Origin of the sequence: Streptomyces sp. NPDC102274, from assembly GCF_044766385.1 — a bacterium.
Lineage (GTDB): Bacteria > Actinomycetota > Actinomycetes > Streptomycetales > Streptomycetaceae > Streptomyces.
In genome coordinates this window covers 1-115,343 of record NZ_JBIWLW010000030.1, presented here as the reverse complement: position 1 = coordinate 115,343, position 115,343 = coordinate 1, and the positions used below count along the sequence as shown (strand labels likewise).

The following is a 115,343-nucleotide window of genomic DNA, read 5'->3' as shown; positions in this document are numbered from 1 at the left end:
GGCCATCATGCGCGCCTGCGGGCTGAGCCTGTTCGCTCTCATGCGCTTCCTCAAGACGGAACTGCTCGTGGCCCTCAGCACCTGCTCCAGCGAAGCCGTACTGCCACAACTGGTGAGCAAGTTGGAGACCCTCGGCATCGGACGCCCTGTGGTCGGCATCGTCATCCCCTCCGGGTTCTCCTTCAACCTCGACGGCTCCGCCGTCTATCTGACGATGGCCTCCCTGTTCCTGGCCCAGGCCGTCGGCATCGACCTCTCCTGGCAGCAGCAACTGATCATGGTGGGCGTCATGATGCTGACGAGCAAGGGAACCGCGGGCATCGCCGGCGGCGCGTTCATCGTCCTGGCCAGCACCGTCACCGCGGTCGGTCATATCCCCCTCGCGGCCCTGTCGCTGATCGTCGGCATCGACCGCATCCTCAACGAGGGCCGCGTCTTCATCAACGTCCTCGGCAACGCCGTCGCCACCATCGTGATCGGCAAGTGGGAGAACGACTTCGACACCGCCCGAGCACACTCCGTGCTCCACCCCTCCAAGACACCCCCGCGGCAGGCAGCGGCCGAAGACACCGAGGTCGCCAGGAGCCGATGAGTGGCCCCGCCGGCCCAGCCGGGCCGCGCGGTGCGGGCCACCTGCCGGCAGCAGCCCTGACCGGGCCCCCGCCAACACGTCGGCCGGCGGTCGAGCGTGCTTCACGCCCTACCGCCGGCCTCCGGTGACGCGTACCGACCCCCGGTGACGAGTACCGACCCGCCCGTCAGCTCTCGCCCTCGCGCTCGCCCAGGGTGACCTGGGTCGTGGCCTCCTTGCCGTCACGCTTGTAGGTCAGGGTGACCTTGTCGCCGGGCCGGTGGGTCCAGATCTGGCCGATGAGGGTGGGGCCGCTGTCGATCGGGGTGCCGTTGAACTTGGTGATGATGTCCCCGGCCTTCAGACCCGCCTTGGCGGCCGGGCCGTTCGCGACGACGGCCGGGCTGCCGCCCTCGCCCTGCGCCGAGATCGTGGCGCCTTCGCCGCCCTCGGCCATGGTGACCGTGGCGCCGATCACGGGGTAGACCGGCTTGCCCGTCTTGATGAGCTGATCGGCCACGTTCTTCGCCTGGTTGATCGGGATGGCGAAGCCCAGCCCGATGGAGCCCGCCTGGGACTGCCCCAGGCCGCCGCTGCCCGCCGACTGGATGGCCGAGTTGATACCGATGACCGCGCCCCGCGAATCCAGCAGCGGGCCACCGGAGTTGCCCGGGTTGATGGAGGCGTCGGTCTGGAGGGCACTCATGTACGAGTTGCTGGAGCCGGAGCCGTCACCCGACGCGACCGGGCGATTCTTGGCGCTGATGATGCCCGTGGTGACCGTGTTGGAGAGACCGAACGGGGCGCCGATCGCGATCGTCGAGTCCCCGACGGCGACCTGCTCCGAGTTGGCGAGCGGGAGCGGGGTCAGTCCGGAGGGCGCCTCCTTCAGCTTCACCACCGCCACGTCGTAGCCCTCGGCCCGGCCGACGACCTCGGCGTCGTACTTCTTGCCGTTGGAGAAGGTCGCCGTGAGGTCACCTCCGTTCGCCGCGGACGCCACCACGTGGTTGTTGGTGAGGATGTGGCCCTCCTTGTCGTAGACGAAGCCGGTGCCCGTACCGCCCTCGCCGTTACCGCCCTGCGCATCGATGGTGACCACGCTCGGCAGCGACCTGGCGGCCACCGAGGCGACCGTACCGGCGTCGCGCTTGACCTCCTTCGGGGCGTCCGCCGCGGAGACCGTCGTCGAACCGGCCGAGCCCTCGTCATTTCTCTCGGCGGCCCAGTAGCCGACTCCGCCGCCCACGCCGCCCGCGATCAGGGCGGCCACGAGCACGGCGGTGATCAGCCCGCTCGAACGCCTGCGCGGCGGCCGCGGCTCGTGTCCCGGCACCGGCGCGCCCCAGACCGGACCGCCGCCATCCCCTCCGCCGCCATCCCCTGCGCCGCTGCCGGCTCCGCCGTACGAGCCGTACGAGGGGAACTCGGGCGGCGGCGGGGGCCAGCCCGCGTCAGCCGCACGCGGCGGCTCCCCGGCGGGCTCCGGCGCGGGACCGTGCTGCGACTGCGACTGCGGATGGGGTTGCGACTGCGACGACGGGTACTGGGGGGCGGACTCGGCGAAACGGCCCGCCTGGTCGGCCGTCGGCGCCACCGGCTCACGCGGAGCCGGCTCGTGCGCCGCAGGCTCGCGCGCCCCGGGCTCACGCGCCGCAGGCGTCGGCTCGTACGGGCCCGGCTCGTACGGGCCCGGCCCCTGCGCGTTCGGCTCAGGCGCGGCCCCTCGCGGAGCGGACGCGGGTGTGCCCTCGGGAGCGGCATCCGGCACGGGAGGTACGGACGGGGCGGCGGGGACCGCGTTGCCCTCGTTCTCAGTGCTCACAGCTCTTTCTCCTCGGTTCCACGTCGTCTACGGCAAGAATCCGCTGTGCAAGTGTCCGCGGTCAGCTTTTCCCACAACACGTCAGGCCACTGTAAGCAGGACCTGTGCATCCGTCCGTCATCCTTTACTACGGGCAAAAAGGACACACCTGGACCGACCGGCCATGAGACACCAACCGTTCACTCACGTACCCCCTCACGATGACACCATGACGCGGTGACTCAAGCACGCCAGCACAGCATCCAGGTCGTCGCCCACCGCGGAGCCTCGGAGGACGCCCCCGAGCACACCCTGGCCGCGTACACGAAAGCCATCGAGGACGGTGCCGACGCGCTTGAGTGCGATGTACGGCTCACCGCCGACGGCCATCTCGTCTGCGTCCACGACCGCCGGGTGAACCGCACCTCCAATGGCCGCGGCGCCGTCTCCGCCCTGGAACTCGCCGATCTCGCGACCCTCGACTTCGGCTCCTGGAAGGACAGCGAGGAGAGCCCTGACTGGCGGGACCCGGAGTTCACCTCCGTACTGACACTGGAGCGCCTGCTCGAACTGGTCGCGGACGCCGGCCGCCCCATCCAGCTGGCCATCGAGACCAAACACCCCACCCGGTGGGCCGGGCAGGTGGAGGAACGGCTGCTGCACCTGCTGAAGCGGTTCGGACTGGACGACCCCACCCGCGATGGCCGGACCCCGGGTGCCCCCACGCGGGGCGCCCGCGTCCAGGGCGGCACGTCGCCCGGCGAGCCCTTCCGGGGCCGGTCCGTGCCGGGCGGACCCGTTCCCGGCGAGTCGGCCGTACGGATCATGAGCTTCTCGGCGCGCTCCCTGCACCGGATCGCCTCTGCCGCGCCCCAGTTGCCGACCGTCTATCTGATGCAGTTCGTCTCCCCCCGGCTGCGCGACGGACGGCTTCCCGCGGGGGCCAGGATCGCGGGTCCCGGGATGCGGATCGTCCGTAACCACCCGGGATATATCGCCCGACTGCACAGGGCGGGCCACCGTGTCCATGTCTGGACGGTGAATGAGCCGGAAGATGTCGATCTCTGCGTCCGCCTCGGAGTGGAGGCGATCATCACCAACCGCCCCAAACAGGTGCTGTCCCAGCTGGGCCGTCTCACCTGATATTTCCCCACTCCTGCTCACGGACAGTGACGAGGAGTGCACCGGCGCGTTCGTTCCGTGTTCGAACGTCAGGAGTGCGTCAATGGCGTCCCCCTGGCCGGTTTCCGGTCCGGGCCATTGGGGCATCCACACGGTGGCGTGGGGCAAAGGAGGTCTCGGGGGTGGCGTTTGTGGTGGCACAGAAAGTGCCCACGTCGTCGTGCATGGCCGTACCCCATGGCCCTGCGGGCGTGGGTGAAGCGCGACACCGGATGCGCGAGCAGTTGAGGCGCAGCGGGATGTCGGACTCGGTGGTGGACGACGCCGTACTGATCCTTTCCGAACTCCTCAGCAACGCCTGCCGACATGGCAGACCGCTGGGGCGTACGGAGATCGGTGACGGCGACATCCTTGCCGCCTGGCGCGTGGACAAGGCGGGCCGGCTGACCGTCGAGGTGACGGACGGCGGTGGCCCCACGCGGCCCATACCCGCCACGCCCTCGGTCACGGCACGCGGCGGGCGCGGGCTCAACATCATCACGGCCCTCGCCCAGGAGTGGGGGGTACGGGACAGCGCCACCGGAGAAGTCACGGTGTGGGTCATCGTTACGGAAGGGCACCTCCGCGACAACTTCGCTACGCGCGTCACATCTCTCCACCCGGGGCTGGAGAGGCGCGACGGACTGGAGGAACTCGACGGACTGGACGGACTGGACGCGCTGGAGGGCCTCAACGGACTGGACGGGCTGAACGGGCTGAACGGGCTGGGTTTCGCGGACGTCCTGGAGGACCGGGACTGACGGTCCCTCCGCCTCGTCAACGCATCGCCTGCCGACCCCGCGCCTCGCCCGTTCGCGCGCCGCTTCGCGCCCCCGGCAATCCCCGTACGGCTAGGCTCGCGCCGACACCGCATCGCCGCTACCGGGAGAAAGCCACACCATGGCCAAGAAGCGCCCCCAGACGAAGGCCGCGAAGGCTCAGCTCAAGGACGGACCTATTCCGGTGGTGGGAGCCCGCGAGCCCTGCCCGTGCGGTTCGGGCCGTCGCTACAAGGCCTGTCACGGCCGGGCCGCCGCCCACGCCGTGACCGAGTTGGTCCAGCGCCCCTTCGAGGGACTCGCCGGCGAGTGCGACTGGGTCGCACTGCGCGAGCTGGTGCCCGCCGCGACCGCCGAGCTGACCCTGAGGGACGGGCTGCCCGACGGAGTCCCGTCCGTGACCCTCGCGACAGTCCTGCCGATGGCCTGGCCTGCGCTGCGCCGCGACGACGGCTCCGTACTGCTCGCGCTCCAGAACGACACCTCGTCCGGCGATCTGAGCCGCGATCTCGCCGACACGCTCCGGCGTGCGCTGACCGCGGAGCCCGGTAACCCGGTGGCCGCCGAGCGGGTGCCCGCCGACGGTCCGCGCCTGCAGGACCTGCTCGACCCCGGCGCCGCTTTCACGCCGGTCGTCCACGCCGGATTCGAGTTCTGGGTGCCGGACGCGCAGAACGCCTCGGCGGAGGTGACCGCCTCCCTGGAGCGCGCCAACGCCGCCGCGATCCCCACCGCGCTGCTCTCGGGTACGGACGCCGCGTACTGGTGCGAGACGCCGGAGAAGAACCACCTCCGCTGGGTCATGCCGTACCCCGAGGAGAAGCTGCTCGACGCGCTCGCCCGGCTGCACGCCGCGGGCACATCAAGCCTTGGTGAGGGCACCCGGTTGGTCGGCTCCTTCCGGGCACACGGGCTCACGGTTCCGGTGTGGGACCTGCCGAGCGCGATGGGCGCGGAGGAGTGCGAGAAGCCCGCGGCGGAATTCGCCGAGCGGCTCACCGCGGCGCTCGCCGTCGACGGACCGCTGACCGGGGACGAACGCCGGGCGCGCGGTGGACTCACCAACCGCCAGGTGACGCTGAGCTGACAGTCCCGACGGACTGTGACGCGTTCCACTGAAGCCGGTGACACCTGTCACAACTTCGCCTACCGGCAGGTAATTCATTGTCCGAATACACCGGATCGAATTTGCTAACCGCCGATCTCTTGTTACGGTTCTAGAAGCCCGGTCGCTGGTGCATCCCCCGTCGCCAGCGACCGGGCGTCTGCGTTCCCGGATGCCCCGGCGTGTCAACCAGCCGCTGGGGCCGGGGAGTTGCTTCCCGACCTCAGCAGCAGCGGCTCGATCTCCGCACCATCGCCCTCGGTCTCCCCGCCGTCCCCGCCGTTCCCACTGTTCGCGGGAGCGGAGAACTCCACCACCGCCATGTAGGCGGTGTGTCCGCCCCGGGACGGCTCGCGCGGTGTCTCGCAGACCGCAGGTTCGTCGTCGGCGTCGATCGGGCAGCGGGTCTGTACGGTCCGTCCGTACGGCCCCATCAGGCTCAGTACGGCGAGCAGTTCGCCGCCCGTCTCATTGCGGTAGTAGGTACGCGCCCACGTGTCGAGCCCGCCGGACTCGCCGGACCTGCCGGACCTGCCGGACCGGGACCGACCGGACCTGTCGGATCTACCGGGCGGCTGGTCCGTCCTGTCGCGTTCCGCGGTCAGGACGTAGGTCTGCGCCTCGATTCCCTCGGGAGAGACGACTTCGGGCCCGCATCGCTCGGTCGGACGTCCCAGGGCGTCCGTACCACGCCTACCGGCAGTCCCGGCGTTCCCAGCGCTCTCAGCCGTGGCGGACCCTTTAATTCCGGACACAGACGAAAGTCCCGCCTTCGCATCCGCAAGGAGCCCGGCCGCGCCGCTCGTCCCGCCCGCGCCGGACGGCGGGCCGTCCGCGGGGCCGGCGAAGGCGGCGAGCGGCAGCAGTGCGGTGAACACCACGACGGCCGCGAGCCCGATCATGCGGAGATTCATGGTGGGGCCCACCTGTCACTGCCGGGGAATTGCTGACGGTGGGCCGAAGATATCGACGGTATGCGGCGCCCACGGACCCCGCGCGCCCAATTCCCCCGCAACTCGGCCCTACTCGCACCCGTACGAGTGACAGAGCGTGAACGCGCCCCGGTCCGGATCAGACCGGGGCGCGGAGAGCCGTCAACCAACGCCGGGCAGCAAACGCACTGCCGTCAGTACGCGAGCCGACTGCCGCCGTCCGGCGCGCTCGTGCTCGCCTCGACGAGCGCGTCCACGACCGCCTCCACATCCGGCAGCCAGGGCGCCGCTGAGCCCTCCAGAGGCGCCCGCTCCCAGCGCACCTGTCCACCGGCCGCCTCGGACGGCGGCAGCACCAGATAGCCGCCCTCACCATGGAACCGCAGCGAACTGGGCACCCAGTCCTTGCTGTAGAGCAGCTCACCGAGCTGTTCGAGGCTGTACGGGGCCACCAGCAGCGACCAGCGGGTCGGGGTCGCGACAACCGGCCCCAGCCGCATGCCCATCCGGTCCAGCTCCACCAGCGCACGCGCGCCGGCGACGGCGGGCAGGCTCACCGCGCACGGGGCGCTGCCGCCCGTGGCCAGCACGATCGGGGCCGTGGGGCGGTTGCCCCACCACCAGCGCACCATTCGCTCGTCGGTGGTCGCCGCGAGCAGCCCGGGATCGAAGGGGTGCGCGCCGGGCACGACGCATTCGAGGTCGGGGCAGGCGCAGCCGTGGCCGCGCGTCCCGCGTCCGCCGGCCGACTTGAGTCCGGCGCCCGGCAGTACGGGCCATCTCCACGCGGTGGCGCAGGTGAGCGCCGCGTCGAGCTGGGCAGCCCTCCCCTTGCGCCGGAACCGGAGCCTGCGTCGCCTTCCGAGGATCTCGCGCATGAGCGCTCGTTCCTTTCCGTTGAACGCCGAGGTCCACATGACACTGACACCATGTGTGTGCATCACTTCACCGTGCGTACATTTCGACGCGTGGCCGCCCCTTGCCCGAGGCATGGACAGACCGTCTCGGTCCGTGGTGCGTCGCACCGTCCCTGAACCGAACTCGGACTGTCTTCATTAAACGCGTGGCGAGGGGTGGCGTGCGCATGGCGCTTACTGTCCCGCTGCCGTACCGCTGTGCTCTTCCCGCCACTCCGGGGGATGGGCGCGAACTACGGCGGTTAAGACGCCGAAGCCCGTCGGCAGGTTCCGAGGCGGTCCCAACTGCCCCTGTCCGTCACCGTTTACGTACCCATCACGTTCGGAATGACGCTCCACCCGGGTCGTACTCGAACTCAGCCCTGAAGGAATCCCAGTTGAGCGCCCTCAGTCGACAGCAAAACCACATCACCAGGGTCATTTTTTAGCCAAGTTCACCGACTCACAGACACCCATCGTTCCTCTAGGACAATGCTGGACATCACATCAGCTGTACGTGTAGATGTGGATCTATTAATAGCTGCGCAGAATGACATGGGGGTTTGCGATGCTATTGAGTGAAATGCAACGTCTCGGAAGTCGGCTGCTATGAGCGCTCCGCACATGCCGAAAGTGGCTGGAATCGACTCCACGGTCCCTGCCCCCACGCAAACTTCTTCGCCCCTCGACGCCCTTCCGGCCGCGCCGGGGGCACTGATCCAGGACCGGCTGGCGGCCTGGGTCTCCGATCTCACCACCCTCCATGAACTCACCGAACGCCTGGCCAGGACCCGTTCCCTGGACCGCGCGCTCCATGAACTGCTGCGCGCCGGCGCCGCCCTGGCCGACGCGCGGCGGGGTCTGGTCCTGTTCGAACCGGCCGACGGACTGGGTCCCGTCACCACCCTCGGGCTCGGACTCACCCACGCCGATCTCGGCCACCTGGAGACCGTGCCACGCCGCGCCACCTCGTACGGCAGGCTCCTCGACGCCGCCGGCGGACCCGCCGAACCGGTGGCCGTTCCCGAACCGGTGGCCGTCCCCGAAGCGGTCGCTGTCTCCGATCTGCTCGCCGACACCGATGCGGATACGGGACCGGATCCGCGCCAGCGCGAGGTGGCGGCGCGGCTCGGTCTGGGCGCCAGTTACGCCGTACCGCTCCTGGTCGGGTGCGCGGCTGGCCTGCCCACAGAGGCCCCTCAGGCCCCTCAGCCCACGCAGCCCCCTCAGCCCCTTCCGCCCTCACAGCCCGCAAAGCTCGGCGCCGCCGTCTGGTGGTACGACGAACCCACCGAGCCGACGGAACGGCAGCGCCATCTGATCGGTCTCTACGTCCGTTACGCCGGCGAACACCTCGCCCGTCTGCGCGAGCTGGAACAGGCCCGCGCCCATGTGACCGCCCTCACCCACGAGCTGCTGCCCGGCCGGCTGCCCCGGATGCCCGGCGTACGACTCGCCGTGCGCCACCGCACCGCGACGGGCGCCGGGGGTGACTGGTACGACGCGCTGCCGCTCCCCGAGGGCGCCCTCAGCCTCGCCGTCGGCTCGGTCAGCGGCTCCGGGCCCGGCGCGACGGCCGCGACGGGACGGCTGCGCGCCGCCCTGCGGGCGTACGCCGTGATGGAGGGCGAGGACCCCATCGCCGTCCTGTCCGATCTGGAGATGCTGCTGCGGCTGACCGAGCCCGCGCGTACGGCCACCGCGCTCTTCGCATACGCCGAACCCGCCCGGCGCACGCTCGTACTGGCCGGAGCCGGGCACGCGCCCCCGCTGGTCGTCGGGGAACGGCGCACCGAGTTCGTCGAGACATCACTGTCCGCGCCCCTCGGAATGCTCTCCTGCTGGCAGGCGCCGAGCGTGGAGCTGGTGACGGCGCCCGGAGAAACGGTGCTGCTCTATACGGACGGGCTGCTGCGCCGTACAGGCGAGCCCATGGACCGGGGCTTCGCCCGGCTGCACACGGCGGCCGCGAGTGTCCCCGCGACCGCCAGGGACGATCCGGCAGCGGTCGCCGACCACGTACTGCGGGCCCTGGTGCCGGCCGGACCGGGGCCGGCCGGTCCCCCGGAACCTCACGAGGACTTCGTACTCCTCGCCGCCCGCTTTGAGTGATCATGACGGATTTCTCACAGGGAGCCGGAGCCCTCCTCCCCTCGCACATACGATGGAAAAGATGGCCCAGATCCGCAGATGGTCCAGATCCGTAGTCGGTATCGGTAGTCGTATGAGGAGAAGAAGTGGCTGAGGAGCTCACCCCGGAGACCCCGGAGCCGGAGACCCCTGAGACAGAAGAAGCCCCCATCAAGCCGAGGAAGAACGGTCTGTACCCGGGCGTGTCCGACGAGCTCGCGGAGAACATGAAGTCAGGCTGGGCCGACACCGAATTGCACGGCCAGGAGCCGATCGCACAGGCGCCCGAGACCGCCGCCCGCCGAGCCGCGCTCTCCGCGCGCTTCCCCGGCGAGCGCCTGGTGATCCCCGCGGGCAACCTCAAGACCCGCTCCAACGACACCGAGTACGCCTTCCGCGCCTCCACCGAGTACACGTATCTCACCGGCGACCAGACCCAGGACGGCGTCCTCGTACTGGAGCCGAAGGCCGGCCAGGACGGGCACGACGCGACCGTCTATCTGTTGCCGCGCTCCAACCGCGAGAACGGCGAGTTCTGGCTCGACGGCCAGGGTGAGCTGTGGGTCGGCCGCCGGTACTCCCTCACCGAGGCCGAGCAGTTGCTCGGCATCCCCGCCAAGGACGTTCGGGAACTGCCCGCCGCCCTCAAGGACGCCACGGGCCCCGTCCGCAACGTCCGGGGACACGACGCCGGCATCGAGGCCGCGCTGACCGACAAGGTCACCGCCGAGCGCGACGAGGAACTGCGCGTCCACCTCTCCGAGGCACGCGCCGTGAAGGACGCGTTCGAGATCGGCGAGCTGCAGAAGGCCGTGGACTCCACCGTCCGCGGCTTCGAGGACGTCGTGAAGATCCTCGACAAGGCCGAGGCCACCAGCGAGCGCTACATCGAGGGCACGTTCTTCCTGCGCGCCCGCGTCGAGGGCAACGACATCGGCTACGGCTCGATCTGCGCGGCGGGACCGCACGCCACCACCCTGCACTGGGTGCGCAACGACGGTGACGTACGCCCCGGCGATCTGCTGCTGCTCGACGCCGGTGTGGAGACCCACACCCTCTACACCGCGGATGTCACGCGCACCCTGCCGATCGGCGGCCGCTACAGCGAGATCCAGCGGAAGATCTACGACGCGGTGTACGAGTCCCAGGAGGCCGGCATCGCGGCGGTGCGGCCGGGCGCGAAGTACCGCGACTTCCACGACGCCTCACAGCGGGTCCTCGCCGAGAAGCTCGTCGAGTGGGGGCTGGTCGAGGGGCCGGTCGAGAAGGTCCTGGAGCTGGGCCTCCAGCGTCGCTGGACCCTGCACGGCACCGGTCACATGCTCGGCCTGGACGTCCACGACTGCGCGGCCGCGCGCCGCGAGGCATACGCGGACGGGACGCTGGAGCCGGGGATGTGCCTCACCGTGGAGCCGGGTCTCTACTTCCAGGCCGACGATCTGACCGTGCCCGAGGAGTACCGCGGCATCGGCGTCCGGATCGAGGACGACATCCTCGTCACGGAGGACGGGAACCGGAACCTGTCGGCCGCGCTGCCGCGCCGGGCCGACGAGGTCGAGGCATGGATGGCGGCGCTCAAGCAGGCCTGAGGCCGATCCCTGGGCGTGGTCCGCGAGCCCCTGGGCGCGGTCCCCGGGCCAGGTCCCTGAGGCCGGTCCCCCGGGCACGTTCCCTGGTGGAGGGCGTCCCGTTCGGAGTTCACATGGCTCTGAGCAGGGCGCCCTCGCGCCATTTCAGGATCTTGTCGAAGCTGACCACCGCGCCGTGCCCCGGCCGGTTCCCGAACTGCACATGATCGGCGAGCTGTTCGATCAGCCCCAGCCCCCGGCCGTTCTCGGCCATGAGCGCGGGCACGGGGGCCGTACGCTGCACCACCCGCCGGGCCGGAAAGCCGGGGCCCGAGTCGGCCACTTCGATACGGCATCTCTCCCCGTCCAGATAGGCGGTCACCCGGTACGCCCCAGGGGGCTCGCCGGACCCTTCGTCCCCGCCGTGCTCAACGGCGTTCGCACAGGCTTCGCTGAGCGCGACCGACAGATCGAAGGAGATGTCCGGGTCGACACCCGCGGTGTCCATGGCGCCGAGCAGAAGGCGGCGGGCGAGCGGAACGCTCGCGGCTTCGCGCCGCAAGTGGACAGACCACCAGATGCTCATGCTCCAGCCTCCAGGCTGCGGCTCGACATACCGGCGCTCGACATACCGAGGCTCGACATACCGATACGTATTGCCCCGCACCTCAGGTCGTAAGCACGAGGTTGACGTGATAACCCTCATTCGGCGGACGCGTCCGTGGCGCATCGCGGTGTATGGAACAGGGCCTGGCGGTGTGAGGAACAGACCATCGCGGTCCGCGGACAGAGACCGGCAGAGACCGGCAGAGACACAGTAGAAAGACGGCACAGACACGACACAGACACGGGGGAGACGGGACAGATACGGGACAAAGATCGGGCAGAGGGTGATCTTCCGGACCTGCCCTACGGAGCCCTGGGTCGCAGTGCGATGATGACCCGGCCATGTCCAGACCCGCCCGCATGTACGCCGGAGCCGCCCCGCGGCTGCTGAGGGCCGCGGTGTTCACCGCGGTCTGCGTCGTGCTGTCGGCGACGGGACATGTACTGGCCGCCTGCGCGCCGGTCCCCTGGTGGACCCTGGTCCTCGGCTTCCTGGGAGTGTTCGCGATCGCCGCTCCGCTCGCCGGACGCGCGCGCTCGACCGGCTCGATCATCATGGCCCTGATGGGTGGTCAGCTCGGCCTGCACAGCCTGTTCGGCATCGGTCAGCAGCACCTCACGGTGCCGGTGGGCGCGGACGACGCTCTGATCAGAATGGCCGCCAAGCTGGTCTGCGGAGCGGGCCCCGCCTCGCTCAGCGCGGTCGACGCACAGCGGATCGTCGCCAACGCGGGTATCAACCCGGTGGGTTCGACAACGGGCACTCATCAGCACATGACGTCCGCCTTCGGACCTGCTGCCTCCACCGCCATGTCGGCCACCGCCACAGCTGAAGGGCTGCTGCCCTCCCTCCCCATGGTGCTCGGGCATCTGCTCGCCGCTCTCGCGACGGGCTGGCTGCTGCGCCGCGGGGATCTCGCGCTTCTCCGGCTCACCCAGCTGTCGACGCAGGGCATCGGTGAAGTCACCGACAGTGCCGCGTTGCGTGCGCTGCGCGCGGCCCTCGCCCTCGTACGGGCGTTGCGCGCCGGGCTGCTTGGCGTACCCGCACCGCGGCCATGCGCCCCGCACGGCTCCTACCGCACTCCGCCACCACCGGCCGGGGAATCTCTCCAGCACACGGTGATCAGACGCGGCCCTCCGGCCGTATTCGCTCTCGCAGCCTGACGCGACACCCTCCGCGCTTCCGCGCGCCGATGGACATCGGACACGGACCGGGGTGAGGTCGCGATGCCGTCGCGCACCGCCGCCGCGGCAGCCTTGTCCGATCACCTCATTCCCCTTTCTCTCGCACCGTGGAGTGTTCTGTGTTCTCAGCCAAGAACGTCACCCGCGCCTCCGTCGCCGGCGGTATCGCCGCGACCGCCCTTCTGCTGCTGGCCGGTCCCGCCTCCGCGCATGTCAGCGTGCAGCCGCAGGGCGAGGCCGCCAAGGGCGGTTACGCGACGATCAACTTCAAGGTCCCCAACGAGCGCGACGACGCCTCCACCACCAAGGTCGAAGTGAACTTCCCGACCGACCACCCGCTGGCATCCGTGATGCCGCAGCCCGTGCCGGGCTGGAAGATCGACGTCGCCAAGACCAAGCTCGCCAAGCCGCTGGAGATGCACGGCAACACCATCACCGAGGCCGTGTCCAAGGTCACCTGGACCGCGGACGGCGGCAAGATCGGGCCGGGCCAGTTCCAGCAGTTCCCGCTCTCCGTCGGACAACTCCCCGAGGACGCCGACCAGCTGGTGTTCAAGGCGATCCAGACGTACGACAACAGGGATATCGTCCGCTGGATCGAGGAGCCCAAGGAGAGCGGGCCGGAGCCCCTGAGCCCCGCGCCCGTGCTGAAGCTCACGGCGGCCGCCGGGGACGAGCACGGCACCTCGGCCGCGAAGGACACCGCCGGCGCCGACGCGAAGGCCGCGACGGCCTCCGCCGACACCAGTGACACCACCGCCCGTGCCCTCGGCCTCATCGGCATCCTCGTCGGCATCGCCGGGGTGACCTTCGCCGTGCTGGCCGGCCGTCGCCGTACGGCCTGACGCTCCCTCCCCTCCTCACGCCCTACGGCACCGCGCACCGCGGCGCCGCGCACGACGTACCCGAGGCACCCGGGACGTGCGGAGCCGGAAACCGACCCCGGCCCGCGCGCCCGGTGCCCGTACTCCACGACCAGGAAATATCCCCATGCGCAAGAAAACTGTGACCTCCCGCAAGAAGGCGGTGGCCTCCGCCGCCGCTGTCGTCGCGGCCCTGGCACTCACCCTGACCGCCTGCGGCAGTGGCAGCGACGACTCCGCGAAGCCCATCGCCGATATCTCCGCCCAGCCGAAGAATCAAGCCGCGACCGTGCTCGACACACCGTTCAAGAAGCCGAACCTCGTCCTGAAGGACACCAAGGGGGAGTCGTACGACTTCCGCGAGGCGACCAAGGGAAAGCCGACGCTCATCTACTTCGGCTACACCAACTGCCCTGACGTCTGCCCGACAACGATCAGCAATATCGCCATCGCCCGTAAATCGCTGCCCCAGGCCGACCAGGACAAGCTCCAGGTCGTCTTCGTCACCACCGACCCGGAGCGCGACACCTCCGCCGAACTCGGCAAGTGGCTGGCCAGCGCAGGCGATCCGTCCTTCGTCGGACTCACCGGCGACTTCCCCACCATCCAGGCGGGCGCGCGTCAGCTCGGCATCGGCATCGACGCGCCCAAGAAGGAGAAGGACGGCACCGTCGTCTCGATGCACGGCGCGCAGGTCATCGCGTTCTCACCGAAGACCGACGCCGGATATGTCCTCTACGGCGAGGACGCCTCCTCGGACGACTACGCCAAGGACCTGCCGAAGCTCATCAAGGGTGAGAACCCGTGAGCCGCCGTACCCCTCCCGCTCTCGCCCTCGGCCTGACCGCCGCGCTGGCGCTGGCGGGCTGTTCCTCGGCGTCATCCGCTTCCTCCTCCTCTTCCTCGTCCACTTCCGGCTCTTCGTCCAACTCCTCCACCAACCCCTCGGGAAACACGCCCCGGTTGAAGGTCAGCGGGGGCTATATGCCGCGCCCCGTCGGCGATCTCGCGGCGGGCTTCCTCGTCGTCACCAACAGCGGTGGCGCCGCCGACAAGCTCACCTCCGTCATCAGCGACATCTCCGACGACATCACGATCCACAGCACCGAGAACCAGAAAATGCGGAAGGTGAAGTCCTTCGACATCCCGGCCGGCGGCCAACTGAACCTCGCACGTGGTGGCAACCACATCATGTTCATGGGTCTCAAACAGCAGCCGAAGCAGGGCCAGAAGGTCGGCATTGAACTGCGCTTCGAGAAGGCCGACCCCATCAAGGTCGAGCTTCCCGTGAAGGAGATCAACTACAACCCGGCCCAGCGATGAGGGACTGACACACCATGACAGCTACCGCCCCGCGCTTCGGATCCGCACCTTTGGTGCGGCTACTGCTCGTTGCCACGGTGCTTCTCGGCAGCGTCTTCACCGTGCTCTCCGGCACGGCTTCGGCGCATGCCGCTCTGACCGGGAGCACCCCCGAGGACGGGGCGGTGGTCGCCACCGCTCCCAAGGACATCAGCCTCACCTTCTCCGAACAGGTCGCCATGGGCGACAACTCGATCCGTGTGCTCGATCCGAGCAGCAAGCGCGCCGACACCGGGAGGATCCGCGATCTGGGCAGCGGCGGCACCGTCGCCTACGGCATCGACCTCCACGCGGGGCTGCCCGACGGCACCTACACCGTCGCCTGGCAGGCGGTCTCCGCCGACGGCCATCCCGTCTCCGGCGCCTTCGCCTTCTCCATCGGAGCGCCCTCGAAGACCACGGCCGACGTGCCGGACGAAGCAGCCGGCGGGGGACTCGTCGGCACCCTCTACGACATCGCGCGCTATGCCTCGTACGCGGGCTTCATCCTCCTTATCGGCGGCGCGGCCTTCGTCCTCGGCTGCTGGCCGCGCGGCGCGTCCGTACGTCCCCTGCAACGGCTCGTCGTGCAGGGCTGGCTCACCCTCGCCGCCGCCACGCTCGTCCTGCTGCTCCTGCGCAGCCCGTACACCGGCTCGGGCAAGCTGGGCGACGCCTTCGACCTCGGCGGACTCCAGGACGTCCTGGCCACCAAGACCGGAGCGGCACTCGTCTCCCGGCTGCTGCTGCTCGGCGCCGCCGCCCTGTTCGTCGCCGTCCTCTTCGGCGCGTACGCCAAGCGGGAGACTCCACAGGACGAGCAGGAGAACAAGGAGAGGAAGGACCTCACCTTCGGACTCGCCGTGGGCGGCACAGTCGTCGCGGCCGGGATCGCCGGAACGTGGGCGCTCGCGGAGCACGCCTCGACCGGGATCCAGACCGGTCTCGCCATGCCGGTGGACGTCCTGCATCTGCTGACGGTGGCGACCTGGCTCGGCGGGCTCACGGCTCTGCTCGTCGCCCTCTACCGGGCGCCCTCCATCGAGAACGCGGCGGTGCTGCGCTTCTCGCGCATCGCCTTCGTCAGCGTCGTGGTCCTCGCCGCGACCGGTCTCTACCAGTCCTGGCGTCAGGTCGGATCGTGGTCGGCGCTCTGGGGCACGTCATATGGGCAGCTCCTTCTGGTCAAGGTCGGGCTCGTCGCTGTGCTGGTCGTGATCGCTTGGTTCTCCCGGAGGTGGACGGGACGGCTGGGGCAGCGGGCGGAGGGCGGGACAGGCAAAGAGGCAGGGGCGGAAATCGAGGCGGAGGCCGAGGGCGAGGCCGCGACGGGATCGGAGACTGGGAGTGGGACCGAGACCGCCGCGGCGACGACCGTCGTTGCTGACAGTGAGAGAGCTACCCAGCTCGAACGGCAGAAAGCGGCACTGGCGACTGCTCGCCAGAAGCGGATCCGCGATGCCGATCCGGGGCGGATCGGACTGCGCCGTTCCGTACTCGCCGAAGCCGGAGTCGCGGTGGTGCTCCTCGCCGTCACGACCGTACTGACCTCCACCGAGCCGGGCCGTACGGCCGAGCAGGAAGCCGGCGCGACCGGTGGCACGGCCGCCGCCGCGCCCGCGACCGAGGGCCCCCTCGCACTCACCCTGCCCTTCGACACCGGCGGCGAGAACGGCAAGGGCACCGTACAGCTCACCCTCGACCCCGGCCGCTCCGGCGCCAACGTGATGCACATCTACGTCGACGGTCCGGACGGACAGCCGCTGGACGTGCCCGAGGTGAAGGCCGCCTTCACTCTCACGGCTCAGAAGATCGGTCCGCTGCCGATCGTCCCCGAGCGCTTCGCTCCCGGACACTGGAGCGCGGACGCCGTGCAGATCCCGATGCCGGGCGAGTGGCAGCTCCAGCTGACCATTCGTACCTCCGACATCGACCAGACGACCGTCGACAAGAACGTGAAGATCGGCTGACCCATCGTGAGCGAGACGACCCGGCAGGACCACGACAACCGGAACGGCCACGACAACGGCCGCGACGACGGCCGCTCCCGGCCCCTCCCCGGCGATCCCGAGGACGGGACCCCCGAGGGCGGATCCGGCCGCGCCCCGCTCACCCGTATCTCCAGGCGGCGGCTGCTCGGCACCGCGGGCGCCGCCGGCGCCACCGGACTCGCACTCGGAGCGGTGGGCGGAGCCGGCGCGTACGCGGCGAGCCGCCCCGCGCCGGCGACCGCGCTGACCAGCGTCGGCACGGACTCCGTCCCCTTCCACGGCGCACACCAGCCCGGTATCACCACCCCCCTGCACGCCCGTGGCCATCTGATCGCCTTCGACCTGGCCCCCGGCGCGGGACGGAAGGAAGCCGCCGCACTGCTGCGGCGCTGGTCGGAGACGGCACGGACACTGATGGCCGGGGAACCGGCCGCGGGTGGCGGCGCGGGAACGGCAGGAGCGGACGGCGGCCATGACACCGGTATCGCCCTGGACGCGGGGCCTTCCGCCCTCACCGTGACTATCGGATTCGGCCGCACCTTCTTCGACCGTACGGGCCTGGCCGCCCTGCGCCCGGCCGCCCTGGATCCGCTGCCCCCCTTCTCCTCCGACCATCTCGACGCCGGACGCAGCAACGGCGATCTCTGGATCCAGATCGGCTCCAACGACGCGCTCGTCGCCTTCCACGCACTGCGGGCGCTCCAGAAGGACGCGGGCGCGGCGGCCCGGGTGCGCTGGCAGATGAACGGCTTCAACCGTTCTCCCGGCGCCACCCCCCACCCCATGACCAGCCGGAATCTGATGGGCCAGATAGACGGGACCGGCAACCCCAAGCCGTCGGAGCCGGACTTCGACCGGCGGATCTTCGTCCCGGCGGCACCGGCGGCCGGCACCCCGTCCTGGATGGCGGGTGGCTCCTACGCGGTCGTACGGCGTATCCGCATGCTCCTGGACGACTGGGAGAAGCTCACGCTCGCCAAGCAGGAGCAGGTCATCGGCCGGCGCAAGTCCGACGGGGCCCCGCTCACGGGCGGTACGGAGATGACCGATCCGGACCTGGACCGGCTGGGACCGGACGGCAAGCCCGTCATCCCCGGCAACGCGCACGCCCGGATCTCGACGCCGGAGGCCAATGGCGGGGCCGCGATGCTGCGCCGTCCCTTCTCCTTCCACGACGGAATCGGGCCGGACGGGACACCGGACGCGGGACTGCTCTTCATCTGCTGGCAGGCCGATCCGCTCAAGGGTTTCGTACCGGTGCAGCGCAAACTCGACCGGGGGGACGCGCTCTCGGCGTTCATCCGCCACGAGGCGAGCGGTCTCTTCGCGGTGCCCGGGGGCGCGCGGGAGGGGGAGTACGTGGGTCAGCGGCTCCTGGAGTCCTGAGCCCGCACGCCCCCCACCTCGGGGTTTTACCAGGCCGGATTCATGAGCCCCGTCGGCCCATTAGGGTGACCGTATGTCGGCCACGCGCTACACGTATCTCGGCCCCGAGGGCACCTTCACGGAAGCGGCCCTCCGTACGCTCCCGGAATCCGCCACGCGGGAACTCGTCCCCATGGTGTCCGTACCGACGGCCCTCGATGCCGTACGGAACGGGGAGGCCGCGGCCGCACTGGTCCCGATCGAGAACTCGGTGGAGGGCGGGGTCACCGCGACCCTCGACGAGCTCGCCTCCGGCGAGCCGCTGATGATCTACCGCGAGGTACTGCTGCCGATCACCTTCGCCCTGCTCGTACGGCCGGGGACGGAGCTGTCGGGTGTGAAGACGGTGACCGGTCATCCGGTCGCCCAGCCGCAGGTGAGGAACTGGCTGCGGGCCCATCTGCCGGACGCGCTGTGGGAATCGGCCGCGTCGAACGCGGACGGGGCGCGGCTGGTGCAGGAAGGGCGGTTCGACGCGGCCTTCGCCGGTGAGTTCGCGGCGGCGACGTACGGCCTTGAGGCTCTGGTCACCGAGATCCACGACGCGGAGAACGCGGAGACGCGCTTCGTCCTGGTGGGCCGGCCCGCCCGCCCGGCGGCGCCGACGGGTGCGGACAAGACGTCGGTGGTCATCTGGCTGGGCGACGACCACCCGGGCGCGCTGCTCGAACTGCTCCAGGAGTTCGCGGTGCGCGGGGTCAACCTGATGCTGATCCAGTCCCGTCCGACGGGCGCGGGAATCGGTAATTACTGCTTCGCGGTGGACGCCGAGGGTCATATCTCGGACCGGCGGGTGGGTGAGGCGCTGATGGGGCTGAAGCGGATCTGCCCCAAGGTGCGGTTCCTCGGCTCGTACCCGCGGGCGGGGATGTCCGCGGCCGATGTGCGGTCGCTGCGGCCCGGGACCTCGGATACGGCGTTCATCGAGGCGTCGGACTGGCTGGCGCGCAGCCAGGACGGCCGCGCCTGAGGCCCGGTCCCGGTTGGGGTGGTCCCTGGCCTGTGGTCCCCGTCTTTGGTCCCTGCCCTTGGTTCCCGTCCCCGTGCTCCCTGTCCTGTGTGTCGACCCCTGGTCCGGCCGTGGAGCCTGTGGATGTATCGCAGAGTTATCCACAGGCTCACCCATCACCCTGGGGACAAGTCGACAACGTCGGCCCGCACAGTCGACAAATCACTCCTGTCACCCCCCGCCCGTCCACAGGGCACCCAGGGTCCCCGCGTCACCCCAATTCCCGTGATCAACTCGTTGGAGCGAGCAATTCCCACCCGAATGAGCGTGTAACGCGGGTTTGAGAAGAGAATTCCCCAGACCGGCCGTGACTTTCGAGACCACCACTCCGGCGATCCACAGATCCCCCACACAGCCTGTGGATAACTCTGGAACCCTGTGCATTTCTGTGGACAACGCGCGCCTCGCACGACCCAAGTCCCGTGCCCCACAAGGGAAGTGAGTCAAGGCAGCAACATAGGAATGCCTCGTTCCGGGGAATTGCATCCCCTTTATTGACGAACGCCGAGCAACCGTTGAGGGTTTTCCCGACAGGTTTATCAATTCCGGCAATTAGGACAAAGAGGCACGCCTGTCGATATCGAGTGGGGCGGTGTCGGTGCGCACCGGTAGCCTGGTGGGGTGATTGACCTTCGCCTGCTCCGTGAGGACCCCGACCGTGTTCGCGCCTCCCAGCGCGCCCGTGGAGAGGACGTCGCCCTGGTCGACGCCCTGCTCTCCGCCGATGAGCGGCGCCGGTCGTCCGGCCTGCGCTTCGATGAGCTGCGCTCCGAGCAGAAGTCGCTCGGCAAGCTGATCCCCAAGGCGTCTCCGGAGGAGAAGACGGAGCTTCTCAGGAAGGCGGAGCAGCTGAAGGCGGACGTCAAGGCCGCCGACGCCGAGCAGCACGAAGCCGACGAGGACGCCAAGCGGCTGCTCCTCCAGATCGGCAATATCGTCCACCCCGACGTCCCGGTGGGCGGCGAGGAGGACTTCGTCGTCACGGAGACGCACGGCACGATCCGTGACTTCGCGGCGGAGGGCTTCGAGCCCAAGGACCACCTGGAGCTGGGCGAGGCGCTGGGCGCCATCGACGTCGAGCGGGGCGCCAAGGTGTCCGGCTCGCGCTTCTACTACCTGACGGGTGTCGGCGCGCTGCTGGAGCTCGCTCTCGTCAACGCGGCGATCGCGCAGGCCACCGAGGCCGGCTTCGTCCCCATGTTGACGCCCGCGCTGGTCCGCCCGCGCGCCATGGAGGGCACGGGCTTCCTCGGCCAGGCCGCGGAGAACGTGTACCACCTGGAGAAGGACGACTACTACCTGGTCGGTACGTCGGAGGTGCCGCTCGCCGCGTACCACATGGACGAGATCATCGAGGCCGACAAGCTGCCCCTACGGTACGCGGGCTTCTCGCCGTGCTTCCGCCGTGAGGCCGGGACGTACGGCAAGGACACCCGGGGCATCTTCCGGGTCCACCAGTTCGACAAGGTCGAGATGTTCTCGTACGTCGACCCGGCCGAGGCGCAGTCGGAGCACCAGCGGCTGCTGGACTGGGAGAAGCAGTGGCTGACCGGCCTCGGGCTGCCCTTCCAGGTGATCGATGTGGCCACGGGCGATCTGGGTGCCTCGGCCTCGCGCAAGTTCGACTGCGAGGCGTGGATCCCGACCCAGGGCAAGTACCGCGAGCTGACCTCGGCGTCCAACTGCGACGGCTTCCAGGCCCGCCGGCTCTCCATCCGGATGAGGGACGGCAAGCAGGTCAAGCCGCTGTCGACGCTGAACGGCACGCTGTGCGCCGTCCCGCGCACGATCGTGGCGCTTCTGGAGAACCACCAGCAGCCGGACGGTTCGGTCCGGGTGCCCGAGGTGCTCCGCCCGTATCTGGGCGGCCGTGAGGCACTGGAACCGATCGCCAAGTGAGCACGGACCCCTCGGCAGCGCCCTCGCCGTCCTCCGCGCCCTCCTCGGCGCCGTCGTTCCCGTACAGACTGGTCGCGACCGATCTGGACGGCACGCTGCTGCGTGAGGACGGCACGGTCTCCGGGCGTACGCGCGAAGCGCTCGCCGCCGTCACCGCGGCGGGCGCGGCGCACATCATCGTCACCGGACGTGCCGTGCCATGGACCCGGCACATACTCGACGACCTCGGGTACGAGGGTCTCGCGGTGTGCGGCCAGGGTGCGCAGGTCTATCACGCCGGTGAGCACAAGCTGCTGACGTCGCTGACGCTGGACCGTCAACTGGCCGGGCTGGCGATCGCCAAGATCGAGGGAGAGGTCGGCCCGCTGGCGCTGGCCGCGAGTCGGGACGGACTCGACGGCGATGTGCTGGTCGGCCCCGGCTACCGGGTGCAGGAAGGACCGCTTCCGGCAGTCCTGGTCGACGATCCGGCGGAGCTGTGGTCGGCGCCGCTCAACAAGGTGTACATCCAGCATCCGGAGCTGGACGACGACGCGCTGGCACACGCCGCGCGTGCGACCGTCGGCAGCCTCGTGGACGTGGTGATGGCGGGCGCCGGTGTCGTGGAGATCCTGCCGCTGGGCCTGAGCAAGGCCACCGGACTCTCGCTGGCGGCGCGCCGGCTGGGTGTCAAAGCGGCGGACACGATCGCCTTCGGCGACATGCCGAACGACATCCCGATGTTCGGCTGGGCGCGGCACGGCGTGGCGATGGCCAACGCGCACGAGGAGCTGAAAGCCGTGGCGGACGAGGTCACGGCGTCGAACGAGGACGACGGCATCGCGCTGGTGCTGGAGAGGCTGCTGGGCTAGGGCCTGATCCGGAGAACCGGCCAAGGGTCTCTCGGTCCTGTGGGACGAGGACGAGGACGAGGACGAGGACGAGGACGGGGACGGGGCGGGGACGAGAACAGGGACGGGGACGGGACTTCGGCGGAGGATGCGCGGATCGAACGCGCGCGGGCTCGCACCCGACCGCGGCTCAGCAAGCCGTTGCCTTACCACTCGGCCAATCCTCCGGGGAGGGGCGGCCCGCGCGGATGCGCGCTCGAAGCGGCCGCCCCTGGGCAGCGCCCCGGCGGCTGCGCGGAGTGGTGATGAGTACTCCGATGCCTACACGGTGCTGCCCCGCTGGGAACTCGACGGACTCGGCCTCCCGGTCATCGCCGCGTTCCGCTCCCGGTCTGTGGTGTGTCCTGACACAACTACTCTGACCGGCAGGGCGGTTCGGCGCCACCGAATATTCGCGGCACGGCCCACGCCCGCCCAAGGAGTGGCTCTTGGACGGACGCGGGCCGGCCTCAGAGGATCAGCGGCGCTTACGCCCGCGACGAAGATCCCTCAGCTGGTGGACGACGTCGTCCACCCTGGCGTCCACGCGGTGGATGTCCGCGGACATCTCGCACAGCCGGTTGCTGATGGCGGTGACAAACCGATTGGTCGCGTCGAGCCGCCGGTCCAGACTGTCGAGCCGGTACGACATCCGGTTCAGAACCGGCCCCAACTCCCGCAGCGCGACCCCGACCCCACCGAGGCAGGCCTCGAGTCGGTGACCCGCCGGTCGAGGTCCACGTACCCCTTCCGCAGATCGTCCTCGGCATCGAGGAGGTACGTCCGGACGCACCGCGCGATGTCGCTGTCGCGAAGAAGCATCGCGATGTTGAGGACGGCGCGACGGGTGTAGAGCGTGAGCTGCGTGACCGCCTGTGGATAACTTTCCCCCCTGTCCGGGTTACATAGTGACAGCATGTCACTATGAAATCGCCGCAGGTCAGAGCCTCGCAGCACTCGCATCCCATTCTCTGCGAGTTCCGCTCGGTGCCGTGCGGTCAACTGCCTGATGACGTCTGTGGATACTTCGAAGTACCGGGACACGTCCTCTGTACGGAGGTGAATGCCGTCCGGGAGCATGACCAGAGCCTTGATCTTGTCGAGCGCCTCGACCCGCCCCACAACGCTGTCGCGCATCGTGCGCGATTCGAGCAGAGCACCTTCAGGTGGCATGGAAATGCCTTCCCCTTGTAGAACCGATGATGGTCGGCCCTGTCCCCGGGCTTCAGGGGCGGAGGTCGGCTCACGGTGGCTACTCACTCAATGACCGGTGCGGCTTTCGATCCGGCACCGGCAATCCCCAGTTTCACAAAGGCTCGACGCTACGAATCCCAGTTGCCTCCACGCACATCGAACAACGAGCCGATAACCGTACAGTTACGCCGCAACCCCTGCCCATCGGGCAGGGGTTGCGGCGTTACGACGGCGTACGTCGGAGGATGTGGAGGGCGGAGCCTTCGGCTCACTCCTCGCCGGCGAGCGTCAACGTCCGCAGTTTCTGTCCCGCGTACCAGGTCGCGACCACCGAGACCCCCACCAACAGGACCACCGCCAGCGGCAGTCCGACGTCCGACGTGATCGTCGTACCGTCGCCGATCTTCTGGGCGAGGGCCAGGGACCACTGCTGGACGCTGAGCGTGCGCGCGCCCGCCACCAGGCTGCCGAAGAGGGTCTCCCAGACCAGCGCGTAGACGAGTCCTATGACCACCGCGTGCCGGCTGACCGTGCCGAGCAGCAGGAACAGCGCGCTGTAGGCGATCGAGGCGACGAGCGCCGCGACCGTATAGGCGACGGCGATCTGCTGGCCGTTGCCGTTCAGGACGTATCCGGCGATGAAGGTGGGGATCGCGGAGAACGCCATGGTCACGGCTATCGCCACGATCAGCTTGGTGAAGATGATCGTCGACCGTTTCACCGGCTTGGACAGCAGATAGACGATCGAGCCGTCGTCGATCTCGGGCCCGATCGCGCCCGTCCCCGCGATCACGCCGATCAGCGGCACCATCGTGGCCAGGGCGAAGCCGCCCAGCACATCGGACGCGACCTGATCGTCCACTCCGTTGAAGCCGCGGACGGCCGCCGCGATGAGGATCAGCAGAGCGGGCAGTACGAAGAGGATCGCGGCCCGGCGCCTGCCGAGCAGGGCCCGGTAGGTGAGCCGGGCGACTGTGGGGTTGTACATGACGTCACAGCTCCTTTCAGGCCGCTCAGGCCGCTACGAGGTAGGAGAAGACCGATTCGAGTGACTCGTCCGAGGGCGAGACCGCGAGCAGCCGGATGGAGTGCTCACGGGCGACCCGTGGCAGCAGTTCGGTGAAGCGGCCGAAGTCGACCGCCTGGATGCGCAGTGCGCCCTCGGCGATGTCGACCTCGATACCGGCCGTCGACGGGTCGGCGATCAGCGCGGCGGCGAGCGCGCGGTCGTCGCTGGACCGTACGAGATAGCGGTGCGGCCGGTCGGTCATGAGGCGGCGGATCTTGCGGAAGTCGCCGGAGGCGGCATGGCGGCCGGCCACGATCACCTCGATGTGCGAGGCGAGTTGCTCGACCTCCTCCAGGATATGGGAGGAGAACAGCACTGTCCGGCCCGTGGCGCCCATACGCCGCAGCAGATCCATCAGCTGCATCCGCTGGCGCGGGTCCATCCCGTTGAACGGCTCGTCCAGGAGCAGCACCGACGGGTCGTGCACCAGCGCGGACGCCATCTTCACGCGCTGGCGCATGCCCTTGCTGTACGTCGCGATCTTGCGGTCCTGCGCGTACTCCATCTCGACCGTGGCGAGCGCGGCGCGGGCCGCCTTCGCGCCCAGTCCGTGCAGTTCGGCGTTTGCCACGACGAAGTCGAGACCGGTGAGGAAGTCGTACATCGACTCCCGCTCCGGCACGATGCCGATCTGCCGGTAGACGGACTCGTTGCGCCAGATCTGCTCCCCGTCGAGGGTGACAGTGCCCGTGGAGGGGGCGAGGAAGCCCGCCATCATGTTGATGAGGGTGGACTTGCCCGCGCCGTTGGGGCCGAGCAGGCCGGTGACGCCGGGGCCGATCGTCATCGTGACGTCGTTGACGGCCACCACATTGCCGAACCAGCGCGAGGTGTGCTCGATATTGATGGTGGTCACAGCCCGACCTTCCGGTAACGGCGCATGAGAACGGCGTACGAGCCGAGGACGAGCGCGAGTACGACCAGCAGATAGATCACGCCCACGCCGGCCGAGGGACCCGCCTCGCCGGGGAAGGCGGAGGTGGCGCCCAGGAAAGCGGTCTGTACGCCGTCGATGAGCGTGACCGGCGAGAAGAGACCGAGCCACTTGACGGCGCCGAGCGCGTCCGTCTGCCAGGCGATCGCCTGGACGGTGGAGACCGCGCCGTAGGAGATGGTGAGGGTGGCGATGACCGCGGCGACACCGAAGCCGCGGCGCGGGGTGAGCGCGGCCATCACGAGGCCGATCCCGCCGAAGAGGAGCGAGAGCAGCGCGACCGAGGCCAGCCCCTGGCCGAACCCCTTGCTCTGGTCGACGAAGTCCATCTTGGCCAGCAGAGAACCCACATAGAGGATGACGAGCGGCGCCGCGGTCAGCACAAAGAGCGCGGAGGCCATCGCCCCGTACTTCGCGACGACGTAGTCGACCCGCTCGATCGGGCGGGAGAAGTACAGCGGCACGGTCTTGAAGCGCAGATCCCGCGAGACGGACTGCGGGGCCTGGGCGGCGAGATAGAGGCCGATGACGGCCTGGGTGACGATCGCGTAGCGCGTGTAGTCGAGCGGCAGGGTCTTGAGGTTGGTCGAGACGGCGACCGCGACGATGATCGCCGCGGGCAGGCACATCACCGCGAAGAGGATCATCGGCAGGACCTTGGACTTGGCCGAGCGGCCGAGTCCGTACGCGCCGCGCAGGGACTGCGAGTAGAGGGAGCGCCGGGCATAGGCGCGGCCGAGCCGCTGCCCGTCGTAGTTGCGGTACCCGATGTTGTGGATCCGGCTGGCTCCGGCACCTGCCCCGGTACCGGTCTCGGTCTCAGTGCTCATCGCGGGCGCCTCCCTTCTGCAGTGCGTACTCCGCCTCGTCGGCGCCCTGGCCCGGCTGGGCCTCTTCGGCGGACGGTTGCGGGCGGAAGACCTCCGCGATGTGGTGGCGGCGCTGTTCCATCCGTACGAGCCCCAGGCCGAGCCCGGCGACGGTGTCGCGGACGACGTCGTACGTCTCCTCGCCCTTGGCCTCGATCAGCAGGATGTGTCCCGCGCCGGGCAGCCCTTCCTCCATGCCCGCGTGGAGAGTGAGTCCGGCGGCGGTGAGGGCCTCGCGCAGGGACCGCGTGCCGTCGGGGTGCGCGTCCGTGTCGGTGACCTCGACCGCGAGGGTGGTGGTGGTCTGCGTGAAGTCGCTGGTGGAACTGGAGCGCAGAAGCGTTCCGCCGTCGATGACGACGACATGGTCACAGGTGCGTTCGAGCTCGCCCAGGAGGTGCGAGGTGACCAGGACGGAGATGCCGAAGTCGGTGTAGACGCGCCGGATGAGGCCGAGCATCTCGTCGCGGCCGACCGGGTCGAGACCGTTGGTCGGCTCGTCGAGAAGGACGAGTTGGGGGTCGTGGACCAGCGCCTGCGCGAGCTTGACGCGCTGCTTCATACCCGTGGAGTAGCCGCCGATGGGGCGGTAGCGCTCCTCGTACAGGCCGACATGGCGCAGCGTGTCGGCGGTCCGCTCACGGGCCGCGGTCGGTGGAAGTCCGGACATGCGCGCCATGTGGACGACGAACTCGGTGGCCGAGACGTCCGGCGGCAGGCAGTCGTGCTCGGGCATGTATCCGACGCGCTCACGGATGGCGCCGCCGCTGGTGGCGACATCGAGCCCGAGCACCGTGGCCCGGCCTTCCGTGGCGGGGGACAGACCCAGCAGGATCTTGATCATGGTGGACTTGCCGGCCCCGTTGGCGCCCACCAGGCCGGTCACACCCGGTCCGATGTCCAAGGAGAGCCGGTCAAGCGCGGTCACCCGGGGGAACCGCTTGCTCAGGCTTTCTGTCGCGATCACAGTCACGGTTCGACGGTAGTGGCGCGGGGCACGGTGAGCGTCAGACCAGGCGGCTGTATCCATGTCAGCCTCCAGATGTAGGGAACCCGTAGGGGCACCGGGCGCCCGCCGGTTATCCACAGGAATGCCCCAGCCCTTGACGTCGCCGCCAACCATTGTCACATTCGTCTGTGTCACGTTACGAACACGTACCGCACACGGAACGGGGTGGGGACGGGTGGGAGGCGACGCAGTGACGGACGCGGTGACGGACGCGCGGACCGCGGAGCTGCGGGGGTTCAGGGAGGTGCAGCGCCTGGCGTACGCGTGCGCGGAGGCGGTCGCCGCGCGGCTGCGGCCGGGGGTGACCGAGCGCGAGGCGGCGCGCATGCAGCGCGAGTGGCTCCGTGCCCGTGGCGTGCGCGACTGGTTCCATCTGCCCTTCGCGTGGTTCGGGGACCGTACGGCGTTCGCGGGCTTCCGGATACCACCGCAGTTCTTTCCCACCGGCCGGCGGCTGGAAGCGGGCATGCCGTTCATCCTCGATCTGGCGCCGGTCCACCGCGGCTTCGCAGCCGATGTCGGCTACTCGGGCTGTCTGGGGCCGAACCGACTGCACGGAAAGCTGCTCGCCGACCTTGAGGCGCACCGTGGGCTGATCCTGCGGGAGGTGCGCGAGCGGCGCCCGCTGCGGGAGATCTACGAGGACGTGGACCGGTTGATGGTGCGGCAGGGATACGCCAACCGGCATCGCGCGTACCCCTTCGGTGTCATCGCCCACAAGATCGACCGGGTGAAGGAGCGTCGCTGGTCGCCCCATGTGTTCGGCTTCGGCACCCAGTCGCTCAAGGGGCTGCTGGACGACGCCCTGCACGGCCACCGGGACGGCTGGTCGCCGCTGTGGAGCCCGTACAGATTCTCCGATCACCCGCCGAAGCCGGGGCTGTGGGCGGTCGAACCCCACCTCGGATTCCGGGGTACCGGCGCGAAGTTCGAGGAGATCCTGGTGGTCACCGACTCCAGGGACCCGGAGCAGGGCGCGTTCTGGCTGGACGACGATCTGCCGCATGTGCGGCGCTGGGCGGAGGCCGTATGAGTGGCGGAGGCCGTATGGGTAACAGTGCGGGCGGGAGCGGTGGTACGGACACGGGCCTGACGGGTGCGCGCGAGCGCCGGGTGCGTACGGGCGGGATCGAGCTGTGCGTCGCCGAGCTGGGCGATCCGGCGCGGCCGACCGTCCTGCTGGTGCATGGGTATCCGGACAGCAAAGAAGTCTGGTCGGAGGTCGCGGAACGGCTCGCGGACCGTTTCCATGTGGTGCTGTACGACGTACGGGGTCACGGCAGGTCGACGGCGCCGGTCCCGCTGCGCGGGGGCTTCACGCTGGAGAAGCTGACGGACGACTTCCTGGCGGTCGCCGACGCGGTGAGCCCGGACAGGCCGGTCCATCTGGTCGGCCACGACTGGGGCTCCGTGCAGTCCTGGGAGTTCGTCACGGTCGCGCGGACCGAGGGCCGGATCGCCTCCTTCACCTCGATGTCGGGACCCTCCCTCGACCATCTGGGGCACTGGATCAAGCAGCGGGTGGCCCGGCCCACTCCGCGCCGGGCCGGCCAGCTCCTCGGGCAGGGCGCCAAATCCTGGTACATCTATCTGCTGCATACGCCCGTGCTGCCGGAGCTGGCCTGGCGCGGGCCGCTCGGCAGGCGGTGGCCGAAGATCCTCCAGCGGATCGAGAAGATCCCCGGCGGTACGTACCCGACGTCCTCGCTGCCGCGGGACGCGGCGCACGGAGCGTGGCTCTACCGGGACAACGTCCGCGCCCGGCTGCGCCGGCCGCGCACCGACGCCTACGCGCACGCCCCGGTGCAGCTGATCACGCCCACCGGCGACGCCTACCTGTCGGAACGGCTCTACGACGATCTGGAGCAGTGGGCTCCGCACCTCGTGCGGCGCACGCTGCCCGCGAAGCACTGGGTGCCCCGCACCCGCCCCGACCAACTGGCCACCTGGATCGGTGACTTCGTCACGGCCCACGAGGACGGCGGGCTCCCGGACCGCGGTACGGCGCCGCGCGGTCCGTACGCCGAGCGCTTCGGCGGACAGCTGGTGCTGGTCACCGGCGCGGCCAGCGGCATCGGCCGGGCCATCGCCTTCGCGTTCGCCGAGGCGGGCGCGCGGATCGTCGCGGTCGACCGGGACGCGGAGGGGGCGGCCAGGACCGCGGAGCTGGCCCGGCTGATCGGCGCCCCGGAGGCCTGGGCCGAGCCGGCCGACGTCGGCGACGGGCAGGCGATGGAGAAGCTCGCCGAGAGGGTCGCCACGGAGTATGGCATCGTCGATGTGCTGGTCAACAACGCGGGGATCGGGCTGTCGGGAGCGTTCCTCGACACCACCGCCGAGGACTGGAAGAAGGTCCTGGACGTCAATCTGTGGGGCGTCATCCATGGCTGCCGGCTCTTCGGCAAGCAGATGGCCGAGCGTGGCCAGGGCGGTCATATCGTCAACACCGCTTCCGCGGCCGCGTATCAGCCCTCGAGGGCGCTGCCCGCGTACAGCACGTCCAAGGCGGCGGTGCTGATGCTGAGCGAGTGTCTCCGGGCCGAACTGGCCGGCCAGGGCATCGGGGTCTCCGCCATCTGCCCCGGCTTCGTCAACACCAACATCACGTCCACCGCGCGATTCACGGGTGTCTCCGCAGAGGAGGAGGAGCGGCGCAGGAAGAAGTCGTCCCGGCTGTACGGTCTGCGCAACTACCCGCCCGAGAAGGTCGCCGACGCCGTACTGCGCGCCGTCGTGCGCAACCAGGCCGTGGTGCCGGTCACTCCGGAGGCCCGCGGTGCGCGGCTGCTGTCCCGGATCGCGCCGGGCGCGCTGCGTGCCCTCGCACGGGTGGAGCCGCCACTGTGAGCGCCGAGTTGGACGAGCAACACCCCATCGTGCCACGCCGGGTCTCGTTCGACTGGCGCGAGACCCCTCTGCACTGGATACCGGACGAGCCCACCGCCACCCATGTCATCAATGTGCTGCATCTGCTGCTGCCCGCGGGCGAGCGGTGGTTCGTGAAGGTCTTCAAGGAGAGCCTTCCGCTGGTCACCGACGCGCGGCTGCTCAAGGACGTCAAGGGGTTCATGGGGCAGGAGGCCACGCACAGCGTGCAGCACTCCTCTGTGCTGAACCACCTGTCGGAGCAACGGCTGGGCACCGAGGCGTACACCCGGCACGTGAACTTCCTCTTCGAACGACTGCTCGGCGAGAAGCCGCCCTGGGGGATGCCCTTCCCTGCCGGGAAATGGCTCCTCTACCGGCTGGCCTTCATCGCCGCGATCGAGCAGTTCACGGCGGTCATCGGCGACTGGGTGCTGCGCGCGGAGGGGCTGGACCGCGCGGGCGCCGACGAGGTCATGCTCGATCTGCTGCGCTGGCACGGCGCGGAGGAGGTGGAGCACCGTGCGGTGGCGTTCGACGTGTACCAGCACTGCGGCGGCTCCGATCCGGCGCGGTACGCCCGGCGGATCGGGACGATGTGCGTCACCGCTCCCGTACTGCTGTGGCTGTGGGCCCGGGGCGCCGCGTATCTGATCCGGCACGACCCCCGGCTCGCGGGCCGGCTGCGCTATTCGCTGCGTGAGCACAACAAGGCGGTCGACAAGGGGCTGCTGCCCACCTGGCGGGAGCTCGGCTCCGCGATTCCCCGCTATTTCCGGCGCTCGTACCATCCCTCCCAGGAGGGCTCGCTGCGCAAGGCCGTCGACTATCTCGCGACCTCGCCGGCGGCGCGTGCGGCGGTGGACGCGGTGGACGCGGTGGGCCGCGCGGCCCTGGGACGAAGGAAGTGAGCGTGTCCGGGTCCGTTCCGGAGTCCGCGCCCGGCGCCGAGTACCGGATCGAGGGTCTCGCGCAGGCGAGCGGCGCCACGGTCCGTACGATCCGCGCCTACCAGGACCGCGGGCTGCTGCCCAGACCGGAGCGGCGTGGCCGGGCCAATGTGTACGACGGCGCCCATCTCGCCCGGCTGCGGCAGATCGCCGATCTGCTCGACCGGGGCTACACCCTCGCGTCCATCAAGGAGTTGCTGGAGGCGTGGGACGCCGGGCGGGGACTGGGCGGCGTGCTCGGGCTGGTCGCCGAGGTGCACGGACCGTGGGCCGACGAGGAGGCGGCCAGAATCTCCCGGGCGGAGCTGGACGAACGGTTCGGCGGCACGCGCAATGACGCGGCCATCGAGGAGGCTCTGGAGCTGGGCGTGCTGGAACGTATCCCGGGCCGGGATGACGTTTTCCTCGTCCCCAGCCCTCAGGAGCTCGCCGTGGCGGCGGAGTTGCACGCGGCGGGGGTTGCGCTGCCCGCGATCTCCGGACATCTGCGGGAGCTTCGCGGCCAAGTCGAACATATCGCCTCCCGTTTCCTGGAGTTCACCACCGAGCATGTCTTCGCCCGCTGTCTCGGCCACCGGACGCCGACGGACGCGGAAGCGGCCGAGGCCGCCGCACTGGTGCGCCGGATGCGGCCGCTGACGCGGCGGTCGGTCGATGCCGAACTGGCACGTGCGATGCGGCTGTTCGCCACCCGTCACCTCCAGCGGCAACTGGCGGTGGACACCCCGCCCGCGGCCCCGTCCGGGACCCGGTCCGTACCGTTGCCCGCTGACACGATCCAGGCTGTGGAAAGCCTGGTTGGCCAAGAGAGGGTCGCGGCCTTTGTCGCCGCGGCCACCGAACGCGAGGTTCAGACAAGGACCTTGGACGACCTCACCTCAACTCACGGACAAGACAGTCAAATTAACCAAATAGGTTAAAACGCCAGCCAGTTGTCCACAGAGTTACCAAATAGCCTGTGGATAAACCAAGTTGACTGTGGATCAAACCTACGGACCGTCAGCATTTTGATATGAGGTGGCGCGGGGACAGCACCACCCGTCACGCTGTTGCGATGACCGGAATATCCGATGAACGACGCATCGTGAAGGTGTCGAAGTACCTCTCCAAACATCTGCGCCACCAGCCCGAACGGATCGGCATCACCCTCGACGCGCACGGCTGGGTGCCGATCGACGAGCTGATGGCCGCCGCCGCCGCGCACGGCTTCCGGCTGAGCCGTACCGAACTCGACCATGTGGTCGCCGTCAACGACAAGCGGCGCTTCACGATCGACGGCGACCGGATCCGCGCCAACCAGGGCCACACCGTCACCGTCGATCTGGAGCTGGCCCCGGCACAACCGCCCGCGTACCTCTGCCACGGCACGGTCGCCCGCAACCTGGGGGCGATCCGCGCCGAGGGGCTGCGCCCCATGGACCGCCATCACGTCCATCTCTCGCCCGACCGCGAGACCGCGACGCGGGTGGGTGCGCGCCGCGGCCGGCCCGTCGTCCTCCCGGTGGACGCGGAGGCGATGCACCGCGACGGGCTGGTGTTCCACGTGAGCGCCAATGGCGTCTGGCTCACCGACTCCGTACCGCCGCGATACCTGCGTTTTCCCGGCTGACGGCTGACGGCTGACAACCGACATCTGCCCGGTCTCGGACGAGCCCTGCACGAGCCCCGCAGGAGCCCCTCAAGAGACCCGCAGAGAAGACCCGCAGGAGCCCGGAACGACCGCTACCGCCGGAGCTGGGCCGGAGCCTCGGTGGCGATCCGTTCGTAGACCCGCTGGTCGGCGGCGAATTCCGAGTCCGGGATCGGGGCGTGCATCACGATCTCGGTGATACCCAGCTCGAAGTGCCTGCCCGCGAAGTCCACGAACGCGTCGAGCGACTCCATCGGGCCACTACGGTCCGGGGTGAAGCCGGTGAGCAGGATCTTCTCCACCTCGGACACGTCCCGCCCGATCTCCGCGCAGGCCTTGCCCAGCCCGGCGATCTGCCCGCTGATGGCGGCACGCGACTGCTCCGGCGTACCCGTCTCGGACAGCTTCGGATCCCCCGTCGTCACCCATGCCTGACCGTGCCGGGCGGCGAGCTTCAGCCCGCGCGGCCCGGTGGCCGCCACCGCGAGGGGCAGCCGGGGCCGCTGCACACACCCCGGGATGCCGCGCGCTTCGACCGCCGAGTAGTACGTCCCGTCGTACGTCACGGAGTCCTCGGTCAGCAGCCGGTCGAGCAGTGGCACGAACTCGGCGAACCGGTCGGCCCGCTCCTTCGGCGTCCATGGCTCCTGCCCCAGCACCGTGGCGTCGAAGCCGGTGCCGCCCGATCCGATCCCGAGGGTGATCCGGCCGTCCGAGACATCGTCCAGCGAGATGAGGTCCTTGGCGAGCGTCACCGGATGTCTGAAGTTCGGCGAGGTGACGAGGGTGCCCAAACGCATGCTCCGTGTAGCCGTCGCCGCGGCGGTCAACGTGGGCACCGCTCCGAACCACGGCCTGTCCCGGAAGGTACGCCACGACAGGTGGTCGTATGTGTACGCGGCGTGGAAACCGAGCTCTTCGGCCCGCCGCCAGATCTTCTGTCCTTCACCCCACCGATGTATGGGGAGGATCACCGTACTCAGATGCATGCCCCAGACGATACGCGCGGGCTGCCGGCCACCACGGCCGTGCCGTCGGAGCAGGTGCAAGAAGCCCCACGGCGCCCCCGAAGGTCGCTAGGGTGACTCCGTGGGCACGACGAGCACGGCTGAACTCGAGGCCATGATCGAAGAGGCGACTGTCGACGCGTACAGCGAGGACGAGCAGCTGGCCGGTTTGTTCACCCTGCTTGAGGAGCACCTCGCCCTGCCCTTCACCACCGCGGTCCTCGGCGTCGAGGTAACAGTGCGCGGCATCGACCTCGCGCCGGACGGCGGGATCGTCGCCCTGTGCTCACGCGGTGGCACCCGGCAGTCGATCGGAATCCTGGAGCTGCCGTTGCCCGACCCGGCCCCGGAGGGCGCGGAATGGATCGACGCGTACCGTCACTGGGCCGGTTGAGGCCGGGCCCTCGCACTTCACGCGGAACTGGCTTGCATGGAGGGGCTGAACGTGGCTGATGCCGTGCAGGGCTCGAATCACAGCACCGATGAACCGTCGCTGACCGAACTCATCGAGCGCAGTTCCGAGCTGAAGGGGCAGCTGGTCGCCTTCGCGCAGAGCCCCCGCTTCGACCGGTGGTTGACCCCCGTCCAGCTGGAGGCCGCAGGGCCCGAGCGGCACTTGGACGAAGGCGAGGCCGTCAGGAGCATGGACCGCTTCATCCTGCGGCACCGCCTGCCGGACGGTTCGACCGTGGTCGACCGCTTCGTTGCCGGACGGAGAGACTTGACCGCAGTCGACCAGGAGATGCTGCTCGGCTGGCGTGAACCGGTTGAGGGCATCTTCGAGATGCAGCGCAAAGAGGGTGATGCCGTCGTCCTGCTGAACCTCGTCGACGACCTCGTGTACCGCGCGTACTCGAATGTCGGGCGGGCGGCCTTCCGTGGAGTGTCCAGGGGAGGATTCCTCCACACCTGCCTGGTACCCGTCCACTCGGCCGACGGAGCGTGGCTGGTCTCCGGGGCGATGGCGCGTTACCCCAGGTCCAGCGCCACCAAGATCGCCCGAGCCGCTCTCGGGCTGGCCACCAGCCGGCCCGAACTGGTCTTCCGCAACCCCGAGAAGATCGAGCAGGGATGGCAGCGGATGCGGGAGGACCGGGCCGCGTTCATCTAGTTCTTTGGCAGCGACGAGCTTGTTCTTCCGCCTGCCCAAGCCGAGGACCGTCTCAACGCCTACTACCGCCACCGCCAGGAGACCGCCGTCACCGGACAGCCCGACCGCGCCCGGGACAGCCGTCTCCCCGGCCCGGACCTGCCGTTCTTCGGACTGCCGCGAGATCTCGCGGACTCGGACACCGTCGGTGTCATCTACGACGAGGTCGACGGGCTCAACTTCTATGCGGAGTACGGGATGCTGCGGAACCTCTTCTCGGACGTGGCCCTCGCGGGCCGCAAGCGGTACCTGGACCTGCTGCGCACGTACCTGCGAGAGGAGCCGATCACGCCGCTGCCGATCCGCCGATTGGCCGCCGCCCACCCGGAGACCGCCGACGCGGTGTTCCGGAAGCTGTTGAAGAAGCCCGGATTCACCTGGAGCGAGCACGGTGAGGTACTGCTGCGCCGACGCAAGCCCTGGTATGACGAGAGTGAGCCGCGGCCTGGGGTGTCCGTCGTCGGCAACCGTCTGAGTGAGCTGCTCGGTGCCGGACGGCGCTGAGATCTTCGGAGCAGAGTCCGAGAGCGGCGTGAGCGGCGTATGAGCGGTGACGGCGGCGGCCGCGGTGAGGGTCGGCACCGCCCCGAACCAGGGCCGGTCACGGAAGGTCCGCCAGGACAGATGGTCGTAGGTGTACGCGGTATGGGAACCGACAGCCGGTCATCGGACCGCCGGCGCTCACCACCCCCACTCAGATGTGCGCCCCTCCGCACGCCCGTGCGTATCCGTACGGGAGAATGGACGCGTGACCTCGCCCAATGGACCCGCGCCCGCGCCCGACGACTCCCCGCTCCCCGCCAGACCGCGGTTGATCGCCACCGATCTCGACGGCACTCTGCTGCACGACGACAAGTACCTCTCGGAACGGACGATCGCCGCGCTCGCCGCCGCCGAGCGGGCCGACATCGAGGTCTTCTTCGTCACCGGCCGCCCGGCGCGCTGGATGGATGTCGTCAGCGAGCATGTGCACGGCCACGGGATGGCGATCTGCGCCAACGGCGCCGCGGTCGTCGACCTGCACGCGGGCGGCAAGCTGCTGCAGGTCCGCCCCCTGGAGCGCGACACCGCCCTGTCCGTCGTCCGGGCGCTGCGCGACGCCGCGCCCGGCACGACCTTCGCCGTCGAGCTGACCACCGGCATCCATTACGAGCCGGCGTATCCGCCCTTCCACCAGGATCCGGGCGCGACCGTCGCCACCGCGGAGAAGCTCCTCCAGGTACGGGAACAGGTACAGGAGCAGGTGCAGAAACCAGTACGGGAACAGCAGGCTGAGGACGCGTCCGCCGCCCCCGTGGTGAAGCTGCTGGCCCACCACCCCGATCTGACGCCCGACGGCTTCCTCACCGTGGCCCGCACGGCGGTGGGCGACCGCGCCACCATCACCCGCTCCAGCCCGAGCGCGCTCCTTGAGGTCAGCGGCCCCGGGGTCAGCAAGGCCAGCACGCTCGCGCTCTGCTGCGCCCAGCGCGGCATCTCGTCCGACGAGGTCGTCGCCTTCGGCGACATGCCGAACGATCTGGAAATGCTGACCTGGGCCGGAACGTCGTACGCGATGGGCAACGCCCACCCGGACGTACTGGCCGCCGCCTCCGGACGTACGGTCACCAACAACGAGGACGGCGTCGCGATCGTCATCGAGCAGATCGTGGCCCGACGCCACCAGGATGAGCGGCGGTAAGCACCGCTCACGACAGCGGGACCTCCCACACCACCGTCGTACCGCGCCTGCCCTCCCCGAGTCCCGGCTCGCAGGTACTCGATCCGCCCAGCGACTCCGCCCGTCGCCCGAGGTTGCGCAGCCCGCTGCGCCGCCCGCCCTCCGGAATTCCCACCCCGTCGTCGGCGACCGACAGCCGGACCGCGCGCCTGCCGTCGGGAAGCCGGACGGTGGAGTCGACGACGACTTCGATCCGGGTGGCGTGTGCGTGCCGGAAGGCATTGGAAAGGGCCTCCCGGAGCGCGGCGATCAGGTTCTTCCCGGCGAGTTCGCCGACGGAGTCGACCGGGCCGACGAAGCGATGGGCGGGCCGGAAGCCCAGCGGAACAGCCGCCATATTGATCTCCCGCAACACCCGGACACGCATCCCGGGCGGGGCCTCGGCCGGTCCCTGCTGGAGCGCGAAGATGGCCGTACGGATCTCCTGAATCGTCACGTCCAGTTCCGCGACCGCCTTGTCGATCCCGTGGTGCACCTCCGGCGCCACCACCTCTCCGCGCTGGGCCCGCTCCAGCGTCATCCCGGTGGCGAACAGCCGCTGGATGACCAGATCGTGGAGGTCACGGGCGATCCGGTCACGGTCCTCCAGTACGGCCAGCCGCTCCCGGTCCCGCTGTGCCTCGGCCATCATCAGGGCCAGCGCCGCCTGTGAGGCGAACTGGGTGGCCAGCGCGCGTTCCCGTCGGCTGAACAGGCGCGCCCCCCGCGCGCGCGGCATCAACAGCGCGCCGAGCACCCGCCCGTCGGTCCGCAGCGGCAGCAGCATGAGGGGGCCGAACTCGGAGGCCAGCCTGGTCACCAGCCGCGGGTCGGTGGCGGCGTCGTCCACGAAGACGGACTCGCCGGCCAGCAGAGCCGCGGCGGCCGGGGCCTCGGCCGGGACGACAGAGCCCACGCGCAGCAACGGATGCGCCGCGGAGACGGCCACGACCTCCAGGCCGCCGGCCCGCCCGCGCAGCATCACCGCGCCCATGGCCGAATCCGAGAGTCTGCGGGCCTGTTCCGCGACGACGGAGAGCGCGTCGTCGGCGTCACCGCCGGAGAGGAGGGCGGTGGTGACGGCGACCGAGCCGTCGATCCACCGCTCGCGCTGCCGGGCCGCCTCGTACAGCCGGGCGTTGCCGACGGCCACCCCGGCCTCGGTGGCGAGCACCCGCAGCAGGCGCAGATCGCTGTCGTTGAACTCGCCCCCGCCCGCCTTCTCCGCCAGATAGAAATTGCCGATCGTCCTGTCCCTCAAGCGGATCGGGACGCCGAGGAAGGTCCGCATCGGCGGGTGGCCGGGCGGGAATCCGGCGGCGCGCGGATCGGTCGTCAGATCGGCGAGCCCGATCGGGTCGGCGTCCCGGATCAGTGCGCCGAGGAGGCCGCTCCGTCCGTCCGGTCTGCGCCCGATCCGCCGGGCCATCTCCGCGTCGGCCCCGTAGGTCACGAAGTCCGAGAGGCCCTCGCCCCCTTCGTCGACCACTCCGATCGCCGCGTACCGGGCACCGCCGAGTTCGGCCGCGGTCTCACAGATCCGGTCGAGCGTCGAGTGCTGCCCGAGACTGGTGCCGACCGAGCACATCGCCTCCAGTAGTTGGGGCACGCGCGCGGCGGTCTCGGCGGACAGGCCCTCAAGGCTGCTTGCCGCGCGGGCGGCGGCTTCGAGGGGGTCCTTGGGCTCGGGCACGTCCATACTCATGAGCCTAATAAGTCCTATTTGACAGGGAAAGTCGACTTCCGGGCTTCCAGAAGGTCTCCGGCGCGTTCCCGCTCCAGCATCCGGCGCAGCGGCCCCTCGTCGGCGGCCAGTTCGGCGTAGGAGCCTCGCTGTACAGGGCGACCGCCGTCGAGAACGATCACCTCGTCAACCGTGTCAAGGCCCTGCAAACGGTGGGTGATGAGCAGCGTTGTCCGCCCCTCCGTCGCCGCCAGCAGATCGGTGGTCAGCGCGTCGGCCGTCGCCAGGTCCAGATGTTCGGCCGGCTCGTCGAGCACCAGCACCGGGAAGTCCGCGAGGAGTGCGCGGGCCAGTGCGAGGCGCTGCCGCTGTCCCCCGGAGATCCGTGCGCCGTGCTCGCCGACGAGCGTGTCGAGCCCGGCGGGCAGGGCATCGACCCAGTCGAGCAGCCGGGCCCGGCGCAAGGCGTCGCGCAGTTCGTCCTCGGTCGCGTCCGTACGGGCGAGCCTCAGATTCTCCCGTACGGAGCTGTCGAAGAGGTGCGCGTCCTGGGCGCACAGTCCCACGTACCGCCGGACGGTATCCCCGTCGAGCGTGGCCGTGTCCGTACCGCCGAGCCGGCAGCCGCCCTCGCGCGCGTCCAGGAAGCGCAGCAGTACCTGAGCCAGCGTCGTCTTGCCCGAACCGGAAGGCCCGACGACGGCGACCCGCTTCCCGGCGGTCAGGGTCAGATCGAGGCCGCTGAGCGCGTCCCGGCGCTGCCCCGGGTACCGCGCGGCCAGCCCGCGCACCTCCAGCGGGAACGGCGATACGGGAGCGGCGGCCGGCCGCTCGGGCTCCCGTACGGGTACGGGCGCGTCCAGCACCTCGCACACCCGCTCCGCGCCGCGCCGGGAGCGCTGCCGGTACCGCACGGCGAGCGGCAGACCCGTGACCGCCTCGAACGCGGCGAGCGGGGTCAGGATGACCACGGCAAGTTCGACGCCCACGAGCCGTCCGTCCGCCAGGGCCCCGACCCCCACGTACGCGGCCGCGGCGACGGTCAGCCCGCAGACCAGGGCGGAGAGCCCGCCGCCGAGCGCGTTGGCGCTCGCGCCGCGGGAGGCGATGGCCGTGAGCGTCCCGTCCGCCTCGCGTGTCCGGCGCGTCCGGCGCGTCAGCGCGCCCGCGACGGTCAACTCGGCGACACCGCTGAGCAGATCGGCGACGTGAGTGGCCAGCAGTCCCCGTGCCGGGGCGAGTTGCCGCTCGGCCCGGCGGGCACAGGCACCGCTCAGGAGCGGTACGCCCACACCAGCGACGAGCAGCCCCCCGGCCAGTACGGCGCCCGCCTCGGGCAGCAGCCACGCGGTGAATCCGACGGCGCCCACCCCGACGAGCAGGGCGGAGCCGACCGGGAGCAGCCACCGCAGCCAGTAGTCCTGGAGTTCGTCCACATCGGCGACCAGCCGGGACAGCAGATCGCCACGCCTGGTCGCACGCAGTCCGGCGGGCGCGATGCGCTCCAGCCGCCGGTATACGGAGACCCTGAGGTCGGCGAGCATCCTGAGCACCGCGTCGTGCGACACGAGCCGCTCGGCGTACCGGAAGACGGCCCGCCCGATACCGAAGGCGCGGGTCGCCGTCACCGCGACCATCAGATAGAGAACGGGCGGCTGTTCGGAGGCGCGCGAGATGAGCCAGCCGGAGACGGCCATGAGCCCGACGGCGGAGCCGAGCGCGCAGCTCCCGAGGACCAGCGCGAGCACGAAGCGACCACGGAGCGCACCGGCGGCGGCCCGCATCCGGGCGAGGGGAGTCCGAGCCGCGGCGCTCCCAGCGTCCCCTGGGTTTCCGATGCCACCGCCTTCCCCGCCTTCCCCGCCGTCGCCGCCTCCTCCGTCCACCGCACCGAAGGCAGCGGGCACGGCACGTGCTTCGTCCGACAGCTCCGGCCCCTCGGATCCCGCCGTACGTTCGAGGGGCCGCGACCGCTCCGTGAGGGTCACCACCCGGTCCGCCACCGCGAGCAGCGCCGGCCGGTGGACGACCAGCAGCACCGTACGGCCCACCGCCAGCCGGCGCACCGCCTCGACGATGCCCGCCTCCGTCTCGCCGTCCAGCGCCGCCGTGGGTTCGTCGAGCAGCAGCAGCGGCCGGTCCGCGAGGAAGGCGCGGGCCAGCGCGAGCCGCTGCCGCTGGCCCGCCGAGAGCCCCGCCCCGTCCTCACCGAGCGCGGTGTCCGGTCCGTCCGGGAGCGCCGCCACGAAGTCGTACGCCCCCGCGTCCCGCAGTGCGTCCCGTACCGCCGCGTCGTCCGCGTCCGGCCGGGACAGTCGTACGTTCTCGGCGATCGTCCCGGCGAAGAGGTACGGCCGCTGCGGCACCCACGCGATCCGTTCGCGCCAGCGCTCCGGGTCGAGGGAGGCCAGATCACGGCCGCCCACCCGTACCCGGCCCTCGTCGGGTACGGCGAAGCCGAGAAGCACATTGAGGAGGGTGGTCTTGCCGATACCGCTGGGGCCGACCAGGGCGACGGTCTCCCCCGGCTCGACCGTCAGCGTGGCCGTGTCCAACGAAGGCTCCGTACGGCCCTGATGGCGGACCGTCACCTCGTCCAGCTCCAGCCGCAGCGCGCCCGGGACCTTCCCCGTACCGCCCGCCGGAGGCTCGGTCTCCAGCACCGTGAAGATCTCCTCGGCCGCCGAAAGCCCTTCGGCCGCCGCGTGATACTGCGCCCCCACCTGCCGAATCGGCAGATAGGCCTCGGGGGCGAGGATCAGCACCACCAGCCCGGTGTACAGATCGAGTTCGCCATGGACGAGCCGCATCCCGATGGTGACCGCGACGAGCGCCACCGACAGGGTCGCGAGCAGCTCCAGCGCGAACGACGACAGGAAGGCGATCCGCAGCGTACGCAGGGTGGCCTGCCGGTACTCCGAGGTGATCGCGCGGATCGACTCGGCCTGGGCCTTGGCCCGGCCGAAGACCTTGAGAGTCGGCAGTCCGGCGACCACGTCCAGGAAGTGGCCCGACAGCCGGGAGAGCAGCCGCCACTGACGGTCCATCCGGGCCTGCGTGGCCCAGCCGATGAGCACCATGAACAGCGGAATCAGCGGCAGGGTCACCACGATGATGGCCGCCGAGACCCAGTCCTCCGTGACGATCCGGGCCAGGACGGCCACCGGCACCACCACGGCGAGCCCCAATTGCGGCAGATAGCGTGCGAAGTAGTCGTCCAGCGCGTCGACCCCGCGGGTGGCGAGCGCGACCAGCGAACCGATGCGCTGCCCGCTCAGCCACCCCGGGCCCAGCTCGGCGGCACGCTCCAGCAGCCGTCCGCGCAGTTCCGACTTGACCGCGGCACTCGCCCGGTGAGCGGCCAACTCGGTCAGCCAGAGGACCAGGCCGCGCCCGGCGGCGACCGCCACCAGCAGCAGCAGCGGGGTACGCAGCTCGGAGCCGTCGAACCCGCGCTGGAACGCCCCGACCACCACCCCGGCGATGAGCATCGCCTGCGCGATGACCAGCCCCGCTCCGGCCACGCCGAGGACCACCACGGCCACCAGGAAGAAGCGGGTGGCCCGGGCATACCGGAGCAGACGGGGGTCGATTGGTTTCACGTGAAACACCTACTCCTACTGCTCTGCCGCTACTACCTTGCCTGCACCCCGACGCCGCGCGGTCCGGGCCCTTGCGATCCAGCGCCTTCCGGTCCGGCGCCGTGCGATCCGGCGCCTTCGCCGCGGCTACTCGGCGATGTGCTGCGTACCGATCCGCTTGCGGAACACCCAGTAGGTCCAGCCCTGGTAGAGCAGCACGACCGGAGTCGCGATACCCGCGCACCACGTCATGATCCTCAGCGTGTACGGGGTCGACGAGGCGTTCGTCACCGTGAGGCTCCACGCCGCGTTCAGCGAGGATGGCATGACGTTCGGGAAGAGCGTCAGGAAGAGCATCGCGACCGCGGCCACGATCGTCACGCCGGAGAGCGCGAACGACCAGCCCTCGCGCCCCGCCGCGATGGCCCCGATGGCGGCGACCAGCGCCGCCACGGCGACGATCAGGGCGACCAGACTCCTGCCGTCCCCGTTGTCCGCCTGGGTCCAGATCAGAAAGCCGAGCGCCAGTACGGCGGTGACCGCTCCGAGACGGAGGGCCAGCTTCCTGGCCCTGACCCGGATGTCCCCCACCGTCTTCAGCGCGGCGAACACCGTGCCATGGAAGGTGAAGAGAGCCAGGGTCACCAGCCCGCCGAGGATCGCGTACGGGTTGAGCAGATCGCCGAGGGTGCCGATGTACTCCTTCTGCGCGTCGATCTTCACGCCCCGCACGATGTTGCCGAAGGCGACACCCCACAGCACCGCGGGGATCAGGGACGTCCAGAAGATCGCGTTCTCCCAGTTGCGCTGCCAGTTCTCCTCGAGCCGCTTGGCCCGGTACTCGAAGGCGACACCGCGCACGATCAGACAGACCAGGATGAGCAGCAGCGGCAGATAGAAGCCCGAGAAGAGCGTGGCGTACCAGTCGGGAAAGGCGGCGAAGGTGGCCCCTCCGGCGCTCAGCAGCCACACCTCGTTGCCGTCCCAGACGGGACCGATGGTGTTGATGAGGACCCGTCGCTCCTTGCGGTTCCGGGCCAGCAGCTTGGTCAGGATCCCGATACCGAAGTCGAATCCCTCAAGGAAGAAGTAGCCGGTCCAGAGGACGGCGATCAGGGCGAACCAGATGTCGTGGAGTTCCATCGCTCCTCAACTCCTCAGTACGAGAAGGCCATCGGCCGGTCGGCGTCCGTGTGGTCGCCGCCGATCTTGGTGGGCGGGTTGAGGTCGGCGTCCGTGAGTTCCGGCGGCCCGGCCTTGACGTACTTGACCATCAGCTTGACCTCGATGACCGCGAGGACCGCGTACAGCAGGGTGAAGACGATCACCGAGGTGAGCACCTCGGCCTGGGAGACACCGGGGGAGACGGCGTCGGCGGTGCGCAGCACCCCGTACACCACCCACGGCTGGCGTCCCGTCTCGGTGAAGATCCAGCCCCAGGAGTTGGCTATCAGCGGGAAGAGCAGCGTCCAGAGGGCGGTGATCCAGTACCACTTGGCGAATCTCGGGCTGAGCGCCTTCTTCCGGAAGAGCACCAGGTTCGGCACTTCGTCCTCGCCGGTCCGCAGCGCGGGGGGCAGCAGGAACTTCTTGCGCGTCAGCCAGAGCCCGACCATGCCGATGGCCAGGGACGCCATACCGAAGCCGATCATCCAGCGGAATCCCCAGTAGGCGACAGGGATGTTGGGCTTGTAGTCGCCGGCGCCGTACTTCTCCTGCTCGGCCTTGTTGATGTCGTTGATGCCGGGGACGTACGAGCTGAAGTCGTTGTTGGCGAGGAAGGAGAGCATCCCGGGGATCTCGATGGCGACGTCGTTGTGCCCCTTGTCGACGTCCCCGTAGGCGAACACCGAGAACGGCGCCGGCGCCTCGCCCTCCCAGAGCGCCTCGGCCGCGGCCATCTTCATGGGCTGCTGCTTGAACATGACCTTGCCGAGGGTGTCGCCGCTGACGGCGGTGAACAGTCCGGCCACCATGACGGTGATCAGGCCGAGTCGCAGTGAGGTGCGCATCACCGGTATGTGGCGCTTGCGGGCCAGATGGAAGGCCGCGATACCGACCATGAAGGCACCGCCGACGAGGAAGGCGGCCGTGATCGTGTGGAAGAACTGCGTGAGCGCCGTGTCCTGGGTGAGCACCGCCCAGAAGTCGGTGAGTTCGGCCCGTCCGGCTTCCTTGTTGATCCGGTAGCCGATCGGGTGCTGCATCCAGGAGTTGGCCGCCAGGATGAAGTACGCGGAGAGGATCGTGCCGATCGAGACCATCCATATACAGGCCAGATGGATCTTCTTGGGCAGCTTGTCCCAGCCGAAGATCCACAGCCCGATGAAGGTGGACTCGAAGAAGAAGGCGATCAGCGCCTCGAAGGCGAGCGGGGCTCCGAAGATGTCTCCGACGAACCGCGAGTAGTCGGACCAGTTCATCCCGAACTGGAACTCCTGCACGATGCCGGTGACGACGCCCATCGCGATATTGATCAGAAAGAGCTTGCCCCAGAACTTCGTGGCCTTGAGGTACTTCGGGTTTTCCGTGCGTACCCACGCCGTCTCCAGCCCCGCGGTGAGCGCGGCGAGCGAGATCGTCAGGGGGACGAAGAGGAAGTGGTAGACGGTGGTGATGCCGAACTGCCATCGCGTCAGGGTCTCCGGCGCCAGAGCGAGGTCCACGTCATCTCTCCTTACATCACATCGCCGTGGTCGTAGCGGCGGCATACACCCTTTGTCCCGGACGTAACGACAGGAACCGGGGCGCGCTTGTGAAAGCGTTCACATTCACAAGCATTATGTCGCACACCCTTCCGGATCTTTGCGTGGGGGGGGTCCCTCCACGGAGAGACCCGGGGGAACGGCTGCGAAGAGGCTCCTGGGAACGCCGAAGGGCGGCCTCGAAGAGACCGCCCTTCGCTCCAAGGCTCCGGCTCCGATGAGCCGGCACCGGCACCGGCCGGACTACATCTCCTTGCGGAACGCCTCGGCGGTCTGCAGGAAGAGGTCATTGGCCTCGTTCTCCCCGACCGTGACCCGTACACCCTCGCCCGCGAACGGCCGTACGACCACACCGGCCGCCTCACAGGCCGCGGCGAAGTCCAGCGTGCGCGCGCCCAGCCGCAGCCACACGAAATTGGCCTGCGTCTCGGGCACGGTCCAGCCCTGCCCGACCAGTCCCCGGTAGACCCGCTCCCGCTCGGCGACCAGCGAGCCGACCCGCCCCAGCAACTCGTCCTCGGCACGCAGCGAGGCGACCGCCGCCTCCTGTGCGATCTGGCTCACACCGAACGGGACCGCGGTCTTCCGCAGCGCGGCCGCGACCGGCTCATGGGCGATCGCGAAGCCGACCCGCAGGCCGGCCAGCCCGTACGCCTTGGAGAAGGTCCGCAGCACGGCCACATTCGGCCGGTCACGGTAGATGTCGATCCCGTCAGGAACCGCACCGCCGTCGCCCTCGGCGGCCCGGATGAACTCGCGGTACGCCTCGTCGAGCACCACCAGCACATCACCGGGCACCCGATCCAGGAACCGTTCCAGCTCGGCCCTGCGCACCACCGTGCCGGTCGGGTTGTTCGGGTTGCAGACGAAGATCAGCCGGGTCTTGTCGGTGATCGCCTCGGCCATCGCGTCCAGATCGTGCACCTCGCCCGCGGTCAGCGGCACCTTTATGGAGGTGGCGCCCGAGATCTGCGTGATGATCGGGTACGCCTCGAAGGAGCGCCAGGCGTAGATGACCTCATCACCGGCGCCCGCGGTGGCCTGAAGGAGCTGCTGGGCGACGCCCACCGAACCCGTGCCGGTGGCCAGATGCGAGACGGGCACCCCGAACCGGTCGGCCAGCTCGTTCATCAGGCCGGTGCACGCCATGTCGGGGTAGCGGTTGAAGACGCCCGCGGCCGAGATCGCCTGCTCCATGACTCCGGGCAGCGGCGGATAGGGGTTCTCGTTGGAGGACAGCTTGTACGCGACGGGTCCGCCGGACGCCGCGGGCTTGCCCGGCTTGTACGTGGGAATGCCGTCCAGCTCGGTACGCAGCTTGGGGCTCGTCTCGCTCACCGCAGGTCCTCCTCGGCCGTTCATGGGTCCCTACCTCTTCAATACTGCTCACCTTATGAGGATTCGCGGCCCCTGCGAATGGCGGGCACCGGGAAAGCCCACAGCAGTGGGGCGCGCTCGCGTTCCTGGCGCGCGCCGGTGGCCTGCGCCGTGGCGCGCATCCCCCGTAGAGGTGAGTTGAGACCTCTTCGAAACATGGGCCCTTCGACAGGTCCATGCCGCTCCTTGCATGGCAGACCAATGCAAAACCCGCCAACCTCCTTGTCTTCCACGCTTGTTGGCTGCTTTGGATCATGCAGAAACGTGCCTGCCGCCGGGTACATATGCGACCGGCCCCATCGCCCCTCAGCGCCCTACTATCGGCTCGCCATGACAGCAGCAGGGAAACACCAGGTGAGCCGGACGGACACAACCCGCCGGGGAAGCCGGCAAAGTCGGGCGGGCATCCGGGACGTAGCCGCCGCAGCCGGTGTCTCCATCACGACTGTCTCGGACGCGCTCAACGGCAAGGGACGGTTACCCGACGCCACCCGACGCCATGTCCGAGAAGTCGCAGAGCGCCTCGGCTACCGGCCTTCCGCCGCGGCCCGAACCCTCCGTACCGGCAAGTCAGGACTCATCGGTCTGACCGTGACGACGTACGGGGACGAACCTTTCACCTTCACCGAGTTCGCCTACTTCGCCGAGATGGCCAGGGCCGCGACCTCCGCCGCGCTCGCCCGCGGCTACGCCCTCGTCATCCTCCCCGCCACCTCCCGCCATGACGTCTGGTCGAACGTCGCCCTCGACGGCACCGTCGTCATCGACCCCTCCGACCACGATCCGGTCGTCACCGAACTCGTCCGCCAGGGCCTTCCCGTCGTCTCCGACGGCCGGCCCGCGGGCACCCTCCCCGTCACCGCCTGGGTCGACAACGACCACGAGGCGGCCGTCCTCGAACTGCTCGACCATCTCGCCGCGGCCGGGGCACGCCGGATCGGCCTGCTCACCGGCACCACCACGGACACCTACACCCGGCTCTCCACCACCGCCTATCTGCACTGGTGCGAGCGCGTCGGCCAGGACCCGGTCTACGAGTCCTATCCCGCCCACGACCCGTGCGCCGGGGCCGTCGCCGCCGACCGGCTGCTGGCCCGCCCCGACCGCCCCGACGCCGTCTACGGGCTCTTCGACCCCAACGGCACCGATCTGCTCGCCGCGGCCCGGCGGTACGGGCTGCGCGTCCCCGAGGATCTGCTGCTGGTCTGCTGCAGCGAATCCACGGTGTACGCCGCGACCGAACCCCCCATCACCACGCTCTCGCTCAAGCCGCGCCGTATCGGCACCGCCGTCATCCAGCTCCTCATCGACGCCATCGAGGGAATCGACACCGGCCGGCCGGTCGAGCAGGTAATACCGACCGAACTGATCGTCCGGACCTCCTCCCAACGGCGACCGCCGCGCACCACGGTCAGCGCGCCCCGGTCCCCCGCGGGCGACTGACCGAGGGCCGAGGACAACGGACGGTACGGTCCCCGGGTCTGTGGAGCTTCCCGCAGACCCGTCGGGCGGCCCCCCGGGAGCCGCCGTACGGTCCCGACGACTCGCCGGGCGGCCCCGGGAACGCGCCGGGCAGCGCCGGAGACTCGCCGCCCCAGGGGCCGGAAGAAGGACCAGACCTTTTCTCATTTCGGGCGATCGGCGTGAAAACAGCCGTTGAACCCGAGGTCCCGCCGAATTCTCCCCCCTGGTGCGACACAGAGCGGGAGCGGCGTTCCTATGATGGGCGCACGACACCACGGACCTCGTCCTACCTGCGATGGGCTCACCCCCATCCAGTCCGGCGGGCCCGGGAGGTGTACGGCGGCGCGACGGTGGTGGAGGGGTCGATGACACAGGGGGCCGGCGAGGGACCCGTGGTGCGGACGGCGACGTTGCGCGACTTCCGCGTACCGCCGTACGCACAGGTTCCCGTGCAGTCCGGAGAGCCCGGACCGTCCGGTCCGGCGGCCGACGGCCCGTCCGGGCATCCCGGTGAGGCGTTCCCGGACCACGAGCCCGCGGACGGCTACACCCCCACCGAACGCGACCTCCCGGTGATCAACCGTGGGGACACCGTCCAGGTGCGGGTGGACCCCGTGGAGCCGCCCGCGCCCGACGGCCGCGGCCCGCTCTACGCCGTCGGTGACGTCCACGGCTATCTCGACGAGCTTGTCGCCGCGCTGGCCGCGCAGGACCTCATCGACGCCGACGGCCACTGGGCCGCGGGCAACGCCCGGCTCTGGTTCCTCGGCGACTTCACCGACCGCGGCCCCGACGGCATCGGTGTCATCGACCTCGTCATGCGGCTCTCCGCCGAGGCGGCGGCGGCCGGTGGCTACTGCAAGGCCCTGATGGGCAATCACGAACTGCTGCTCATCGGCGCCAGGCGATTCGGCGACACGCCCGTCAACTCAGGCGCGGGCACCGCCACTTTCCAGGCCGCCTGGCTGCTCAACGGCGGCCAGCGGACCGATATGGAGCGCCTCCAGGACGTCCATCTGCAGTGGATGTCGCGGCTCGACGCGGTCGTCGAGGAGGACGAGCATCTGCTGATGCACTCCGACACGACGGCCTATCTGGACTACGGATCCACCATCGAGGACGTCAACGACACCGTCCATCAGATCCTCACCCGCAATGACGCCGACGAATGCTGGGACCTGTTCCGCAAACTCACCAAACGCTTCGCTTTCCGTGACGACGGCGGGCCGCAGGCCGTCCGCGAACTCCTCTCCCAGTACGGCGGACAGCGCGTCGTCCACGGCCACAGCCCCATTCCCTATCTGCTCGGCGAAGTCGGCACAGAAGACGCTTCGGACGACGAAGGCGACACGGGCCCGGTGGTGGAAGGGCCGCACGTATATGCCGATGGACTTGCCATCGCCATGGACGGCGGCGTCACCATGGCGGGAAAGCTGCTGGTCGTACAGCTTCCACTGGATAACTGAATCAATGTGTGACAGGTGATTTCCCGAAACCCCCTGTCACGCCCCGCCACAACGGCTCTACCATCGCCTTATCCGTAGCAGGCTCTCCTCCGTTTCCGCCAACTGCCCGTCCCACGCGGGCGAACCGGCCCTACGGAGCATCGGGGGATGCACATGAACAGCGCTCCACACCTGCTGAGCGAGGATCGCGCGGATTTCGAGCGGATCCTCGACGAGGCACTGCGCCAGGCACACGACCACGCGGAACTCTCCGCGGCCGGACAGCGGCTCACCAGCGAGCAACTGCGCACGATGGCCCTGAGCGCCACGGCGCTGATCACCACGTCCGCCGCCGCCGAGTACGAGCACTTCGCGAAGCTCCGCGAGGAATTCCGCTCACCGGCGCCCTCGCCCTCGTCCTCGTCGATCCATGACGCCGTCTCGACCCCGTCGGGGAGCGAGGCTCCGGAGGCCGGGGCGGGGCTCGCGGCCGTCATCACCGTGCTGGCCCCGGTCCTCGGCGGCACCGCGGCGGTGATCTTCCTGCTCGTCGGCTACCTCCTCAAAGCGCTCAGTCCGCCGCCCGCCTTCGCCCGCAGCATGGTCGCGGTCGGGTGGTTCTTCGCCGCCGTCACCGCCGTCGGCCTCCTGGTCGCCGCGACAGGTCTGCTCGTCACGGCCCTGCGGAACAGGGCGACCCAGCTTCCGGCCGAGCAAGGGTGGGGCGGCGAGTTGCCCGACGAGGTGGCCCGCGCGCGAGAAGCCTGGCGCCAGGCCCTGCTGGAACGCGGCATCCTGCCCTTCCTGCGGGCCGCGCCGGCCGACCCGGGCGCCACCCCGGCCACCCGGGCCGCCCCGCCCGTATCGCGCCCGGCACAGCCGGAGAAGCACCTGCCCAAGATCGGCTACAGCCGCCCCGACTTCTCCAGCCCGGACGAGGGTTCGACCGCCGGCCAGCGCCCGACCTTCAGCAGCCCGGACTTCTCCAGCCCCGACTTCGGCGGCCCGGAACACCGGCCGGAGTAGCCCCCGGCCGGTACGCGGTATCCCTCGGCGGGAACGCGGGCGGCCCCGGCCGGTACGCGGCATCCCCGGCCGGTGCGCGGCCCCTCGCGGAAGCGCCCCGGTGACAGGCGCCCCCGCGACAGACGCTCGATCAGTCCGCGAGCGGCAGATACACCCGGTTGCCCGCCGCGGCGAACTCCTTGGACTTCTCCGCCATGCCCGCCTCGATCTCGGCGGACCCCATCTCGGCGGAATCCGTACCGGCCGACTCCATGCCGGCCGACTCCATGCCGGCCGACTCCATCTCGCCGCCGTGCCTGCGCCTGATGTCCTGCGAGATCTTCATCGAGCAGAACTTGGGACCGCACATCGAACAGAAATGCGCCGTCTTGGCCGGTTCGGCCGGCAGGGTCTCGTCATGGAACTCCCGTGCCGTGTCCGGGTCGAGCGCCAGATTGAACTGGTCCTCCCACCGGAACTCGAACCGGGCGTCGGACAGCGCGTCGTCCCACTCCTGCGCCCCCGGATGCCCCTTGGCGAGGTCCGCCGCATGGGCCGCGATCTTGTACGTGATGACGCCGGTCTTCACGTCGTCGCGGTCCGGCAGACCGAGGTGCTCCTTGGGAGTGACGTAGCAGAGCATCGCCGTGCCCCACCACGCGATCATCGCCGCGCCGATGCCGGAGGTGATGTGGTCGTACGCCGGGGCCACATCGGTCGTCAGCGGGCCGAGCGTGTAGAACGGCGCCTCCTCGCAGATCTCCTGCTGAAGGTCGATGTTCTCCTTGATCTTGTGCATCGGGACATGCCCCGGGCCCTCGATCATCGTCTGTACGCCCAGCCGCTTCGCGGTCGAGTTCAGCTCGCCCAGCGTGCGCAACTCGGCGAACTGCGCCTCGTCGTTGGCGTCCGCGATGGAACCGGGCCGCAGACCGTCCCCCAGGGAGTACGTCACGTCGTACGCCGCGAGGATCTCGCACAGCTCCTCGAAGTTCTCGTACAGGAACGACTCCTTGTGGTGCGCGAGACACCAGGCGGCCATGATCGAACCGCCGCGCGAGACGATGCCCGTCTTGCGACGGGCCGTCAGCGGCACGTACCGCAGCAGCACTCCGGCGTGCACCGTCATGTAGTCGACGCCCTGCTCGGCTTGCTCGATGACCGTGTCCTTGTAGATGTCCCAGGTCAGCTCCTCGGCCTTCCCGTCCACCTTTTCGAGCGCCTGGTACAGCGGAACGGTGCCGATGGGGACGGGGGAGTTTCGCAGCACCCACTCCCGGGTGGTGTGGATATTGCGGCCGGTGGAGAGGTCCATGACCGTGTCCGCGCCCCAGTGGGTCGCCCAGGTCATCTTCTCCACCTCCTCCTCGATGGAGGAAGTGACGGCGGAGTTGCCGATGTTGGCGTTGACCTTCACCAGGAACCGCTTACCGATGATCATCGGCTCGATCTCCGGGTGATTGACATTGGCCGGCAGCACGGCCCGCCCGGCGGCGATCTCCTCGCGGACGACCTCCGGGGACACGTTCTCGCGGATCGCGACGTACTCCATCTCCGGAGAGATGTCACCGCGCCGGGCATACGCGAGCTGGGTCACCGGCTGCCCGTCCCGGCTCCGCCTGGGCTGGCGCGGCCGACCCGGGAAGACCGCGTCGAGGCCGCGCAGATCGGTCGAACCGCTCCGGAGAAGTCCTCCGCGCGGTGAGGTGTGCTTGAGCCCGTCGTCCTCGGGACGGACCGGCCGGCCCGCGTACTCCTCGGTGTCGCCGCGACCGATGATCCAGTTCTCGCGCAGCGGTGCGAGACCCCGGCGTACGTCGGTTTCGACGCCCGGATCGGTGTACGGACCCGACGTGTCGTACAGCGTGACGTCCTTGCCGTTGGTGAGATGCACCTGGCGGACGGGCACCTGGAGGTCCGGGCGCGAACCCTGGACATATCCCTTGTGCCAGCCGATGGACTTCCCGGCCTCGCTCGGCTTCCCCGAGTCGGAGGCAGACGGATGTGTGTCCTGAACGGTCATGAGACCTACTCCCTACGCCGGCATTACCCGGTAACAGGTTCAGCGGTCGGCGCAGCGCAGGTGTCCGGGGAATGACCCCGGGACCACACAGTCAGCGCCCTCTCAGCCCGGTGCTCCGAGCTCCCGCGTGTGCAAAGGTTGGCTCCACGCTAGCGTCATATCCGGCGTGCTGAACAGAGGGCCCCTTCCTTCTTGCGATGATCGGTCGGTGACCCCTCCCCAGCAGACTCACGAAGCGCACGGCCACTCGCACAGCCATGGGCCCGCCGCTCCGGTCTCCCAGCACCTCCGCAAGGTCATCGCGGCGGTTCTGATTCCGTTCGCGGCCGCCGTGGCCGTCGGGCTCGCCGTGCTCTGGCCGGGCGGCACTCCGGCACACGAGCGCACCGGTGTGGGCTTCGACCGGCAGACGGAACAGGGCCAGGTCGTACGCATCGAGCGGGTCGACTGCAAGGACGTCAACGCCTCCCAGCTCCCGTCGACCGGCGACACCACAAAGCCCCAGGGGCGCGAGGCGCAGCAGGCGGAGACCGGGGAGTGCAAGAAGGCCACGGTCGAAGTCACGACCGGCAAGGAGAAGGGGCGGACCTTCGTCGAGGTGGTCCAGCCGGACGCGCCGAGGCAGTTTCACGTGAAACAGGGCGTCGTGGTGGCATACGCACCCGATGCGCCGCGGGATCTCCAGTACTCCGTGACGGACGTGAACCGTAAGTTCCCGCTGACGCTGCTGGCAGGGATCTTCGCGCTCGTAGTGGTCGTGGTGGGGCGGATGCGCGGGATCATGGCGCTGGTCGCGCTCATCGCCTCGTTCGCCGTTCTGACGCTCTTCATCCTGCCCGCGATCCTGCAGGGATCGAACCCGCTGATCGTGGCGGTCGTCGGCGCCAGCGCGATCATGCTGATCGCCCTCTATCTCTGCCACGGTCTGACGGCGCGTACCTCGGTCGCGGTCCTGGGCACACTGATCTCGCTGCTGCTGATCGGACTGCTGGGGTCCGTCTTCATCGGCTGGGCGGGCCTGACCGGCAACACCGATGACAACACCGGGCTGATCCACGGCCTGTATCCCGAGATCGATATGAGCGGTCTGCTGCTGGCGGGCGTGATCATCGGTTCGCTCGGTGTGCTCGACGATGTGACGGTGACCCAGACCTCGGCCGTCTGGGAGCTGCGTCAGGCGGATCCGACGATGGGCCCGCGCGCCCTCTACCGGGCGGCCATCAGGATCGGCCGGGACCATATCGCCTCGGTGGTCAACACGCTCGTCCTCGCCTACGCGGGCGCGGCGCTGCCGCTTCTGCTGCTCTTCTCGATCGCGCAGTCGAGCATGGGAACGGTCGCGAACAGCGAGCTGGTGGCGGAGGAGATCGTCCGTACCCTGGTGGGCTCGATCGGACTGGTCGCTTCCGTGCCGGTCACGACGGCGCTGGCAGCGCTGGTGGTATCCGCCGACCGGCAGGCCCCCGAAGCGCCTGCCGCGGCACCGTACCCGGCACCCACGGGGCCGGGCCCGGGGTCAGTACCTGACCCGGGTTCAGCGCCCGGACAGGCTTCTACGACGGCCACCTCGGTGCCGGCACAGAACACGCTGACCCGCAAGCCCGGTGGCAGGGGACGCCGACGCAAGAAGTGACTACGCGAGGCCCGGGTGGCCGGTCAGCCGGCGTTCTCCTCGGCGAGGATGCGGCCGAGCGCCTCCTCCAGATTGCCCTCGAAGTCACTGAGCGTGCGCTCCTGGCCGAGCGGAACCAACCGGTCCGTACGGTCGAGGAAGGCCACCAGCGGCGCCGCGCTGACCCGGAAGAGCGCGTGGTCGTCGCCGACCTGGAGCCGCATATGGACGTCGGAGAGCTCCTCCGGCGTGGTCGGCGCGATATGCACATCGCCGTCCCCGCTGGGCGTGTTGATTCCGTCGAGCAGCAGTTCGCGGCCGAAAGTCCAGGTCACAGGCGCATCGCCGGGCAGATGGAAGGTCATCCGTACGGCGTAGGGATCCCGCACCTCGTAGTGGAGTTCCACCGGGATTCGGAACGAGAGCTCCTCGGAGACGAGGAAGCTCATCAGGACCTCGGCCTGGACCGACTCGCGCATCGTGTACTCCGGAGTAGATGAAGCAGTGGCTGGGAATGATCCCATGGACCCTCTTGACGCAATCGTCCTGTAAGCGCTAGCAGATCACAAGGAGTAATTTTTCAGATACTGATAGACAAGGCGAGAGAGCTCGCCAACGATTCGATCTCTCTTCGTAACCGATCGACCGCCGGGAGCAGTCGCTCCTGCTGATGGAGTGGTACGGAAATGGCCACGGCGCCCGCGGCGGCTCCGGCCTCGATCGGTACGGCCGCGCAGACGGTGCCGAGCTGATACTCCTGCCGCTCCACCACCGGCTCCGCGGGCCCCAGTGAGCCGAGGCGCTCCAGCAGCGTCCCCCGGTCCGGCACGGAGTAGGGCGTGAGCGGGCGGACGGGATAGCGGTCCAGATGATCGCGGCGGGTTTCCTCGTCCAGCTTGCTGAGCAGACACTGCCCGAGCGCGTGCGCATGGCCGTTCTCGCGGAGGTCCGCCCCGTCGGCGAGCGCCGGGGCCGCGGGGCTGTCCGCCACGGAGACGAGATCGATCTCACCGTCGTCGTAGACCGCGAAGTACACCGGGGCTCCGGTCGCGTCGTGCCATCGGCCGAGCGATTCGGTGATCTTGCTGCGACGATTCTGCGCGCCGTCCCCGTGTGCCAGCCGCTGTACGGCGTCGCCGAGTACGAAAACGCCCTTCTCGCGGCGGAGATAGCCCTCGTGCGCCAGCGTGCGCAACAGATGGTAGGCGGTGGGAAGCGGGAGTCCGGCCTCACGTGCGAGCTGCTTCGCGGGGGCCCCGTCCGGATGGGAGCCCGCCGACTCCAGCAGTCGTAGCGCTCGCTGTACCGAACCGATCAGAGTTGGAGCTGCGGTACGTGTAGCTGTGGCCAAAGGTCACCCCCAGGCGTGCTGACGGGCGAGAGCCCGCCCGCGGGGGCCGCCCCCGCGCGCCCGCCGCACTCCTGAGGGAACCGAGGGACCGAAGGAACCTTGAGGCGCGCCCGAGGAACCTTGAGACCCCGCCCAGAAAAATCGCACAAACCAATGGTCAGGGCGATCGTCGATGGTGTTTTCCCAGGGCGCGGCAGTGGTCTGCCACTCTAAGGGCAGGCCGGGGCGAGAGATGTTTTCCCCTTCACCTTTCCCTCGCGCGGGCTAACGGCCGTTCGAGCCGTGAGTCCTACCAGTCGTCGCGTGACGAGGAGGACGAGGAAGACATGAACTTCCGTACGACATAGACCAGTCCGCCGACCAGAGCCACCAGGATCAGCACCTTGAAGAGCAGGCCGATCACGATCGAGATGACCGTCGTGATCAGTCCGCCGAACACGACGAGGACGATCACGGGAACCGCGATCCACTTCACCCACCAGGGCAGCCCTGTGAGTACGTCCCGAACCGCCATCGTCCTTACCTCGCTTCGCCGAGAGCCCGAGTATCCGTCTTACTCCCTCGATGCTAGAGGCGAGGGGGAGTACACGGAGACCCCGCAGCCCCCGATCTCCCCTGATCCGACCCTGAGGCGGACCTGAGGGTCGGGGGGCTGACGGGGACAGCGGGACAGCGGGACAGCGGGACAGCGGCCGAAGAAGCGATGGGCAGAGAGCAGAGATACGGGACGACGGGCGCGAGGGCGGCGGTCAGCCCTCGGGCGGGGAGAACACGACCATCACCCGCAGATCCTCGCTGATGTGATGGAACTTATGCGCGGTTCCGGCCGGGACGTACACCACACTTCCCCGGCTGACCTGTGTGGTCTCCATCCCTACGGTGAGCGAGGCACGGCCGCTCACGACGAAGTACACCTCGTCCTGCCGGTGCGGCTGCTGCGGGTCGCTCGCGCCGGCGTCCAGCGCGTACAGCCCCACAGACATGTTGCGTTCCCGCACAAACTGCAGATACGCCCCGTCGTTGGCGGCACGTTCCGCCTCCAGTTCATCCAGTCGGAATGCCTTCATGCCACGATCAGACACATGTTGAATTTCCTCGTCAAGACGATCGCCAACGCGGGCGCCCTGGCAGTCGCGATCTGGCTGATCCAGAACATCACCCTGACCGGCGACAGCACCGGCAAGAAGGCCCTGACGCTGGTGCTCGTCGCACTGCTCTTCGGTCTGGTCAACTTCATAGTCAAGCCGGTGGTGCAGCTGCTCACACTGCCACTTTTCATCCTGACGCTCGGGCTGATCACGCTGGTGATCAACGCCCTGATGCTGCTGCTGACCTCTTGGCTCGCGGACAAGCTCGACCTGAGCTTCCATGTCGACGGCTTCTGGACGGCCGTGCTCGGCGGCCTGATCATCTCGATCGTGTCGTGGGCGCTGAACGTCGTACTCCCGGACGGCAAGGACTGAGCGGCCCGTGACCTCTCCCTATCGCGTCTGCTTCGTCTGCACGGGCAATATCTGCCGCTCGCCCATCGCCGAGTCCGTCTTCCGCGCACGGCTGACGGAAGCCGGCCTCGACGGCCTGGTCGAGGTGGACAGCGCGGGCACCGACGGCTGGCACGAAGGCGACAGCGCGGACCCGCGCGCCGTCGCTGTCCTCGACGCGCACGGCTATGGCGGCGACCACACCGCACGGCAGTTCCACGCCTCGTGGTTTCCGCGGCTCGATCTGGTGATCGCACTGGACGAAGGGCATCTGCGCGAGCTGCGGCGGCTCGCGCCGACGCCGGAGGACGCGGCGAAGGTGCGTCTGCTGCGCTCCTACGACCTCTCCCTCGGTCCCTCCCTGGGCCTCTCGGGCGAACCGTCCGGCGGTCTCGGCGTGCCCGACCCGTACTACGGCGGGAACGCCGGGTTCGAGGAGTGCCTGGAGATGGTGGAGGCGGCGAGCGAAGGGCTGCTCGACACCGTACGGAACACGATCGAGAAGGTGGCATGAGCAAGCGAGAAGACGGCATGAGCATCGGGGACGGCACCCGAGCGGTACGGGCCGGGCTGCCCGACCCGGTGAAGTACGAACCGACCCTGCCCGGACCGGTCTTCGCCGCCCACTACCACCTGCCGGGCGAGCCGACAGGACCGTACACCTACGGCCGGGACGAGAACCCGACCTGGACCCATCTGGAACGCGCCATCAGCGAGCTGGAGGCGCCGGGGGAGCCGGCCGAGACCGTCGTCTTCGCCTCCGGGATGGCCGCTATCTCGGCGGTGGCCTTCTCCCAGCTGCGGGCCGGTGACGTGATCGTCCTGCCGGACGACGGCTACCAGGCCCTGCCGCTGCTGCGGGAACGCCTGGAGGCGTACGGCGTGACGGTACGGACCGCGCCGACCGGCGCGGACGCCCAGCTACGCGTCCTGGAGGGCGCGCGACTGCTCTGGATCGAGACACCGTCCAACCCCGGCCTGGATGTCTGCGACATCCGGCGGCTGGTGAAGGAAGCGCACGCCGCGGGCGCGCTGGTCGCCGTCGACAACACCCTCGCCACCCCGCTCGGCCAGCGGCCGCTGGAACTGGGCGCGGACTTCTCGGTGGCCAGTGACACCAAGGGCATGACCGGCCACGGCGACATCCTGCTCGGCCATGTCACCAGCGCGGATCCGGAACTGGCGGCGGGCGTACGGCGCTGGCGCAAGGTCGTCGGGGCGATCCCCGGTCCGATGGAGGCCTGGCTCGCACACCGCTCACTGGCCACGCTCCAGCTGCGCGTCGACCGGCAGTGCGCCGGCGCACTGGTACTGGCGCGAGCGCTGGAGACACGCGACGACATCGACGGGCTGCGCTACCCCGGCCTGCCCGGCGACCCCTCGTACCGCATCGCCTCCCAGCAGATGCGACGTTTCGGCTCGGTGGTGTCGTTCGTACTCCCCGACCGGGAGTGGGCCGAGCGCTTCCTGAACGGACTGCGGCTGGTCGACGACGCGACGAGCTTCGGCGGCGTACGGTCCACGGCGGAACGGCGCGGACGATGGGGCGGCGACGCCGTGCCGGAAGGCTTCATCCGCTTCTCCGTCGGGGCCGAGGATCCCGAAGACCTGGTCGCGGATGTGCTGCGGGCCCTGGACGAGGCGGCTGCCTGAGCACGAGCCCCTGACACGACCCCACTCGACCCGCGTCTCCGGGTCCGCTGGGTCCTGCGCGTCTCCAGGTCCTCCGGGTCCTCCAAGTCCTCCGGGCAGACGGTCCGAGCCTCCCCCCTCATGGCTCGGACCGTCCCAGGTTCCACGCGCGGAGAACCATTTGCCCAAGGCTAGTTGACTCTGCGTCAGTGTCCAATCACAGTAGCGACAGAGACCTATCGACTTATTTATAGTTGACTGTCCGGAGTTGCCGCGGGGGCCGAGGCTCAAGACGGGAGAGCGGGAACATGGACCTGGCCCTGCTGCGCACCTTCGTCACCGTGCACCGCGCAGGCTCCTTCACCCGCGCCGCAGCCCTGCTCGGCCTCTCCCAGCCCGCGGTGACCGGCCAGATCAGAACCCTGGAACGACAGCTCGGCCGGCCGCTCTTCCTGCGCCAGGCGCGCGGCGTGACCCCCACCACCATCGGCGACGAACTCGCCCAGCGCGCCGCGCCCCACCTCGACGCGCTCGTCGAGATCGCCGAGACCGGACTCGACGAGGAATCCGGCGTACGGACACTCCACCTGGCCGGACCACCGGAGTTCACCTCCCTGCGCGCGCTGCCCGCGCTCACCCCGCTCACCGCCCAGGGCCTCGCCCTGCGCACGTCGTTCTTCGGCAGCCCAGAAGAGACCCTGGAGGGGCTGGCCGCCGGACACCACGATCTGGCCATCACCACGGCCCGGCCGCGCGGCGGACTGCTCACCTCGACCCCGCTCTGCGACGAGGAGCACGTACTGATCGCCGCGCCCCGCTGGGCCGCCCGGCTGGGCCACGACGTGCTGCGCGAGGGCCAGGTGGTGCTGGAACAGCTGCCCGTGGTGGAGGTGCACGAGTCCCTCCCGCTCGTCTCCCGCTACTGGGCGACCGTCTTCGAGTCCCAGCCGGCCGCCGCCGGCACCGTGATCGCCCCCGACCTGCGGGCCGTCCTCGCATGCACGGCGGCGGGCGCCGGACTGTCCGTACTGCCCCGCTACCTCTGTGAGGGAGCGCTGGAGCGCGGAGAAGTGGTCGCGCTGCTCGATCCGCCCGTCCCCCCGCTGCGCACCTACTTCCTGGTCGTACGCACCGGGACCCTCACCCTGCCCCCCGTCGCACGGGCGCACGAATGGCTGCTGCGCGCCGCGGAGGAGTGGTGAGGGAAGAACCGGCGGGAGTTTCAGAAGGGGAATCCCGGGCGAACCTCTTCCCATGACCGAAAGGCCCGTGGTCAAGCGCACCGCACGCGCCATCCTGCTCGACGGCGACGACCTGATCCTGATCAAACGCACGAAGCCGGGAGTCGATCCTTACTGGCTCACCCCCGGCGGCGGAGTGGAGCCGACGGACACGACCGTCGTCGACGCACTCCACCGCGAAGTCCACGAAGAGCTCGGCGCCAAGATCATGGATGTCGTGCCCTGCTTCGTCGACACCGTGGAACACATCGCCGACGGCGGCGTGACCGGCGTCAAAGTGCAGCACTTCTTCGTCTGCCGACTGGCATCGATGGACCCCTCGCTGCGGCACGGCCCCGAGATCGAAGAGCCCCACGGAGAGTACGAGATCGTCCGGGTGCCCTTCAGCCGGGTCGGGATCGCCGCCGTCCATCTCGTACCGCTGTCACTGCGGCACTACCTGGACGGCAATATCGAGGGCGTACGCGCGATGCACGCCCCCGACCTCGGCTGAGACCACCGGCCGTCCCTGCCGCGGCGGTCGCTCCCTGATCCGGCCCGATCCAGGCCCTAGCCGATCGCCGCCACCAGCTCTTCCAGCGAGTCGTGGCGGATCCGCTCCAGCGGGATCCCGGCCCCCTTGAGCGCGTCGAGACTGCTGCGGATCATCCCGGGCGGCCCCGACAGATACGCGTCGTACTCATGCCAGGGACCGTAGTCGCGCACCGCCTCCGGAAGCTGGCCCGTCAGCCCCTGGCTGGGCCCCTCGGCGACCACCGGACGCACCGCCAGCCACGGATGCACGCTCTGGAGCCGCAGCATCGTCTCGATGTCGTACAGGTCCTCGTCATGGCGCGCACCGTAGAAGACCTCGACCGGCCGCCGGTGCCCGTGCTCGGCGACATCCTCGACGAGCGCCTTGATCGGCGCTATGCCCGTACCCCCGCCCACACAGAGCAGACCGTTGTCCGTGCTGTGGTCGACCGTCATCGAACCGGCCGGCGGGCCGAGACGCAGAACGTCGCCGGGACGGGCGTGATGGACCAGCGCGTTGGAGACCCAGCCCGCCGGAACCGCCTTGACGTGGAAGGACAGCAGACCGTCCGGGCGGGGCGCGGAAGCGAACGAGTAGTGCCGCCAGACCCGCGGCCACCACGGCGTCTCCAGGCTGGTGTACTGCCCCGCCACAAACGGATACGGCTGGTCGGGACGGACCGTGACGACAGCGATGTCCGACGTGCGCAGATCGTGCGAGACCACCTCGGCCTGCCACCAGGCCGGGGCGTGCCGCTCGTCCTCCGCCGCCGCGTCGATCATGATCTGCGAGATCGTGGTGTACGTCCTGACCCAGGCGCTCTCGGTCTCGTCGTCCCAACTGGCCGAGGCGTACCGGGACAGCGCGCCCAGAAGCGCCTCGCCGACGGCGGGATAGTGCGTGGCCTGCGTGCCGTACTTGCGGTGTCCCCGGCCCAACTGCCGGAGATAGCCCGTCAGCACGTCCGGGGAGTCCATGTGCTCGGCAGCGGTCAGCAGCGCCTTGAGGAGCCGGTCGCGCTGGGCATCCATGGCGACGGGAAACAGCGCGCGCAGATCCGGGTGACGGACGAAGAGCAGCGAATAGAAGTACGAGGTGACCTGGTCGGAGACCGGCGCGATCTCGGCCAGCGAACGGCGGACCAGGATCGCGTCAGGAGAAGCGTTCGGGTCGTCCGCGGGAGCGGCGGGGCCGGCGGAAGCGGAGGGCGCGGCCGGGGCGGCGGTGGACGGTTGCGGCGCCGGAACCTCGGGAGGCAGCGCGGCCGACACCGGCGCGACCGACACGGGCGCGTCCGGCTTCGCCGCTCCCGGCTTCGCTCCTCCCGGCGCGGCTTCGGAGGCCGGTTCAGCGCCGCCGGCGGCCGTCGTGGCAGGATCCGGGGCGGCTGTGGCGGGACCCTCGTGGACCGGCGGATGAGGGGCCGGTCCGTCTCCGCCGCGTACCCCCTTGCCGCGCGGCCGGAAGGCCTCGGGAACATCATCCACGGGCCCCGGCTGCCGCCCGGCCGCCGTATCCGTCCGTGCCTCATGCCCTGCCGCGCGCTCACGCGAAGGCGGAGCGGAACGAGCCGCCCCGGAGCCCACCGGGCGTATGGAGGCAAGTGAGCGACTCGGGACGGGTATTCGCTCCCGACCCGCTGCCTGCTCAACGCCGCCCGCGGTCCCGGAGTCCGGCCGGCCCTCGCTCTTCGGCGCCCTACGGGCCGCGAACCAGCCGCCTCCTCCGCCGTCTCCAGAAGTGCCGTTGTCGGCCGACGTGGTGGTCGGAGCGTCCATGGTGTGCCTCGCCTCGAACATCTTTCGGTCGGTCTGCGCACTTCCGCTGGCCCGGAATACGCTAGCAATTCCCCGCTCTGACTAGGACTGTTGACGCCTCACGTTAACCTCCCCCGAAGCCCCAATTCGGGCACAAGGTGAAGGAGTGCGACATTGTCCGGAACGTCTGCACACGCAGCATGACAGGCCGACTCACCTCAGGGGACAAAGAGCGCGAAGTCCGGGCATCCACACCGGATTTACCGTCAGGCTGCATCGCTCCTGTGCCCATTCGCCGGATTCCGGCCGCGTTTCCCGCGGCACCTCCGGGTCAGAGTATTACTGCCGCCGCCGCACCGGTTCACTGGAGGCGGACCAGTTCATAGACCTCACGCAGATCACCCCCCGTGTACGTGTGCGTGGCAAGTCCCGACAGATGGTGATCCGCATTCACCGCCACCGCCCGGGGCACCGCCGCGAAGATCTCCGCGTCCGACATCGAATCACCGTAGGCGACACAGTCGTCCAGGCTCACCCCGAACTCTGCACACAGCCGGTTCGCGATCTTCACCTTGGCCGCGGGGTTCAAAATACCCGCCCGGTCGACCGGCTCGGTGAAAGGCGGCACCGGCCAGCGAGAACCATGCGCGGCATGCGCACCCCACTCCAGCAGCCGCGTGACAAAGAAGTCGGGCGACAAGGAGATAACAGCGCAGTAATCCCCACGCTTCCGGATATCCGCCCAGACCTCACGGATACCCAGCAGCCAGGGCGCACCCTCGAAAGCCGCCGCCACCTGCACCGTGGTGAGTTCGGCCCACAGCTCCCGGGCCCGAGCCGCGAACTCGTCGGGCGCGAGCCCGAGGGTCAGGAACTCACGCTCCAGCTCCGCGATTTCGGCACCCAGTCCCAGCTGCCGCGAAATCTCCACAGCCGCCGCCGAACCACGGATCAGCGTTCCATCGAGGTCGAAGAGATGAAGTCTGCGTACGTTCGCCATGTACGCCGAGGCTAGTACGCGCGGTTACTCCCGTGAGCAGACGCCCCACACTCGGCCGCCAGGCACCGTGTTTCACGTGAAACAACTCAAGCGGCCCGCGCGCCGGACCCTCCTCGTCACCCACGTCGCCACATCCGTGAGCTGGCTGGGGCTCACCCTCGGCCTCCTCACCCTCGGTGTAACGGCCTTCATCACCAACGACGCGACCACCACACAGGCCGCCTATCGCGCCATGAAGATCCTCGTCGACTGGCTGATCATCCCCATCGCCCTGCTCGCCCTCCTCAGCGGAGTGCTGCTCTCACTCGGAACCCCCTGGGGTCTGGCCCGACACCGCTGGGTGTGGATCAAGTTCTGGCTCACCCTGATCACCCTCGTGGCAACCGTCTTCGCCCTGCGGCCGACCATCAACGGCGCCGCGGCCGCCGGACTCCCCGACAACAGCCTCGTCGCCGCGCCCACCGTGGCGAGCTGCGCCTATCTCTTCATGACAGCGATCTCCGTACTCAAACCCTGGGGACTCACGCGGCGCGGCCGGCGCCTCCAGCGCACAGCTTCATCCCGTCGGTTCACTTCTCGTAAAGCGGTGGACGAACGATCACCGGCTCCGACAGCCTGATCCTTATGCCGACACCGCTCTCCGCACAGCCGATCCGCCGTCTGACCAGGAGCGACCTCAAGTCCTGCGCAGACCTCGCCGAGGACCGCAGCTGGGCACGCGAGGAGCACAAATGGGGCCTGCTGCTCTCGGCGAGCACCACGTACGGCATCGACGACCCGGCAGGCAACGGACTGGCAGCTGTCTGCGTCGTCACCTCGTACGGCCCCGCGGACCGTCCGGAACTCGTGGCCATCGGCATGCTGCTCGTCGCCGGACGGCACGCCCGCCAGGGGCTCGGGCAGCGGCTCATGAACCACGCACTGCGCGAGGCGGGGAGCACTCCGCTCACCCTCTACGCCACCCCGTTCGGACGCCCGCTCTACGAAAAGCTCGGCTTCACCGACATCGGCGAGGCCGAGACGCTCCTCGGACACCTCCGGTCACCGGAACACCCGCCACAGATCACCACCCGGCCCGCGGCCGCCGGCGACCTGCCGGCCCTCGTACGCCTGGACACCGAAGTCCTCGGAGCGGACCGCACCCACCTCATCGCGCGGCTCCCCGCCTTCGCCGACCGGCTCAGAGTCGCGGAGGAAGGCTCCACCCTCATCGGATACGCGGCGATCTGGCCCACACCGGCCACCGATGTCATCGGCCCGCTGATCGCCCGGGACACAGAGACCGCGAAAGCGCTGATCTCCTCGCTGGCCGCCGGCTCGGACCGGCCGGTACGCACCGTCATCGACCTGCGCCACAGAGAACTGCTGAACTGGCTCAAGGACCGCGGTCTGAAACCGGTCACCCTCACCACACTCATGGCGTACGGGGACCGGGACCTGCCCGGCGACCGGTCCCGGCGGTTCGCACCGCTGAACATGGCCACCGGCTGAGCCTCCCCGGCCACCGCCGCTGCCCCGGCGTACGCTGCGGATCATGAGCGATCTGAAGATACGGCCCGCCGCCCCCGACGACATCCCCGCCATCGTGGCGATGCTTGCGGACGACCCCCTGGGCGCCCGGCGCGAGTCCCCCGACGACCTCACCCCGTACACCGAGGCCTACGAACGACTCGCCCGCGACCCGAACCAGCACGTGGTGGTGGCCGAACGCGACGGCCGGGTCATCGGCACCCTTCAGCTCACGATCATCCCTGGTCTCTCCCGGCGCGGCGCCACCCGCTCCATCATCGAAGCCGTACGCGTCCACGCCGACGAGCGCGGCAGCGGACTCGGCACCCGCTTCATCGAGTGGGCGGTCGACGAATCCCGCCGCCTGGGCTGCCAGCTGGTCCAGTTGACCTCCGACACCAGCCGCACCGACGCCCACCGCTTCTACGAGCGGCTCGGCTTCACCGCCTCACATGTCGGTTTCAAGATGAGTATCTGAAAACCCCGCCCTTGTTCGTTGTGGCTCGCCGCCTCCGGCAAGAGGCCGGATGTGCCGTTCACCGCTGCCTGCTGGAAGCCGGCACCACATGCCCGGTTTCACGTGAAACATCACGGTCGCTCTACTCCCTGAAATCCCCGAGGCCGAGCCAGCCTCTCGCGTCCACACCCCCGGGAACCGCGTCCTCCGGCCCGTACGGCTCACGCGTAAAGACGAACGACCCGAGGTCGAGATGGCTCACCGAGCCGTCAGGGCGACGCACTACCCGCAGGGTCTCCCCCGCGTAGTAGCCATCAAGCCCGCTCCAGTTACCGTCCGGCCGCACCACGAAGCGAGAACCGCGTCCGCCGCCTCGTAGCGGGTTCAGTTCCAGGCCCTGCTCCGACGACAACGTCAGTCCGAACGGATGCGCGCCCCAGTACCACGGCCCAGTGAGATCCAGCAGCTCCCGGTCGGCGTCGGGCAGCGGGCGCCACGGTTCGGGGATCCGGGGCTCCGCGTCCGCCACAATGCCGATGAGATCGGCCGCGATCACCCCGGCATACATCCCCGAGGTGACGTTGGCCAGCACCACCGCGGCCACGTCGTCCTCCACACTGACCCACAGGCCGGCGACAAAGCCGGGCAGTGAACCCGTATGCCCCACCAGCGTCCGGTCCTCCCACCGGAATAGCTGCGTCCCGAGCCCGTAGCCACCGTTCCACTCCCCGGCCTCGGGCGGCACGGCCGGTGTCCGCAGCTCCCGCACGGACTCCGCGCTCAGGACCTTCTCGTCCCCCTCCGAGAGGAAGACCGCGAAGCGGCAGAGATCGGCGGCCGTCGACCAGAGCTGACCAGCGGGCGCCATCAGCCCCAGATCCTCCGCCGGCTCGGGCAGCATCACATCGGCCCAGGGATGCACAGCCCAGCCACCCGCGTGCGGAGCCACCGGTCGCGCGGACGTACGGCCCATGGACAACGGCTCAAGAACCTCACGCCGCAGCACCTCCTCCCAGGACGCCCCGCGCACGGCCTCCACCAGCACGCCGAGCAGCGTGAAGCCCGGATTCGAATAGTGGTGGCGCCGCCCCGCCGGATAGAGCACGGGCCGCTCACCGAGGACGTCCGCGAGCTCCGGGCGGAGCGAGCCCGGAGTCCTCTCCCACCAGGGCGCCGGAGACTCCGCGCTCAACCCCGCGCTGTGCCCCAGGAGCTGTGCGACCGTCACCTCGCCCACCCCGGTGCCCGGAAGGTGCTTCTCCAGTGGGTCGTTGAGATCGAGCAGCCCCTCATCACGCAGCCGCAGTACCAGAACGGCGGTGAACGTCTTGGTGATCGACCCGATGCGGTACTGCGTATCCGCGTCCGGCGCATGCCCCTCCATGCAGCTACGGGCCCCGGTCCACACCATCCGCCCCTCCCGCGCCACCGCACCGACCAGTGACGGAGCCCGGCCCTCGGCCTGAGCTCGGGCGATGCGATGCAACAGGGCTCGACGCGTACTGGGCAACAGCTCTTCAGGAGATGAGGTCATGCTCCACATCTACCGGTGGCGACCCGCCCAGTCGACTTTATTTCGCACCACGGCATCACCCTGGACAGAAACGGCCGGAATGATCAGAGTGACCGCATGACATCCCTGGTACGCCACATCACCATCGACTGCGCGGACACCTATGCCCTGGGCAGCTTCTGGGCCAAGGTCCTCGGCGCCTCTCTGGCGGACGACGACAAGCCCGGCGACCCGGAAGCACTGCTCGCGTCAGAGGGCGCCACGCTGCTGTTCATCCAGGTGCCCGAGGCCAAGGCCACCAAGAACAGGGTCCACCTGGACCTCCAGCCCCAGGACCGCACCCGCGACGAAGAGGTGGACCGCCTCCTCACCCTCGGTGCCACCCTCGTGGGCGACCACCGCCGCACCGACGGCGCGGGCTGGGTCACCCTCGCGGACCCGGAAGGCAACGAATTCTGCGTGGAACGCAGCGCCGCCGAACGAGCGGCCTGACCAACCGTCCCGACCAACCATGATGTGAAGGAGGACCGTGCACTATCGCGAGCTGGGACGCAGTGGACTGTCAGTGTCCGAGATCGGCTACGGAGCCTGGGGCATCGGAGAGTCCGGCTGGGTGGGCGCCACGGAGGACGAGTCCGTACGCGCGCTGCACCGCGCCATCGACCAGGGCGTGAACTTCATCGACACCGCACGCGGTTACGGCGAGAGCGAGCGGATCGTGGGCCGAGTGGTCCGCGAGCGGGCCGGTGACCAGGTGTACGTGGCGACCAAGGTGCCCCCGAAGAACCGCGTCTGGCCGGCCCCCGACGGGCTGGACCCCGCGGAGACCTTCCCCGGCGCCCATATCCGCGACAGCCTGGAGACCAGCCTGCGCGTCAGCGGCCTGGACCACTTCGACGTACTGCAGTTCCACGTCTGGAGCGACGAATGGGTCGGCCGCGGCGACTGGCTGGAGACCATCGCCGAGCTGAAGCAGCAAGGGAAGATCCGTCTGTTCGGCGTATCCATCAACGACCACCAGCCCGACAACGCACTCGCCCTGGTCCGCAGCGGCGTGGTGGACACCGTGCAGGTCATCTACAACATCTTCGACCAGGCCCCGGCCGACACGCTCCTTCCCGCCTGCCAGGAACACGGAGTCGGCGTGATCGTCCGGGTGGCCCTCGACGAGGGGGGCCTGACGGGACGCGTCACGGCCGGCACCACGTTCTCCGACCGCGACTTCCGCAGCCGCTACTTCCGCGACGACCGTCCCGCCCACGTCGAGCAGCACGTCAACGCGATCACCACCGAGCTGGGCATCGCCTCCGACGAGATCGCGGAAACCGCACTGCGGTACGTGCTCGGCACACCGGCCGTCTCCACCGTCATCCCCGGCATGCGCACCGTCCGGAACGTGGAGCGCAACACCGCCGTGAGCGACGGACGCCTGCTGACCGACGACCAACTCACCGTGCTCGCCAAGCACCGCTGGCAGCGCAACTTCTACGCCTGATCCAGAGCCGCCGCGGCCCCAGCCGGACGGCGGCTCCGGCTGGGGCCGCGAGACGCGAACCCACCCGATCACCTCCAGGCCTGTGGGTTCTCGCCACGCGCGACATATTGATCTTGTTCGACCTGGGCGCTCGATCCTCTTGACCGTGCCGCAGCGGCATGGTTTCCAATGGACCTGCCGGCGCGTCCGCGTCGCGGGAAACCTGGGTCCGGGGGGCGTCGTGGGGTGGAGTACCAGTCAGCTCGCCGGGCTCACCGGCACGACGTTGCGCGCGATCCGGCACTACCACGAGCTCGGCCTGCTCGCCGAGCCCGAACGCCGGGCCAACGGCTACAAGAGCTACGGCGTGGCGCACCTCGTTCGCGTGTTGCGGATCAGACGCCTGACCGATCTCGGGCTCCCACTGAAGCAGATCGCCGAGCTGGGCGATGCCGACGAACACCCCGAGGATGCGCTGCGCGTGCTGGACGCCGAACTGGCCGCGACCATCGAACGGCTGCAACGGATGCGCGTCGAGCTCGCCCTGCTCCTGCGCCAGGCCGCGCCCACCGATCTCCCGCCCCGACTGGGCAGGGCCGTCGCCGGCGCGGACGTCTCGGCAACCGAACGTTCGCTGGCCGTCGTGATGTCCCAGGTGCTCGGCCGGTCGGTACTCGACGCCTATGCGGACACGCTGCAGACGTGCGAGCCGGACCCCGCCCTCAGCGAGTTCGACCACCTGCCCGCCGACGCCGACGAGCAGACCAGGCAAGACCTGGCGGAGCGCATGCGCCTGGCACCCGCTGTTTGGTTCCGGCGCCCTGGTGCGCCGTCTAGGAGGAAGTCAGATGCGCAGGACCTTGTCCCTCGTCCTCGCCGTCGCCGCGGTGGCGGCGGCCGCGATTCCGGGGGTGTCGGCGGCGGCGACGCCGAGCACCGTGCAATGGGGCCCGTGCCCGGCGGATGTCGCCTTGCCCGGTCTGGAGTGCTCGGCACTCGACGTCCCGCTGGACTACCGGGACCCGGACGGGCGGAAGATCGAGATCGCGATCTCCCGCCTGGCGAGCAAGAAGCCGTCGCAGCGCCGCGGCGTACTGCTCACCAATCCGGGCGGACCCGGGCTGAGCGGACTGAACTACCCGGCCATTCTCAGCCTGCGCCTGCCCCGGAGCGTGCTGGACAGTTATGACGTGATCGGGTTCGACCCGCGCGGCGTCGGCCACAGCACACCGGTGACATGTGATCTGACGCCGGAGCAGAAGGCGCGCGGCAACTTCCCGCCGTACGCGAACACCGCGGCCGACGTCACGAAGCAGGCCGAGAACGCGAAGACCATCGCCGGGCAGTGCGCCACGTCGAAGACGGCGTGGATGCTGCCACACACCACCACGGCGAACACCGCACGCGACATGGACCGGATACGGGCGGCGCTGGGCGAATCGAAGCTCTCGTACCACGGTGCCTCCTACGGCACCTACCTCGGTGCGGTGTACACGACGCTGTTCCCGGAGCGCAGCGACCGGATCGTGCTCGACAGCAACATGGGGCCGGGCGGATATGACGTCACGGGCATGCGGTTGTTCGCACGTGGCCTCCAGGACCGGTTCCCGGACTTCGCGAAGTTCGCCGCCGCCCACCCCGAGTACGGTTTGGGCACCACGCCGGCGCAAGTGACCGCGAAGTACTACGAACTCGCCGCGCGACTGGACAGGACTCCGGTCCAGGGAATCGACGGCACGTTGTTCCGCGGAGCCACGTTCGGCTTCCTCTAAACCGACTCGGGCATGCGGGATCTGGCCGAGATCTGGCAGGCGCTCGACACGAACCAGCCCCTGCCCCCCAGTCCTCCCGTGTCGGACGCGGACAACACCATGTCCAGCCGTTTCTACGTGATCTGCGGTGACTCGCGCTGGCCGAGGTCGGTCCAGGAGTACCAGCGTGACGTCGCGGTCGACCGGGTCAAGTACCCGATGCTGGGCGGGTCAACGGCCGGCATCGGGCCGTGCGCGTTCTGGCCGACCGACCCGGTCGAGCCGCAGGTGCGCATCGGTGACCGGGGCCCGTCGAACGTGCTCATGGTGCAGAACCTCCGCGACCCGGGGACGCCGCTGGTCGGCGCCCAGCGGTTGCGGCAGGCGTTCGGTGACCGGGCCAGGATGGTGACGGACGACCAGGGCGGCCACGGCGTCTACCCGTTCGGCCAGAACCAGTGCGCGAACAACGCGGTGACGACATTCCTGTCCACCGGGCAACGCCCATCGCACGACCTGGCCTGCGCGGCAGAGCCCTCCTGATCGGTGGCAGCGCGAGCGAGTAGCTCTTGAGCGGTCCGCGCCGCGTGCCGATCAGTCGTTGCGACGACGGCAGCGGCGCGGTCACGCCTCGCCCCCGCGCATATCGACAAACCCGTGTAGGTTCTCGCCGCCGGTGGCCAACTGCGCGTCCGTGACCTACCGGTTTTCGGGCTGCCTCACGCCGTGGCCAAGCTGTTCGGTCTCACGACCGTGGCCGGCCTTCATCCCGGAACGCGACCTCGGCTCGTGGCCAACTGGCCGTCGTTGCGTCATCTCAACGCGTCAGCGCCGACCTGGTGCTATGGCCGGTCCGGTCCTTCGGCCGCGCGTCACCTTGAGATGCGGGCTTCGATGCCGTCGAGCAGAAAGTCTAGGCCGATCCGGAAGGTGTGGTCGGCGTCCAGGTGGGCGGCATCGCGCACCACCGTGGCCAGCGCGGGGAATCGGCCGGTGGCGAAGGTTCGCTCCAGATAGGGCCCGAGTGAGGCCTGCCAATGCTTCTCGTCCATCCCGGTGGCCCGCTCGGCACGCCGCTCGGCGATCTCCCGACGCACCGCGCCGATCACGTACGCGTTGACTGCGGCGACCATCGGCATGATGGCGTCCACGTCGACGTCGCCCAGTGCGGCCACCACGCTCTCCCCACTGGCCAGCGCGTGCGGCCCGAGCTGGGGTCTGCCACCCAGTAGATCGGCGAGCCATTCGTGCTCGTGAGCGGCGTGCCGAGTGACTTCGGCAAGAGACCGGAGCACCTCCCGCCAGCCGTCTCCGACCGGCCGGATCTCGGCGTGGGCGGCGTCGACCATCAGGTCGAGCAACTCCTCCTTGCCGGCGATGTAGCCGTACAGCCGCATCGGACGGACGTCCAGCGCGGTGGCGACCTTGCGCAGCGACACCGCGTCCAAGCCGTCCACGTCGGCCAGCTGGATCGCCGCTCGCACGATCCGTTCCCGGCTCAACGGGGCCGGCACGGGTCGATTCGGTGGCTCCGGCCTCTCCCACACCAACATGCCGCTAACAATACATCGCATCGGCCGATACAGTGTATCGACGCAGTACGTCGTATCGAAGGAGAGGCAACCATGACCATCGCCATCGTCGGAGCCGGCTTGGGTGGCTTGGCCCTTGCCCGGGTGCTGCACGTGAACGGCATCGACGCCGTCGTGTATGAACGTGAACGGTCACGCGGTGCGCGCGGTCAGGGCGGCATGCTCGACATCCACTCCGGCCAGCGGGCGCTGCGCGAGGCCGGTCTGATCGACCAGTTCTACGCGATTGCCCGTGGTGAAGGCCAGGACATGCGTCTTCTCGAGCCGGATGGCACCCTGCTGCTCCAGGAGGACACGCCCGACGACGCCCCGCTTGAGCGACCCGAGGTGGACCGCGCCGATCTGCGCAACCTGCTGCTGGATTCCCTCCCCGAAGACGTGGTGCGCTGGGGGCACGCGTTCAAATCCGCCGACAACGGCCTGCTGCACTTCGCCGACGGCAGCAGTGCGATATATGACCTGCTGGTCGGCGCGGACGGCGCGCAGTCCCGGGTCCGCACACTGCTCACCGACGCCCGCCCGGCGCATATCGGCCAGAACGTCGTCGAGATCGGCATTCCCGACATCGACCACACGCACCCCGACCTCGCGGCGATGGTCGGGCGCGGCAACTACTGGGTGCTCGGCAACGGACTGTCCTTGGCGGCGCAGCGCAACGGCGACGGTCGCGTTCGCATCGGCCTCAGCTTCTACAACACCGCCGAGGACTGGTTCGCTACCAGCGGGATCCCGTTCGACGACCCGGCCGCCGCCCGGGCGCGGCTGATCGACCTGCTCCCCGGCTGGGACTCACGGTTCACCGCGCTCATCGCGGCCTGCGACGACACGGTCGTACCGCGGTCGATCACCACTCTCCCGGTCGGCCTGACCTGGCCGTCGATGCCAGGCGTCACGCTGCTCGGCGATGCCGCGCACCTGATGCCGCCGGTGGGAGAGGGCGCCAACATGGCGCTGCTCGACGGCGCCCTGCTCGGTCTCGCGCTGGCCGCGCACCCGGACGACTTTCCCGCCGCCGTCAAAGAATACGAACGCGAGATGTTCGAACGCACCAGCGCTACCGCCCGGATGTCCGCGGACATGCAGGAATTGCTGATGTCGCCGGACGCCAGCCGGAGAATGCTTGAGTTCTTCCAACCGGGCTGAAGGTGGCTGAACACGACCAAGCAACCGGTCGCCCAGCCGGCCACTCCAAGTTCCACCACGGCCTCGTCACCACGCCGGACACTCGGCCCTACCGGCGAGGCCACCGCTGTACCCATCGGACCACCAACCCCGCGTTATCCGAGGCAACCCCACCGGCCGCCGAACGTCGGGGTACTGCCCCGGCCACGCACGCAGACGCCGACCGGGACGGTCCTGTACACAAAGAGGGGAGCCACCCGCTCGCGGCATGAATCCCGTCGCCCTGTCCTTTTTGCCACGCAGCGGACATCGCAAGTGGGAAAAGGACACGGGACCGGGATCCCACAACCCGGGCTCAGGTCTGGGCCATGTCCACGAAGCGCGAGTAGTGGCCCTGGAACGCCACCGTGATCGTCGCCGTCGGGCCATTACGGTGCTTGGCCACGATGAGGTCGGCCTCGCCCGCACGCGGCGACTCCTTCTCGTACGCGTCCTCGCGATGCAGCAGGATCACCATGTCCGCGTCCTGCTCGATCGAACCCGACTCACGCAGGTCGGAGACCATCGGCTTCTTGTCCGTACGCTGCTCCGGACCACGGTTCAGCTGCGACAGCGCGATGACCGGCAGCTCCAGTTCCTTGGCCAGCAGCTTCAGGTTTCGCGACATGTCCGAGACCTCCTGCTGACGGCTCTCGGCCCGCTTCGAACCACCCGACTGCATCAGCTGCAGATAGTCGATGATCACCAGCTTCAGCTCGTTCCGCTGCTTCAGCCGCCGGCACTTCGCCCGGATCTCCATCATCGAGAGGTTCGGAGAATCATCGATATAGAGCGGAGCCTGCGAGACATCCGGCATGCGGCGGGCCAACCGGGTCCAGTCCTCGTCCGTCATCGTGCCCGATCGCATGTGGTGAAGAGCCACCCGCGCCTCCGCCGACAGCAGACGCATCGCGATCTCATTGCGCCCCATTTCGAGCGAGAAGATCACACTCGGCAGATTGTTCTTGATCGACGCGGCCCGCGCGAAGTCCAGGGCGAGCGTGGACTTACCCATGGCGGGACGGGCCGCGATGACGATCATCTGGCCGGGATGCAGCCCGTTCGTGAGGGAGTCGAAGTCCGTGAAGCCGGTCGGCACACCGGTCATCTCGCCGCTGCGCGAGCCGATCGCCTCGATCTCGTCGAGCGCGCCCTCCATGATGTCGCCGAGCGGCAGATAGTCCTCACTGGTCCGCTGCTCGGTAACGGCGTAGATCTCGGCCTGGGCGGAGTTGACGATCTCGTCCACATCGCCGTCGGCCGCGTATCCCATCTGCGTGATCTTCGTGCCGGCCTCGACCAGCCGACGCAGCACCGCCCGCTCGTGGACGATCTCCGCGTAGTACGAGGCGTTGGCCGCCGTGGGCACCGACTGGACCAGCGTGTGCAGATACGACGGTCCACCGACACGGGTGATCTCACCCCGCTTGGTCAGCTCGGCCGCCACCGTGATCGGGTCGGCCGGCTCCCCCTTCGCGTAGAGGTCGAGGATCGCCTGGAAGACGGTCTCGTGCGCGGGGCGGTAGAAATCATGCCCCTTGATGATCTCCACCACATCGGCGATGGCGTCCTTGGACAGCAACATGCCGCCGAGAACGGACTGCTCGGCATCGAGATCCTGGGGCGGCACCCGCTCGAACCCGGGAGACCCGCCGTCCCAGGCACCACCGTCCCGGCCCCGCTCGTGCTGCTCCTCGCGGACCCGGCCCTCACCACGGCGCTGCCGGGAGACAGGCAGACGGTCACTGGGACCGGCGTCGGTCCAGGGGTCGTCCAATGGCTCGGGAATGCTCACCGGCCACCTCCTCACGTCCGCTCAGCGGACCTCGCCGTGCCACTCTTTCTACGGCACGACACTGACAAAACGAGAGGCCTGACTCCGGTTCCGGCGCGTCGGACGCCGGTCCACGGTAGGCCCGCGGGCACCGTCAGCCAATCTGGTTATCCACAGGCCATGTGGACGACCGATCAGATGCTGTGGAGAACCCCGGCGAACCTGTGCACGGACCGGGGGACAGCACTGTGGACAAACTCGTAGCGACCCTGCCGCACCCACCCTGAGCTGGCGTTTTTCCGTCCACCGGCTGTGGGGGAGAAAAACTTTCCCGACTGGGCCAAGATCAGAACAAACGGCACACAGCCGAGCCTCCACCGGGCAACGAAGTAAGGACCCCAGGCGTATTGCAGCACTTACCTGTGGAAGATTAGATTGAGCGCATGACAAAGGCTCCCGCGATATCCAGGACAGCCCCTCGACAGCACGATCGCGAGATCATCGCCCTCGCCATTCCCGCCTTCGGCGCCCTCGTCGCCGAGCCGCTCTTCGTGATGGTGGACAGTGCGATCGTCGGCCATCTCGGCACCCCCCAACTCGCCGGACTGGCGATCGCGGCGGCCCTGCTGACGACCGCGGTGAGCATCTTTGTCTTTCTCGCCTACGGCACTACCGCGGCCGTGGCCCGGCGCGTCGGCGCCGGCGATCTCCAGGCCGCCATACGCCAGGGCATGGACGGCATCTGGCTCGCCCTTCTGCTCGGTGCGGCGGTCATAGCCGTCACGCTGCCTGCCGCGCCGTGGCTTGTCGGTCTGTTCGGGGCGTCGGACACGGCCGCCCCCTATGCGGTCACCTATGCGCGGATCTCCAGCCTCGGCATCCCCGCCATGCTGATCGTGCTGGCCGCCACAGGTGTGCTGCGCGGGCTCCAGGACACCCGGACGCCGTTGTATGTCGCCATCGGCGGGTTCGGTGCCAACGCGGTACTCAATGTCGTGCTCGTCTACGGTGCCGGTCTCGGGATCGCCGGTTCCGCCTGGGGAACAGTGCTGGCTCAGTGCGCCATGGCGGCCGTCTATCTGGTCGTCGTGGTCCGGGGAGCGCGCCGCCATGGTGCGTCATTGCGTCCCGACGCGGCGGGGATACGGGCAAGTGCCCAGGCCGGCGTGCCGTTGTTGGTTCGTACGCTGTCGCTGCGCGCGGTTCTGATGATCGCCACGGCGGTCGCCGCGCGTCTGGGGGACGCGGATGTCGCGGCCCATCAGATCATTCTGTCGCTGTGGAGCCTGATGGCATTCGCACTCGACGCGATCGCCATCGCGGGACAGGCGATCATAGGCCGCTATCTGGGGGCGGGTGACACTCAGGGCGCCCAGGATGTCTGCCGTCGCATGGTGCAGTGGGGGGTCGCGGCGGGTGTGCTGCTCGGCGTTCTGCTCGTGGCGACGCGTCCGCTGTTCATTCAGCTCTTCACCGGTGATCAGGTGGTGCGGGACACGCTGCTGCCCGCTCTGCTGGTGGTGGCCGTTACGCAGCCGATCTCGGGGATCGTTTTCGTGCTGGACGGTGTACTGATGGGCGCCGGGGACGGCCCTTATCTGGCGGGAGCGATGCTGGTGACACTGGTGGTCTTCGCCCCGGTCGCTCTGCTCGTTCCTGCCTGGGGCGGTGGTCTGACGGCCCTGTGGTGGACGATGGGGCTGATGATGGGGGTCCGTATGGCGACGCTCTGGCTGCGCACCCGGTCGGGTCGCTGGCTGGTCACGGGTGCCACCCGCTGACGGGAGAGCGCAGTCCATGTTTCACGTGAAACATGGACAGTCCCCGGGCGGTGTCAGGAAGAGCGAGAGAGGGCCGCACCCCTGGGGGATGCGGCCCTCTCCTCGTACTGCTGAACGGTGCGCTCAGGCGGCGATGACCTCGATGCCGAGCTTCGCGGCGACCTCGGGGTGCAACCGGACGGACACCTGGTGCGAGCCCAGGGTCTTGATCGGCGAACCGAGCTCGATGCGGCGCTTGTCGACCTCCGGACCACCGGCGGACTTGATCGCCGAGGCGAGGTCGGCCGGGGTGACGGAGCCGAAGAGACGGCCGGCCTCGCCGGAGCGAACGGCCAGACGTACCTTCACGCCTTCGAGGCGGGCCTTGATCTCGTTGGCCTGCTCGATGGTGGCGATCTCGTGGATCTTGCGGGCGCGGCGGATCTGCGCCACGTCCTTCTCGCCGCCCTTGGTCCAGCGGATCGCGAAACCGCGCGGGACCAGGTAGTTGCGAGCGTAGCCGTCCTTGACGTCGACGACGTCGCCGGCGGCACCGAGGCCTGAGACCTCGTGGGTGAGGATGATCTTCATGATTCGGTCACCCTTCCCTTATCGCGCGGTGGACGTGTAGGGCAGCAGCGCCATCTCACGGCTGTTCTTGACTGCCGTGGCGACGTCACGCTGGTGCTGCGTGCAGTTGCCGGTGACGCGGCGGGCACGGATCTTGCCGCGGTCGGAAATGAACTTCCGCAGCATGTTCGTGTCCTTGTAGTCCACGTACTGGGTCTTGTCCTTGCAGAATGCGCAGACCTTCTTCTTAGGCTTGCGCACAGGCGGCTTCGCCATGGTGTTTCTCCTGTGTGATCAAGAAGTGGGGTGCGAGCCCGCCCTAGAAGGGCGGCTCGTCCGAGTAGCCGCCGCCGGAGCTTCCGCCCCAGCCGCCTCCATTGCCCCCGCCGCTCTGCGGCTGCTGCTGACCGCCGCCGGCCGGCGCGCTGGTGGCCCACGGGTCGTCGGCGGGTGCTCCGCCGCCGCCCTGCTGGCCACCACCACCGGGGCCGCCGCCCCAGCTTCCGCCGCCCTGCTGGCCGCCGCCGTAGCCGCCCTGGCCACCGCGGCCGGTGGTCTTGGTGACCTTGGCCGTGGCGTTCTTGAGACTGGGGCCGACTTCCTCGACGTCCAGCTCGTAGACCGTGCGCTTGACGCCCTCGCGGTCCTCATAGGACCGCTGCTTCAGCCGGCCCTGCACGACAACGCGCATGCCTCGCTGGAGCGACTCGGCGACGTTCTCCGCCGCCTGACGCCAGACCGAGCAGGTCAGGAAGAGGCTTTCGCCGTCCTTCCACTCATTGGTCTGACGGTCGAAGGTGCGGGGAGTGGACGCGACGCGGAACTTCGCGACCGCCGCACCGGACGGGGTGAAGCGCAGCTCGGGGTCGTCGACGAGATTGCCGACGACCGTGATGACGGTCTCGCCTGCCATGGGTGAACCTCTCGGCGGGGATTGCTTCTGGCTGCTTGCTGCTGCTCGGACCCGATGACCTCTGAGCTAGGAGCTCAGTGGGTCTCGGGACGGAGGACCTTGGTCCGGAGGACCGACTCGTTCAGGTTCATCTGTCGGTCGAGCTCCTTGACGACCGCGGGCTCGGCCTGCAGGTCGATGACCGAGTAGATGCCCTCGGGCTTCTTCTTGATCTCGTAAGAGAGACGACGACGGCCCCAGGTGTCGACCTTCTCGACCTTTCCGTTGCCCTCGCGGACGACGGAGAGGAAGTTCTCGATCAGCGGGGAGACAGCGCGCTCCTCGAGATCGGGGTCGAGGATGACCATCACCTCGTAGTGACGCATGTGGAACCCACCTCCTTTGGACTCAGCGGCCACGGTCGTTCCGTGGCAGGAGGGTCGTGATGCGTAAGCAACGGTATCGGCCGCCACTGACAATCCTGCTCGCTGGGCGAGGGGATCGTTTCTGGCATGGGCAGACACCGGCGCAGACCGTACAGACTACTCACAGACCGGCTTCCGGTTGAAATCCGGTCGCCTGCGGACGCAATCTGTAGACATCGGGTGTGCGCGGCGCTACGAAGCGCCGCCTTCCGGCAAGGCCAGGAGGTGCCAGATGGCACAGGCAATGCGACCGAACTCCGCCACCTCTCTGTTCTCCACGGACGGCAAGCGTCATCCGCTCCAGGACACCCTGGTTGCGGTGACGCTGACGCTGGGCGTTCTCGCCTTCGTCTCGGCTTTCTTCCACAATCTGCATCTGCTCAGTTCGTGGGCGGGGCTCGTGGGGGTCCTGACGGGCGCGTACGGGCAGTTCATCTCCGTGACGACACGTGAACGGTTCCTGATCATCATCGGACTCGGTGCCTCGGCGGTCGGGTTCTTCCTCGGAATGGCGCATGGCGGACTGTTCGGTGGGGTCGTCGGATAGCCGGACGCTCCGCCCACAGCCAGACGGGGCGCTCCATCGGCGCAGTAGGCTTCGGCGCGAGAGCCGGAGCCCCTGTATCGATGGGGACACACCTGCCGAGGAGCGCCCCGCATGAGCCTGACCCTGAGGACCATCAGCCGAGAGCAGCATCTGGCGTATATCCAGAGTCTGCCGTCGGCGAGTCACTGCCAGGTCCCGGCATGGGCTGACGTCAAGACGGAGTGGCGCTCGGAGAACCTGGGCTGGTTCGACAAGAACGACCAGTTGGTCGGCGCGGGGTTGGTGCTCTACCGTCAGCTGCCGAAGATCAAGCGGTATCTGGCGTATCTGCCCGAGGGGCCGGTGCTGAACTGGTACGCCCCGAATCTCGACGAGTGGCTGCGACCGATGCTGGCGCATCTGAAGCATCAGGGTGCCTTCTCGGTGAAGATGGGTCCGCCTGTGGTGATCCGCCGGTGGAACTCGGGTGCGATCAAGTCGGGCATCCAGGATCCGGATGTGAAGCGTCTGCGGGATGTCGAGGCGACGCATATCGAGCCGCGCGCGTTCGAGGTGTCCGACCGGCTGCGCAAGATGGGCTGGCAGCAGGGGGAGGACGGCGGCGCTGGCTTCGGTGATGTGCAGCCGCGTTATGTCTTCCAGGTGCCGTTGGCGAACCGGTCGCTGGATGACGTCCTCAAGGGCTTCAACCAGTTGTGGCGCCGCAATATCAAGAAGGCCGAGAAGGCCGGCGTCGATGTGGTGCAGGGCGGCTACGAGGATCTCGGTGAGTGGCAGCGGCTGTACGAGATCACGGCTGAGCGGGATCATTTCCGGCCGCGCCCGCTGTCGTACTTCCAGCGCATGTGGACGGTGCTGAACAACGAGGACCCGAACCGTATGCGGCTGTATTTCGCCCGTCACGAGGGTGAGAATGTCGCGGCGGCGACGATGCTGATCGTCGGTGGTCATGTCTGGTACTCGTACGGTGCGTCGGCCAATCACAAGCGTGAGGTCCGGCCGTCGAACGCGATGCAGTGGCGGATGCTGCGTGACGCGTACGCGATGGGGGCGACGGTCTATGACCTGCGCGGGATCTCCGACTCTCTCGATGAGACCGATCATCTCTTCGGTCTGATCCAGTTCAAGGTGGGTACCGGCGGCGAGGCCGTCGAGTACATCGGTGAGTGGGACTTCCCGCTCAACAAGTTGCTGCACAAGGCGCTTGACATCTATATGTCGCGCCGCTGACGGGCGGCTGTTCGTTTCCTTCCCCCTCGTTCATCCATCTCTTTGATTCACCGCAGCCGAGAGAAAGGTTCCGGACCGGCATGGCGCTCTCCCTCTACGTCGACACCGCGCGCTGGCGGGCGCACCAGAAGTCGGTCATCGAGCAGTTCCCGGGGGTTGTCCCGGTCTGCAAGGGCAATGGCTACGGCTTCGGTCATGAGCGTCTCGCGGACGAGACCACGCGCTTCGGTTCCGACATGCTGGCCGTCGGAACCATCTACGAGGCGGCCAGGATCAAGGACTGGTTCAGTGGTGACCTGCTGGTTCTCACGCCGTTCCGGCGGGGTGAGGAGCCGGTGCCGCTGCCCGACCGGGTGGTGCGTTCGGTCTCGTCCGTCGATGGGGTGTTCGCGCTGGTGGGCGCGCGTGTGGTCATCGAGTGCATGAGCTCCATGAAGCGCCATGGCGTGAAGGAGGAGGAGCTCGGCCAGTTGCACGCTGCTATCGAGGATGTGCGGCTGGAGGGCTTCGCCCTGCACCTTCCGCTGGACCGTACGGATGGTTCCGACGCGGTGGAGGAGGTCATCGCGTGGATGGACCGGCTGCGTGCGGCGCGGCTTCCGCTGCACTCGATGTTCGTGAGTCATTTGCGCTCCGCGGAGCTGGCCAGGTTGCAGCAGCAGTTCCCGCAGACCCGCTTCCGGGCCCGTATCGGTACGCGGCTGTGGCTGGGTGATCATGACGCGACCGAGTACCGGGGCTCTGTTCTGGATGTCACCCGCGTCTCCAAGGGAGACCGGTTCGGCTATCGCCAGCAGAAGGTCGCTTCCGATGGCTGGCTGGTGGTCGTCGCCGGGGGAACATCTCATGGGGTGGGTCTGGAGGCTCCGAAGGCGCTGCACGGGGTGATGCCGCGTGCGAAGGGTGTCGCGCGGGCGGGTCTGGCCACGGTGAACCGCAATCTGTCGCCGTTCGTCTGGGACGGAAAGCAGCGCTGGTTCGCCGAGCCGCCGCATATGCAGGTGTCGATCCTGTTCGTACCGTCGGACGCGCAGGAGCCCAGGGTCGGGGATGAGCTGGTGGCTCATCTGCGGCACACGACGACGCAGTTCGACCGTCTCGTCGACCGCTGAGCGGTACGACCGACCGCCGAGGTACGACCGACCGCTGAGCGGGACGTCACGCGAAAGGCCGCGGAGCGCTCCAGGGGGCGCTCCGCGGCCTTTTGGACGGTGCGGCGGGCGTGACGGTGTTGCGGGCCCGCGGGCCCCTCAGGCGGCTCCTGGCGGCCTTACTCCCCATTCGACCCGTGGCGCCTCCACCGACTGGGCGGCGTGCTGTGTGGGCCGGGCCGCCCCGCCGAGTACGAACCTGTCCTCCGCGCGGTCCAGTACGCCGCCCGACGGGTCGTCGGAGCCGTCGGTGCGTACGCCGTCCTTCTCGGGCATCAGGATGTCCCGTACGACCAGCGCGCACAGATACAGGGTGCCCAGCAGGTGCAGGGCGATGGCGAGCTGGTAGCCCTCGGCGGGCAGTCCCTTGTGGGCGTCGCCGCTTGTCGTGTAGGCGAGGTACATCCAGATGCCGAGGTAGTACATGACCTCACAGGCCTGCCAGATCAGGAAGTCACGCCAGCGCGGCCGGGCGAGGGCCGCCAGCGGGACGAGCCACAGTACGTACTGCGGTGAGTAGACCTTGTTGGTGAGGATGAAGGCGGCCACGACGAGGAAGGCGAGCTGGGCGAAGCGCGGCCGGCGCGGGGCTGTCAGGGCGAGCGTCGCGATACCCGCGCACGCCAGGAGCATCAGCAGCATCGCGTAGTTGTTGACGGTGCCGACGTCCAGGGACTTGCCCGTGCGCTGGGTGATGATCAGCCAGAAGGAGCCGAAGTCGACCTGGCGCTCCTGGCTGAAGGTGTAGAACTTCTTCCATCCTTCGGGTGCGAGCACCATCACCGGCAGATTCACCGCCAGCCACGCGCCGGCCGTGCCCAGGACCGCCGTTCCGTACTCGCGGAATCTCCCGGCCCGCCAGCACAGCAGGAGGAGCGGTCCCAGGAGGAGGACGGGGTAGAGCTTGGCGGCGGTGGCGAGGCCGATGAGGATGCCGAAGGCCAGGACGCGGCCGCGTGACCACATCAGCATCGCGGCGGCGGTGAGCGCCACGGCCAGCAGGTCCCAGTTGATGGTGGCGGTGAGCGCGAAGGCCGGCGCGAGGGCGACGAGCAGGGCGTCCCAGGGGCGGCGCCGGTGGGTGCGGGCGACGCAGACCGCGATGACCGCCGCGCAGATCATCAGCATTCCCGCGTTGACCATCCAGTACATCTGTTCGCGGTACTGCGGGGAGCCGCCCGGTGTGAGCCAGGAGGCGACTTCCATGAAGAGGCCCGTCAGTACGGGGTACTCCAGGTATTCCATGTCGCCATTGAGGCGGTCGAAGTACGGCACGAGGTTGTCGGCGAAGCCGCGCCCCAGGTAGAGGTGCGGGATGTCCGAGTAGCAGGCGTGCGTGTACTGCGAGCTGGTGCCGCGGAACCAGGCCCAGTCGTAACAGGGCATCTTCTGCGCCATGCCCAGCGCAAACATGCCGATCGCCACGAGTGCGACGACGCGTACGGGGGTGAGCCTGCTGCTGCCGAACCAGGCCCAGCGCCCGACCGGGCCGCCGATCAGCTCGCTGCCGGCCGCGGCGATCTCGTCGCGCCGCGTGGGCGGCACGTCCGGCCGGTCCTGGTCCACGGATGTCTCTCCTGCGCTGGGCATGGCGCCCATCCTGCCGTACGCCGCCCGGAACACGACGAGGGCCGCCGCACCGTGCACGTACGCGAGTCGGTACGTGTCGGTGCGGCGACCCTCGTGGCGGTGCCGCGTGGGGGTGGTCAGCCTCCCGGGCCCGGGAGGTCAGCCTGCGCCGGGGCCTCCGAAGATGCCTCCGCCGTTGCCGGCGCTCTCGCCGGAGGAGCCGGATGGCGATTCGCTTACTCCGCCGGGCCCACCGTTGCCGTTGCCTTCATTACCGCCGTTGTTGCCGTTGCCGCCGCCATCGTTGCAGCCGAACGGCCGGTCGCAGGATTCGCTCGGGGAGGACGGCGTCTCGGACGGCGTCTCGGACGGCGTCTCCGAAGGCGACTCGGAAGGCGACTCGCTCGGCGACTCGGACGGGGTCTCGCTCGCCGTCGGGGACGGGGACGCGCCTCCGCCGTAGACGGCCTCTCCGATGGGCTGGGGCTCGGGGAACTTCACGGGCGGCTTCCCCTTGAGAGCCTCCTCCATGTAGTCGTGCCAGATCTCCGACGGGAACGAGGCACCGTGGATCTTGTCCTGGCCACCCGTGCCGAACATCTTCAGGAACTCGCGGTTCTTGTTCGTCGCGTCGTCGTCCAGCCGGTACATGTCGATGGCGGTCGACAGCTGCGGGGTGTAGCCCACGAACCAGGCCGACTTGTTGCCGTCGGTGGTGCCGGTCTTGCCGGCCACCTCGCGCCCTTCGAGCTGCGCGTTCGTACCGGTGCCCTTCTCCACCACGGTCTTCAGCACGTCCGTGACGTTGTCCGCGACGGGCGCGTCGAACGCCCTCTTCTCCTTGTCCTCGTGCTCGTAGACGGTCTTGCCGCTCTGGAGCACTTTGGTGACGGAGTAGGGGTCGCGCTGCTTGCCGCTGGAGGCGAACGTGGCGTAGGCGCCGGCCATCCGGATGGCGCTGGGGTCCGAGATGCCGATGGAGAAGGACGGCACGTTCGACTTGGAGAGGGAGCTGTCCAGCAGGCCGGCGTCGATGGCGGCGTCACGCACCTGGGGGATGCCCACGTCCATGCCCAGCTGGACGAACGGGGAGTTGGCCGACTCCTGCATGGCGTAGCGCAGATCGATGGGCCCGTACGACTTGTCGCCGTCGTTGACCTGCAGCCACTCCTTGTCTTCCTCGTTGGTCCAGATCGAACCGTCGTAGTTCTTGATCTTCAGCTTGTTGTCGCCGTTGTAGATGGACTTGTCGGGCGAGACAGGTGTACGGGTGCCGTCGACCGGATCGCGTACGCCGTCCCGCATCGCCGCGGCCAGGACGAACGGCTTGAAGGTCGATCCGACCTGCGCGCCGGTCTGGTCGGCGTTGTTGGTGAAGTGCTTGGTGGCGTCCTGACCGCCGTAGATGGCGACGATCTTGCCGGACTCGGGTTCGACGGAAGCACCGCCGAACTGGACGTGTGTGTCGGTGTCCGGGCGCTTCTTGGGGTCGATGTTGGCGTCGTAGACCTTCTCGACGGCGGTCTTCAGCTGTTCGACCTTCTTCTTGTTGAAGGTCGTGTGGATCTCGAAGCCGCCCCTGGAGAGATCGTCCGCCGTGAGGCCCAGGGAGTTGTTGTTGACGAAGTACGCCTTGGCGAGATCGACCAGATAGCCGATCTGGCCGCTCTGCTCGGTATTCTTCTTGATTCCGTCCGGCGTCGGGAACTTGGTGTACTTGGCCCGCTCGGCCGGCTCGAGGTGGCCGTCCTTCTCCATCTCGTCGAGGATCCAGGCCCAGCGATCGGTGGCTCTCTTCGTGTTCGCCGCCTCGGTGGCCGTCGGGTCGATGGCGGGCTGGCCGGCCGGGTCGTAGTACGTCGGGCCCTTGAGGACCGTGGCAAGAAGCGCGCACTCGCTGGCGTTCAGCTCGGAGGCGTCCTTGCCGTAGTAGGTACGGGCGGCGGCCTGGATACCCCAGGCGCCTCGCCCGTAGTAGGAGGTGTTGAGATAGCCCGCCATGATCTCGGGCTTCTCCATTTGAGTGCCCACCTTTATGGAGATGAACAGCTCTTTGAACTTGCGGCTCAGGGTCTGGCTCTGGTCGCCCAGCCGGGCGTTCTTGACGTACTGCTGGGTGATGGTGGAGCCACCCTGGGTGTCGCCGCCCTTGGCCATGTTGAACAGAGCGCGGCCGATACCCATCGGATCGACGCCCGAGTCGTCCTTGAAGGTCTTGTTCTCGGCTGAGATCACCGCGTTCTGCATGTCCGCGGGGATCTTCTCGATCGGGATGATCTGCCGGTTGACCTCACCGCCGGTGGCGACCATCTGGGTGCCGTCGTCCCAGTAGTAGACGTTGTTCTCGGCCTTCGAGGCGAGATTGGGGTCCGGCACCTGCACCACCGCGTAGCCGACGGCCCCGGCGACCATGATGGAGCCGACGAAGGCGATACCGAGTCCGGTGGTCTGCTTCCATGACGGCACCCAGCGGCGCCAGCCGTACTTGCCCTGGCGCGGGTAGTCGATCAGCCGCTTCTTGTACGGCTCAGCGCGGCCACGTCCGGCGCCGCCGTCGTCCCCCCCACGTCTGCGGCCACCGCGCTGGGCGGCTCGTCTGGCCGCGGCGCGGCCACCGTAGGGCGGCTCCTCCTCGTACGAACCGGAGGGTGAGGCCGAAACGGTTTCTCGGGACGGGGCTGCGCGGCGGCCGGATGGCTGCTGGGCCGCACGCCTGGCCGCGGCACGACCGCCCCCCTGCGATTGCGGCGGTTTGCGACGGTGCTCGCTCATCGAACGACTACTCCTCGGGCAGGCGCGAACGCCTGGAAGCGGCAGTTGAGTTCCGGTCCCCCCGAAATGAATACGGACCGGCCCGGCATCGGGCTCATCCGATATGCATCCGGTAAGCCGACAGTCTTGACGCTTACCGGCGTCACTCGGTTCCCGGTGGTCTGCATGCCGCACAGACTACGCACGGTCAAAACCACCCGAGAGCTGAAGTTCACCCTAAATCAGGCAAGTTGCTTCCTGAGAATTGGCGATGTGACGCCGTTCACCATGCCCCCTCTTGTCGCGACCCCCACTCCGCTCTATCGTCGGGATGTATCGAATCGATACATCAGTACGGCATAAAAGTCCGGACAGCAAAGGAGGCGACGGGTGAGCAGACGCTCGGGCATCCTTGAGTTCGCTGTCCTCGGTCTGCTCCGCGAGTCCCCCATGCACGGCTATGAGCTGCGGAAACGGCTCAATACGTCGCTGGGGATCTTCCGTGCTTTCAGTTACGGGACGCTCTATCCCTGCCTCAAGACACTGGTCGCCAACGGCTGGTTGATCGAGGAGCCGGGGAGCGCTCCGGAGGACGCGCTCGCCGCTTCGCTGGCGGGCCGCCGCGCCAAGATCGTCTATCGGCTGACGGCGGAAGGTAAGGAGCACTTCGAGGAGCTGCTGTCCCACACCGGTCCCGACGCCTGGGAGGACGAGCACTTCGCTGCTCGGTTCGCCTTCTTCGGGCAGACGGAGCGTGAGGTGCGGATGCGGGTGCTGGAGGGCCGCCGCAGCAGGCTGGAGGAGCGTCGGGAGAAGATGCGCGCCTCCCTGGCACGCACCCGCGAGCGCCTCGACGACTACACGCTGGAGCTTCAGCGGCACGGCATGGAGTCCGTGGAGCGCGAGGTGCGCTGGCTGAACGAGCTCATCGAAAGCGAGCGGGCGGGACGGGATCAGAGACGGTCCGGCCCCGGGAGTCCCGCTGATCAGGAAGGCACATCAGGAGAAGCGGACGGCCTGCCCCGGCACCGGGATGCCGCGTCTTCCGGGGGCACGCCCCCGGGACATCCCGGCCCGCCGGATCCGTCCGCGGACACCACCAAGTGAGGCCCCGCATCTCCGCAGGGTTTCATCACGAACACTGACATCACACAGGGAGCAACCGGAATGGGTTCGGTACGCGTAGCCATCGTCGGCGTGGGCAACTGCGCCGCCTCACTGGTGCAGGGCATCGAGTACTACAAGGACGCCGACCCGGCGGGCAAGGTACCGGGGCTGATGCATGTCCAGTTCGGCGAGTACCACGTGCGGGACATCGAGTTCGTGGCCGCCTTCGACGTTGACACGAAGAAGGTCGGCCTCGACCTCGCGGACGCCATCGGCGCCAGTGAGAACAACACCATCAAGATCTGTGACGTGCCGTCCTCGGGCGTCACCGTCCAGCGTGGCCACACCCTCGACGGTCTGGGCAAGTACTACCGCCAGACGATCGAGGAGTCCCCCGAGGCGCCGGCGGACATCGTCCAAACCCTCAAGGACAAGCAGGTGGACGTCCTGGTCTGCTACCTGCCCGTGGGGTCCGACGACGCCGCGAAGTACTACGCGCAGTGCGCCATCGACGCCAAGGTCGCGTTCGTCAACGCCCTCCCGGTCTTCATCGCCGGCACGAAGGAGTGGGCGGACAAGTTCACCGAGGCCGGTGTCCCGATCGTCGGTGACGACATCAAGTCCCAGGTCGGTGCCACGATCACGCACCGCGTCATGGCGAAGCTCTTCGAGGACCGGGGCGTTGTCCTGGACCGCACGATGCAGCTGAACGTCGGCGGCAACATGGACTTCAAGAACATGCTGGAGCGTGAGCGTCTGGAGTCCAAGAAAATCTCGAAGACGCAGGCCGTCACCTCCCAAATCCCCGACCGTGACCTGGGTGCCGACAACGTCCACATCGGCCCGTCGGACTATGTCGCCTGGCTCGACGACCGCAAGTGGGCGTACGTCCGGCTTGAGGGCCGTGCCTTCGGTGACGTCCCGCTGAACCTGGAGTACAAGCTGGAGGTCTGGGACTCCCCGAACTCCGCGGGTGTCATCATCGACGCGGTGCGTGCCGCGAAGATCGCCAAGGACCGCGGCATCGGCGGCCCGATCCTCTCCGCGTCCTCGTACTTCATGAAGTCGCCGCCGGTTCAGTACTTCGACGACCAGGCCCGCGAGAACGTCGAGAAGTTCATCGCCGGCGAGGTCGAGCGCTAGAGCGCGGCCTCCCCGCCACACCGACGCCACACGGGAAGGGTCGCCGGACTGCTGGTCCGGCGACCCTTCCCGTGTCTGCCGAAGCCACGTGTGTGACGCTGGCTCACATGCCTGTCGTGCGTGATCTGCGTGTGCTCCTGCGCCTCGGAAGCTTCCGCCGACTATTGGCGGTCCGGCTGCTCTCCCAGGCCGCCGACGGTGTCTTCCAGGTGGCGCTCGCCACATACGTGGTCTTCTCCCCGGAGAAACAGACCTCGCCCGGCGCGATCGCCTCCGCGATGGCCGTACTCCTGCTGCCGTATTCACTGGTCGGCCCGTTCGCCGGGGTGCTGCTGGACCGCTGGCAGCGCCGCCAAGTCTTTCTATACGGGAATCTACTGCGGGCTCTCCTCGCGGGCTGTACGGCGGTGCTGATCGTGGCCTCCGTGCCCGACTGGCTCTTCTATGTCTCGGCGCTGTCCGTGACCGCCGTCAACCGGTTCGTTCTCGCCGGGCTCTCGGCCGCGCTGCCGCATGTGGTCGACGATGAGCGCCTCGTCCTCGCGAACTCCCTCTCCCCGACCGCCGGAACGCTCGCCGCGACCCTGGGCGGCAGCCTCGCCTTCGTCGTACGGCTGACGATCGCGGACTCCGACGCCGCCGTGGTGCTGCTGGGCGCCGCCCTCTATCTCTGCGGCGCGCTCACCTCGCTCCTACTGGCGCGCGAACTGCTGGGGCCCGGAGAGTCCTCGCGTGGCCGGCCCCGGTTGAGGACCGCCCTGTCCTCCAGCGCACGCGGACTCGCGGACGGAGTGCGGCATCTCATGGAGCGGGGGGCCGCGGCCGGTGCGCTGGCCGCCATGACGGTGATGCGCTTCTGCTACGGGGCGCTCACGGTGATGGTGCTGATGCTCTGCAGATACGCCTGGACGGAGCGGGAGGCCGACGGGCTGGCGCTGCTCGGACTGGCCCTCGCCATCTCCGGGGCGGGGTTCTTCGCCGCCGCGGTTCTCACGCCCTGGGCGGTGGGACGGCTCGGCCCCTACGGGTGGATGGCACTGTGCGCGGGAGCGGCGGCCGTCCTGGAGCCGGCCTTGGGGCTGACCTTCGCGCCCACGCCCATCCTGGCCGCCGCCTTCGTTCTCGGCCTGATCACCCAGGGGGCGAAGATCGCCACGGACACGGTGGTGCAGACGGCGGTGGACGACGACTTCCGGGGCCGGATCTTCTCCCTCTACGACGTCCTCTTCAATGTCGCCTTCGTCGGCGCGGCGGGGGTGGCTGCGGTGATGCTGCCGCCGGATGGCCGCTCCGTGCCGCTCGTGGCGACGGTGGCCGTGCTCTATCTGGGCGTGGCCGCGGCCCTGGCACACAGGGCGCGGGGGTGATGTTTCACGTGAAACATCACCCCCGGAGCATCGCGCCCCGGTCATGTTTCACGTGAAACATGACCGGGGCGGGTTCAGTTCTGCGTGGCCCACCATTCCTTGAGCGCGGCGACCGCCGTGTTGTGCTCCATCGGCCCGTTCTCCAGTCGCAGCTCCAGCAGGAACGTGTACGCGGCGCCAATCACCGGTCCGGGGCCGACATCCAGGATCTCCATGATCTGGTTGCCGTCCAGATCGGGCCTGATGGCGTCCAACTCCTCCTTCTCCTGGAGCTGGGCGATGCGCTCCTCCAGGCCGTCATAGGCCCGGGAGAGAGCGCCCGCCTTGCGCTTGTTGCGCGTGGTGCAGTCCGAGCGGGTCAGCTTGTGGAGCCTGTCGAGCAGGGGCCCGGCGTCGCGTACGTAGCGCCGCACCGCCGAGTCGGTCCACTCGCCCGTTCCGTAGCCGTGGAAGCGCAGGTGCAGCTCCACGAGCCGGGAGACGTCCCTCACCAGCTCATTGGAGTACTTGAGCGCGGTCATCCGCTTCTTGGTCAGCTTCGCACCCACCACCTCGTGGTGGTGGAAGGAGACCCGCCCGTCCTTTTCGAAGCGACGCGTCCGGGGCTTGCCGATGTCATGCAGCAGCGCGGCCAGCCGCAGCACCAGGTCCGGCCCGTTCTCCTCCAGGTCGACGGCCTGCTCCAGCACGGTCAGCGAGTGCTCGTAGACGTCCTTGTGCCGGTGGTGCTCATCGCTCTCCAGGCGCAGCGCCGGCAGCTCGGGCAGCACGCGGTCGGCGAGCCCGGTGTCGACGAGCAGCGCCAGGCCCTTGCGCGGGTGGGCGGAGAGGATCAGCTTGTTCAGCTCGTCCCGTACGCGTTCGGCGGAGACGATCTCGATACGGCCGGACATGTCCCTCATGGCCTCGACCACATCCGCGGCCACCTCGAAGTTCAGCTGCGCGGCGAACCGCGCGGCCCGCAGCATCCGCAGGGGATCGTCGGAGAAGGACTCCTGGGGGGTGCCGGGGGTCCGCAGCACCTGGGCGGAGAGGTCTTCCAGCCCGCCGTGGGGATCGATGAACTCCTTCTGCGGCAGCGCGACGGCCATCGCGTTCACCGTGAAGTCCCGGCGCACGAGGTCTTCCTCGATGGAGTCGCCGTAGGACACCTCGGGTTTGCGTGATGTCCGGTCGTAGGCCTCCGAGCGGTACGTCGTCACCTCGATCTGGAAGCGCTGATCAGCGTCTCCGACACGGGCATCCTTCTGGACACCGACCGTGCCGAAGGCGATCCCCACTTCCCACACCGAATCCGCCCAGGGCCTGACGATCTTCAGAACATCCTCGGGCCGGGCATCGGTCGTGAAGTCCAGATCGTTGCCGAGCCGGCCGAGAAGGGCGTCCCTGACAGAACCGCCGACCAGGGCGAGGGTGAATCCGGCATCCTGGAAACGGCGCGCGAGGTCGTCGGCGACGGGGGACACCCGCAGCAGTTCGCTGACCGCGCGGCGCTGCACCTGACTGAGGGCACGGGAATTGTCTTCATTGGCTTTCGGCACAACAGAAAAGGGTACGTGCCGCGGCCCCCGCGGGCGCTCCCGTTTCGGGCCGCCCCGCCTCGATGCGGAGGTTTCCGCTGGCTCATGAGATTCTTCCGATCATGTGGAGCAGTCCCCAGCACTTCGCCACAGCGCACATCGTTACCATGCGTGGACGCGGCAATTGACAACCACCGACGGCAACCGACGATGACAAGGGACGGGCGAGCGCGTGGCGGAGGCGGCAGACTTCCAGGGGATGGGTCATTCTCCTGCCCGCCGGTGGCTGCGGCGCACAGCCTCCGTGCTCGCCGGAGCGCCGCTCCTGGCGGGTCTGCTGGCCGGGACGGCGGCGCCCACGGCCCAGGCCGCGACCACGGCCACTGGCTCCCGTACGGTCCATGTGTCGCTCGACACGCTGGCCCCCAGCGCACCGGTGAAGGGCGACACGCTCACCGTCTCGGGGACGGTGACCAACGAGGGCAAGAACCCCATCACCGACGCGCAGGTCGATCTGCGCGTCGGCCCGCGGATGTACGGCAGGACGGCCATCGATGACGCCGCCGAGCGCACCGGGACCTCGGGTGATGTGGCCCCGATCGGCGGCAAGTTCAAGGTCACCATCCCGAAGCTCGCCGTCGGCATCCCCCAGGACTTCGCGCTCTCGGTACCGGTCAGCAAGCTCGGGCTCGGCCAGGACGGTGTCTATCAGCTCGGTGTCTCACTGACCGGACAGACCTCGTCCGCGCCGTACGACCAGGTGCTGGGCATCCAGCGCACGTTCCTGCCCTGGCAACCGGACGCGACGGAGGAGAAGACACAGCTCACTGTCCTCTGGCCGCTCATCTCGTCGACGCACCTGTCCGCGGAGACCGGCTCGGACGATCAGCAGACCCCCGTCTTCGAGAACGACGACCTGGCCGAGGAGCTGGCCCCCGGCGGGCGGCTCGAGCAGCTGGTCTCTCTCGGCAATCAGCTTCCCGTCACCTGGGTGATCGACCCCGACCTGCTCGCCACCGCCGACGCCATGACCAAGAACTACCAGGTCAGAAGCGGGGATACGACCGTCCCCGGCAAGAATCAGGCCGTGGCCACCAAGTGGCTGGACTCCCTGGAGAAGGCGGTGAGGGGCCGCAAGGTCGTCGCACTGCCGTTCGCCGATCCGGACCTGGCGTCGCTGGCCCACCGTGGCAAGGACGTCTCCGGAGCACTCAGCCATCTGCAGCCCGCCACGGATGTGGCCGGGAAGACCGTGGAGACCATCCTTCATGTGAAGCCGTCCGTCGACTTCGCCTGGCCCGTGGACGGTGCGATCGACCCCTCGATCGTCGATGTCGCCACCTCGGCGGGTGCCCACGAGATCATCACCCGCAGCGACAACCTCCAGGACAACCTGCCGTACACCCCCACCGCGGCACGGCCGATCGGCGGCGGGACGACAGCCGTCGTCGCCGACACCCGGCTCTCCACCGCCTTCCAGGGGGATATGTCGGAGGCGGGCGCGTCCACCCTCGCGGTCCAGAAGTTCCTCGCCCAGTCGCTGGCCGTGACGCTTCAGAACCCGGAGAATCAGCGCAGCATCGTCGTCGCCCCCCAGCGGATGCCGAGCGCCGCCCAGGCACAGTCGATGGCGCGCGCGCTGCGGGGCCTGGACCCCGAGCGCTGGACCGAGCCGTCCGATCTGATCGCCGCGGCGGCGGCCACACCCGACTCGGACGCCACCACCAAGGTGCCCGGCTCTTCGCGTTACCCGAAGAAGCTGCGGGACCAGGAGCTGCCGACCGAGGTCTTCCTGGACATCAAGGAGACACAGGAGCGGCTCGACAACTTCAAGGCCATCCTCAGCGCTCCGGACCGGGTGGCCGCGCCTTTCGGCAACGCGATCGCCCGGTCGATGTCGGCCTCGTGGCGCGGGGAGCCGGACGAGGCCCAGCAGTACCGCGACACGGTGGAGAACTATCTGGTGGGCCTCACCACCGAGGTGCAGCTCATCCCGAAGTCTGTTCTGACACTGTCGGGGCGCAGTGCGACGATCCCGGTGACCGTCCAGAACCAGCTGTTGCAGGGCGTCCAGAATCTGGTGCTGCGCCTGAAGTCCGACAACCCGACGCGGCTCAAGCTGGACGGCGACCAAGCGGTCGCGGAGCAGCCGATCAAGATCGACGGCGGGCACAGCCAGTCGGTGAAGTTCACCGGCGCGGGCAACGCCAACGGGCCGGTGCAGGTGACCGCCCAGCTGTACACGGTGGACGGCACGCCGTACGGCAGTCCGATGACGTTCCAGGTCAAGGTCTCCGAGATCACGCCGACCGTCATGCTCGTCATCGCCGGCGGTGTGCTGCTTCTTGTCCTCGCGGGGGTCAAGATGTACAGCCAGCGCAAGCGCGCGGTGGCCCGTAAGGCAGCCGCGGAGGACACGGACGGCGGAGACGGCAGCGGCGCGGACGGGAACGCGCGGGACACACAGAGCACGGACGACGGCGCACGGGCCGTTGAGGACACAGATCCCGGGCAGCCGAGTGACCCGACACCGGACACCGGTCCGGAAAGCACGGACGCGTCGGGCGCGGGTGAGAAAGTGGACCGTTGAGCGATGTCGTGGCCGGTCGGCCGGGGACGATGAGGTGGGGTAACCATGAACGCGCCGTACGACGGTGACCGTGGGCAGGGCGCGGGTGGCGACCCGGCGGGCCGGATTCCGCCCACTCCGCCGTCCGCCCAGGATCCCTATGTCCAGGATGCCTATAGTCGGGACCCCTACTGGTCACAGGACCTCTCCGCGCAGGACCCGGTGACGGAGGCGCTGTACGACCGTGCCTCGCATCCGCCGCCGCCTCCCGGCACCTATCCGGAGGCCCACCAGCTCTACCAGCAGCCGCCCGCCCCGCAGAACGCGCCCGATCCCCGCATCTGGGCCCAGACCCCGCCGCCCGAGCCCTCCGGGCCGACGCGCCATCTCCCGTACGGGGACGACCCGAGGACCACCCAGTTCACCGGCCTCGACGACCTCGTCTCCCGGGCCGGCGACGAGAATCCGCCGCCGGACGCGTTCGCTCACCTCTACCGCGACCAGCAGGGCACGGGCCAGGTACTGACCGCGCCGGAGCCCGAAGCCGCACCCGCACCGCCGCCCCCCAAGAAGTCGGGAGGCAAGGCCGCCAGTCTGCTCAAGTCCAGTGCGCTGATGGCGGCGGGAACGCTGGTCTCCCGGCTCACCGGCTTCGTACGCAGCCTCGTGATCACCGCCGCGCTGGGTGCGGCCCTGCTCGGTGACTCCTTCACCGTGGCGTACACGCTGCCGACGATGATCTACATCCTCACCGTCGGGGGCGGTCTCAACTCCGTGTTCGTCCCGCAGCTCGTGCGGGCGATGAAGAACGACGACGACGGTGGCGTGGCCTACGCCAACCGGCTGCTGACCCTCGTCATGGTGGCGCTCGGCGCAATCGTGGCCCTCGCGGTGTTCGGGGCGCCGTGGCTGGTACGTCTGATGTCCGATCCGATCGCCAGTGACGCGGCCGCCAACAACGTCGCCGTCACCTTCGCCCGCTACTGCCTGCCCACGATCTTCTTCATGGGCGTGCATGTGGTGATGGGACAGATCCTGAACGCGCGCGGGAAGTTCGGCGCGATGATGTGGACTCCGGTCCTCAACAACATCGTCATGATCACCACGTTCGGTCTGTTCATCTGGGTGTACGGCACCGCCGCCGACTCGGGCATGACCGTGAAGACGATCCCGCCGGACGGCGTGCGGCTGCTGGGCATCGGTACGCTGCTCGGTCTGGTCGTCCAGGCGCTCGCGATGATCCCCTACCTCCGTGAGACCGGTTTCCGGTTCCGCCCGCGCTTCGACTGGAAGGGCCACGGCCTCGGCAAGACGGTCAAGCTGGCCAAGTGGACGGTTCTGTTCGTCCTCGCCAACCAGGCCGGAGTCCTGGTCGTCACCCAGCTCGCCACCGCCGCCGGCGTCGCCTCCGGCAAGGACGGCACCGGCATCCTCGCCTACAGCAACGCCCAGCTGATCTGGGGCATGCCGCAGGCCATCATCACCGTCTCCGTCATGGCCGCGCTGCTGCCCAGGATCTCCCGCGCCGCCCACGACGGCGACCCGGGGGCGGTACGCGACGACATCTCCCAGGGACTGCGCAACTCGGCGGTCGCCATCGTGCCGATCGCCTTCGGGTTCCTCGCCCTGGGTGTTCCGCTGTCCATCCTGATGTTCTCGTCCAGTGGCCTGGAATCGGCACGCTCCATGGGCTTCATCCTGATGGCATTCGCTCTCGGACTCATCCCGTACTCCGTGCAGTACGTCGTCCTGCGCGGCTTCTACGCCTACGAGGACACCCGGACGCCCTTCTACAACACGGTCATCGTCGCCGCGGTCAACGCCGCCGCCTCCGGCGTCTCGTATGTGGTCCTGCCCTCCCGCTGGGCCGTGGTCGGCATGGCCGCCTCCTACGGGCTCGCCTACGCGGTCGGTGTCGGTGTCGCCTGGCGCAGGCTGCGGAACCGGCTGGGCGGCGATCTGGACGGCGGCCGCGTCCTGCGTACGTACGCCCGGCTCTGCCTGGCGGCCGTCCCCGGAGCCCTCGTAGCCGGCGCGATCGCCTATGCCGTCCTGAACTCTCTGGGCAGCAGCGCCCTCAGCTCGCTGGTGGCTCTGCTCGGCGGCGGTCTCGCCCTGCTGGCCCTCTTCTTCGTCGCGGCGAAGAAGATGCGGATCGAAGAGATGAACGCCATGGTCGGCATGGTGCGGGGACGTCTCGGACGGTAAACGCGGCACGGTCCAGCACAACCTTCACCGGCTGCCGCGTGTCGTGCATAGCGTCCAACTGTGGGCACAATTGGCTTGGCTGTTGGATAGTGCGCAACGGATGGGGAGGCAGGAGCGACGGTGGCGGAACGTAGCACGGCTGCCGTCGACGTGGCCGACAACAGCGGTGATGAACCGCTGGCCGCCAAGGCGGGCAAGGCCACGACCGACGGGTTGGCGGAAGCCCAGAACGAGGCGGAGAAGTCCGCACCGGACATGGGCAGCGAACGGCAGAACACCGGGCCGGGCCTCTCTGCGCCCGAGCTGCACAGCGGCCATAAACTCGCCAGACGCTACCGCCTGGAGGAGTGTGTCACCCGTCTGGACGGTTTCAGCAGCTGGCGAGCGGTCGACGAGAAGCTGCGCCGCGCCGTCGGCGTGCATCTCCTCCCGGCCGACCATCCACGGGCCCGTTCCGTACTGGCGGCGGCCCGGTCCTCGGCCCTGCTCGGCGACCCCCGCTTTGTGCAGGTCCTGGACGCCGTCGAGGAGAACGACCTCGTCTACGTCGTTCACGAGTGGCTGCCCGACGCGGTCGAGCTGACCGCGCTCCTCGCCTCGGGGCCGCTGGAGGCCCACGAGGCGTACCAGCTCGTCATCCAGATCTCCCAGGCCATGGCGGCGGCCCACCGTGAGGGGCTCGCCCATCTACGGCTGACGCCCGGAGCGGTGCTGCGTACGTCCACCGGTCAGTACCGCATTCGCGGCCTTGCCGTGAACGCCGCTCTGCGCGGGATCAGCGCGGACCGGCCGCAGCGGACCGACACCGAGGCGATCGGGGCGCTCCTCTACGCGGCACTGACCCAGCGCTGGCCCTACGAAGCCGACGCGTACGGGCTCTCCGGCCTTCCCAAGGGCGTCGGGCTCATCGCCCCCGACCAGGTGCGTGCCGGGATCCATCGCGGTCTCTCCGAGCTCGCCATGCGCGCCCTGATCAACGACGGCGCCACCGCCTCGCGCCAGGAACCACCGTGCACGACCCCCGACGAGCTGGCCGCGGCCGTCGCGGAGATGCCGCGCATCCGGCCGCCCGAGCCCACGTTCTCCGCCCCGCCGGAGTACCAGCGCACCACCTACCAGCAGGGCACCTACGGACGCTCGCAGCCGGGCCTCGGGGCTCCTCCCCTCCCACCGGTGGCGCCCCCGCCGCCCCCGCTCCAGAGCCGTACCGGCAAGGCGCTCAAGTGGACCGTCGCCGCGCTCCTCATCGCCGCGCTGGGTCTCGGCAGCTGGCAGGTCGCCGAGAGCCTCCTCGACCGGGGCAACGAGACCGACGCCCCGCCCACCCAGCCGGTCACCGGCGACGACAAGCCGGCCAAGACCCTCAAGCCGCTGGGGATCGCCGACGCGGCGGAGTTCATGCCCAGCGGGTCCGGGATAAAGCCGGCCCTCGTCCCGAACGCCATCGACGGTAAGCCCCGAACGGCGTGGATCACGCTCCAGTACAAGAACTACCCGAATTTCGGGAATCTGCCGGACCGCAAGGAAGGCAGCGGAATCGTCGTCGACCTGGGCCGTGTGCAGGACGTGTCCGGTATCGACATCGGCATGTACCGCAGCGGCCAGAAGGCCGAGGTACTCGCGGCCGGCGCGGACGCGTCGGACCCGTCGGCGCTCGCGGACTTCTCTCAGCGCCTCACCAAGCTGGAGACGGTGGGCAAGACTCTCAAGACCACTCTCGACAAGCCCGTGCGAACCCGGTACGTATTGATCCACATCACCGAACTGCCGACGGACGGGTCTGCCGACCGCTTCCGCGGGGGCATCTCCGAGATCACGTTCACCGGCTGACGGATCAGGGGAGGGGGGCTCATTGTTGGACGATGCCGCACTCGGCGACTCAAGCGACCAGGACCTTCTGAGCGCTCATGTCGCGGGCCACCCTCACGCCTTCGGCGAGTTGGTACGGCGCCATCGGGACCGGCTCTGGGCAGTGGCCCTGCGGACGCTGGGTGACCGGGAGGAAGCCGCCGACGCGGTCCAGGACGCGCTCGTTTCCGCTTTCCGGGCGGCCCACACCTTCCGGGGGCAGTCCGCCGTGACCACCTGGCTGCACCGCATCACCGTCAACGCCTGCCTCGACCGGGCCCGTAAGGCGGCCTCACGCAGGACCTCCCCCGTGGACGACACCGAGCGTCTGGAGCAGCTCCTTGAGCCCCACGAGTCGGCCGAGGCCCCCGCGGAGCGCCAGGATCTCCACCGCGAGCTACTGGCGGCGCTGGCCAAACTCCCCGTCGATCAGCGGGCTGCCCTGGTACTGGTCGACATGCAGGGCTACCCCGTGGCAGAGGCCGCCGCGGTTCTGGGCGTACCCACCGGAACGGTGAAGAGCCGCTGCGCACGCGGCCGGGCCAGACTGCTGCCCATGCTCACGCATCTACGCGGGGCCACCAGGGATAACGGCAGTCTCGACAGGGGAAGGAACCGGACGCCGGGGGCATCCGTCCCACCGGCAGCGGAACCAAGAGATCCAGGACCGAGTGATCCTGCTGGAGTGAAGGGCGGAGGTGGGCGCGCGTGACATCTACGACCGACACGGCTCAGCACCCGGATGTCTCGGAGATCTCCGATCTCACGGAGGGACTGCTCTCGCCGTCCCGTACCGCCGATGTACGACGCCATCTCGACGGCTGTGCTCTGTGCGCGGACGTCCATAAATCGCTCACAGAGATCCGGGGACTGCTGGGCACGCTCCCCGGACCGCTCCGGATGCCGGCCGATGTCGCCGGCCGCATCGATGCCGCGCTGGCGGCGGAGGCGCTCCTCAACGCCACTGCCCCCGATGAGACCGCGGATGTTTCACGTGAAACATCGCCCTCGCCCCGGACATCCTCGCCCCGCACACCCGAGACACCCACGCCCGGGACACTCAGGCCCGTGACACCGGCCGTCGCCGCACCGACCGGACCGTCTGCCCCGGCGGAGTCCACGTCGGCGGACCCGGTACGAACGGACCGGCCCGCCGGCCGTCCGAGGGCAGCCACCGGCCCCGGCCGCAGCGGGCACACCCGCCGTCGCCGCCGCAACGCCGTCCTGGGCGCCGTCTTCGGCACAGCGGCCGTAGGCGTCAGCGTTCTCCTGATCCAGACGCTCGGGGTGTCGGACAACAGCGGCGACACCACGGCCAGCGCCCCGGCGAACGACAGCGAGGAGTTCTCGGAAGCCCATCTCCAGAGCCGCGTGGACGCGCTACTGGCCTCGGGCGCCGCGATCAAGGAGTCCAGGGGTTCGAAGGTCGAGGAGCCTCGCGATGCCGGGGGTGACCGGAGCACAGCGAATTCGCCGCTGCTCCAGCCCGAGCCCGAGGTCCCGCCCTGCATTCGACAGGGCACGGGCAGCACCGCGCCCACCCTCGCCGCCGAACCGGGCACGTACCAGGGCGGCAGCGCCTACCTCGTCGTTCTGCCACACGCCACCGACAGCACCCGGGTACAGGCCTATGTGATCGACGCGGCCTGCGTCGAGAGCGACCCTTCCGGCAAGGGCAAAGTCCTCTTGCAGCACGCCTACCTCCGCCGCTGACGACCCCCTTCGTGGAGCCGGGACACCTCGGGAATGCAGGACCCGTAGGATCCGTTGGATGGGGTGAAAGTCGTTGATCCGGCCCCAGTAGGCAGTCTGCAGAGACGAGGATGAAACCCGTGAGCGACGTCCGTAATGTGATCATCATCGGCTCCGGGCCCGCCGGCTATACGGCCGCGCTGTACACCGCGCGTGCATCGCTGAAGCCGCTGGTCTTCGAGGGCGCCGTCACCGCCGGTGGTGCGCTGATGAACACCACCGATGTGGAGAACTTCCCGGGCTTCCGCGACGGCATCATGGGCCCGGACCTGATGGACAACATGCGGGCGCAGGCGGAGCGCTTCGGCGCCGAGCTCGTCCCGGACGATGTCATCGCTGTCGACCTCAGCGGTGACATCAAAACAGTCACCGACACGGCCGGCACCGTGCACCGGGCCAAGGCCGTGATCGTCACGACCGGCTCCCAGCACCGCAAGCTCGGCCTGGCCAACGAGGACACTCTCTCGGGCCGCGGTGTCTCCTGGTGCGCCACCTGCGACGGTTTCTTTTTCAAGGACCAGGACATCGCCGTGGTGGGTGGCGGCGACACCGCGATGGAGGAAGCCACGTTCCTGTCGCGCTTCGCCAAGTCCGTCACGATCGTCCACCGCCGGGAGACGCTGCGTGCCTCCAAGGCCATGCAGGACCGTGCTTTCGCCGACCCCAAGATCAAGTTCGCCTGGGACAGCGAGGTCGCCGAGATCCACGGCGAGCAGAAGCTCTCCGGTCTGACCCTGCGCAACACCAAGACCGGTGAGACCTCCGCGCTCCCCGTGACCGGTCTGTTCATCGCGGTGGGCCACGACCCGCGGACCGAGCTGTTCAAGGGCCAGCTCGACCTGGACGCCGAGGGCTACCTCACCGTCGCCGCCCCGTCGACACGGACGAACCTGTCCGGAGTCTTCGGCGCCGGTGATGTCGTCGACCACACCTACCGCCAGGCGATCACCGCTGCGGGCACTGGTTGCTCCGCCGCTCTGGACGCCGAGCGTTTCCTCGCCGCGCTCAGCGACAGCGAGAACGCGGTGCCGGAGAAGACCGCCACCGTCTGACCAGCTGTACCGACCCACACCCCGCGAACCTAAGGAGGCCGCCGTGGCCGGCGACCTGAAGCATGTAACCGACGCCTCGTTCGACGAGGACGTACTCAAGAGCGACAAGCCTGTGCTGGTGGACTTCTGGGCCGCCTGGTGCGGACCCTGCCGCCAGATCGCCCCGTCGCTTGAGGCGATCGCGGCCGAGCACGGCGACAAGATCGAGATCGTCAAGCTCAACATCGACGAGAACCCGGCCACGGCAGCCAAGTACGGCGTCATGTCCATCCCGACGCTGAACGTGTACCAGAACGGCGAGGTCGCCAAGACCATCGTCGGTGCCAAGCCCAAGGCCGCGCTCGTACGTGACCTTGAGGACTTCATCGGCGAGTAAGCCGGCGGCTCCGGCCCTCGATGTTTCACGTGAAACGGGCCGACTTCCCCCTGGGGAGTCGGCCCGTTTCTCTTTCTGTCTACGCTGCCCGGCTCAGAGCGGCCGTAGCGCGGGCTCCTTCTTGACGGCTCCCAGCAGCCGGTCCAGCGCCAGCTCCACGTCTTCCTTCCAGGAGAGCGTGGTCCGCAGCTCCAGCCTCAGCCGTGGATACGTCGGATGCGGACGTACGGTCTTGAAGCCCACTGCCAGCAGATGATCCGCGGGGAGCACACAGGCCGGCTCCTTCCAGCGAGCGTTGCCGAAGGCTTCGATCGCCTTGAACTCCCGCCGCAGCAGATCCTTCACCACGGTCTGCACCATCACCCTGCCGAGACCCTGCCCTTGATACCCCGGCATCGTCCACGCGGTCATCAGCTGGACGGCGTCCGGGGAGACCGGGCTCGTCGGGAAGGCCATGGACCGTGGCACATACGCCGGAGGCGCGTACAGCACGAAGCCGACCGGCACATCGTCGATATACACAACGCGGCCGCAAGATCCCCACTCCAGCAGAACGGCCGAGATCCAAGCCTCCTTCTCGGCCTCAGCCCTGCCTGCCCCTACCGCTGCTTCCCCGCTGACCGGATCAAGCTCCCAGAAGACACACGCTCGGCAGCGCTTGGGGAGGTCGGAAAGGTTGTCCAGCGTGAGCGGTACGAGCCGACGCCCCATGGAGGCTGTTCCTCACTTCCTTCGCCTGCCGCGCCACGGGCTGCTGTCAGCGCGCTCCGCTCCCGAAGCAGGCTGCCGACGAAGCCGCCGAGCACTCCAAGACCCAGTCCGGCCGATAACAGCCGACTGCGGCTCACCGATCGCATGGCCCCCGCGCTCCTTCCAGGATGGATCAAGGTGGATGCGCCATACCAAACGCATCGTATCCACCCGCAGATGTCCGGCACACCGCGAGACAGCAAAGGGCGGGCCGTGTTCCGGTAAGCATGGAACACGACCCGCCGGGGGCTGTCTGAGGGCCTCAGCTCTCGTCGTCTTCCTCGGCTTCTTCGGCGAGTCCCTTGTCCAGGACGCGCCCCTCACCCGGGGCGAGGGTGCCAAGAATCCGCTCCAGATCGTCCATTGAAGCGAACTCGACGACGATCTTTCCCTTCTTCTGGCCCAGGTCGACCTTCACCCGGGTCTCGAAGCGATCCGACAGACGTGACGCGAGATCAGTGAGCGCCGGCGACAGCCGGGCACCGGCCCGCGGCCCCTTCGACTTGGGGGAGTTCTGCGGGCGCGAACCCATCAGGGTCACGATCTCCTCGACCGCTCGCACGGAGAGCCCCTCGGCCACGATGCGGTGAGCCAGCCGGTCCTGCTCCTCGGAGTCGTCCAGCGCGAGCAGCGCCCTCGCGTGACCGGCCGAGAGCACACCAGCGGCGACCCTGCGCTGCACCGGGGGAGAGAGGCGCAGCAACCGGAGCGTGTTGGAGACCTGCGGCCGTGAGCGGCCGATCCGGTCGGCCAGCTGGTCATGCGTGCAGTTGAAGTCCTTGAGCAACTGGTCGTAGGCCGCGGCCTCTTCCAGCGGATTCAGCTGGGCACGGTGCAGATTCTCCAGCAGCGCGTCGAGCAGCAGCTTCTCGTCGTCGGTCGCGCGGACGATCGCCGGGATGCGCTCCAGTCCGGCTTCCCGGCAAGCCCGCCAGCGCCGCTCGCCCATGATGAGCTCGTAGCGCTCCGACCCCACCTGCCGTACGACCACGGGCTGAAGGAGACCGACTTCCTTGATGGAAGTGATCAGTTCGGCGAGGGCGTCCTCGTCGAACACCTCGCGCGGCTGGCGTGGGTTCGGCGTGATGGAGTCGATGGGCACTTCGGCGAAGTGCGCCCCTGCCGTTGCCGTCGGTTCGGGCGCCGCTTCGAATTCCGGCGCGACCGTCTCCGCTTCCGGCACCACGGAGGCCTGCGGCAGCGACGTCACCTTCGCGGCGGCCACACCCCGCTCCGCGGTCAGTACGGGAGCCGCTCCTGGAGCGGCAGCGGCCGCTCCAGGAGGGGTCACCTGCTTCTCCTGCGGAGCGGCAGGGATCAGCGCACCGAGCCCACGTCCCAATCCCCTGCGTCGGTCGCTCACTGGATCCCCTCCGACATACTCTGCTGACTGTTCTGACTGCCCGCATGGGCCTGCTGGGCGTCGTAGTGCACCCCGACCCCCCGTAGAGCGATCTCACGGGCGGCTTCGAGATACGACAGGGATCCGCTGGACCCCGGATCGTAGGTCAGCACCGTCTGCCCATAGCTCGGTGCCTCGGAGATGCGTACGGACCGAGGGATGCTCGTCCGCAGCACCTCCTTGCCGAAGTGGCTCCGTACCTCGTCAGCCACCTGCGAGGCGAGCCGCGTCCTGCCGTCGTACATGGTGAGCAGGATCGTCGAGACATGCAGTGCGGGGTTGAGATGCCCCCGCACCAGATCGACGTTCCGCAGCAGCTGACCCAGCCCCTCCAGTGCGTAGTACTCGCACTGGATGGGGATCAGCACCTCCGCGCCGGCGACCATCGCATTGACGGTCAGCAGGCCGAGCGAAGGCGGGCAGTCGATGAGGATGTAGTCCAACGGCTGCTCGTACGCTTCGATGGCCCGCTGCAGTCGGCTCTCCCGTGCCACCAGCGATACCAACTCGATCTCCGCACCGGCGAGATCGATGGTGGCCGGGGCACAGAAGAGACCTTCGACGTCCGGGACGGGCTGGACCACTTCCGAAAGTGGCTTGCTCTCCACCAGGACGTCATAGATCGAGGGAACTTCGGCGTGATGGTCGATCCCGAGCGCCGTGGAGGCGTTGCCCTGGGGATCGAGGTCGACCACCAGAACGCGCGCGCCATGGAGCGCGAGCGAGGCGGCGAGATTGACCGTGGTGGTGGTCTTCCCTACGCCGCCCTTCTGGTTGGCAACGACGATGACACGCGTCTGCTCTGGGCGGGGCAGCCCCTCACCGGCGCGGCCCAGTGCCTCCACCGCCAGTTGGGCAGCACGGCCAATGGGGGTGTCGTCCATCGGGGGCGGTGTTTCACGTGAAACATCCTCCCCCGCCGACTCGGTACGGGGACCGGGGACCGGATCGGTCATCGGTCCCGCGATGTTGGCGTCGGACCGCAAGGATTCACTCTCCTCGACTTCAGACTCGCAATGGACAGAGCCTGCCATGCTTTCGGGGTCGTGAACCAGCGAGGCCCGTGGTTCTGTGGATGAATCCATCTCTGTGGACAACCCCACCCCCCTTACGAGGGGCTTTCGGCCGCGCGGTGTAGCAGCAGCGCGGCCACGGCCGATGATTCCCTGCAGCAGTGAGCGACGTTTCACGTGAAACACGATGCACGGGCCGCAGAGCTACACCGTCACGACACTCCGCAATGCATAGGTATGGCAGCTTGTATGGAGCATCACTGGTAGGCAGTACGGACTGTACGGCTCAACGGCGGCGCCGCGCACGGCCGGCCCGTGCGGCCTTGGCCCGCTTCGTGGCGAACCGCACACCGCCGGGGCTCTCCCCGGCCTCCACCCGTACCACGGTGGCCAGCGGGTCGACGATGCCCTCACCGACATGCAGGATCGAGGTCTCCACCACGCCGAGCCTGCTCAGTGCGGCACGGGCCCCGTTGATCTCCTCCTCGGCGGTGTCACCCTTGAGCGCCAGCATCTCGCCGTACGGCCGCAGCAGAGGCACCCCCCAGCCCGCCAGCCTGTCCAGGGGAGCCACCGCGCGCGCCGTCACCACATGCACCGGCTGCAGGGTGCCGAGGACCTCCTCGGCCCGGCCACGCACCACCGTCACATGGTCCAGGCCGAGCAGCTCGACGACTTCCTGAAGAAAGTTCGTCCGCCGTAGCAGCGGTTCCAGCAGCGTGATCTTCAGATCGGGCCGTACCAGCGCCAGCGGGATCCCGGGGAGCCCCGCGCCCGAACCGACATCGCAGACCGTTACGCCCTCGGACACGACCTCGGAGAGCACCGCGCAGTTCAGTAGGTGCCGCTCCCACAGCCGTGGCACCTCGCGCGGGCCGATCAGGCCGCGCTTGACCCCCGCGTCCGCCAGTAGTTCCGCGTAGCGGACAGCCTCCGGAAAGAACTCACCGAAAACAGTGCGTGCCTCGTCCGGTGCGGGGGGAAGCTCTGCTGCCTCCGTCACGGGAACCGTCCTTCCATACCGAACCACCGACCGGTGGCTGACTATCAGGCTGACAAAGATCGGCCCCGTCTGTGCAACAGACGGGGCCGAAAAGAATGGGCCGCTCAGGCAGGGAGCACCACGACGAAGCGCTGCGGCTCCTCGCCCTCGGACTCACTGCGCAGACCCGCGGCGGCGACCGCGTCATGCACGACCTTCCGCTCGAAGGGTGTCATGGGGTTCAGCTTCACCGGCTCACCGGTGCTCTTCACCTCGTCCGCGGCCTTGGCGCCCAGCTCGGCCAGCTCGGTGCGCTTCTTGGCCCGGAAGCCGGCGATGTCCAGCATCAGCCGGCTGCGGTCGCCGGTCTCCCGGTGCACGGCGAGCCGAGTCAGCTCCTGAAGTGCCTCCAGCACCTCACCGTCGCGTCCGACAAGCTTCTGCAGATCCCGTGCCGAGTCACTGATGATCGAGACCGCGGCCCGGTCGGCCTCGACGTCCATGTCGATATCGCCGTCGAGATCAGCGATATCGAGCAGACCTTCGAGGTAGTCGGCCGCGATCTCCCCTTCCTGCTCCAGGCGGGTCAGGGTGTCGCCCCCCTCGTCGGCGGACTCGGCGGCGGAGATGGTGCCTTCCGTCACGGATGGACTCCTTCTTACTTCTTGGACGGGTGCTTGGGCCGCTGCTGGCCCTTACGCTGCCCCGACTTGGCTTGGCGTGCGGAACCGGCGGCGGGCTTGCCCGACGGCTTGGACTTGGTGTCCTGCGGCTCGCCCTTCTGCAACGAAGTCTTCGCCGGCTCACCAGCGTCCTCGGAGTCCATGGGCTGAGCGGGCTTGTCCGTACCCGACGGAGTGGCGGCGGACTGCCGCTTCGCCTTGGTCTGGCGCTTGGGCTGGTGCCGCCTCGCCGCGGCACCGGACTCCGCCTCGGCAGCGGCGGTGTCGCTCTTGATCACCGTTCCGTCGGGCTGCGCGGCCAGCCCCGCCTTGGCCAGGCTCGTGAAGAACTTGCGCTCGTTGTCATTACGATCCGGGCCCTTGGCCACGATCGCCTGGACGATGTTGCGCTTACGTCGGGACCGAACCTCGCTGTGCGCGGTGATGTTCTTCAGCAGACGCTGCAAGTACTGGTCCTGCGCCTTGCTGCCCGGGGTCGGGTTCTGGTTGATCACATACATCTGCTGGCCCATGGTCCACACGTTCGTGGTCAGCCAGTAGACGAGCACACCGACGGGGAAGTTGACACCCGTGACGGCGAAGATCAGCGGGAAGATGTACATCAGCATCTTCTGCTGCTGCATGTACGGCGTCTTGACCGTCAGGTCGACGTTCTTCGTCATCAGCTGGCGCTGCGTGTAGAACTGCGACGCCGACATCATCACGATCATGATCGCGGTGACGACCCGTACATCGGTCAGCGAGGCGTTCAGGGACGCGACCTTGTCGGTGCTGTCCATGAACTTGGCGGCCAGCGGGGCACCGAAGATATGCGCCTGACGCGCGCTGTCGAGCAGCCCCTGGTCGATGACACCGATGGTCTTGCCACTCGCGATGCTGGAGAGCACGTGGTAGAGGGCGAAGAAGAACGGCGACTGCGCCAGGATGGGAAGACACGAGGAGAGCGGGTTGGTACCCGTCTCCTTGTACAGCTTCATCATCTCTTCGGACTGACGCTGCTTGTCGTTCTTGTAGCGCTCCTGGATCGCCTTCATCTTGGGCTGGAGCACCTGCATATTGCGGGTCGACTTGATCTGCTTGACGAACAGCGGGATCAGACAGATCCGGATCAGTACCACCAGGGACACGATGGACAGTCCCCAGGCCCAGCCTGTGTCGGGGCCGAAAATCATCCCGTACAGCGAGTGGAACTGGACGATGACCCATGAAACAGGTGTGGTGATAAAACTGAAGAGACTGGCAATCGTGTCCACTAATCAGGCTCCTTGAGCTTTGGGCGAGGTCTCTGCGGCCGGGCTCGGGGCGTCGGGGGCCGATCCCCCGGAGGGCGCGCCAGCGGCGGAGTGTCCGCCCTTTCCGCCGCGCCAGGCATTGCGCAGCGATTCATGCCAGCGCGGGCGTTTGCGCGGCGGGACATGGTCCACACCACCCGGCGACCACGGATTGCACCGCAGGATGCGCCAGGCGGTCAGCGCCGTGCCCTTCACCGCGCCATGTCGGTCGATGGCCGTGTATCCGTAGTGCGAACACGACGGGTAGTACCGGCAGACGGGCCCGAGCAGCGGGCTGATCGTCCACTGGTACAGCTTGATCAGAGCCAGCAGCGGGTATTTCATCGCGTGCCCCCTCCCAGCAGCCGCTGCAAGGCGGCGTCCAGGTCTCGGGCCAGGTGTGGATATTCGGCGTCGCCTGCTCCGGGCAGCGCCCGTACGACAACCAGGCTACCGGGGGGCAGCTCGGACAGTCGTTCGCGTATCAGATGACGCAGTCTCCGCTTCACCTGGTTACGGACGACGGCTCCACCCACGGCCTTGCTCACGACGAAACCCGCACGCGTCGGGGAGGCGCTCTCCCCAGGCGCGTGCGGGTCCGTTGCACCGCTGCGTAGATGGACGACGAGAAGCGGGCGTCCGGCCCGGCGTCCCCGGCGTACCGCGGTCGCGAAGTCCTCGCGCCGCCTCAGCCGATTCTCGGTAGGCAGCACGTCATGACCTGTTGGCGATCAGGCGATCAGGCCGACAGACGGGCGCGACCCTTGCCACGGCGAGTCGCGAGAATCGCGCGGCCGGCACGGGTACGCATCCGCAGCCGGAACCCGTGGGTCTTGGCGCGACGACGGTTGTTCGGCTGGAAGGTGCGCTTGCTCACTCGGGGGCTCCAGAAAATGATGTGTGGATGGCGGGACATCGCCTGGCTGTCACCGTGCGCCCACGAGAAGCTGAGAAGCTCGCGATCACGCTCGAGTGCACCGCTTCACAACCACAGATCGTGATCTTTGCCCATCGGAGGCAGGCGGCAGCAGCCATCGACAACTCGACCTGGTCACGGTACGCGCGGCTACGCCATCCGGTCAAACCCGCTCCGAGCCGGGCTCCATTGTGCACAGGCTGTGGACAACAACTTGAACCGCGCGGGTCGCCCTGACTACCGTGGCTGAACTCCGGCTTCATTTCCTGCCGGTCTTCCCATCCCGTCCCGAGAACCACGCATTCGTGGGACCTGGACCTGCGAGAGAGCGTGCCTTGTGGCTGATGTACCTGCCGATCTTGCCGCAGTGTGGCCACGAGTGCTGGAGCAGCTCCTCAGGGAGGGCCAGCAGGGCGTCGAGCCCAAGGACAAACAGTGGATCGAACGCTGCCAGCCCCTCGCGCTCGTCGCCGACACCGCACTGCTCGCCGTCCCCAATGAATGGGGCAAGAGAGTCCTGGAGGGCCGGCTCGCCCCTCTCATCAGCGAGACGCTGAGCCATGAGTGCGGCCGGCCCATCCGGATCGCCATCACCGTCGACGACTCGGCGGCCGAGCCGACGCCGCCGGCCCCGCCCGTGCCCCAGCAGCACCGCTACCAGGGGCCGTCCCATGACGAACAGCGGCAGGGCGATACATACGACGGCTACGGGCACCGACCGTCGGACGACGGCATGCCGTCGGTACGGCCCGCGTACCCGGACTATCAGCAGCAGCGCCCCGATCCCGGCGCCTGGCCGCGGACCCAGGAGGACCTGTCCTGGCAGCAGCCCCGGCCCGGCGGCTACCAGGATCGCGACCCGTACGCCACCGCTCATCAGCAGCAGCCGCAGCACGACTACCGGCAGCCGCAGGGTCAGGAGCGCTCTCCGTACGAACAGCGCGCCGAACGGCACGATCTCCAGGAGCCGCCGTCACCGCGTCACGGCGGGCCCAATGTCGGCCGCGGGGGTCCACACGGCGGACCGCTGGGGCCGCTGGGTGCCCAGCCCGCCCCGGCCCCGGGTCCGGGCGAGCCGCATGCCCGGCTGAATCCCAAGTACCTCTTCGACACGTTTGTCATCGGGGCGTCCAACCGGTTCGCGCACGCGGCCGCGGTCGCGGTCGCCGAGGCCCCGGCGAAGGCGTACAACCCGCTCTTCATCTACGGGGAGTCCGGGCTCGGCAAGACGCATCTGCTCCACGCCATCGGGCATTACGCGCGCAGCCTCTACCCCGGCACGCGCGTGCGGTACGTGAGCTCCGAGGAGTTCACGAACGAGTTCATCAACTCGATCCGCGACGGCAAGGGCGACACCTTCCGCAAGCGGTACCGGGATGTCGACATCCTGCTGGTCGACGACATCCAGTTCCTGGCGAGCAAGGAGTCGACGCAGGAGGAGTTCTTCCACACCTTCAACACACTCCACAACGCCAACAAGCAGATCGTGCTCTCCTCGGACCGGCCGCCCAAGCAGCTGATCACCCTTGAGGACCGGCTCCGCAACCGCTTCGAGTGGGGCCTGACCACCGACGTCCAGCCGCCGGAGCTGGAGACGCGTATCGCGATCCTCCGTAAGAAGGCGGTGCAGGAGCAGCTCAACGCCCCGCCCGAGGTACTGGAGTTCATCGCCTCCCGGATCTCGCGGAACATCCGCGAGCTGGAGGGAGCGCTGATCCGGGTGACGGCGTTCGCCTCGCTCAACCGGCAGCCGGTGGACCTCGGGCTCACCGAGATCGTGCTCAAGGATCTGATCCCGGGCGGGGAGGACTCGGCCCCGGAGATCACCGCGAGCGCCATCATGGCGGCGACCGCCGATTACTTCGGGCTGACGGTGGAGGACCTCTGCGGCTCGTCGAGGAGCCGGGTGCTGGTGACGGCCCGGCAGATCGCGATGTACCTCTGCCGTGAGCTGACCGATCTCTCCCTGCCCAAGATCGGCGCGCAGTTCGGCGGCAGGGACCATACGACCGTGATGCACGCGGACCGGAAGATCCGCGCGCTAATGGCCGAGCGGCGCTCGATCTACAACCAGGTCACGGAGCTCACCAACCGCATCAAGAACGGCTGACAGCCGGCTCTCCGCCCGCTGCCGAGGCGCTCAGGGACACCGTCCGCGACGGTCCCTGAGCGCCTTTTCGCGGTGTCAGGACCCCGCGGCGGCCGGGTCCGCGTGTCGCCGCCCGGCCCTGGCTGTTCGAATACCTGGCGGTGGAGGGTTCTTCTCCACAGATCGGGTCGCGATCTTCCGTCCACAGCCTGGGGACCGGGAAGTTGTCCAGGCTGCGTCCACAGGCGCAGCGGACGGAGGGCCATCGGTCCAGGTCAGAGCCCTGTGGATTTGTGGCCGACGCTGCTCCACAGACTGTGGACGAAAAATTCTTCCACAGGGCCTCGACGCTGTTGTCCACTGGCAGCCCACAGGTGGGCCTCCCTTTCCCACAGCTTCTCCACACCCCTGTCCACTGTTCGGCAACGAAACCCTCGGGATCGCTGAGTCGAGTGAAAGGCGTCACACCAAGGAGGTCGATTGGGCTGTGGGGAACGTGGGTAAAGCTGGGGACGCGGCTGGGGAGAAGTCCCTGTGCCCTGTGCACCGGTTGTGCAGAACTTTCGCCCGTCCACAGAACGACCGGGTTGTCCACTGACTGCGCCCACAGGGCCGGTGGACAAAAAAACGGGTCTGACCTGCGCGGATGGCGTTATCCACGGTTTCCACAGGCCCTACTACTACTGCCACTCAGAGTTAACGGGGAATCCGCTTCGAAGAAGGCCCTGTGCACAACTCGGCCCCGGAGCCCCCGGCAGCTGTCGCTCCGACTTGACCCGCAGCCGCACCGACTGTCGGCGCCGTACGTCAGACTGGTCCCCGGCATCACAGCCGACGACGAAGGCCAGCAGGGCGAGCCAGCAACAGCAGGAGGCGGTTCCGGTGAAGATCCGGGTGGAGCGCGATGTACTCGCGGAGGCGGTGGCCTGGGTGGCCCGTAGCCTTCCGGCCCGTCCGCCGGCGCCCGTACTCGCAGGCCTTCTGCTGAAGGCCGAGGACGGCGCTCTCAGCTTCTCCAGCTTCGACTACGAGGTCTCGGCGCGGGTCTCGGTGGACGCCGAGGTCGAAGAGGACGGCACCGTCCTCGTCTCCGGCCGGCTTCTCGCCGACATCTGCCGCGCGCTGCCGAACCGGCCGGTGGAGATTTCCACAGACGGTGTACGGGCGACCGTGGTCTGCGGCTCCTCGCGCTTCACGCTCCACACCCTCCCGGTGGACGAGTACCCGGCGCTGCCGCAGATGCCGACCGCGACGGGCACCGTCCCCGGTGAGGTCTTCGCCTCGGCCGCCTCCCAGGTCGCCATCGCCGCGGGCCGCGACGACACGCTGCCGGTGCTGACCGGCGTACGGATCGAGATCGAGGGCGACACGGTCACCCTGGCCTCGACCGACCGCTACCGCTTCGCGGTCCGTGAGTTCCTGTGGAAGCCGGAAGCCCCCGATGTGTCCGCGGTCGCGCTGGTGCCCGCCAAGACGCTGCTGGACACCGCCAAGGCGCTCACCAGTGGTGACACGGTCACGCTGGCGCTCTCCGGGGCGGGCGCCGGCGAGGGGCTGATCGGTTTCGAGGGCGCCGGGCGGCGTACGACCACGCGGCTGCTCGAAGGTGATCTGCCGAAGTACCGCACGCTCTTCCCGACCGAGTTCAACTCGGTCGCGGTAATCGAGACCGCCCCGTTCGTCGAGGCGGTCAAGCGAGTGGCGCTGGTCGCCGAGCGGAACACCCCGGTGCGGCTCAGCTTCGAGCAGGGCGTGCTGATCCTGGAGGCCGGCTCCAGCGATGACGCACAGGCTGTGGAGCGCGTCGACGCGCAGCTGGAGGGCGATGACATCTCGATCGCCTTCAACCCGACCTTCCTGCTCGACGGGCTGAGCGCGATCGACTCGCCGGTCGCGCAGCTCTCCTTCACGACGTCCACGAAGCCGGCGCTGCTCAGCGGCCGCCCGGCGGTCGACGCGGAAGCGGACGAGGCGTACAAGTACCTGATCATGCCGGTACGCCTGAGCGGCTGACCCCACAGGTGAGTGGCCGGGTCCGGGCGTAGGCTCGGACCCGGGTACGAACCCTGGTACGAATCGCCTCAACGCTTAAGGAACACCTGATGGAGCTCGGTCTCGTCGGTCTCGGCAAGATGGGCGGCAATATGCGCGAACGTATACGCCGCGCAGGCCACACCGTCATCGGATACGACCGCAATCCGGACCTCGCCGATGTCCACAGCCTCCAGGAGCTGGTCGGCAAGCTCAAGGGTCCGCGAGTGGTGTGGGTGATGGTTCCGGCCGGTGCCGCGACGCAGGCCACGATCGACGAGCTGGCCGAGCTGCTGTCACCCGGTGATGTGGTGGTGGACGGCGGGAATTCCCGCTGGACGGACGACGAGAAGCACGCGGTCGAGCTGGGCATCAAGGGCATCGGCTTCGTCGACTGCGGTGTCTCCGGCGGCGTCTGGGGCCTGAACAACGGCTACGCGCTGATGTACGGCGGCTCCCCGGAGAACGTGGCGAAGGTCGAGCCGGTCTTCGACGCGCTCAAGCCCGAGGGCAACTTCGGTTCCGTGCACGCCGGCAAGGTCGGCGCGGGCCATTTCGCCAAGATGGTCCACAACGGCATCGAGTACGCCATGATGCAGGCCTATGCCGAGGGCTGGGAGCTGCTGGAGAGCGTCGACTCGGTCACCGATGTCCGTGAGGTCTTCCGCTCCTGGCAGGAGGGCACGGTCATCCGTTCCTGGCTGCTGGACCTGGCTGTCAACGCCCTGGACGCGGATGAGCACCTGGAGCAGCTGAAGGGCTACGCGGAGGACTCCGGCGAGGGCCGGTGGACGGTCGAGGCGGCCATCAACCACGCGGTGCCGCTGCCCGCGATCACCGCGTCGCTGTTCGCGCGGTTCGCGTCCCGGCAGGACGACTCGCCGCAGATGAAGATGGTCTCGGCGCTGCGCAATCAGTTCGGCGGCCACGCGGTCGAGCCGAACACGCCGAAGTAGCAGAGCCCGCAGCCGGGGGAGGCCCGCGTACATCCATGCACGTCACGCATCTGTCGCTGGCCGACTTCCGGTCCTACTCCCGGGTCGAGGTGCCGCTCGATCCGGGAGTCACCGCGTTCATGGGGGCGAACGGGCAGGGGAAGACCAATCTGGTCGAGGCGGTCGGCTATCTCGCGACCCTCGGCAGTCACCGGGTGTCGTCGGATGCCCCGCTGGTGCGGATGGGCGCGGACCGTGCGGTGATCCGGGCCGCGGTCACCCAGGGCGAGCGTTCGCAGCTGGTGGAGCTCGAGCTCAATCCCGGCCGCGCGAACAGGGCGCGTATCAACCGGTCCTCGCAGGTCAGACCGCGTGATGTGCTGGGGATCGTACGGACGGTGCTGTTCGCGCCGGAGGATCTGGCGCTGGTGAAGGGCGATCCGGGTGAGCGGCGCAGGTTCCTCGATGAGCTGATCACGGCGCGGTCGCCCCGGATGGCCGGGGTGCGGTCGGACTACGACCGGGTGCTCAGGCAGCGCAATACGCTGCTGAAGTCGGCGGCCATGGCGCGGCGGCACGGCGGGCGCGGCATGGATCTGTCGACGCTGGATGTGTGGGACCAGCATCTGGCGCGTGCGGGGGCGGAACTGCTGGCGCAGCGGGTCGATCTGATCGCGACGCTCCAGCCGCTGGCGGACAAGGCGTATGAGCAACTGGCTCCCGGGGGCGGTCCGGTGGCGCTGGAGTACCGTTCCTCCGCCGGTGATCCCGGCGATTCGGGGGCGCCCGGCACCTCCGGCGATGACGCTTCGGTGCCCGGGGCCGCGGACGGGTTCGTGGCCGCCGGGGCGACATCGCGCGACGAGTTGTACGCGCATCTGCTGGCGGCCCTGGCCGAGGTGCGCAAGCAGGAGATCGAGCGGGGTGTGACGTTGGTCGGTCCGCACCGCGACGACCTGGTGCTGAAGTTGGGCCGGCTGCCCGCGAAGGGGTACGCCAGCCATGGCGAGTGCTGGTCCTTCGCGCTGGCGCTGCGGCTGGCCTCGTACGATCTGCTGCGCGCCGAGGGCAATGAGCCGGTGCTGGTGCTGGACGACGTGTTCGCCGAGCTGGACGCGCGGCGGCGGGAGCGGCTCGCGGAGCTGGTGGTTCCGGGTGAGCAGGTGCTGGTGACGGCGGCCGTGGACGACGATGTGCCGGGGGTGCTGGCCGGGGCGCGGTTCACGGTGGCCGACGGTGCGGTGGAGCGCGTATGAGTACCTCTCGCGGGCCGTACGGGGCGGCCGGGTCCGACGGATCCGGGGTGCCCGCCGAGCTGCCCGGCTCCGCGGCGGGCGCCGCCGCTCCCGGGGTCTCCGGAGCTCCGGGTGCGCCGCTGCCACCGGAGTCGTCGGGTGTGGATCTGGCGCGGGTCGCGCTGCGCGCGGCGAAGGAGCAGGCGCGGGCGCGGGGCGCCGCCGTACAGCAGAAGAGGCAGGCGGGGCGTGGCGGCGGGCTGCGTTCGGGGGCGCGGGCGGACGGCCGTGATCCGCTGCCGCTGGGTGCGGCGATCAACCGGCTGATCACGGAGCGGGGCTGGGAGACGCCGGCCGCCGTGGGCGGGGTCATGGGCCGGTGGCCGCAGATCGTCGGCGAGGACGTGGCGAAGCACTGTGTGCCGCAGCGGTACGACGACGGCAATGACGAGCGGGTGCTGACGGTGCAGTGCGATTCGACGGCCTGGGCGACGCAGCTGCGGCTGCTGGCGCCGCGGCTGGTGGCCCGGCTGAACGAGGACCTGGGGCATGGCACCGTACGGATGATCAAGGTGCTGGGTCCGGGCGGTCCGCCGCAGCGGTTCGGCCGACTGCGGGCGCCGGGCAGCAAGGGCCCGGGTGACACGTACGGCTGATGGCGCCGGTTCCGCCTTGACAGCTGGAAGAAGGCTCTGACCAGGGGTTTCGGCTGCGGTGGGACGCGGCTGCCGACCGCCGGCCGCCCTGCGGCCGCGGGTCCGGCGTGCTGTCGCGTGGCCCGCCGCGGGCCGGTCGCCGGGCTGCTCCGGCCCTCTCTGCGACTCCGGGATGTCCTGGTGGGACGTCTGTGGAGATTGAGGTGTCCCTCACCGTAGTGGGAGGTTGACAGGCCGAAGCGCTCAATGCCGGTGTGAGCCTCTTGGAGCCCCTTCCCGAATATGGGGAGTCGGTGGGCGCTCATTCAGGGCGGCACATGCGGACTCAGGTACCGGCAAACCCCCATTCGGGTCGGCGCTACCGGTAGACTGGTGAAAATCCCGCTCTGCTTGCGGGACCCGTCGATACAAGCCGAACGACGCAGCCGCTCCCGCTAGCCGGAGAACGGCCTGTGCTGTGCCAGAAAGGGCGCTTCGTGGCCGATTCCGGCAACCTCAATGAGAAGACTCCGTCCACCGCCACTGGAGAGAACGGCGAGGTCACCGCCTCGTACGACGCCAGTGCAATCACCGTGCTCGAGGGCTTGGACGCGGTCCGCAAGCGGCCCGGCATGTACATCGGCTCCACCGGTGAGCGTGGGCTGCATCACTTGGTGTACGAGGTCGTCGACAACTCCGTCGACGAGGCCCTGGCCGGGCACGCGGACGCCATCGACGTGACGATCCTGGCCGATGGCGGGGTGCGCGTGGTCGACAACGGCCGCGGTATCCCGGTGGGCATCGTTCCGTCCGAGAACAAGCCGGCCGTCGAGGTCGTGATGACAGTGCTGCACGCGGGCGGCAAGTTCGGCGGCGGCGGTTACGCCGTCTCCGGCGGTCTGCACGGCGTGGGCGTCTCCGTCGTCAACGCGCTCTCGACGAAGGTCTCGGTCGAGGTCAAGACTGACGGCTACCGCTGGACGCAGGACTACAAGCTCGGTGTGCCGACGGCTCCGCTGGTCCGCAACGAGGAGACCTCGGACTCCGGTACGACGGTGACGTTCTGGGCCGACCCGGACATCTTCGAGACGACGGAGTACTCCTTCGAGACGCTGTCGCGGCGTTTTCAGGAGATGGCCTTCCTCAACAAGGGCCTGACCCTGACGCTGACCGACGAGCGCGAGTCGGCGAAGGCCGTCGTGGGCGCCGATGTCGCGGGCACGGACGCGACGGAGGGTACGAGCGAGGAGCCGGTCCGTACGGTCACGTACTTCTACGAGGGCGGCATCGTCGACTTCGTGAAGTACCTGAACTCGCGCAAGGGCGAGCTGATCCATCCGACGGTCATCGACATCGAGGCCGAGGACAAGGAGCGGCTGCTCTCGGTCGAGATCGCGATGCAGTGGAACGCGCAGTACAGCGAGGGCGTGTACTCGTTCGCGAACACGATCCACACGCATGAGGGCGGTACGCACGAGGAGGGCTTCCGCGCCGCGATGACCGGTCTGGTCAACCGCTACGCGCGCGAGAAGAAGTTCCTGCGCGAGAAGGACGACAACCTGGCGGGCGAGGACATCCGCGAGGGTCTGACCGCGATCATCTCGGTGAAGCTGGGCGAGCCGCAGTTCGAGGGCCAGACGAAGACGAAGCTCGGCAACACCGAGGCGAAGACCTTCGTCCAGAAGATCGTGCACGAGCACCTCACGGACTGGTTCGACCGCAACCCGAACGAGGCGGCGGACATCATCCGCAAGTCGATCCAGGCCGCCACGGCCCGGGTCGCCGCCCGTAAGGCGCGGGATCTCACCCGGCGCAAGGGGCTGCTGGAGAGCGCGTCGCTGCCGGGCAAGCTCAGCGACTGCCAGTCGAACGACCCGTCGAAGTGCGAGATCTTCATCGTCGAGGGTGACTCCGCCGGTGGTTCCGCGAAGTCGGGCCGTAACCCGAT

Annotated in this window: 98 protein-coding genes, 1 tRNA gene, 5 pseudogenes and 1 riboswitch (1 of these 105 running past the window's edge); of the genes and pseudogenes, 61 read left to right on the top strand and 43 right to left on the bottom strand. The window is 68.8% G+C overall.

Annotated elements, in window-relative coordinates; all coding sequences use genetic code 11:
• Positions 1-592 carry the 3' portion of a cation:dicarboxylate symporter family transporter gene (locus tag ACIRQP_RS31720; protein ID WP_403896092.1) on the top strand. Its footprint begins 770 nt before the window's first position, so the window shows 592 of its 1,362 coding nt (coding positions 771-1,362); its start codon lies beyond the left edge, outside the window; the stop codon is at positions 590-592.
• Positions 593-758: 166 nt separating this feature from the next.
• Here ACIRQP_RS31720 and ACIRQP_RS31715 read toward each other — a convergent pair whose 3' ends face one another.
• Positions 759-2,396: a trypsin-like peptidase domain-containing protein gene (locus ACIRQP_RS31715; protein ID WP_403896090.1), complete on the bottom strand. Its 1,638-nt coding sequence runs from the start codon at positions 2,394-2,396 to the stop codon at positions 759-761.
• A gap of 216 nt (positions 2,397-2,612) precedes the next feature.
• On the opposite strand from ACIRQP_RS31715, the gene ACIRQP_RS31710 reads away from it, so the two are divergent.
• From ACIRQP_RS31710 to ACIRQP_RS31700, 3 genes are all read left to right on the top strand, one after another.
• A complete protein-coding gene (locus tag ACIRQP_RS31710; RefSeq protein ID WP_403896087.1) occupies positions 2,613-3,518 on the top strand; it encodes a glycerophosphodiester phosphodiesterase in 906 nt (301 codons plus the stop codon).
• A gap of 74 nt (positions 3,519-3,592) precedes the next feature.
• On the top strand, positions 3,593-4,297 hold the full coding sequence (locus ACIRQP_RS31705) for an ATP-binding protein (RefSeq protein ID WP_403896085.1): 705 nt from the start codon (positions 3,593-3,595) through the stop codon (positions 4,295-4,297).
• Positions 4,298-4,436: 139 nt separating this feature from the next.
• Positions 4,437-5,402: a DUF5926 family protein gene (locus tag ACIRQP_RS31700; RefSeq protein ID WP_403896083.1), complete on the top strand. Its 966-nt coding sequence runs from the start codon at positions 4,437-4,439 to the stop codon at positions 5,400-5,402.
• Between the two features lie 203 nt (positions 5,403-5,605).
• On the opposite strand, the gene ACIRQP_RS31695 is transcribed toward ACIRQP_RS31700, so the two are convergent.
• Complete coding sequence (locus ACIRQP_RS31695) at positions 5,606-6,334, bottom strand: hypothetical protein (RefSeq protein WP_403896080.1); 729 nt, start codon at positions 6,332-6,334, stop codon at positions 5,606-5,608.
• Positions 6,335-6,546: 212 nt separating this feature from the next.
• Entirely contained in the window at positions 6,547-7,230 is a 684-nt protein-coding gene (locus tag ACIRQP_RS31690) for a bifunctional DNA primase/polymerase (protein WP_249951530.1), read from the bottom strand.
• A 627-nt stretch (positions 7,231-7,857) separates the two neighbouring features.
• On the opposite strand from ACIRQP_RS31690, the gene ACIRQP_RS31685 reads away from it, so the two are divergent.
• The gene (locus ACIRQP_RS31685) at positions 7,858-9,360 is read left to right on the top strand and encodes a PP2C family protein-serine/threonine phosphatase (protein ID WP_403896076.1); all 1,503 of its coding nucleotides are present in this window, start codon (positions 7,858-7,860) and stop codon (positions 9,358-9,360) included.
• A 125-nt stretch (positions 9,361-9,485) separates the two neighbouring features.
• A complete protein-coding gene (locus tag ACIRQP_RS31680; RefSeq protein ID WP_403896073.1) occupies positions 9,486-10,967 on the top strand; it encodes an aminopeptidase P family protein in 1,482 nt (493 codons plus the stop codon).
• Between the two features lie 109 nt (positions 10,968-11,076).
• On the opposite strand, the gene ACIRQP_RS31675 is transcribed toward ACIRQP_RS31680, so the two are convergent.
• On the bottom strand, positions 11,077-11,532 hold the full coding sequence (locus ACIRQP_RS31675) for an ATP-binding protein (protein ID WP_403896071.1): 456 nt from the start codon (positions 11,530-11,532) through the stop codon (positions 11,077-11,079).
• A gap of 362 nt (positions 11,533-11,894) precedes the next feature.
• On the opposite strand from ACIRQP_RS31675, the gene ACIRQP_RS31670 reads away from it, so the two are divergent.
• The 9 genes from ACIRQP_RS31670 (at position 11,895) to ACIRQP_RS31630 (ending at position 22,119) form a co-directional block, all read left to right on the top strand.
• The gene (locus ACIRQP_RS31670; protein WP_403896069.1) at positions 11,895-12,719 is read left to right on the top strand and encodes a hypothetical protein; all 825 of its coding nucleotides are present in this window, start codon (positions 11,895-11,897) and stop codon (positions 12,717-12,719) included.
• A 140-nt stretch (positions 12,720-12,859) separates the two neighbouring features.
• Positions 12,860-13,585 carry a YcnI family protein gene (locus ACIRQP_RS31665; protein ID WP_403896066.1) on the top strand — a complete coding sequence of 242 codons (726 nt, stop codon included), beginning with the start codon at positions 12,860-12,862 and terminating at the stop codon, positions 13,583-13,585.
• Positions 13,586-13,730: 145 nt separating this feature from the next.
• Positions 13,731-14,411, top strand: a complete 681-nt coding sequence (locus tag ACIRQP_RS31660; RefSeq protein ID WP_403896064.1) for an SCO family protein — start codon at positions 13,731-13,733, stop codon at positions 14,409-14,411.
• A complete protein-coding gene (locus tag ACIRQP_RS31655) occupies positions 14,408-14,926 on the top strand; it encodes a copper chaperone PCu(A)C (RefSeq protein ID WP_403896061.1) in 519 nt (172 codons plus the stop codon). Before ACIRQP_RS31660 ends, ACIRQP_RS31655 begins: the two co-directional genes overlap by 4 nt.
• Positions 14,927-14,940: 14 nt before the next feature.
• Positions 14,941-16,914, top strand: coding sequence for a copper resistance protein CopC (locus ACIRQP_RS31650; protein WP_403896058.1), 1,974 nt, complete (start codon positions 14,941-14,943; stop codon positions 16,912-16,914).
• A gap of 147 nt (positions 16,915-17,061) precedes the next feature.
• Positions 17,062-18,321 (top strand): iron uptake transporter deferrochelatase/peroxidase subunit, encoded by a 1,260-nt coding sequence (gene efeB, locus ACIRQP_RS31645; protein ID WP_403896110.1) that lies wholly within the window; start codon positions 17,062-17,064, stop codon positions 18,319-18,321.
• Between the two features lie 73 nt (positions 18,322-18,394).
• On the top strand, positions 18,395-19,330 hold the full coding sequence (gene pheA / locus ACIRQP_RS31640; RefSeq protein WP_403896055.1) for a prephenate dehydratase: 936 nt from the start codon (positions 18,395-18,397) through the stop codon (positions 19,328-19,330).
• 660 nt (positions 19,331-19,990) lie between these two features.
• Positions 19,991-21,268, top strand: coding sequence for a serine--tRNA ligase (gene serS, locus ACIRQP_RS31635; RefSeq protein WP_403896052.1), 1,278 nt, complete (start codon positions 19,991-19,993; stop codon positions 21,266-21,268).
• Entirely contained in the window at positions 21,265-22,119 is an 855-nt protein-coding gene (locus ACIRQP_RS31630; protein ID WP_403896049.1) for an HAD family hydrolase, read from the top strand. The genes serS and ACIRQP_RS31630 overlap by 4 nt, the downstream gene beginning before the upstream one ends.
• Positions 22,120-22,240: 121 nt before the next feature.
• Here ACIRQP_RS31630 and ACIRQP_RS31625 read toward each other — a convergent pair.
• The 6 genes and pseudogenes from ACIRQP_RS31625 to ACIRQP_RS31600 form a co-directional block, all read right to left on the bottom strand.
• A tRNA-Ser gene (locus tag ACIRQP_RS31625) sits at positions 22,241-22,325 on the bottom strand.
• A gap of 290 nt (positions 22,326-22,615) precedes the next feature.
• Positions 22,616-23,310: pseudogene (locus tag ACIRQP_RS31620) on the bottom strand (hypothetical protein).
• 289 nt (positions 23,311-23,599) lie between these two features.
• A complete protein-coding gene (locus tag ACIRQP_RS31615; RefSeq protein WP_403896046.1) occupies positions 23,600-24,319 on the bottom strand; it encodes an ABC transporter permease in 720 nt (239 codons plus the stop codon).
• Positions 24,320-24,344: 25 nt separating this feature from the next.
• On the bottom strand, positions 24,345-25,256 hold the full coding sequence (locus ACIRQP_RS31610) for an ABC transporter ATP-binding protein (protein WP_383022480.1): 912 nt from the start codon (positions 25,254-25,256) through the stop codon (positions 24,345-24,347).
• Positions 25,253-26,164: an ABC transporter permease gene (locus ACIRQP_RS31605; RefSeq protein WP_403896043.1), complete on the bottom strand. Its 912-nt coding sequence runs from the start codon at positions 26,162-26,164 to the stop codon at positions 25,253-25,255. The genes ACIRQP_RS31610 and ACIRQP_RS31605 overlap by 4 nt, the downstream gene beginning before the upstream one ends.
• The gene (locus ACIRQP_RS31600; protein WP_403896107.1) at positions 26,154-27,170 is read right to left on the bottom strand and encodes an ABC transporter ATP-binding protein; all 1,017 of its coding nucleotides are present in this window, start codon (positions 27,168-27,170) and stop codon (positions 26,154-26,156) included. The genes ACIRQP_RS31605 and ACIRQP_RS31600 overlap by 11 nt, the downstream gene beginning before the upstream one ends.
• Before the next feature lie 232 nt (positions 27,171-27,402).
• Here ACIRQP_RS31600 and ACIRQP_RS31595 point away from each other — a divergent pair, with 232 nt between their 5' ends.
• The 5 genes from ACIRQP_RS31595 (at position 27,403) to ACIRQP_RS31575 (ending at position 32,636) form a co-directional block, all read left to right on the top strand.
• Entirely contained in the window at positions 27,403-28,245 is an 843-nt protein-coding gene (locus tag ACIRQP_RS31595; RefSeq protein ID WP_403896104.1) for a M24 family metallopeptidase, read from the top strand.
• Between the two features lie 14 nt (positions 28,246-28,259).
• Positions 28,260-30,059: an SDR family oxidoreductase gene (locus ACIRQP_RS31590; RefSeq protein WP_403896040.1), complete on the top strand. Its 1,800-nt coding sequence runs from the start codon at positions 28,260-28,262 to the stop codon at positions 30,057-30,059.
• Positions 30,056-30,988, top strand: coding sequence for a metal-dependent hydrolase (locus tag ACIRQP_RS31585; RefSeq protein WP_403896037.1), 933 nt, complete (start codon positions 30,056-30,058; stop codon positions 30,986-30,988). Before ACIRQP_RS31590 ends, ACIRQP_RS31585 begins: the two co-directional genes overlap by 4 nt.
• A gap of 2 nt (positions 30,989-30,990) precedes the next feature.
• On the top strand, positions 30,991-31,947 hold the full coding sequence (locus ACIRQP_RS31580; protein WP_403896034.1) for a MerR family transcriptional regulator: 957 nt from the start codon (positions 30,991-30,993) through the stop codon (positions 31,945-31,947).
• A 134-nt stretch (positions 31,948-32,081) separates the two neighbouring features.
• The gene (locus ACIRQP_RS31575; RefSeq protein WP_403896032.1) at positions 32,082-32,636 is read left to right on the top strand and encodes an RNA 2'-phosphotransferase; all 555 of its coding nucleotides are present in this window, start codon (positions 32,082-32,084) and stop codon (positions 32,634-32,636) included.
• 113 nt (positions 32,637-32,749) lie between these two features.
• Here the strand turns inward: ACIRQP_RS31575 and ACIRQP_RS31570 are convergent, their stop codons facing one another.
• Positions 32,750-33,646: an LLM class flavin-dependent oxidoreductase gene (locus tag ACIRQP_RS31570; protein WP_403896030.1), complete on the bottom strand. Its 897-nt coding sequence runs from the start codon at positions 33,644-33,646 to the stop codon at positions 32,750-32,752.
• 100 nt (positions 33,647-33,746) lie between these two features.
• On the opposite strand from ACIRQP_RS31570, the gene ACIRQP_RS31565 reads away from it, so the two are divergent.
• From ACIRQP_RS31565 to ACIRQP_RS31555, 3 genes are all read left to right on the top strand, one after another.
• Entirely contained in the window at positions 33,747-34,058 is a 312-nt protein-coding gene (locus ACIRQP_RS31565) for a hypothetical protein (protein ID WP_403896027.1), read from the top strand.
• A 51-nt stretch (positions 34,059-34,109) separates the two neighbouring features.
• Positions 34,110-34,775 carry a hypothetical protein gene (locus ACIRQP_RS31560; protein WP_403896024.1) on the top strand — a complete coding sequence of 222 codons (666 nt, stop codon included), beginning with the start codon at positions 34,110-34,112 and terminating at the stop codon, positions 34,773-34,775.
• A gap of 237 nt (positions 34,776-35,012) precedes the next feature.
• Complete coding sequence (locus ACIRQP_RS31555) at positions 35,013-35,318, top strand: hypothetical protein (protein ID WP_403896021.1); 306 nt, start codon at positions 35,013-35,015, stop codon at positions 35,316-35,318.
• A 12-nt stretch (positions 35,319-35,330) separates the two neighbouring features.
• Here the strand turns inward: ACIRQP_RS31555 and ACIRQP_RS31550 are convergent.
• Positions 35,331-35,471 (bottom strand): annotated as a pseudogene (locus ACIRQP_RS31550) (LLM class flavin-dependent oxidoreductase); the annotation flags it as partial.
• Positions 35,472-35,562: 91 nt separating this feature from the next.
• Between ACIRQP_RS31550 and ACIRQP_RS31545 the strand changes: the two are divergent.
• Positions 35,563-36,495, top strand: coding sequence for a Cof-type HAD-IIB family hydrolase (locus ACIRQP_RS31545; protein ID WP_403896019.1), 933 nt, complete (start codon positions 35,563-35,565; stop codon positions 36,493-36,495).
• Between the two features lie 7 nt (positions 36,496-36,502).
• Here the strand turns inward: ACIRQP_RS31545 and ACIRQP_RS31540 are convergent, their stop codons facing one another.
• From ACIRQP_RS31540 to hisC, 5 genes are all read right to left on the bottom strand, one after another.
• Complete coding sequence (locus ACIRQP_RS31540; protein WP_403896016.1) at positions 36,503-38,212, bottom strand: GAF domain-containing protein; 1,710 nt, start codon at positions 38,210-38,212, stop codon at positions 36,503-36,505.
• 20 nt (positions 38,213-38,232) lie between these two features.
• Entirely contained in the window at positions 38,233-41,799 is a 3,567-nt protein-coding gene (cydD, locus tag ACIRQP_RS31535) for a thiol reductant ABC exporter subunit CydD (RefSeq protein WP_403896013.1), read from the bottom strand.
• 126 nt (positions 41,800-41,925) lie between these two features.
• Entirely contained in the window at positions 41,926-42,921 is a 996-nt protein-coding gene (cydB, locus tag ACIRQP_RS31530; RefSeq protein ID WP_403896010.1) for a cytochrome d ubiquinol oxidase subunit II, read from the bottom strand.
• 14 nt (positions 42,922-42,935) lie between these two features.
• On the bottom strand, positions 42,936-44,444 hold the full coding sequence (locus ACIRQP_RS31525) for a cytochrome ubiquinol oxidase subunit I (RefSeq protein WP_403896008.1): 1,509 nt from the start codon (positions 44,442-44,444) through the stop codon (positions 42,936-42,938).
• Positions 44,445-44,726: 282 nt separating this feature from the next.
• Positions 44,727-45,821: a histidinol-phosphate transaminase gene (gene hisC / locus ACIRQP_RS31520; RefSeq protein ID WP_403896005.1), complete on the bottom strand. Its 1,095-nt coding sequence runs from the start codon at positions 45,819-45,821 to the stop codon at positions 44,727-44,729.
• Positions 45,822-46,190: 369 nt separating this feature from the next.
• Between hisC and ACIRQP_RS31515 the strand changes: the two genes are divergently transcribed.
• From ACIRQP_RS31515 to ACIRQP_RS31505, 3 genes are all read left to right on the top strand, one after another.
• On the top strand, positions 46,191-47,303 hold the full coding sequence (locus ACIRQP_RS31515) for a LacI family DNA-binding transcriptional regulator (protein ID WP_403896002.1): 1,113 nt from the start codon (positions 46,191-46,193) through the stop codon (positions 47,301-47,303).
• 371 nt (positions 47,304-47,674) lie between these two features.
• Complete coding sequence (locus ACIRQP_RS31510; RefSeq protein WP_403896101.1) at positions 47,675-48,790, top strand: metallophosphoesterase; 1,116 nt, start codon at positions 47,675-47,677, stop codon at positions 48,788-48,790.
• A gap of 147 nt (positions 48,791-48,937) precedes the next feature.
• Entirely contained in the window at positions 48,938-49,795 is an 858-nt protein-coding gene (locus ACIRQP_RS31505) for a hypothetical protein (RefSeq protein WP_403895999.1), read from the top strand.
• A 130-nt stretch (positions 49,796-49,925) separates the two neighbouring features.
• Here the strand turns inward: ACIRQP_RS31505 and thiC are convergent, their stop codons facing one another.
• On the bottom strand, positions 49,926-51,797 hold the full coding sequence (gene thiC / locus ACIRQP_RS31500; protein WP_403895996.1) for a phosphomethylpyrimidine synthase ThiC: 1,872 nt from the start codon (positions 51,795-51,797) through the stop codon (positions 49,926-49,928).
• A riboswitch (TPP riboswitch) is annotated at positions 51,790-51,934 on the bottom strand. It overlaps the preceding gene by 8 nt.
• 71 nt (positions 51,935-52,005) lie before the next feature.
• Here thiC and ACIRQP_RS31495 point away from each other — a divergent pair.
• Positions 52,006-53,430, top strand: coding sequence for a YibE/F family protein (locus ACIRQP_RS31495; RefSeq protein WP_403895993.1), 1,425 nt, complete (start codon positions 52,006-52,008; stop codon positions 53,428-53,430).
• A gap of 23 nt (positions 53,431-53,453) precedes the next feature.
• Here the strand turns inward: ACIRQP_RS31495 and ACIRQP_RS31490 are convergent, their stop codons facing one another.
• From ACIRQP_RS31490 to ACIRQP_RS31475, 4 genes are all read right to left on the bottom strand, one after another.
• Positions 53,454-53,888, bottom strand: a complete 435-nt coding sequence (locus tag ACIRQP_RS31490; protein ID WP_351392793.1) for an SsgA family sporulation/cell division regulator — start codon at positions 53,886-53,888, stop codon at positions 53,454-53,456.
• Positions 53,889-53,989: 101 nt separating this feature from the next.
• A complete protein-coding gene (locus tag ACIRQP_RS31485) occupies positions 53,990-54,760 on the bottom strand; it encodes an IclR family transcriptional regulator (protein ID WP_403895990.1) in 771 nt (256 codons plus the stop codon).
• Between the two features lie 289 nt (positions 54,761-55,049).
• Positions 55,050-55,274 carry a DUF5326 family protein gene (locus tag ACIRQP_RS31480; protein WP_403895987.1) on the bottom strand — a complete coding sequence of 75 codons (225 nt, stop codon included), beginning with the start codon at positions 55,272-55,274 and terminating at the stop codon, positions 55,050-55,052.
• 235 nt (positions 55,275-55,509) lie between these two features.
• A complete protein-coding gene (locus ACIRQP_RS31475) occupies positions 55,510-55,827 on the bottom strand; it encodes a cupin domain-containing protein (protein ID WP_129767324.1) in 318 nt (105 codons plus the stop codon).
• Positions 55,828-55,842: 15 nt separating this feature from the next.
• Between ACIRQP_RS31475 and ACIRQP_RS31470 the strand changes: the two genes are divergently transcribed.
• From ACIRQP_RS31470 to ACIRQP_RS31450, 5 genes are all read left to right on the top strand, one after another.
• On the top strand, positions 55,843-56,223 hold the full coding sequence (locus ACIRQP_RS31470) for a phage holin family protein (RefSeq protein WP_403895985.1): 381 nt from the start codon (positions 55,843-55,845) through the stop codon (positions 56,221-56,223).
• A 7-nt stretch (positions 56,224-56,230) separates the two neighbouring features.
• A complete protein-coding gene (locus ACIRQP_RS31465) occupies positions 56,231-56,755 on the top strand; it encodes a low molecular weight protein-tyrosine-phosphatase (RefSeq protein WP_403895982.1) in 525 nt (174 codons plus the stop codon).
• Complete coding sequence (locus ACIRQP_RS31460; protein WP_403895979.1) at positions 56,752-57,894, top strand: cystathionine gamma-lyase; 1,143 nt, start codon at positions 56,752-56,754, stop codon at positions 57,892-57,894. Before ACIRQP_RS31465 ends, ACIRQP_RS31460 begins: the two co-directional genes overlap by 4 nt.
• A 287-nt stretch (positions 57,895-58,181) precedes the next feature.
• The gene (locus tag ACIRQP_RS31455) at positions 58,182-59,075 is read left to right on the top strand and encodes a LysR family transcriptional regulator (protein ID WP_403895976.1); all 894 of its coding nucleotides are present in this window, start codon (positions 58,182-58,184) and stop codon (positions 59,073-59,075) included.
• A 52-nt stretch (positions 59,076-59,127) separates the two neighbouring features.
• Positions 59,128-59,607, top strand: a complete 480-nt coding sequence (locus ACIRQP_RS31450) for an NUDIX domain-containing protein (protein WP_383022514.1) — start codon at positions 59,128-59,130, stop codon at positions 59,605-59,607.
• A 56-nt stretch (positions 59,608-59,663) separates the two neighbouring features.
• Here the strand turns inward: ACIRQP_RS31450 and ACIRQP_RS31445 are convergent, their stop codons facing one another.
• Positions 59,664-61,406, bottom strand: coding sequence for a globin domain-containing protein (locus ACIRQP_RS31445; RefSeq protein WP_403895973.1), 1,743 nt, complete (start codon positions 61,404-61,406; stop codon positions 59,664-59,666).
• A 340-nt stretch (positions 61,407-61,746) separates the two neighbouring features.
• Positions 61,747-62,385: an HAD family hydrolase gene (locus ACIRQP_RS31440; protein WP_403895970.1), complete on the bottom strand. Its 639-nt coding sequence runs from the start codon at positions 62,383-62,385 to the stop codon at positions 61,747-61,749.
• A 76-nt stretch (positions 62,386-62,461) separates the two neighbouring features.
• Here ACIRQP_RS31440 and ACIRQP_RS31435 point away from each other — a divergent pair, with 76 nt between their 5' ends.
• Genes ACIRQP_RS31435 through ACIRQP_RS31425 form a run of 3 tightly spaced genes read left to right on the top strand, consistent with a single transcriptional unit; the run spans position 62,462 to position 64,372 of the window.
• Positions 62,462-63,004 carry a DUF2269 domain-containing protein gene (locus ACIRQP_RS31435; RefSeq protein ID WP_403895967.1) on the top strand — a complete coding sequence of 181 codons (543 nt, stop codon included), beginning with the start codon at positions 62,462-62,464 and terminating at the stop codon, positions 63,002-63,004.
• Between the two features lie 5 nt (positions 63,005-63,009).
• Positions 63,010-63,876: a GNAT family N-acetyltransferase gene (locus ACIRQP_RS31430; protein ID WP_403895964.1), complete on the top strand. Its 867-nt coding sequence runs from the start codon at positions 63,010-63,012 to the stop codon at positions 63,874-63,876.
• Positions 63,877-63,919: 43 nt separating this feature from the next.
• Complete coding sequence (locus tag ACIRQP_RS31425) at positions 63,920-64,372, top strand: GNAT family N-acetyltransferase (RefSeq protein WP_403895961.1); 453 nt, start codon at positions 63,920-63,922, stop codon at positions 64,370-64,372.
• Positions 64,373-64,493: 121 nt separating this feature from the next.
• Here the strand turns inward: ACIRQP_RS31425 and ACIRQP_RS31420 are convergent, their stop codons facing one another.
• On the bottom strand, positions 64,494-65,885 hold the full coding sequence (locus tag ACIRQP_RS31420; RefSeq protein WP_403895958.1) for a serine hydrolase domain-containing protein: 1,392 nt from the start codon (positions 65,883-65,885) through the stop codon (positions 64,494-64,496).
• Between the two features lie 96 nt (positions 65,886-65,981).
• Between ACIRQP_RS31420 and ACIRQP_RS31415 the strand changes: the two are divergent.
• The 4 genes and pseudogenes from ACIRQP_RS31415 to ACIRQP_RS31400 all read left to right on the top strand — a co-directional run.
• Positions 65,982-66,353: pseudogene (locus tag ACIRQP_RS31415) on the top strand (VOC family protein); the annotation flags it as partial.
• Positions 66,354-66,393: 40 nt separating this feature from the next.
• Positions 66,394-67,359: an aldo/keto reductase gene (locus tag ACIRQP_RS31410; RefSeq protein ID WP_403895955.1), complete on the top strand. Its 966-nt coding sequence runs from the start codon at positions 66,394-66,396 to the stop codon at positions 67,357-67,359.
• An 82-nt stretch (positions 67,360-67,441) separates the two neighbouring features.
• A pseudogene (locus tag ACIRQP_RS31405) lies at positions 67,442-67,723 on the top strand (MerR family transcriptional regulator); the annotation flags it as partial.
• A gap of 463 nt (positions 67,724-68,186) precedes the next feature.
• Positions 68,187-69,632: pseudogene (locus tag ACIRQP_RS31400) on the top strand (alpha/beta hydrolase).
• Between the two features lie 329 nt (positions 69,633-69,961).
• Here ACIRQP_RS31400 and ACIRQP_RS31395 read toward each other — a convergent pair.
• Positions 69,962-70,642, bottom strand: coding sequence for a TetR/AcrR family transcriptional regulator (locus ACIRQP_RS31395; RefSeq protein ID WP_403895952.1), 681 nt, complete (start codon positions 70,640-70,642; stop codon positions 69,962-69,964).
• Between the two features lie 72 nt (positions 70,643-70,714).
• On the opposite strand from ACIRQP_RS31395, the gene ACIRQP_RS31390 reads away from it, so the two are divergent.
• Entirely contained in the window at positions 70,715-71,824 is a 1,110-nt protein-coding gene (locus ACIRQP_RS31390; RefSeq protein ID WP_403895950.1) for an FAD-dependent oxidoreductase, read from the top strand.
• A 334-nt stretch (positions 71,825-72,158) separates the two neighbouring features.
• Here ACIRQP_RS31390 and dnaB read toward each other — a convergent pair whose 3' ends face one another.
• Positions 72,159-73,637 (bottom strand): replicative DNA helicase, encoded by a 1,479-nt coding sequence (gene dnaB, locus ACIRQP_RS31385; protein ID WP_403895947.1) that lies wholly within the window; start codon positions 73,635-73,637, stop codon positions 72,159-72,161.
• 422 nt (positions 73,638-74,059) lie between these two features.
• Here dnaB and ACIRQP_RS31380 point away from each other — a divergent pair, with 422 nt between their 5' ends.
• Positions 74,060-75,397, top strand: a complete 1,338-nt coding sequence (locus tag ACIRQP_RS31380) for an MATE family efflux transporter (protein WP_403895945.1) — start codon at positions 74,060-74,062, stop codon at positions 75,395-75,397.
• A gap of 123 nt (positions 75,398-75,520) precedes the next feature.
• Here the strand turns inward: ACIRQP_RS31380 and rplI are convergent, their stop codons facing one another.
• The 4 genes from rplI to rpsF all read right to left on the bottom strand — a co-directional run bounded on the left by rplI (position 75,521) and on the right by rpsF (position 77,224).
• A complete protein-coding gene (gene rplI, locus ACIRQP_RS31375) occupies positions 75,521-75,967 on the bottom strand; it encodes a 50S ribosomal protein L9 (protein ID WP_403895943.1) in 447 nt (148 codons plus the stop codon).
• An 18-nt stretch (positions 75,968-75,985) separates the two neighbouring features.
• The gene (rpsR, locus tag ACIRQP_RS31370) at positions 75,986-76,222 is read right to left on the bottom strand and encodes a 30S ribosomal protein S18 (RefSeq protein WP_003967857.1); all 237 of its coding nucleotides are present in this window, start codon (positions 76,220-76,222) and stop codon (positions 75,986-75,988) included.
• A 43-nt stretch (positions 76,223-76,265) separates the two neighbouring features.
• On the bottom strand, positions 76,266-76,859 hold the full coding sequence (locus tag ACIRQP_RS31365) for a single-stranded DNA-binding protein (RefSeq protein WP_403895940.1): 594 nt from the start codon (positions 76,857-76,859) through the stop codon (positions 76,266-76,268).
• Between the two features lie 74 nt (positions 76,860-76,933).
• The gene (gene rpsF, locus ACIRQP_RS31360; RefSeq protein ID WP_006604399.1) at positions 76,934-77,224 is read right to left on the bottom strand and encodes a 30S ribosomal protein S6; all 291 of its coding nucleotides are present in this window, start codon (positions 77,222-77,224) and stop codon (positions 76,934-76,936) included.
• 271 nt (positions 77,225-77,495) lie between these two features.
• On the opposite strand from rpsF, the gene ACIRQP_RS31355 reads away from it, so the two are divergent.
• The 3 genes from ACIRQP_RS31355 (at position 77,496) to ACIRQP_RS31345 (ending at position 80,152) form a co-directional block, all read left to right on the top strand.
• Complete coding sequence (locus ACIRQP_RS31355; RefSeq protein ID WP_030354352.1) at positions 77,496-77,810, top strand: hypothetical protein; 315 nt, start codon at positions 77,496-77,498, stop codon at positions 77,808-77,810.
• A gap of 111 nt (positions 77,811-77,921) precedes the next feature.
• Positions 77,922-79,040, top strand: coding sequence for a lipid II:glycine glycyltransferase FemX (locus ACIRQP_RS31350; protein WP_403895937.1), 1,119 nt, complete (start codon positions 77,922-77,924; stop codon positions 79,038-79,040).
• An 80-nt stretch (positions 79,041-79,120) separates the two neighbouring features.
• Positions 79,121-80,152 carry an alanine racemase gene (locus ACIRQP_RS31345; RefSeq protein ID WP_403895934.1) on the top strand — a complete coding sequence of 344 codons (1,032 nt, stop codon included), beginning with the start codon at positions 79,121-79,123 and terminating at the stop codon, positions 80,150-80,152.
• A gap of 138 nt (positions 80,153-80,290) precedes the next feature.
• Here ACIRQP_RS31345 and ACIRQP_RS31340 read toward each other — a convergent pair whose 3' ends face one another.
• Positions 80,291-81,781 (bottom strand): glycosyltransferase family 87 protein, encoded by a 1,491-nt coding sequence (locus ACIRQP_RS31340; RefSeq protein WP_403895931.1) that lies wholly within the window; start codon positions 81,779-81,781, stop codon positions 80,291-80,293.
• 138 nt (positions 81,782-81,919) lie between these two features.
• A complete protein-coding gene (locus tag ACIRQP_RS31335; RefSeq protein WP_403895928.1) occupies positions 81,920-84,532 on the bottom strand; it encodes a transglycosylase domain-containing protein in 2,613 nt (870 codons plus the stop codon).
• Positions 84,533-84,901: 369 nt separating this feature from the next.
• Here ACIRQP_RS31335 and ACIRQP_RS31330 point away from each other — a divergent pair, with 369 nt between their 5' ends.
• The 3 genes from ACIRQP_RS31330 to ACIRQP_RS31320 all read left to right on the top strand — a co-directional run bounded on the left by ACIRQP_RS31330 (position 84,902) and on the right by ACIRQP_RS31320 (position 88,128).
• Entirely contained in the window at positions 84,902-85,618 is a 717-nt protein-coding gene (locus tag ACIRQP_RS31330; RefSeq protein ID WP_403895926.1) for a PadR family transcriptional regulator, read from the top strand.
• 60 nt (positions 85,619-85,678) lie between these two features.
• The gene (locus ACIRQP_RS31325; protein WP_403895923.1) at positions 85,679-86,761 is read left to right on the top strand and encodes an inositol-3-phosphate synthase; all 1,083 of its coding nucleotides are present in this window, start codon (positions 85,679-85,681) and stop codon (positions 86,759-86,761) included.
• A gap of 107 nt (positions 86,762-86,868) precedes the next feature.
• Positions 86,869-88,128, top strand: coding sequence for an MFS transporter (locus ACIRQP_RS31320; protein WP_403895920.1), 1,260 nt, complete (start codon positions 86,869-86,871; stop codon positions 88,126-88,128).
• A 74-nt stretch (positions 88,129-88,202) separates the two neighbouring features.
• Here the strand turns inward: ACIRQP_RS31320 and ACIRQP_RS31315 are convergent, their stop codons facing one another.
• On the bottom strand, positions 88,203-89,669 hold the full coding sequence (locus tag ACIRQP_RS31315; RefSeq protein ID WP_403895917.1) for a CCA tRNA nucleotidyltransferase: 1,467 nt from the start codon (positions 89,667-89,669) through the stop codon (positions 88,203-88,205).
• Between the two features lie 211 nt (positions 89,670-89,880).
• On the opposite strand from ACIRQP_RS31315, the gene ACIRQP_RS31310 reads away from it, so the two are divergent.
• The 7 genes from ACIRQP_RS31310 to trxA all read left to right on the top strand — a co-directional run bounded on the left by ACIRQP_RS31310 (position 89,881) and on the right by trxA (position 99,453).
• Entirely contained in the window at positions 89,881-92,238 is a 2,358-nt protein-coding gene (locus tag ACIRQP_RS31310; RefSeq protein ID WP_403895914.1) for a DUF6049 family protein, read from the top strand.
• 45 nt (positions 92,239-92,283) lie between these two features.
• On the top strand, positions 92,284-94,425 hold the full coding sequence (gene murJ / locus ACIRQP_RS31305) for a murein biosynthesis integral membrane protein MurJ (protein WP_403895911.1): 2,142 nt from the start codon (positions 92,284-92,286) through the stop codon (positions 94,423-94,425).
• A 120-nt stretch (positions 94,426-94,545) separates the two neighbouring features.
• Positions 94,546-96,255, top strand: coding sequence for a protein kinase family protein (locus ACIRQP_RS31300; RefSeq protein ID WP_403895908.1), 1,710 nt, complete (start codon positions 94,546-94,548; stop codon positions 96,253-96,255).
• A 25-nt stretch (positions 96,256-96,280) separates the two neighbouring features.
• Positions 96,281-96,985 carry an RNA polymerase sigma factor SigM gene (sigM, locus tag ACIRQP_RS31295; RefSeq protein ID WP_403895905.1) on the top strand — a complete coding sequence of 235 codons (705 nt, stop codon included), beginning with the start codon at positions 96,281-96,283 and terminating at the stop codon, positions 96,983-96,985.
• Entirely contained in the window at positions 96,982-97,986 is a 1,005-nt protein-coding gene (locus ACIRQP_RS31290; RefSeq protein WP_403895903.1) for a hypothetical protein, read from the top strand. Before sigM ends, ACIRQP_RS31290 begins: the two co-directional genes overlap by 4 nt.
• 119 nt (positions 97,987-98,105) lie before the next feature.
• Positions 98,106-99,077, top strand: a complete 972-nt coding sequence (gene trxB, locus ACIRQP_RS31285; RefSeq protein ID WP_403895900.1) for a thioredoxin-disulfide reductase — start codon at positions 98,106-98,108, stop codon at positions 99,075-99,077.
• Between the two features lie 43 nt (positions 99,078-99,120).
• The gene (gene trxA / locus ACIRQP_RS31280; RefSeq protein WP_030354367.1) at positions 99,121-99,453 is read left to right on the top strand and encodes a thioredoxin; all 333 of its coding nucleotides are present in this window, start codon (positions 99,121-99,123) and stop codon (positions 99,451-99,453) included.
• Positions 99,454-99,546: 93 nt separating this feature from the next.
• Here the strand turns inward: trxA and ACIRQP_RS31275 are convergent, their stop codons facing one another.
• From ACIRQP_RS31275 to rpmH, 9 genes are all read right to left on the bottom strand, one after another.
• On the bottom strand, positions 99,547-100,164 hold the full coding sequence (locus ACIRQP_RS31275; protein WP_403895897.1) for a GNAT family N-acetyltransferase: 618 nt from the start codon (positions 100,162-100,164) through the stop codon (positions 99,547-99,549).
• Positions 100,165-100,465: 301 nt separating this feature from the next.
• Complete coding sequence (locus tag ACIRQP_RS31270; protein WP_403895894.1) at positions 100,466-101,566, bottom strand: ParB/RepB/Spo0J family partition protein; 1,101 nt, start codon at positions 101,564-101,566, stop codon at positions 100,466-100,468.
• Complete coding sequence (locus ACIRQP_RS31265) at positions 101,563-102,639, bottom strand: ParA family protein (protein ID WP_403895891.1); 1,077 nt, start codon at positions 102,637-102,639, stop codon at positions 101,563-101,565. Before ACIRQP_RS31265 ends, ACIRQP_RS31270 begins: the two co-directional genes overlap by 4 nt.
• 265 nt (positions 102,640-102,904) lie before the next feature.
• Complete coding sequence (gene rsmG, locus ACIRQP_RS31260; RefSeq protein ID WP_403895888.1) at positions 102,905-103,621, bottom strand: 16S rRNA (guanine(527)-N(7))-methyltransferase RsmG; 717 nt, start codon at positions 103,619-103,621, stop codon at positions 102,905-102,907.
• Between the two features lie 104 nt (positions 103,622-103,725).
• A complete protein-coding gene (locus tag ACIRQP_RS31255) occupies positions 103,726-104,244 on the bottom strand; it encodes a protein jag (RefSeq protein WP_390810906.1) in 519 nt (172 codons plus the stop codon).
• Positions 104,245-104,258: 14 nt separating this feature from the next.
• Positions 104,259-105,536, bottom strand: a complete 1,278-nt coding sequence (gene yidC, locus ACIRQP_RS31250; RefSeq protein ID WP_403895885.1) for a membrane protein insertase YidC — start codon at positions 105,534-105,536, stop codon at positions 104,259-104,261.
• A 3-nt stretch (positions 105,537-105,539) separates the two neighbouring features.
• The gene (gene yidD, locus ACIRQP_RS31245) at positions 105,540-105,899 is read right to left on the bottom strand and encodes a membrane protein insertion efficiency factor YidD (protein WP_403895882.1); all 360 of its coding nucleotides are present in this window, start codon (positions 105,897-105,899) and stop codon (positions 105,540-105,542) included.
• Complete coding sequence (gene rnpA / locus ACIRQP_RS31240) at positions 105,896-106,267, bottom strand: ribonuclease P protein component (protein WP_403895879.1); 372 nt, start codon at positions 106,265-106,267, stop codon at positions 105,896-105,898. Before rnpA ends, yidD begins: the two co-directional genes overlap by 4 nt.
• A gap of 26 nt (positions 106,268-106,293) precedes the next feature.
• Positions 106,294-106,431 (bottom strand): 50S ribosomal protein L34, encoded by a 138-nt coding sequence (rpmH, locus tag ACIRQP_RS31235; RefSeq protein WP_030354375.1) that lies wholly within the window; start codon positions 106,429-106,431, stop codon positions 106,294-106,296.
• A 376-nt stretch (positions 106,432-106,807) separates the two neighbouring features.
• Between rpmH and dnaA the strand changes: the two genes are divergently transcribed.
• The 6 genes from dnaA to ACIRQP_RS31205 all read left to right on the top strand — a co-directional run.
• Positions 106,808-108,580 (top strand): chromosomal replication initiator protein DnaA, encoded by a 1,773-nt coding sequence (gene dnaA / locus ACIRQP_RS31230; protein ID WP_403895877.1) that lies wholly within the window; start codon positions 106,808-106,810, stop codon positions 108,578-108,580.
• Between the two features lie 861 nt (positions 108,581-109,441).
• Positions 109,442-110,572: a DNA polymerase III subunit beta gene (gene dnaN / locus ACIRQP_RS31225; protein ID WP_030354377.1), complete on the top strand. Its 1,131-nt coding sequence runs from the start codon at positions 109,442-109,444 to the stop codon at positions 110,570-110,572.
• Between the two features lie 89 nt (positions 110,573-110,661).
• Complete coding sequence (gene gnd, locus ACIRQP_RS31220; protein WP_403895874.1) at positions 110,662-111,546, top strand: phosphogluconate dehydrogenase (NAD(+)-dependent, decarboxylating); 885 nt, start codon at positions 110,662-110,664, stop codon at positions 111,544-111,546.
• Positions 111,547-111,581: 35 nt separating this feature from the next.
• A complete protein-coding gene (recF, locus tag ACIRQP_RS31215; RefSeq protein WP_403895871.1) occupies positions 111,582-112,781 on the top strand; it encodes a DNA replication/repair protein RecF in 1,200 nt (399 codons plus the stop codon).
• Positions 112,778-113,416: a DUF721 domain-containing protein gene (locus ACIRQP_RS31210; protein ID WP_403895868.1), complete on the top strand. Its 639-nt coding sequence runs from the start codon at positions 112,778-112,780 to the stop codon at positions 113,414-113,416. The genes recF and ACIRQP_RS31210 overlap by 4 nt, the downstream gene beginning before the upstream one ends.
• Positions 113,417-113,868: 452 nt before the next feature.
• On the top strand, positions 113,869-115,343 hold a 1,475-nt coding region (locus tag ACIRQP_RS31205), incomplete at its 3' end, for an ATP-binding protein (protein WP_403895865.1).

What these genes read in the sequence shown, in the direction of transcription:
- ACIRQP_RS31700 (WP_403896083.1), top strand. Translation starts at nt 4,437, where the DNA reads ATGGCCAAGAAGCGCCCCCAGACGAAGGCCGCGAAGGCTCAGCTCAAG.
- ACIRQP_RS31695 (WP_403896080.1), bottom strand. Translation starts at nt 6,334, where the DNA reads ATGAATCTCCGCATGATCGGGCTCGCGGCCGTCGTGGTGTTCACCGCA.
- ACIRQP_RS31690 (WP_249951530.1), bottom strand. Translation starts at nt 7,230, where the DNA reads ATGCGCGAGATCCTCGGAAGGCGACGCAGGCTCCGGTTCCGGCGCAAG.
- ACIRQP_RS31685 (WP_403896076.1), top strand. Translation starts at nt 7,858, where the DNA reads ATGAGCGCTCCGCACATGCCGAAAGTGGCTGGAATCGACTCCACGGTC.
- ACIRQP_RS31675 (WP_403896071.1), bottom strand. Translation starts at nt 11,532, where the DNA reads ATGAGCATCTGGTGGTCTGTCCACTTGCGGCGCGAAGCCGCGAGCGTT.
- ACIRQP_RS31670 (WP_403896069.1), top strand. Translation starts at nt 11,895, where the DNA reads ATGTCCAGACCCGCCCGCATGTACGCCGGAGCCGCCCCGCGGCTGCTG.
- ACIRQP_RS31660 (WP_403896064.1), top strand. Translation starts at nt 13,731, where the DNA reads ATGCGCAAGAAAACTGTGACCTCCCGCAAGAAGGCGGTGGCCTCCGCC.
- ACIRQP_RS31650 (WP_403896058.1), top strand. Translation starts at nt 14,941, where the DNA reads ATGACAGCTACCGCCCCGCGCTTCGGATCCGCACCTTTGGTGCGGCTA.
- pheA (WP_403896055.1), top strand. Translation starts at nt 18,395, where the DNA reads ATGTCGGCCACGCGCTACACGTATCTCGGCCCCGAGGGCACCTTCACG.
- ACIRQP_RS31615 (WP_403896046.1), bottom strand. Translation starts at nt 24,319, where the DNA reads ATGTACAACCCCACAGTCGCCCGGCTCACCTACCGGGCCCTGCTCGGC.
- ACIRQP_RS31605 (WP_403896043.1), bottom strand. Translation starts at nt 26,164, where the DNA reads ATGAGCACTGAGACCGAGACCGGTACCGGGGCAGGTGCCGGAGCCAGC.
- ACIRQP_RS31590 (WP_403896040.1), top strand. Translation starts at nt 28,260, where the DNA reads ATGGGTAACAGTGCGGGCGGGAGCGGTGGTACGGACACGGGCCTGACG.
- ACIRQP_RS31575 (WP_403896032.1), top strand. Translation starts at nt 32,082, where the DNA reads ATGACCGGAATATCCGATGAACGACGCATCGTGAAGGTGTCGAAGTAC.
- ACIRQP_RS31570 (WP_403896030.1), bottom strand. Translation starts at nt 33,646, where the DNA reads ATGCATCTGAGTACGGTGATCCTCCCCATACATCGGTGGGGTGAAGGA.
- ACIRQP_RS31555 (WP_403896021.1), top strand. Translation starts at nt 35,013, where the DNA reads ATGCTGCGGAACCTCTTCTCGGACGTGGCCCTCGCGGGCCGCAAGCGG.
- ACIRQP_RS31540 (WP_403896016.1), bottom strand. Translation starts at nt 38,212, where the DNA reads ATGGACGTGCCCGAGCCCAAGGACCCCCTCGAAGCCGCCGCCCGCGCG.
- cydB (WP_403896010.1), bottom strand. Translation starts at nt 42,921, where the DNA reads ATGGAACTCCACGACATCTGGTTCGCCCTGATCGCCGTCCTCTGGACC.
- ACIRQP_RS31515 (WP_403896002.1), top strand. Translation starts at nt 46,191, where the DNA reads ATGACAGCAGCAGGGAAACACCAGGTGAGCCGGACGGACACAACCCGC.
- ACIRQP_RS31505 (WP_403895999.1), top strand. Translation starts at nt 48,938, where the DNA reads ATGCACATGAACAGCGCTCCACACCTGCTGAGCGAGGATCGCGCGGAT.
- thiC (WP_403895996.1), bottom strand. Translation starts at nt 51,797, where the DNA reads ATGACCGTTCAGGACACACATCCGTCTGCCTCCGACTCGGGGAAGCCG.
- ACIRQP_RS31490 (WP_351392793.1), bottom strand. Translation starts at nt 53,888, where the DNA reads ATGCGCGAGTCGGTCCAGGCCGAGGTCCTGATGAGCTTCCTCGTCTCC.
- ACIRQP_RS31480 (WP_403895987.1), bottom strand. Translation starts at nt 55,274, where the DNA reads ATGGCGGTTCGGGACGTACTCACAGGGCTGCCCTGGTGGGTGAAGTGG.
- ACIRQP_RS31475 (WP_129767324.1), bottom strand. Translation starts at nt 55,827, where the DNA reads ATGAAGGCATTCCGACTGGATGAACTGGAGGCGGAACGTGCCGCCAAC.
- ACIRQP_RS31470 (WP_403895985.1), top strand. Translation starts at nt 55,843, where the DNA reads ATGTTGAATTTCCTCGTCAAGACGATCGCCAACGCGGGCGCCCTGGCA.
- ACIRQP_RS31460 (WP_403895979.1), top strand. Translation starts at nt 56,752, where the DNA reads ATGAGCAAGCGAGAAGACGGCATGAGCATCGGGGACGGCACCCGAGCG.
- ACIRQP_RS31455 (WP_403895976.1), top strand. Translation starts at nt 58,182, where the DNA reads ATGGACCTGGCCCTGCTGCGCACCTTCGTCACCGTGCACCGCGCAGGC.
- ACIRQP_RS31450 (WP_383022514.1), top strand. Translation starts at nt 59,128, where the DNA reads ATGACCGAAAGGCCCGTGGTCAAGCGCACCGCACGCGCCATCCTGCTC.
- ACIRQP_RS31445 (WP_403895973.1), bottom strand. Translation starts at nt 61,406, where the DNA reads ATGGACGCTCCGACCACCACGTCGGCCGACAACGGCACTTCTGGAGAC.
- ACIRQP_RS31440 (WP_403895970.1), bottom strand. Translation starts at nt 62,385, where the DNA reads ATGGCGAACGTACGCAGACTTCATCTCTTCGACCTCGATGGAACGCTG.
- ACIRQP_RS31430 (WP_403895964.1), top strand. Translation starts at nt 63,010, where the DNA reads ATGCCGACACCGCTCTCCGCACAGCCGATCCGCCGTCTGACCAGGAGC.
- ACIRQP_RS31425 (WP_403895961.1), top strand. Translation starts at nt 63,920, where the DNA reads ATGAGCGATCTGAAGATACGGCCCGCCGCCCCCGACGACATCCCCGCC.
- ACIRQP_RS31420 (WP_403895958.1), bottom strand. Translation starts at nt 65,885, where the DNA reads ATGACCTCATCTCCTGAAGAGCTGTTGCCCAGTACGCGTCGAGCCCTG.
- ACIRQP_RS31395 (WP_403895952.1), bottom strand. Translation starts at nt 70,642, where the DNA reads ATGTTGGTGTGGGAGAGGCCGGAGCCACCGAATCGACCCGTGCCGGCC.
- ACIRQP_RS31390 (WP_403895950.1), top strand. Translation starts at nt 70,715, where the DNA reads ATGACCATCGCCATCGTCGGAGCCGGCTTGGGTGGCTTGGCCCTTGCC.
- ACIRQP_RS31380 (WP_403895945.1), top strand. Translation starts at nt 74,060, where the DNA reads ATGACAAAGGCTCCCGCGATATCCAGGACAGCCCCTCGACAGCACGAT.
- rplI (WP_403895943.1), bottom strand. Translation starts at nt 75,967, where the DNA reads ATGAAGATCATCCTCACCCACGAGGTCTCAGGCCTCGGTGCCGCCGGC.
- rpsR (WP_003967857.1), bottom strand. Translation starts at nt 76,222, where the DNA reads ATGGCGAAGCCGCCTGTGCGCAAGCCTAAGAAGAAGGTCTGCGCATTC.
- ACIRQP_RS31365 (WP_403895940.1), bottom strand. Translation starts at nt 76,859, where the DNA reads ATGGCAGGCGAGACCGTCATCACGGTCGTCGGCAATCTCGTCGACGAC.
- rpsF (WP_006604399.1), bottom strand. Translation starts at nt 77,224, where the DNA reads ATGCGTCACTACGAGGTGATGGTCATCCTCGACCCCGATCTCGAGGAG.
- ACIRQP_RS31355 (WP_030354352.1), top strand. Translation starts at nt 77,496, where the DNA reads ATGGCACAGGCAATGCGACCGAACTCCGCCACCTCTCTGTTCTCCACG.
- ACIRQP_RS31350 (WP_403895937.1), top strand. Translation starts at nt 77,922, where the DNA reads ATGAGCCTGACCCTGAGGACCATCAGCCGAGAGCAGCATCTGGCGTAT.
- ACIRQP_RS31345 (WP_403895934.1), top strand. Translation starts at nt 79,121, where the DNA reads ATGGCGCTCTCCCTCTACGTCGACACCGCGCGCTGGCGGGCGCACCAG.
- ACIRQP_RS31340 (WP_403895931.1), bottom strand. Translation starts at nt 81,781, where the DNA reads ATGCCCAGCGCAGGAGAGACATCCGTGGACCAGGACCGGCCGGACGTG.
- ACIRQP_RS31335 (WP_403895928.1), bottom strand. Translation starts at nt 84,532, where the DNA reads ATGAGCGAGCACCGTCGCAAACCGCCGCAATCGCAGGGGGGCGGTCGT.
- ACIRQP_RS31325 (WP_403895923.1), top strand. Translation starts at nt 85,679, where the DNA reads ATGGGTTCGGTACGCGTAGCCATCGTCGGCGTGGGCAACTGCGCCGCC.
- ACIRQP_RS31320 (WP_403895920.1), top strand. Translation starts at nt 86,869, where the DNA reads ATGCCTGTCGTGCGTGATCTGCGTGTGCTCCTGCGCCTCGGAAGCTTC.
- murJ (WP_403895911.1), top strand. Translation starts at nt 92,284, where the DNA reads ATGAACGCGCCGTACGACGGTGACCGTGGGCAGGGCGCGGGTGGCGAC.
- ACIRQP_RS31275 (WP_403895897.1), bottom strand. Translation starts at nt 100,164, where the DNA reads ATGGGGCGTCGGCTCGTACCGCTCACGCTGGACAACCTTTCCGACCTC.
- ACIRQP_RS31265 (WP_403895891.1), bottom strand. Translation starts at nt 102,639, where the DNA reads ATGGCAGGCTCTGTCCATTGCGAGTCTGAAGTCGAGGAGAGTGAATCC.
- yidD (WP_403895882.1), bottom strand. Translation starts at nt 105,899, where the DNA reads ATGAAATACCCGCTGCTGGCTCTGATCAAGCTGTACCAGTGGACGATC.
- gnd (WP_403895874.1), top strand. Translation starts at nt 110,662, where the DNA reads ATGGAGCTCGGTCTCGTCGGTCTCGGCAAGATGGGCGGCAATATGCGC.
- recF (WP_403895871.1), top strand. Translation starts at nt 111,582, where the DNA reads ATGCACGTCACGCATCTGTCGCTGGCCGACTTCCGGTCCTACTCCCGG.
- ACIRQP_RS31210 (WP_403895868.1), top strand. Translation starts at nt 112,778, where the DNA reads ATGAGTACCTCTCGCGGGCCGTACGGGGCGGCCGGGTCCGACGGATCC.